We start from the raw sequence: 84,402 nt of genomic DNA on the forward strand, positions 1-84,402 counted from the left end.
CCGACACCGACAAGGTCAAACCCCTCACACCGACCGGCACTTCCGTCACGTACGACCAGGCCACCGGCAAGGCCAAGGTCACCTGGGCGAAGAACAAGGAGATGGACCTCGCCGGGTACAAGGTCTACCGGCGGCTCAAGGGCACGTCGTACGGCACCAAGCCGCTCACGGTGACGACCGGCACCTCGTACACGGACGCTCCGCCGCCCACCGGCGCGACGTACTACTACGAGGTCCGCGCTCACGACAAGGCGGGCAACACCTCGGGCGGCAGCGCCGACCAGCCCGTCACCACCGTGGACACGACTCCGCCCGCGGCGCCGTTCCTGGAGATGGACGCGTGCCCGGACGACCAGCCCTACGCGGCCCCGGAGCTCGTCACCACCGCGGAGAACCGGGCCGACATCGCCTGGTACGAGCTCCAGCGGCTCGCCCCGGCCACCAACACCTGGGCCACCGTGTACGCCGGCGCCAAGGGTGCGGTCTGCGACACGGGGCAGCCCGCCGACGGCAGCAAGGTCACCTACCGCGGCCGGGCCCGGGACGCCGCCGGGAACTGGTCCGTGTACTCGGCGGCCACACCGTTCACCACCTTCGACATGACCCCGCCGGCGACCGCCGCCGACGCCCGCGTCGAGTACCGCTCGGGCGTCCCGCACCTGCTCTGGTCGGCCGTCGACGGGGCCGCGCGGTACGAGGTCCTGCAGTACGACCAGGCGACGGGCGGCTGGCTCGACGCGCTGCCCGGCGCGGCCGGCACCACCACGCAGACCGACGTCGTACCGCGCCAACTGGCTGCCGTCGCCGACTCCTACCGGTACGCGGTGCGCGCCCAGGACACGAAGGGCAACGCCTCCGCGCCGGTGGAAATCGCCCTGCACATGGCGGACCGGTCGGAGGCGATCGCCCCGTACGAGACCACCGCGACCCGCTCGGCCGGCGGCGTGTACGTCTCCTGGGCGAGCGCCGACCCGTGGACCCACGACAGCGCCCCGCTGCTCACCTACCGGATCGAGCGGACCGACCCGGCGACCGGCGAGACCGTCGTCGTGGACAAGTGCGGGCCGGACAGCGCGGATCCGTCGGTGGACTGGTGGTGGGCGGGTGACGACGCTCCCTCCTACGCCGGACGCAAGGTCCTGCGCGGCACCTGCCAGGACGTCTCCGGAGCCTCCGAGACGACGTACGAGTACCGGGTCGTCACCGTCGACCCGTACGGACACGCCTCTCGGCCCGGTCCGGCGGCCACTGAGACCACCCCGGACACCAAGCGTCCGGATCCGGTGCAGAACCTGACCGCCGAGCAGGTCCCGCTCGGTGTACGCCTGACCTGGACCCCGCCCGCCGACGACGACGTCTTCACGTACTACGTGTGGCAGGGCGTCACCGACCCGGAGTCCGGCGAGACGGTCTGGAAGCGGAACTGCTGGAGGGGCGAGTCCCTTGCCGAGACCGAGATCCTCTGCCCGACCGTCGCGGACGGCGCGACCCACGTCTACCGGGTGGCCGCCGTCGACGCCCTGTGGGACGAGGGGCCGGACTTCTTCCACACGGCCGACGTCTCCGTGACCCTGCCCGACACCCGGCCGCCCGGCTGGACCGGCACCGAGATCGTCGAGGACAGCTACCCGGACCTGTCCGTCGGCTGCTTCGAGAGCTCCGGCCTCGGGGACTGCCCCCGGTTCACGCGTTACCGCGTGGAGCGCTGGGACCCGGCGACGAGCGCCTACGTCACGCTGACCGAGGGGGCGACGGGCGACACCCACTCCTTCATGGACAAGACCGTCCACGAGGACCGGCTGGCCCTGTACTACTACCGCGTCGTCCTCCTGGACTCCGAGGGCGCCGAGACCGTGGCCCGCTCCACGGCGTACGGCATCTGGGAGTACGAGTTCTGACCGGCAACGGGAAGGGGCCCGGAGAGATCTCCGGGCCCCTTCCTTCAACTGCCGCCTAGTCCTTGGCCTTCTTCGGCCGCCACACCACCAGCGCGCTGGTCTGCTGGACCTCCTGGTACGGCACCAGGTCACGGCGGTACGACGCGTGCACCGCCGCCTCACGCTGCTGGATGGCCGCCGCGGCCCCCTCGACGGCCGCCTGGAGCTCGGCCACCCGGGACTGCAGCGCCGCGACCTGGTTCTCCAGTTCGATGATGCGCTTGATGCCGGCGAGGTTGATGCCCTCGTCCTGCGACAACTGCTGGACGGTGCGCAGCAATTCGATGTCCCGGGCCGAGTAGCGCCGGCCCCGGCCCGCGGTGCGGTCCGGGGACACGAGGCCCAGGCGGTCGTACTGACGCAGCGTCTGCGGGTGCAGGCCGGAGAGCTGGGCCGCCACCGAAATGACGTAGACCGGGGTTTCCTCGGTCAGTTCATACGGGTTCCGTCGACGACCGTCCATCTCCGTCATGCTCCTTTCGCGGCCTGGAACAGCTCCGCCCGTGGATCCTCACCCACGGTCGCCTCGCGATACGCCTCCAGCGCGTCACGAGCCTTCCCCGACAGCTCGGTCGGGACACTCACCTCGACGGTGACCAGCAGGTCGCCCCGGGTGCCGTCCTTGCGGACCGCGCCCTTGCCCCGCGCCCGCATGGTGCGGCCGTTGGGCGTGCCCGGGGGCAGCTTCAGCGTCACGGCGGGGCCGCCCAGTGTCGGCACCCTGACCTCGCCGCCGAGCGCCGCCTCCGAGAAGGTCACCGGGACCGTCACCGTGAGGTTGTCGCCCTTGCGGCCGAAGACGGGGTGCGCGGCGACGTGCACGGTGACGTACAGGTCGCCCGCGGGGCCGCCGCGTTCGCCCGGCGCCCCCTTTCCGCGCAGCCGGATCCGCTGGCTGTCCGACACCCCGGCCGGGATGCGGACCTGCATGGTGCGGGAGGACTTCGCCCGCCCGGAGCCCTTGCAGATCTCGCAGGGGTTCTCCGCGATCAGGCCGCGGCCCTTGCAGTCGGGGCAGGGGTCCGTGAGGGAGAACCCTCCGCCGGAGCCCCTCGCCACCTGGCCGGTGCCCACACACGTCGGGCACACGCGCGGGTTGCCGTTGGCGTCGCCGGTGCCCGAACAGGCCTTGCAGGGGGCCTGCGAGGACATCCTGAGCGGGACCGTCGCGCCCTCGATCGCCTCGGTGAAGCTGAGGGTGACCTCGGTGTCGATGTCCTGCCCGCGCCGGGGCTGGACGCGCGTGGTTCCGGAGCTGCCCCGGTTGAACAGGCCCCCGAAGACGTCTCCGAGTCCACCGCCGAAGCCGCCGGCTCCCTGGCCCCCGCCCTGGGCGCCGCCTCCGAAGAGGTCGCCCAGGTCGAAGTTGAAGGAGCCGCCCGCGCCGCCCGGACCCGGGCGGAAGCCGCCGTTGCCGAACAGGGCGCGGGCCTCGTCGTACTCCTTGCGCTTCTTGGGGTCACCGAGGACGTCGTTCGCCTCGGAGATCTCCTTGAAGCGCTCCTCGGCCTTGGTGTTGCCCTTGTTGGCGTCCGGGTGGAACTCGCGGGCGAGTTTCCGGTACGCCTTCTTGATCTCGGCCTCGGTGGCGTCCTTGGGGACGCCGAGGACCTTGTAGTAGTCCTTCTCGATGAAGTCCTTGGTGCTCATCCTCGACGCGCCCCCTTTCCGGTGTCCCGATCGTTCTCTTCGACCTCAGCCCTCCTCAGGGCCGTTGTCCTTGTCGTCGCCGGCCTCGGACCCGTCCTCGGCCTTGACGGTCTGCGCGCCCGGCTGCGGTTCGGCGACGGCCACCCGCGCGGGGCGGATGGTGCGCTCGCCGATGCGATACCCAGGCTGCAGAATCGCCACGCACGTCGTCTCGGTGACATCCGGCGCGTAACTGTGCATCAGGGCCTCGTGGATCGTCGGGTCGAAGGGCTCGCCCTCCTTGCCGAACTGCTGCAGGCCCATCTTCGCCGCGACGGTCTCCAGGGACTCCGCGACGGACTTGAACCCGCCGAGCAGTTCCCCGTGTTCGCGCGCGCGGCCGATGTCGTCGAGCGTGGGCAGGAGTTCGGTCAGGAGGTTCGCGATGGCGATCTCCTTGACCGTGATCCGGTCCCGCTCCACCCGGCGTCGGTAGTTCTGGAACTCGGCCTGGAGCCGCTGGAGGTCCGCGGTGCGCTCGTCGAGCGCCTTGCGCGACTGGTCCAGCTGGGCCGTCAGACCGGCGATCTGCGCTGTTGCGTCCCCGGCCGGGGCCGCCCCTTCCTGGGGGGCGGCCTTCGGCTCGGCGTCGTCGGGGGTGGCGCCGGAGGGGACGTCGGGCTTCTCGTCGAAGCCCGGGGTCTCCTCCGTCACGCGGCACCGTCCTTGCGCTCGTCGTCCACGATCTCGGCGTCCACGACGTCGTCGTCCGCCTTGGCCTGCGAGGCGCCCTCACCGGACTCGTCGCCGCCGGCGGCCTGTCCGGCCTGGGCGTCGGCGTACATGGCCTGGCCGACCTTCTGGGAGACCGCGGCGACCTTCTCGGTGGCGGTGCGGATCTCCGCGGTGTCCTCGCCCTTGAGCGCGGCCTTCAGCTCCTCGACGGCGGCCTCGACCTCGGTCTTGACCTCGCCGGGGACCTTGTCCTCGTTGTCCTTGAGGAACTTCTCCGTCTGGTAGACGAGCTGCTCGCCCTGGTTGCGGGTCTCGGCGGCCTCGCGGCGGCGGTGGTCCTCCTCCGCGTACTGCTCGGCCTCCTGGCGCATCCGGTCGACCTCGTCCTTCGGCAGCGAGGAGCCGCCGGTGACGGTCATCTTCTGCTCCTTGCCCGTGCCCAGGTCCTTCGCGGTCACGTGCATGATGCCGTTGGCGTCGATGTCGAAGGCGACCTCGATCTGCGGGACACCGCGCGGGGCCGGCGGCAGACCGGTCAGCTCGAACATCCCGAGCTTCTTGTTGTACGCCGCGATCTCGCGCTCGCCCTGGTAGACCTGGATCTGCACGGAGGGCTGGTTGTCCTCGGCGGTGGTGAAGATCTCGGACCGCTTGGTCGGGATCGTGGTGTTGCGCTCGATGAGCTTGGTCATGATGCCGCCCTTGGTCTCGATACCAAGGGACAGCGGGGTCACGTCGAGGAGCAGGACGTCCTTGACCTCACCCTTGAGGACACCGGCCTGCAGGGCGGCGCCGATGGCGACGACCTCGTCCGGGTTGACGCCCTTGTTGGCGTCCTTGCCCCCGGTGAGCTCCTTGACGAGCTCGGCCACGGCGGGCATGCGGGTGGAGCCACCGACGAGGACGACGTGGTCGATCTCGTTGATGGAGACGCCCGCGTCCTTCATGACGTTGAAGAACGGGGTCTTGCAGCGCTCCAGGAGGTCCGCGGTCAGCTGCTGGAACTGAGCCCGGGTGAGTTTCTCGTCCAGGTGCAGCGGGCCCTCGGCGGAGGCGGTGATGTAGGGCAGGTTGATCGAGGTCTCCGTCGAGGAGGACAGCTCGATCTTCGCCTTCTCGGCGGCCTCACGCAGACGCTGCAGCGCCATCTTGTCCTTGGCGAGGTCCACGCCGTGACCGGACTTGAACTGCTGCACCAGGTAGTCGACGACCCGCTGGTCCCAGTCGTCACCACCGAGGTGGTTGTCACCGTTGGTGGCCTTCACCTCGACGACGCCGTCGCCGATCTCCAGGAGGGACACGTCGAAGGTGCCGCCACCGAGGTCGAAGACGAGGATCGTCTGGTCGTCCTTGTCGAGGCCGTACGCGAGCGCGGCCGCGGTGGGCTCGTTGACGATGCGCAGGACGTTCAGGCCCGCGATCTCGCCGGCCTCCTTCGTCGCCTGACGCTCGGAGTCGTTGAAGTACGCCGGGACGGTGATGACCGCGTCGGTCACCTTCTCGCCCAGGTAGGACTCGGCGTCCCGCTTCAACTTCTGGAGGATGAAGGCGGAGATCTGCTGCGGGTTGAAGGGCTTCCCGTCCAGCTCCATCTTCCAGTCGGTGCCCATGTGCCGCTTCACCGAACGGATGGTCCGGTCCACGTTGGTGACCGCCTGGCGCTTGGCCACCTCGCCGACCAGCACTTCGCCGTTCTTCGCGAAGGCGACGACGGACGGCGTGGTCCTGGCACCCTCGGCGTTGGTGATGACGGTGGGCTCGCCGCCTTCGAGAACGCTGACGACGGAGTTAGTCGTGCCCAGGTCGATGCCGACCGCACGTGCCATGGTTGATTCCTCCAGCTGACTTGAGTGGAACAGGCTCAAGTGTGCACGACACCTCCCGCTCGGTCAACAGACCTGAGTCGCGCGGACTCAACTCTTATCCGTTCCTTACACGCAACTGGGTTCTGACCTGCGTCGATACCGAACGAGGAGCGCTGTTGGGTCTCACACGAAGGAGTGCGAGGACGACGACCAGAGCGCCTCCCGCGACCCAGAGGGCGCCCGTCGCGGCGATCCAGCCGAGGTGCACCAGGACCCCGACGAGTACCCCGCCGAAGGCCTCGACACCGAGGACCACGGACGCCCCCTGCACAGTGAGCCCGAGCCGCCGCAGCCGGTGGGCGAGATGGTCGGGGGCGGCCCGCAGCAGCGGCCGCCCGGAGAGTCCCCGGGCCAAAACGACGAGCACGACGTCGGCGCTCACCACCGCCGTCAGCGCGAACAACACCCCTGCCCCGGAGCCCAGTTCCTGCCCCGCGCGGGTCGTCACGGCCGCGGCCGCCAGCACGAAACCGGTGAACAGCGAGCCGCACGCGCCGAGTCCCGCGCGCGCGGGATGCCAGTTGTGCATCAGGAACCCCGTCAGCGCTGCCGCCAGCACGCTCAGCAGCACGGCGAGCCCGTCCATCACCTCGGCCGCCGCCAGGACCCCCGCCCCGAAGGCGGTGACGACACCGACGGTCCCGGCGAGTCCGTCGGCGTGGTCCAGCGCCTTGAACCCGAGAGCGACGAAGACGATCCAGCCGACCGCGAGAATCCCGGCGGGCACCCCGGTCTCCTCGTACGGCACGACACACGCCGCCGCCACGGCCGTACCGCCCACGAGGAACCGCGCCTTGACCCGCCGCACGTCGGCGACGAGCCCTAGGAGGGCCACGCCGGCCCCGGCGACGAGCAGCCGTCCGGCCTCGGGGCCCAGCGGGGTGACGCCGCGCCAGTCCCCGACGAACGCCACCCCACAGGTGGCGGCCACCATCGCGACGCCGCCGGACAGCGGCATCGGCCGTCGCCATCGCCGGTCGACGATGCCGAGGCGCAGGGCGGCCACTCGCAGCACGGCGGTGAGCACGGCGGCGAGGAGCAGGGCGGAGGTGGCGGCAAGGATCCCGTAGAGCACGAGCCTAAATTAGCGCCGTATGTACCAATTCATCACGAATAACACGATCGGGTTTTAAGGTAACCCTCAGCGATTCAGATCACCCCCTGCCCGGATACATTGCGACGGATGATGGGGGTAGTCTCAGACGGACTGCATAAGTTACCGCTTAGTAATGACGAGGTCCCTTCTCACGGATCCCTCGTAGACCCCTCGCAGGCCCGAGGAGCCCCGAAATGCAACTCGCCGCGATCATCGTGTCGCTGGTACTGATCGTGGTCGGCGTGGCCCTGTTCGCCCGCGCCCTCCTCCAGATCTACACCTTCATGCGGCTCGGTCAGGACGTGCCCGCGGGCACCCGTACCGACGAACCCGGCCGGCGCACCGTCACCGTGGCCAAGGAGTTCCTCGGCCACACCCGGATGAACCGTTGGGGCATCGTCGGTGTCGCGCACTGGTTCGTGGCGGTGGGCTTCTTCACCCTGCTGCTGACGATCGTCAACGCCATCGGGCAGCTGTTCCAGGCCGACTGGCTCCTGCCGGTTCTCGGCGACTGGGCGCCGTACAACGTCTTCGTCGAGTTCATCGGCACCATGACGGTCCTCGGCATCCTGGTACTGATCGCCATCCGGCAGCTGAGCCACCCGCGCAGGCCGGACCGCAAGTCCCGCTTCGCCGGCTCCAACTTCGGCCAGGCGTACTTCGTCGAGACCGTCATCCTCGTCGTCGGCGTCTGCATCTTCATGCTGCACGCGCTGGAAGGCGCCCAGCACCACGTGGACGGCTACGAGGCCTCCTTCTTCATCTCGTACCCGGTGGTGCACTGGCTCGAGGGCATGGACGTCTCGACGCTCCAGAACCTCACGTACTTCTTCGCCGGACTGAAGATCGCCACCTCGTTCATCTGGATGATCGTGGTCGCCCTGAAGACCGACATGGGTGTGGCCTGGCACCGCTTCCTCGCGTTCCCGAACATCTGGTTCAAGCGGAACGCGACGGGTGAGACCTCGCTCGGCGCCCTGCTCCCGATGACCTCCGGCGGCAAGCCGATCGACTTCACCGACCCCGGTGACGACGACGTCTTCGGTGTCTCCCAGGTCGAGCAGTTCTCCTGGAAGGGCCTGCTGGACTTCTCCACCTGCACCGAGTGCGGCCGCTGCCAGTCGCAGTGCCCCGCCTGGAACACCGGCAAGCCGCTCTCCCCGAAGCTCCTGATCATGTCCCTGCGCGACCACGCGCACGCCAAGGCGCCATACCTGCTCGCGGGTGGCGGCAAGACCATGGAGGGCGAGGAGAAGGCGTCCGAGGAGCAGCTGGCCGGAGTGCCCGCCGCGGCCCTCGCGGAGGCCGAGCGCCCGCTGATCGGGACCGCCGAGGAGAACGGCGTCATCGACCCGGACGTCCTGTGGTCCTGCACCACCTGCGGCGCCTGCGTGGAGCAGTGCCCGGTGGACATCGAGCACGTCGACCACATCGTCGACATGCGCCGCTACCAGGTGATGATCGAGAGCGCGTTCCCGTCCGAGGCGGGCACCATGCTCAAGAACCTGGAGAAGAAGGGCAACCCCTGGGGCCTGGCCAAGAAGCAGCGCCTGGAGTGGCTCAAGGAGGTCGAGTTCGAGGTTCCGGTCGTCGGCCAGGACATCGAGGACCTCACCGAGGTCGAGTACCTGTACTGGGTCGGCTGCGCGGGCGCCCTCGAGGACCGCGCGAAGAAGACCACGAAGGCGTTCGCCGAGCTCCTCCACATCGCGGGCGTCAAGTTCGCGATCATGGGCGGCGACGAGAAGTGCACCGGCGACTCCGCCCGCCGCCTCGGCAACGAGCCCCTGTTCCAGGAGCTCGGCATGGAGAACGTCATGGCGCTGAACATGGCGTTCGGCGAGGAGCTCGACGACGACGGCAAGGTGGTCGCCGAGTCCGCCAAGCCGAAGTCCGCGAAGAAGATCGTCGCGACCTGCCCGCACTGCCTCAACACGATCGGCAACGAGTACCCGCAGCTCGGTGGCGACTACGAGGTCATCCACCACACCCAGCTGCTCCAGCACCTCGTCGACGAGGGCAAGCTGGTCCCGGTCACCCCGGTCGAGGGCATCATCACCTACCACGACCCGTGCTACCTGGGCCGCCACAACAAGATCTACACGCCCCCGCGCGAGATCATCGCTGGCGTCCCGGGCCTGCGCAACGAGGAGATGCACCGCCACAAGGAGCGCGGCTTCTGCTGCGGTGCCGGTGGCGCGCGGATGTGGATGGAGGAGCGGATCGGCAAGCGCATCAACAACGAGCGCGTCGACGAAGCCCTCTCCGTGAACCCGGACATCGTCTCGACGGCCTGCCCGTTCTGCCTGGTCATGCTCACCGACTCGGTCAACGGCAAGAAGAACGACGGCAAGGCCAAGGAGTCCATCCAGGTCGTCGACGTCGCCCAGCTGCTGCTGCAGTCCGTGAAGACCCCGGTCGACCCGGCCGGCGAGGAAGCGGCGGAGAGCGAGCCGGAGCCGGAGCCGGTGAAGTAGCGGTCACCGTAGCGCCGTTCGGAGCCCCCAGGTCCCACCGGACCTGGGGGCTCCGGCGCGTCGGCGTTCAGAAGTGGGTGGCGATCCCGAAGACCCGGCGGAGCTGTGCCATGTCGTGCCGGTCACGCTCCGAGGGCTCATACCCCTGGTGGAACCAGACCTGCTGCTCGGCCGAGAGACACGGGACGGGCGTCCCGCCGACGGTCCCGGTCACGAAGGCGGAGGCCGGGTAGATGAAGGGCCGCTCCGGCTCCCCTGATGCCTGAACGGCGGAACCGTCCCCTGCGAAGACCAGCGGATGCAGATCGACCTCCCGTCCGCCGGGAGCGGTGAGCACGAACCGCACGGGCCGCCAGTCGAGGCTCTCCGCGAACCCGGCCGCGGCCAGCGCCGCCACGACGGCCGGCTCCTGTTCCTGCCGGTGCATCAGATCCAGGTCGCGGTGGTCCCGGGTCTGCACGCCGACCAGGGCGTCGATCCCCCACCCGCCCCCGATCCAGACCTCCGCCCCGGCCCGCCGCAACAGGTCCAGGATGTGCAATACGTCGTCCGCGTGCATCACTTGACTCCTGGGTCGTACGGGACTGTCGCCACCTGTCGAACACGTGCATCATTACCGGGGTCGTTGTCGATGATGCTGACGAGGTGAGCGGTGCGCATGCGGATCGGGCTGCTCGGGTGGATCGGGCGGCGCATGCGGATCGGGCTGCTCGGGTGGAGAGACGTGACGGGTACGACACCCCCGGGCGGCCCCCTCGTCACTGCCGCCCTCGCCGCCGCCCTCCTCCTCGCCGCCTGCGGCCCCACCCGGCACACCGGCTCCGCGGACCCCACCCCGGCACGGCCCGCCGACGCCCCGCCCCGGCTCCCCGTCCCCCAGGGGAAGGGCAGCAGGACCCCGGACGACTTCAACGGCGACGGCCACCGCGACCTCGTCCTGGGCGACCTGGTCAAGGAGCAGGCCCACGCCGACGACCCCGGCATCGGCATCGTCTACGGCAGCGGACGCGGACTCGTCCCGGGCACCCGGCAGTTGATCTCCCCGGGCCGGCAGGGCGCGGTCACCGACGGCCGACTCCCCGCCCTGTTCGACGCGGAGGCCACCTGCGACCTGGACAAGGACGGCTTCATGGACCTCCTCGTCTCCACCGACCCGCCCTACGACGGCCAGGGCCGGCCCCCGGTCCCGCTCCAGATCCTCTTCGGCTCCCCGACCGGCCTGGCCGGCAAGGCCGTTCACCTCACCGTCCCGGCCGCCGCCCGCTTCGGCAACGACTGGCCGGACCAGCCTGTCTGCGGCGACTTCGACGGGGACGGCGCGAAGGACCTCGTCCTGCACGCCAGTGGTGGCCATCTCACCTACCTGCGCGGCCCGTTCACCCGCGAAGGCACACCGAGCGGGGCCGACGCCCCCATCCCGTCACCGGGCGAGGTCCCCACGGGCCCGGCCGCCGACGTCGACCGCGACGGCTACGACGACCTGATCGTCCGTACGGCCCAGGGCACCGGCCCCTCCGCCGTGGTCCTCGGCGGCCCGGCGGGCCCCACCCGCACCGGAGCCGCCCTGCCGTCCGGCATCGACGTGGCCCTCGGCTCCTTCGGCCACGGCAAGGCCCTGGACGCGGCGGTCGGTGCCATAGGCGGAACGTCTCTGCGCTACGACCTCCCCACCGCCGTACGCGGAAGCCTGGATGCGGCGGGCTCGGTGCTCGACGCGGCCGACTTCGACGGGGACGGCCGGTCCGAACTGGTCTCCAGCGGCTCGCGACTTCGGATCTTCCCAGGCCGTACGACCGGACTGTCCCCGAAGGGAACGGTGACCGTGGAACCCCCCGCCGCCGGCACCACCCGGGTCGTCGCGGTCGGCGATTTCGACGGCGACGGAAGGGCGGACCTGGCAGTGCGGACGTATCAGAGCGAGACGAAGGACGTCGTCGCCGTCTTCACCGGCGCGAAGAAGGGCCTCGTCAGCCCCGCGCCGACCGTCACGTTCTCGACGTCCGCGTTCCTCACAAGCCCCGTAGGGGACGGATGAGAGCTCCCTTAAGGGATGTCACAGCTCGGCAGCAAAGCCGTCCCCGAAACGCCCGGCCGCGCCCGTCACTCTCCAGGACCAGGTACGTTCGAAGACGTGGCTGGATTCAGGATCGGACGCGGCCGGGACAACGGCGCTCCTCACGCGCGACCGCAACAACCTCCGTACGGGCAGCAGGCGCCCCAGGGACAGCCGTACGGCTATCCCCCCGCGCCGCAGCCCCACCCGGGCCAGTGGACCCAGGGCGGCGCCGGGGGCTACGACGAGCCGGAGTACTTCGGCGACGGCTCGGGCGCCCCGCATCCGCAGGGCGGCCATGACCCGTACGCGGCGAACAACCCGGGCCACACCCAGGCGTTCTCGGTCGGTGAGGACCCCTACACCCCGGGCGGCACCTACCGCGCGGGCTCGGCCCCGGCGGGCCCCGTGGGTCCCCGCCTGCACTGGAAGGAACTCCTGAAGGGCGTCCTGTTCTCCCCCAGGCAGACCTTCCTCCAGATGCGGGACTACACGATGTGGGGCCCTGCCCTCGTCGTGACCTTCCTCTACGGCCTGCTCGCGGTCTTCGGCTTCGAGGGCGCCCGAGAGGACGCGATCAACGCCACCCTGTCGAACGCGATCCCGATCGTCCTGACCACGGCCGTCGCCATGGTCCTTTCGGCCTTCGTCCTGGGCGTCGTCACCCACGCCCTGGCACGCCAGCTCGGCGGCGACGGCGCGTGGCAGCCCACGGTCGGCCTCTCCATGCTGATCATGTCCCTGACCGACGCCCCCCGTCTGATCGTGGCCATGTTCTTCGGCGGCGACGCGTCCTTCGTCCAGCTCCTGGGCTGGGCGACCTGGGTGGCGGCCGGCGCCCTGCTGACCCTCATGGTCAAGGCCTCCCACGACCTCCCCTGGCCGAAGGCCCTCGGCGCGTCGGCGATCCAGCTGATCGCCCTGCTGTCGATCGTGAAGCTGGGCACGTTCTAGCGTTCCGGCGTTTTCGACGGAAAGGGCTCCCGGTACCGACCGGGAGCCCTTTCCGCTGTCGTACGGCCCCTCGGTCAGATCCCCTGAGCCGGCTGCCTTCCGATACGGTCCCGGGCCATGACGAGGAGTGACGACGGTGTGCCGGAGAAGGTGGCGTGGGTCCTGGTCCGGGACGGCCGGGTGCTGGTGACGCGCAGTCACGGCAGAGACCGCTTCTACCTCCCGGGCGGTCATCGCGAACCGGGCGAGTCCGACAGCGAGACCCTGGTGCGGGAGATCGACGAGGAACTGCGGGCTGCCATCGACCCCGCCTCCATGGTGCTCTTCGGCACGTTCGAGATCGGTCAGGACCATCCGGAGCACGGCCCCTTCCGGATGATCTGTTACACCGCCGATCACCGCGGTGAACTGACCCCGTCACGCGAGATCGCCGAGAAGGCGTGGTTCCGCCACGCCGACCGGGACCGCGTCTCAGCTGTCGACGAGATGGTCTTCGACGCGCTGCACGCGGCGGGGTGGCTCACCTGACCCCACGAGAGGAGCTGGGGGGTGCCTGGGCCTGAGCCAAGCCGTCCCCACCCCGCCCGTGATGCGCAGCCGGATCCACGTCTCGGATACTCGGGACGCTCAAGAGGCTTGCTGTCCCTCGGGGCAGCACGTGGATCAGGGAGACAACTTGCTGGCGAATCTGCTGCCAGGCCTGCGCGACGTCCGAGCTCCGCTCTCGACGGGATGCATCTGGCTCCTGACGCTCTGGCTGATCTTGGAGGACCGCGTTCCGACGCCCCAGAACGCTCACGGCGTCTGGGCTTCGCTGTATCGCCTCGGGAACTTGACAGGCCCTGCCGGAGTGCTCGCGGCCGGGGCGTTCCTCGCCTACCTCATCGGCGCCATGCTTGCCGTTCGAGTAGTCACTGTGAACGCGAGGGAAGCGCCGAAGGTCGCGCGGTTCCGGAGCGGCGGCACAGCCCTCGCGCCTCGCGTGTCACGTCTCGCTTATGACGACCTGGTCAGCTTCCTACAGGATCAGGAACGGCTGCCCCGCCCGGTCCCTGAGGGCACGGCGGCCGCGAACCCCGAGCGCGAGCGTGGGGAACGCCTCGTGGCCGGCCTGGCGGTACGAGACATCCTCGGTGAGACCCGCCAGCTACGGACCAAGCTGCTGATCGCCAGCTACGACTTGTTCAACGAATACGACCGAGCGGTAGGCGAAGCAGAGTTCCGCAAGAACGTCGCCTACGCCCTCCTCGGTCTGACGGCCACGCTCAGTTGGCTGCAATCACCTTGGTGGGCTCTCCTTCTGATTGTTTCCGCCCGGCTCCATGTGGCCGGTGTGGGAAGCGAGCAGGCAGCCAACGACGTCATCGTCCAAGCCGTGGTGGCGGGCCTCATCACCCCGCTCTCCATCACGGGGGCCGCGGGCGTGCCGGCTGTGCCTACGGGACGGAACCAGTGAAGGATCGAGGCACTGTGGAACCAGGTTGCTCAGGGCTCAGTCTCCGACTACGGCACCGCCGGCATGAGCGACCAGTGCCCGGGGCGAGCTGTGCTCGGTGGTGGTGGGTCACCATCGCCGCTCAGAGAGCTTCCCTCGACGGGGTGATCGGCTCCCCCGACTTACGTACGACAGGCAGGACACTCCACGGGAAGTTGATCCAGTCGTCGATCTGAATGACTTACCATGTCCTCTCGACCAGTCCGCACCACCAGGGGGCGGACGCCGCAGGGGGGTCAGGCATGGCAAGGATGTACCCGCGTCTACAGACTGGCATGAGGGTTCTCAAGGCTCGACGGATCAGCCGCGATACCGAGACAAGCTCGGCCCTCGATAGACAGAGAACCGAGATTGACGAAGCACTCGCCGGGACTGGGACCGTGACCGTGGCCGATGTGGTCGACACCACCGTCTCCGGGGCCGTGAACCTCGATGCACGGCCGAAGCTGGGTCAGTGGATGAGAGAACCCCTCTGGCATGAGTGGGACGCCATTGTCGTGACGGCACTGGACCGAATCACTCGGGAACAGTGGCACTGGGAACAGTTCGCGGAGAAGTGTCACCAGGGCGGCAAAGAGATCATCTGCCTTGATGACCCAGCCTTGGACATCCACACGACTACCGGACGCCTGATTGCCTACGTCAAGGCATCCCAGGCCGCCGAGTACAGGCAGGCAGTTTCCCGGAAACGAAAGGGACAGACCGAGTCTTTCCGGCAGGCTGAACTCTGGGGCGGGGGCATCTGGCCTTTCGGATATCGGCCAGTTCCGGTCCCCATGGAAGACGGAAAGATCAGATACAAGCTCTTCCTTGACCCGGTTACTTCCAAGCTGGTTCGAGAGGCATACGACCGGATCGTCAATCAGGGCGATTCCATGGGCAAGATCTGCCGCGACTGGAATGAACGAGGCATCCTGACCTCGAAGGACTATCAGCGGTCTGTGAACGCCGCCGAGCAGAAGGCGGGCGCTCAAGCCAAACTCAGGGGAAGTGTCTGGGCATCCTCGGCTCTGGGTGCCATTCTCCGGAAGCCGACCCTCAAGGGAATCGCAATGCACAAGGGCGAGCCCCTGTTGAAGAAGGGGAGGCCCGTCCAGTGGGCTGAGCCGATTCTTACAGACGAGGAATACGCAAGCCTCCAAAAGATCCTGGACGGATACAAGGAAGCCAAGAATGGAACTAGGCGGAACTCCGATCCGACTTCCGGCCTGTTTCTCTGCCTCTGCGCAGTTAAGCTCTATCCAGACAAGAGGGTAAACAAGAAAACCAGCAAGGGTGTGGTGGTCGGCACCAGGGTTAGCCACTACTACAGGTGCGGATCACGAATCCTTAACGGCAAGGCTTGCGATTACCAAGCATCATGGCCACGCGAACTACTCCTCTCGGAACTCGAATCGGGGTTCCTGCATCGCATCGGGGACAAGGAAGTAAAAACCCGCGTATGGATTCCGGGCACCGATCACCGGAAACAAATCCAGGAACTCAAATCGGCCAACGCGAACCTACTGACCGCAATCAAAACGGCTAAGAGTCCTGCTGTCGTTGCTTCCCTGGTCGAGTCTCAGGAAGAAAATGCAACGCTGCTGGCAGAACTGGAGGCCGAGCCGTACAAGCCCGGTCACTGGCAAGAGCACGGCACTGGAATAACCTACCGGCAGAAGTGGCAATCCATGGAAACCTGGGAGGAACGCGGCCCGTTCTTGCACCGGTCCGGTTTCCGGATGATTCCCATGGACGGCGGTGGCCACGAACCGAGCTTCATGCTAATGGCCCCCGAGGATGCCGGTGACGAGAAAGCCGAATACACCTCAAAGGAATACAACCAAATCATTCACCAGCACGCGATCAAAACGCTAGTGCACCTCGGCAAACTGGCAGCGACTGACAAGGAATAGGCAGAGGGGGAACGCTGCCCCCTACATTGGCCCCGGTCTTCGACCGGGGCTTTTCCATTTCCCCGCTCGGCCCCTGACCGTTTAAACGTCCTTCCTTGAAACCGCCAGGGGTGCACCTGTAGACATGTCTGAGCACACAGAAGCCAGGGCGACACAGGAACGGGCGGAAATTGGCCCACCACTGCCCACAAAGCCCCGGCGAAAGTTGGGCTTTCTCTTTTCCTGCAAACGAATGGAATACCCGTGACCGAGATTTCCCGTGTCGACCATGACTTGTGGCGGCGGACCATATCGCATGACCCGAGGGTGAAGCAGAACACCTATGCCGTCGCCATGGCGTTTGCCATGTTCGGCGACTACACAGACGGAACCGATGTATTTCCGTCCATGGCGACCATAGCCGAAATGGTCGGCCTATCAAGCGCGACGAAGGTTCACCCTCACCGTAAGAAGCTCGTCGAGTACGGCTATCTCACTGACACCGGGGCGCGTTCGCCCGCCGACACGGTTGTCTACCGTCTCACTGCCCCGGCTGAGGTTGTTGCAGCCGTCAAGGCTGGACGGGAAGCACGAAGCCACAGGAGGCCCCAGAGCGGCCCTTCGGGGACCGCTACGGCAAGCCCCGACCTCTCGGCACCTTCGGCCGGAGATCGGCCTTTCACGGCCCCGGTAGGGCCGATTGAGCTTTCCCTAGAGCAGAAGGCTTGGTTCCTGGGCGGGAGCGATGCGCGGTGCTGGCCGTGGGAGGAGATCCCTTACGCCCTGGCCGAGCATGCCTATCGGCTCTACACGGGCGAACAAGCGGCCTAGTGCCGCTACAGGTACAGGGGGTGTCCCCTTACGGGTACAAGGGGTATACCCGAGCGGGTACACAATCTCATAGGGATCTCAATAGAGATCCCATAGCTAATAGCTCATACAGAAGATGTACCCCTTCGGGTACACCTAGCCTTGGCCGATCGGAGAGCGGGCAGTAAGCCAGGCTCCCTAACAGGGCCTGTCTCTGGCCTAGGCCGAAAGCTCGAAGCTGCGAAGCAAAGCCGAGAGCTGACAGAACAAGGCTCCTTCGGCTTACCAGCCTCGGAACCTCTAGCCGCCAAGGCAGAGTGAACGACTCCGTAAGAGTCGGGAGCGACAGAAGAGTATTTCGCCGCCTTCGGCCAAGCCGTCGAATATCTAGGCCGGCTGAGGGCCTAGGGTGAATTCGCGTCCTCCACGGACGCTCTGATATCTAGAACTGAATCGGCTCCCGTGATCTCAAGCACCCGTTGAAACTGCGGAGCAGGGGCAACTAGCCGAAGGCTCGTCTGATGGTTAATGCGTAGCAGTAGGTTCAAGAAAGTTGAGTCTGCGAAGGTAACACCCGAGATATCCAGCACGATGCGTTGCTGTTTCGCAGCAGCAGTTTCCATCGCCTCGGCCAGGGGACCGAGGTTGTTCAAGTCGTATTCCCCATGAGCAACGATCACCCGAGTGCCGTTCACGTCGTGCTGGACCACTGCTCCAGACCGCTCGATGGGCGCACCAGCCTGGGGTGACGCCTGCCCGTGTCTTCCTTCGGCCTCACTCATGGCAGCAAGTATGCCGCACGTTCGTGCAGCCGACGAGGCTACCTTGCGGGGCTCTCAACGCTCTTTTACCCCGGCGACGACTACCCGACATAAGGGGAGGGGGAGGTCAAAAGGATCTCGGGACGCTTCCCCGCACCCGCAGCCTTCCCTTCGCGTGAGTGCGTGGGGGTTAGCCGGAAGTCGTGGGACCGGAACCCGGACCGCTATCCGGCCAGGGCTTCGAAATCTCACCATGAATCGCGCGGAGTGACGCGTGGGGTTTCGCGCGCCTTAACAGGTCTTCTACTCATGCAACAGCGACTTCGACCCTTCGGGGGTCGGGGGAGGAAGCGCACGGGGCGGTGCGAAGACGACGGCCCGGCTTCACGGCATGTCTCCAAATGTGGCCGTGGGGTCGGGCTGTCTTCCGTTCTGTCGCCGAACGCTGCGCTCCCCTCGAACGATCTCGAAGAGACATGGGACATGAACAACACAGTCGAGCTGAAGTGCTGGGCTTGTGAGAAGCCATTCAATATTCAGTACGGCCCTGGCAGGCCGCCCCGGTATTGCGGCCCTCCCTGTAAGAACCTAGCCCGCGCCATTGCGCGCCGAGTCCGCTACGTAGAACGCATTAAGCAACAGCGCGCGACACGCGCTGAGACGTCGAACATAGAGAACAACTCCGCCAAGTAGCGGATTACAGCCGCCCTCAAGCCGCCCCACCCATTTCCGGGTGTTGGGCGGTTTTTGCATTCCTGGCCCCTTCCGGCCCCGAACAATGAAGGAATACCAATGACTGACTGCGTCGACATATTCAAGCGCCAGGCAATGAGCGCCCTTGAAAATCGGAAGAAGCTGGTAACCGAGCTTCGCTCCGTCGAGGGTGACTCGTCCCTGAGTGACGCTGCGAAGCGCACGCGCGTCGAGCGGCTCGACCGGGACATCATGCGTCTGGAGGCCGAGGCCCGCGACGCTGTCGAGCGCGGCGAACGGGAAGCCGAGGTTCGCTCTCTGGCGGGCGGCCTGGGCGTGCTGACGCCTGCGGCACCCCCGGCCAGTGACGAGGGCTCCTGGCGGGCTCTGATGCCGTCGCTCAGCGAGTACCGCGCCCTGGTGGCCGAGGGTGTGCCGGGCGACGGCGGTTACACCGTCTCCCAGCAGACGGCTACGAAGTACATCGACGCTCTCAAGGCCAAGTCGACGTTCCTGCGCGGCCTTCCGGCCGAGAGCATCGTTCCCTTCACCTCGGCGACTTTCTCTGTCCCGCAGCTTGTGTCCTCGGACGGCATGGATTACGTCGAGGAAGGCCAGTCTCTCCCCGAGGGAGACATGGTCTGGGGTGAGGTCAAGTTCGAGCCGAAAAAGATCGGCCGGATTCAGTGGGCTTCGACTGAGATTTTGGAAGACTCCGCTATCGATCTGCGTAACTCGATTGCGAATAACCTTCTGCGTGACGCTTCGCTGAAGTTCGATGCCGACGCCTTCGTCGGCTCCGGTGCCAACCCGATTAAGGGGATTGTCTCCCAGGGTGTCTCTACGACTCTCGGCACGGGAAAGGTCACCGTCACCTATGACGACCTGGCCGACGCTGTAGCCCGCATTGAAGCCATGAACGGCACTCCGTCGGTCGTGTGGGCTTCCGTCGATATGGCTGCGGCTCTCCGTAAGGAGAAGGCCGCCGGGTCGGGCACCTATCAGGCTGGTTCTCCCACGGATTCCCCGGCTTCTACGGCCTGGGGTCTTCCGATTCTCGCTAGCGCGTTCCTGCCCGCTAAGACGGTTGTGGTCGCCGACGCTTCACGGATCGTGGTTGGCGTTCGTCGAAACGCCACGGTGCGCGTAAGCGAAGATGCCCGCTTCGACAAGGATCAGGTGGGCTTCAAGCTGACTATGCGTCTTGCTGGTGTCTCTCTGGCCGAGGCTTCCTCGGCTCAGATTGTCAAGGCTGCCGCTAGCTGAGATTAGCTGTGCCTCATCCCCTCGCACCCATTCCGGGTGCGGGGGGATTTCCGCGTTTCAGGGGCCATGGGCAGATAGGCAAAGACGCCTGGCCAATCGCTCGACCGCCAAAACCCGGTACGCCTCTTGAGGCTGTAACCGGCACCCGTAAGGAACCGCTTTAGCTCCGACAGGGCCTTTTGCTGATCTTCGCCGTTAGCGTGCTTGGGTGGGTGCCATCCCACAAAGCAGCAAACGGAGGAGTAAGGGGGCCAGAAAAACCGGTCAATGTTCCCGACGAAGTATCCACTTCGTTGCGACCAGTTCGTAAGACCCGCTTCCCGCAGCAGGTGCCGAAGCTCAGCTTCGGGGCTTCTATCGGGCCAGTGAGGGCGCTCAGGATATCGTTCTTCCAAATGGTCCCAACCGTCTTTTGGGCAAGTGGCCGGCTGCACCCCATCCCGAATACGGTAGATGAGAAGGGAAGCCCGCGTATCGCGCATGGGAGAGGGCCGGGGGCCCGGCATTTGGGCGACGTAGCCGACAGACTCCAAAGCTTCAGCTACGGCACTCAGCCGAGTGCGCCAGTGGTCTTCGTTTTCAGCCTTGGACCCTTCTTCTCTGATCTTCTGGTCGGGGTGCCATTCCACTTCGACGCAGAGTTCCGCACCGTCCGGCCAATGAGCCTCGGCTACGTAGAGAGCGCGACACCAGCCGTGCCCGGGTGGAATTTGGCGGCTAAAGATTGGCAGTCCCGCCTGCCCGCCTACTCGGGTCCAATGCTGGCCGATGCCGAGCTTATCCAAGTCATGGGTGACCACGGTGGGGCCGCTCTGCGGGTCTGTCGGGTTGTATGTCGGTTGCAGCACTTGAAGCCCATTCGCAGGATAAGGAAGACGTCAGAGCCAGTAGGACCAGTTCCCGCCCGCGCACTCGGGGCAAGGAACCTTCAGCCGTTCATTGCACGTCTCGCAGCCATCCAGGCCCCCGCAGAGGGGGCACCAAAGTTCCCGGTGACCGAAGCACATCCCGCAAATGGTTGAGATCTCGTTCAGGAACTCCAACAGCGAAGGCTTTCCGAGGTCGAATCCTCGGCGGCCTCCGCGCCTCGGGGGCCTCTCTGGGGCGACGGTCACGCCCTGGCCCCGTGCGTGCACTGCCGAATGTTGCGGGCCGCGTCGAACCGCGCGTTCGCATCGCCGGACTTCGCCGCCTCGTCGAGCTTCGCCTTCTCGTCCGCACACCGGGCGCAATCGGCCTTCGGCTTGGCTTCGTACAGCCAGTCATCCAGTGCCCCGAGGGGAACCCTCTGCGGACTCACACGGCCACCCCCCACACGGTCACGACAGGGAGCTTGCGGCCGTCACCTACGGCGCTGTGCGGATGGTTGCTGATTTCCCGATTGGCACTCGCCACGGCTTCAATTACGCCCTCTTCGCGGGCGTCTTCGCGGGAGTGAGAAAGCGCGGCGCATGTCATGCACCCCTCGACCCCGACCGGTTCAAGTCCAGGAATGTTCCTCGCTGAGGGTCCGGAATGGGATTCAGCGTGCGGCTTAGGCTCCAGCATCGATCGCCCCTCGGCTCCATGTCTGTCACATCATGGTGCCAAGGGGGGTGCATGGTTAGGCGTTTTATGCGCGTCTTGGGTTAAAGATCATGAGCGGCAGGCCGCCGACCATTCCGACAGCTTCGCCCTGGCGTCTTCTCCAAAGAGTGCGCTGCTCTCATATCCCGAGAACTCTTCGAGGTAGCTTTGAACGTCTCGGTCGTCACGGAGAACGAGCAATCCCGCCGAAGTTTCGATCGTGGCCAATGATGCGTCATAGATGGTGAATGTGTTTAGGGGCGTTCTTGGCGTAGGCGTGCCCATTGGGATGAGGCCGATTCGCACGTTCGGGAGATGAGTCAACGAAGCAAGCCGGTCCATCTGCTCGGCCAAGGCTAGCGGAGCGACCACAGGCCATCTAACGGCCTGCTCGGTAAGAATGAATGTGAACCGCTTCGTCGTGTCGTAGAGGACGGCTTGACGTTCCAGCTTTCCCGCCACAGCCTTACTTGTGTCTGCCGTGGAGTGCGCAAGACTTGCCCGCACATATTCAGGAGTGGCAAGAAGGCCGGTGATCATAGACAACAGGAAGTAGCGAATGTGCGCCGAGGACGCTTCGAGCGCCTTCAGCTCGGCTTGCCTCGTTCCTAGACCCTTGCGCCGCAGCTCTCGAAGGTTCCGCCATTCAGTGTTCGCAAGCCGGGCGAGTGAGGAGACTTCTTCGATCAAGCCCGGCGGCGCGTCGAGAGCTCTCAAGATTTGTTCAACGTCGACCAGCGATGGGCGCACTTTCCCATTCTCAATCCGGGACACCTTGGATTGAGACATGTTGCAGCGCGCAGCAAGCCGGACCCCTGAGAGTCCGGCTTGCTTGCGTAGTTCTCTGAGCTTCGCGGCCAGTTCCTGACTGGACTGGCCAAGTTGCTCGGGTTCGAACGTCACTCCTTCACATACTCCAGAAACGGGATCGACTCTGCCTCGGCGATTCGCTGGTACTCGACATACGGCGCGGGATCACCCTCGTACAGCTCTCGACTGATCTGCGTTCCGTCTTCCTCGTAATGCATGAGGACGACAGTCGACCGATCAAAGATCCAGAAGTCTTGAACGCCTCGAAGAGGATTCTCGCGGCCGGTCACATCGAGAATGCGGATATCCTCACCGGCGAGCGCGTGGGGCGCGTAGTACCGCGAGAACTCGAAGCGCAGATACTCGGAAAGAGGTTGGGTCAGGATGTGCACCCGCCCCTTCCTCTTCCCTTCCTTCCGAAGCCTTTTCAGATCTTCCGTGTATGACGACGTGTATGCGTGCGGGTCGATTCGCTTACCCGCTCGGAATGCCTTGATCTCTGCGGACTCCTGCGGTACGAGGTATTGAGGCAGGGTTTCCAGTCGCCACGCTTCCGATCCGATCCCCTGGAACATTGCCCGCCACTCGTCACCATCCAAGAGCACGGAACGCCTCCCGAAGCACGCTCTCGGGAATCTCGACCAGCCCCTCACCCGTGGGCGGCTGGAAGGCTTCGGACACGTCGCCCTGCACGACGAACGTTCCCCGCTTCGTGGCGTACACGTTGGGGCAGTCGTCTTCGCCGCACTCGCCGTTGCCGTTGCCGGTAAGCCGAGTCAGTTCTTCGCGCGCCATAGCGAAACCCCCTGATACATGGCCCCGGTTGGGCCGTCAGGCACGACGGTACGAGGGCGCATGTCGGGGCGTCTATGCGTTCACGCGACTATGCGCGTTGTCGCATAAACCGGTGTCACGGCTGATCTGAGTCCACGTCGGCCAGGCCCTCTCACGGCCGTACGCGGCCCCGTGCGGGCCGATCCTGCCCGTGGGGCACCAGGGGGCGCGGCGGTGGCGTACAGCCCGCCGGGGCGGCACCGGAAGGTCCCAGAGACGCCCGAGCAGCAGACCGCGTCCGGGCACATAGAAACCCCCATCCGAAGGCGGGGGCCAGAGCCTTTGACCTGCGCTTACGCGTCCCGGACCGTGGTGTGATGCTGCACCACTGGGGGATCAACCGACCACGGGAAATTAATCCAGATCGAGTCGTCCGTGCGCTTCCACACGTACTCGCACTTCACCAGGGACTGCGACTTCTCGTAGATGACCGCGGAGCGGACCTCGGCGACGGCGTCGAGGCAGAAGTCGCGGACCAGTTTGAGCGTCTTGCCGGTGTCGGCGACGTCGTCGGTGATGAGGACCTTCTTGTCGGAGAAGTCGATGGCGTTGGGGACGGGAGCCAGCATGACCGGCATCTCCAGGGTGGTCCCCACGCCGGTGTAGAACTCGACGTTCACCAGGTGGATGTTCTTGCAGTCGAGCGCGTACGCGAGGCCGCCGGCCACGAAGACTCCGCCGCGGGCGATGGAGAGCACGACGTCGGGCTCGTAGCCGTCGTCGGCGATGGTCTGCGCGAGCTCACGCACGGCGGTGCCGAACGCCTCGTAGGTCAGGTTCTCGCGTACGGCGCTCATACCTGGGTCCGGTGGAAGTTGAGGAAGGAGCGGGAGGCGGTGGGACCGCGCTGGCCCTGGTAACGGGAGCCGTAGCGTTCGCTGCCGTAGGGGAACTCGGCCGGCGAGCTGAGCCGGAACATGCACAGCTGGCCGATCTTCATCCCCGGCCAGAGCTTGATCGGCAGCGTGGCGAGGTTCGACAGCTCCAGGGTCACGTGGCCGCTGAAACCCGGGTCGATGAAGCCCGCCGTGGAGTGGGTGACGAGGCCGAGCCGGCCGAGGGAGGACTTGCCCTCCAGGCGGGAGGCGAGGTCGTCGGGGAGGGTGATCACCTCGTACGTGGAGGCGAGGACGAACTCCCCGGGGTGCAGGATGAACGGCTCGTCACCCTCGGGCTCCACGAGCCGTGTGAGGTCGGCCTGCTCGACGGAAGGGTCGATGTGGGGGTAGCGGTGGTTCTCGAACACCCGGAAGAAGCGATCGAGGCGCACGTCGACGCTGGACGGCTGCACCATGGATTCGTCGTAGGGATCGATCCGTACCCGCCCGGCGTCGATCTCGGCCCGGATGTCCATGTCTGAGAGAAGCACGCCCCGAGGATACGCAAGGCGCGCGGACCGACCACCATCGGACGGACCCGCGCGCCTGGTACCGATCTCTAGAGCCCCTCTTTAGTGCTTCTCCAAGGTCACCTGAACGACGCTGCGAAGCCGGGCACAGCGAGGACAGCGGACAAGCCGTCCGGGGCCGAGGCGCTCGGCCTGCTGCATCGGGAACGAAGCGGTGCTGAACACGTGCCCATCGGCACAACGGACGACGGTGCGCTCCATCAAGTCCTAGAGTCCCTTCCCCAAGAGCCGCGTCGGGCTACTGCTCACCTGACGACAAAAGCCACATTACGGGATGGACGGGACGACCCTCCAGGCGGCACTCCGGTCCCGCCCAGACCCTCTTCCACCCCTCCACCGTACGCCCCAACTCCCGCGCCCCGCAGCCCCGTCCACCCCGCAGACGCACTCAGGCCCACGGCTTCGGCGCCGAGGGCCTGGGATGAGGTAAGGTAACGTTGCGTTCGACACCGGCTCCGTCCGGCGTCTCACGCGGGTGTAGTTTAATGGTAGAACATCAGCTTCCCAAGCTGAGAGCGCGAGTTCGATTCTCGTCACCCGCTCCATGATGGAACCCCAGGTCAGCGGCCTGGGGTTTGTTTGTTGTCTAGTCCAATTTTGGGGTGTCGTGCCCCCTGTGTGCCCTAAGTCGCGGCTGCGCCGCCGACCAGAGGGCCTCCCAGTTCCTGGCCACCCCCATCGGCGCCAGAGTGTCTCAAATGACGAGACGCATTTTCCGTGACCTGGGTCACAGGGCGCGCAAATGGCGTTCAAGTCTCAATCGCAAAGAGCGAGTTCTTGGCGGTCTCACGGGCTGCGCTGCCCAATGGGAGGCTGCCTGCAGGAGCGTTCGAGCTACGTCGCTGGACGTGCCCTACCGCGGCCAGTAGCGAGGCGGTTCCTTGACGGGGTCAACCGAATCGAACCGCTGCTTGCTGCCGGGGTTCAGCCCTTTGATATGAATGAGCTGTTGGCCTTCCGCCGTGTCGAGTTCACGGACAATCAGAGGCATTGCGGCGATCACTGCCCCCATGGCCAGTCCGAGGCCCGCCATGCCCTTGTGGCCGTGACTGAACCGAATGTGATGCATGCCGGATTTTTTGATGGCGGCTGTCTCCGATGGATCCTCCAGCTGACGCCCGTCTTTGGTAAGGAATGCCTCGAAGCCTCTCTTCGCCGCGTCCGGAAGGAGGGCGAGATCCTTCTTCCCAGTCCACTTGATCTCGCTGACGTGGCGTACTTCGTGCCCAGGCAGCAGCCGCCTGAGCATCTCCAGCATCTGCACCGGGACGTTCTCGTCGATGAGGATTCGCATCAGGCAGCGCGTGGTCCTGGGCTGTAGCTGTCCACGTACAGGGCGAAGGAGACCGCATCGCGGGCGGCCTCTGCTGTCACGCCGGGGTAGTAGTCGGCGATCTTCTCAGGGGGGATGCCGTCCTCCACCAGCTCTGCGACAGCGTCGAACGGGACGCGAGTGCCGGTGATCACCGGCTGCCCCCCCTGCGTGTCCGGGTCCACACTGACGTGTTGCTTGGGCCGCAGAAGGTGTGGGACCACAACGCCGGCGCGGGGCGCGAACTCCTGGAGGATGTCAGCCATGGTCGCGATGACCCGCTGCCCGGGGTGTTTGACGAGGTCCGTTGCGTGGTCGTCACTGTTGTCGCCCACAAGGACGATCGAGTCACCCTCAGCAACCAGGGAGTAGCTGGAGAGGTGCTCGACCTCACCGAATCGCTTCAGTGTGGCCAGAGCTTTGCGGATCTTCTGCAGCGATACGTCTTGCCGAAGGATCGCAAACGCGCGTAGCGCCAGCACGTCTCGGAAGGAGTAGAGAGCCGGCTTGGCCGCAAGCTCCGGGCGCAGGATGGGGCCATGGCCCCGATCTTGCCGCCATGAGCGCAGTTGCCCGGTGGTGGCCCCGGAGAGAGCTGCAGCCATACGAGTCGAGTACGCCACGGTCTACCCCCTCCAGTTCTGCGAGATCTTTCTACCCGCCAGCATCCCAGTTCTTCGCCTCAGGACGCTACCGGACGTACGAGGAGGCAGGACCGACGTCGGCACAGGACTGCCGAGACAGACCGATGGGCGTTGACCCAGGTGGCACGCTGATGGCTCATGGCCGCTCGGGGGCCAGCCGAAAGGCCGACCCCCGAACGAGAGCCGGAGCGGCTCATGCCTCGCAAGCGCCTCGCTGCCCGCCTGACGGGGTTTCGCGGAGCCTTGCGCGTACCTCATCGTCGATCCCCTGCGCCAATCTCCGCTGATGCTTCGCCGTCGAGTGCTGATAGATCAGCTGGGCCCGCTCCGAGGACTGGCCTGCGCGGACCATGGAGGTCCTTCAGCTTGGCGCCGGTGTCGGCGGCCAGGGTGTTGCCGGTGTGGCGGAGGTCGTAGAAACGGAAGTTGGCGGGCATGCCGACCTTCGTCCGAGCCCTGCGCCACTTGCGGCCGAAGGTCGAACGGCGGAAGGGAGCGCCCTTCTCCCCGACGAAGAGGAGGCCATCGCGCTCCTTCTCGGCGAACCACTGAAGGTGGCGGCGCAGCTCAGGGAGCACGAAGTCAGGCAGGTAGACGGTGCGCTTGCCCGCGCGGGTCTTGGGGTCGCCGGTGACCCGCCTGCCGTTGGTCAGCTCCGGTGAAGCCTGGCTGACGCGCAGGGAGCATTCGTCGAGATCGACACTGTGGCGGCGCAGTTCGGCCAGTTCCTCCGGGCGGAGGGAGGCGAAGGCACCGAGCAGGACCATCAGGCGCCAGCGCGGACCCATGGCATCAGCGAGGTCGAAGACCTGCTCGATGGTGGCGGTGGGCCGCTCGTCGGCCTCCTCCTTGCCGGCGCCCTTGATGCGGCACGGGGTGCTGCGGAGCAGGTCGTCATCGACCGCGGTCTGAAGGATGGCCTTCAGCAGGCGGTACGCCTTGGCGACCGTGGTGGCGCCGGTCGCCTCAGCCGCTCGGCCCGCCAGGTCCGGACGGAGGGCGGGGTGATCTCGTCCAGGTCCTTGCCTCCGAACGTCGGCAGAATATGGAGGCGCAGCAGACCGTCATAACGGTCGAGCGTGGTGGGGGCGAGGCCGCGTTCCTCCATCCAACGCAGTGCGTACTTCTCGAAGTTGACCGCGCCGGCGTCCGGATCACGCCATACGTCGCGCTCGATGTCCGCACGGACGAGGTTGAGCCAGTCCTGGGCGTCGGACCTGGTCTCGAACGTCTCCCGGCGCCTTGTGCCGCTGGCCGTCCGGTCCGAGGTACCGGGACTGCCATCGGCCGGAGGCGAACTTGCGTACGGTGCCGAACTCGCGCCGCCGCTGTGGCTTGCGTGCCGCCATCAGGCCGCCCTCCCGTAGCGGGTACGGCTACGGCGAACCGGCTCGACGGTGCGCGCCTCGACGTACTCGGCGATCGCGCTCTCGGGGACGCGGACCGGGCGGCCGAGCTTCACCTAACGGATGCGGCGCTCGGCGATCAGGCGGCGAACGAAGCGCTCGCCCGTCCCGAGCATTTCGCCGGCCTCGGCCACGGTCAGGAGGCGGTCAGGCACTCGCGGGCACCTCCTGCGTGGTGCGGGTGGTGCGCTGGGAGCGGAGGAAGACAGGGGGTATTGCGGTTCGGCGCAAGGGCGTTGGGTCCTTTACTCGGGGGCGGTTCGGCGTGGCCGGACGTTCGGCAGGCGGCGCCCGGACTACGCGGTGCGGATCCCCTGGAGGAGGGCCAGGGGCGAGACCCGTAGGGCGCGGGCGAGGGCGACGAGGTCGTCGATGTCGCAGCGGCGTTGGGCGCGTTCGATGCGGGACAGCATTGTGTTGGTCATCGGACGGCCGAGGGCGGTGACACGGGCGGCGAGCTCGCGCTGGGCGAGGCCGCGTTCGGTGCGGAGGATTTCGATGGTGCGGGCGGTCCGTATTCCGGCCGGTCCGATTTCCAGGGATCGTGCTGCCATAGCTCCATTTGTAGCTTCCATTCGCCGGTTTGGTTAACCGGCGATCGTCGACTATGTTGCGCCCGGCGGACGGGCGGGAGTTACCTCCGGGCGAGGGTCCGGGCATCCGTGGGTGTTACCTTCGCCGACCCAACAGCATGCTCTGACGTGGGGTGTTGTGTTGTAGCTTGGCGCCGCGACGGAAGTCAACGGTCTACCGATGTGATCCTCCTGGCTTCGCCTGACGGGGCATTATTTCGGCAACGGCCGATTCGGGTTTATTATTTTGGCGATGCCTTGCCCGCAGTAAGCGTTCGCCGTCGGCTGTCTGATTTCTCGGCGGAATGCTGGACTTGTGTGGCATGGATGTGGCTGTCTTGGCTATACGACGCCACCAGCCCTCCCCGCACCTTCGGACCGGGGCTGTGTGCAACCCCCTCCCTGTGCATCGCCCGACAAGGGCCGACCACACCTCCATGCCCCGACCCAGGAGCCGCCACCCGATGAGCTACGACGCCCGCGAATGGGTGTGGGACCACAGCGACAGCAAGGGCACCGCCCGCATGGTCCTCGCCCTGATCGCCGACCGGTGCCGCGACCGGCACTGCGTCGCGTACGCGTCCGTGCCCACCCTCATGAAACGCGCCAACGCCTCCCGCACCGCCGTACGCGACGCGCTGGCCAAGCTGATCGCCGACGGCGAGCTGGTACAGCTCCCCGATCGCAAGGGGCCCAGGGGGGAGACGTACTACCACCTCCCGGTTGCTGCCCGGTCCCTCGCCGAACAGGCCGCGGAGGGGGGTCGGAATCCGACCCTGTTGCCCCTTTGAAGGGGGGCCGGATTCCGACCCGCGGGGGAACGGAATCCGGCCCCCGGGGGATACGGATTCCGACCCGGAGGGGGTGCGGAATCCGACCCCCAGAACTGTAGAGAACCGAAGGTGAACGGTAAGAGCAGCAGCTCTGCCCCACTCATCTCCGCCATCGACTGGCAGATCGACGACGACGCTCGCGCCTAGCGGCGCAGATCGCGGGTGAAGCCGTATGAGGTGTTGCGATCCGCGACAAGGTGCAAGTGCGCCGACCGGAGCGGCTGCCCAGCCGCAGGGGGCCAGGGGTCTGCTTGTTCGCGGTTCCGTTCGTGGGGGACTACCTCGCGGCCGGACCCACGAAAATCTGTGTTGGCTGGAGTAGACATTAGGCGATGGGCCGGTTACGGTTTCTCTCGTAGTCGAGATCAAGAGGGCCCGGCAGAGATGAACTGCCGGGCAGCAGTGCGCAGGACGGTGCGGCGGTGGAGTTCCGAAGCCAGGGTTGTTGCAGGACGGCGACGGGACTGATGGCCGGACCGGGTGGCCCGCAGTGATCAGGGGCCGCCATGAGCAGGACCGCAGTACCCGCAGTGCAGTTTTCGAGTGGTACCCCGGTAAAGGCGTCTGACTGCGGGCGCGCGTACCGGGAGGTTCGGCAGTGGGGTTCCAAGCCAGAGCAGATGCAGGACGGGCGACGGGGCTGGCTGCCGGAGAGTGGCGCTCATTCCAGGCCACCAGCAGTACCGCAGTACCGGTTTGGCAAGTGATAGATCAGAGGAAGAACGGAGGAGCCGAGCGCCATCAGGATCGCCCGGACGAGTAGCAGGTCCGGGTACCGCAGGACATCGATAGTGAGGTGGTCTCCGGTCACGCATCCGCGATCCCCGCATCCCCGGCAGCATTCAGGCCGGGCACGCGGAAACAGAAGGCCGGCGCATTACTGGGGCCGGCAGATGGTGTAGCAGTTCCTTCGGGGCCCTGGTGCGAGATGGCACCAGGGCCCCTCCATGCGTTCCACAGAGAGGTGCAATGACAGCAGACCATTCCTTCGGCCGTCTCGACGACGACGACTACCCCGCCTACACCATGGGCCGGGCCGCCGAGCTGCTCGGCACCACCCAGAGCTTCCTGCGCGCCGTCGGCGAAGCCCGCCTCATCACCCCGCTGCGCTCCGCAGGGGGACACCGCCGCTACTCCCGCTACCAACTGCGCATCGCCGCCCGCGCCCGCAAACTCGTCGACCACGGCACCCCCATCGAAGCCGCCTGCCGCATCGTCATCCTCGAAGAACAACTCGAAGAAGCCCAGCGCATCAACGCCGAATACCGCCGCGCAGCCGAAGCGTCCAAAGCACCTGCGGCCTGAGGCAGTGCGTGATCATTACCTCAGATGACAGGGGGCGGGCGTGCAGGGCCTGCGTCAGCTGCCATGGTCCGGAAGTTCTCCATCGCCAACGTCTTCGGCGTGGGCGTTCTGCTGTGCTGCGCTGTTGCTGGTCCAGGCGGTCACCTCCGCCTTGCGCATGTTGCGGGAGGCGTACATCGGCTGGACGGCTTGAGACATGGCCGCGTCCGGTAGCTGCCGTCGCCCAAGCGGAGGGTGCTGTCGGCCGGACAGTGGGCCCCTCTCGCGGGTGGAGAGAGGGCCTGCCCTGGACAGGATCGGGATCGCGCGGCCATGGCTGCGCGACCCGAGGTGCAGCTGGGGACGGCTCTACCCCGGCCGAGAGCCCCTGGATGCCGGCGTCGGCTGAGAGCGTTCAACCGTGCCGAGACTGGAAGCGACGACGCTGCGGTCCTGGTCGCCGGCGTGCTGGTCGCCGGCGACCGGTGTGGCTCGGAAGGTACAGGGGCACCGGGCCGGAGCAGCAGGGATACGAGGCCGGGCTGCGGGCCGCGTGGCGGCTGGGGCGCCGCGTGCCCGGTGCGGCTGTCGTGCGGTTTGGAGGAGCAGACGTTCAGATGCTCGTCCAGGCTTCGAGGAAGGCTTTCCGTCCAGCAGGATCGTCCGACCTGCGGTCTGCGTGCAGGACGCGCCAGGCGGTGAGTTCGAGATCGCGGAGCCACAGTTCTCCGATGACCTGTGGCTTGAGGTCGGGGAGATGGTCGGACTCGACGAGCGCTTGACCGATCACCTCCCCGGCCGCGACGCGTTGGGGCGGGGTCATCTCATCGACAGCCGAGAGGATCTGTCGGGCCAGGGTGGTTCCTTCGCCCGCCAGGGCTTGCAGCACCTCGGCCTTGATGTTGGCCGGTAGCAGGTAGGCGGTGCCCGAGGACCTCCACAGGTCCGACCAGAAGTGTTCGCCTGCCTCGGTGGGGGCAGGGAGCGCGGCCAGCAGCCCGAGGAGATGGCCGATGGACGCGTAGCCGCCGGAGTGGGCAGCCGCGACGATCGCGATGCCGGCGACGCGCTCCACATCGAGATGCCGTGCTTCGAGGTCGGAAGCGAGGCCCAGTTGGTGTTCCAACTGGTTTGCGAGCGGGGCGGACATGTGGGGGCGGACCTCAGGAAGCATCGGCGATCCTTGCGGGTAGGCGAGCGGAGATGCCCGTTCGGAAGCCCTGATCGTTCCCCAGGACCGGCGGCTCTACTCGGCTTAGGGCGGCCCAATTGGCGGGACCGGGAAGCCGCACCACCGGCCGCGAGAGAGTCCACGCCCGGCCGGGGCGGCGCCTGGTTTTCGGACCGGCCTCTCGAAAGGCTGTCCTGTGGGATCTTCTAGCATGAACACATGTTTGCCAGGGGCGCCCGGGAGTCCGGGGGAGGACGGGAAGCCATGTCGCGTGACACCGCTGAGGTCGAGCGTGTGCACATTGCTTCAGAGCGCGGAGAGCAGCGCGAAGCCGGTTTGCCCCGCGGACCAGAAAACGACCGCTCGGGAGAGAACGCTGACACGGTTGCCGCTCTGGTGGAGCGGGCGGCCGATCTGGTGGAACCGATCAAGCCGAGGCTGCGCGGCTGGCTCCATGCCGGGATGGTCCCCGCGGCGCTGGTCGCGGGTGTCGTACTCATCTGCCTGGCTCCTACCCCGCAGGCGGCCTTGGCCTGCGGGGTGTACTCAGTCACCGCCTGGCTGCTGTTCGCGACGAGCGCCATCTACCATCGCGGCACCTGGGGGCCGCTCGGCGAGGCTCTTCTGCGACGTCTCGACCACGCCAACATCTTCCTGATCATCGCCGGCACCTGCACCCCCCTTGCCGTACTCCTTCTCCCGCCGGACCAGCGATCCGTGCTGCTGTGGATCGTGTGGACGGGGGCGTTGGCCGGCATCGCATTCCGGGTCCTGTGGATCGGAGCCCCGCGCTGGCTGTACACCCCGTGCTACCTGGCCCTGGGCTGGGCGCCGGTGCGCTACCTGCCCGGCTTCCTGCACACCGGCGGGGTGGCCGTCCCCACCCTGATCGTGGCCGGCGGTCTTCTCTACAGCGCGGGCGCGGTCGTCTACGCCCTCCAACGGCCCGACCCCTCACCCCGTTGGTTCGGCTTCCACGAGGTGTTTCACGCGTTGACCGTGGCAGCCTTCGCCGCGCACTACATCGCCATTTTCCTGGCGACCTGCTGAACGCCACATTGCACGCCTGCTGGCCTGTCGGCCTGCCCGCTCGCTCGCCTCACCAGCGGCCCGGATGCGCGGCGAGACCGGCGCACGGGTCACCGGGGTGCACGCCGGGCAGGAAATCTCCACCGGAATACGCGCTCTTTGGAGCGCTTAACAGCGACCGCTGTTCCTGAAACGCTGCGCTTCGGGTCGGCCAATATCTATGGCCGCGAGGTGAGGGTTTGACGCGTCGCACGGAAAGTGTTGTTGCTGCAATCAGCAGGGCGGAGTCATTTACCGCACTCTGCCCGCGATTTCATGCTACTGTCGATCTCAGTTGCAGTTGTGGTTCCCAAAAACTTCAAGCGCCTTCGCCGGTATTTTCAGCCGCTGGCGGCGTCTTCGTATGGCCGGTCATTTTCCGGACGGGGCATCATCGCGGCGACCCGGTATCCGTGCATCGCGGGTTTCGGCGTACTGCCCAAGAGGAGATATGACATGGCATCAGGCACTGTGAAGTGGTTCAACGCGGCCAAGGGTTTCGGCTTCATCGAGCAGGACGGTGGGGGCGCCGACGTGTTCGCCCACTTCTCGAACATCGCCGCCCAGGGCTTCCGCGAGCTGCTCGAAGGCCAGAAGGTCACCTTCAACATCGCGGCGGGCCAGAAAGGCCCGACGGCCGAGAACATCGTCCTCGCCTGACGCTGACGCGCACTTCGTAGCTGGGGCCCGCATCCCTCGGGGTGCGGGCCCCAGCTGCGGACATTTCCCGCAGTGGTGTGACCTGGGGGACGAGAAGCGCCCGCGGCCCTTCGACCAGGGACGCGCCTCGCCCACGGCGCAACCGGTAGGCGTCCGGGATTTCACGTCCGCACGACGTCAGAAATTTCGTCGATTCCCCGCGCCAGATTTACTGCACTCCAGATTTTCTTTCGCATTTTATTCGGCCCGTTCCTGTGATTCCCCGCGCTGCTCTTTCGCTGCGGGAATTCCTTGGTACGTGCCGTACCAAGGAAGGTTCTCGATGAACTACGCACGCACGAATGACCGTTCTTCCCGCCGCAGCCGTAACGACGGCTCCTTTTTCGGATCCGGCTCCGGTTCGAGGCGGAGCGACCGATTCGGCTCGTCCGCCCCGAGCCGTTCCGGGGCTCCGAGCCGTTCGGGCGGTTATGGACGGCGGCCCGCGGCGGTGCAGGGCGAGTTCGCCCTGCCGGAGACGATCACTCCCGCGCTGCCCGCGGTCGAGGCGTTCGCCGACCTCGACATGCCCAAGCAATTGCTGACGGCGCTGACCGCGCAAGGCGTGAGCGTCCCGTTCCCGATCCAGGGCGCGACCCTGCCCAACACCCTCGCGGGCCGTGATGCCCTGGGCCGCGGGCGCACCGGCTCCGGCAAGACCCTCGCCTTCGGCCTGGCCCTGCTGGCCCGCACCGCCGGACAGCGCGCCGAGCCCCGCCAGCCGCTGGCCCTGGTCCTGGTGCCGACGCGTGAGCTGGCCCAGCAGGTGACCGACGCGCTCACCCCCTACGCCCGCTCGGTGCGGCTGCGTCTCGCCACGGTCGTCGGAGGAATGTCGATCGGCAAGCAGGCCAACGCGCTGCGCACTGGAGCCGAGGTCGTCGTGGCCACGCCGGGCCGGCTGAAGGACCTCATCGACCGCGGGGACTGCCGGCTGAACCAGGTGGCGATCACCGTCCTGGACGAGGCGGACCAGATGGCCGACATGGGCTTCATGCCCCAGGTCACCGCGCTTTTGGACCAGGTTCGCCCCGAGGGCCAGCGGATGCTGTTCTCCGCCACGCTCGACCGCAACGTCGACCGGCTGGTCCGCCGCTACCTCACCGACCCGGTCGTCCACTCCGTCGACCCGTCCGCGGGCGCGGTCACCACGATGGAGCACCACGTGCTGCACGTCCATGGCGCCGACAAGCACCGGACGACCACCGAGATCGCGGCCCGCGAAGGCCGGGTGATCATGTTCCTGGACACCAAGCACGCCGTCGACCGGTTGACGCAGGACCTGCTCAACAGCGGGGTGCGGGCCGCCGCCCTGCACGGCGGCAAGTCACAACCCCAACGCACGCGAACCCTGACCCAGTTCAAGACCGGGCACGTCACCGTGCTCGTGGCCACGAACGTCGCCGCCCGCGGCATCCACGTCGACAACCTCGACCTGGTCGTCAACGTCGACCCGCCCACCGACCACAAGGACTACCTGCACCGCGGCGGCCGCACGGCCCGCGCCGGCGAATCCGGCAGCGTCGTTACCCTGGTCACCCCCAACCAGCGCCGCGACATGACGCGCCTCATGACCGCCGCCGGCATCACGCCCCAGACCACCCAGGTCCGCTCCGGCGAAGAGGCACTCAGCCAGATCACCGGCGCCCAGACACCCTCCGGCATCCCCGTGACGATCACCGCGCCGGTCGCCGAGCGACGTCCGCGCAGCACGTCGTCCTCACGCGGCCGACGCAGCCCCGCCTCGGCCACCCGGCGCAGGACCCGGCAGTCCTCCTTCAACGCGGCGGCGTAAGAACTTCGTGTTCAGGCCCAGGAAACTGGCCCACCTCTGCAGGAGGCACCTCTTGACGATCGTTCAGATGCAGCCCCGCTCGACGGGCGCCGCCCCCGTTCCCCGGACAGTGGCCGACGCCATGGAGACCGCCGGACCGCAGGTCTGCGACGACATGACCGTCGAGGTGGCCCTGTCCGTCATGGCGAGCGCCCGCACCGCACACCTGCTGGTCTGCGACAACGACGGCGTGTGCACCGGACTTCTGACCCAGGCCCAGCTCACGGCGGCCCGCGACAGCACCGTGTACACGGACCGGGTCCAGCTGCGGGACATCCTCGTCGACCCGGGGCCCTTCGCCTCACCCGTGACCACGATGACCGAAGCCGAGCACGCGATGCGCTACCGCCGCCTCGATGCGCTGCCCGTGGTCGACGAGCACGGCAATGCCCTGGGCGTCCTCGCCCTGACCCGCTGAACCGCCTCGACCGCGGCAGAACCAACCCCTCGTTCTTCTCCCTGTGAGGCATCATGCGCTGTGTCATCGCCCGCTTCCCCTTCGACCTCACCAAGAGCGGCGTCCTGGAATCGATGAAAGGCGTCAAGCCCGAGGAAGCCGTCGGGGCGTCCGTGATCATCGGCCGACGCACCTACCCCGTCAAGCAGGTCGGGCAGGTCGTCACCCGCCAGGACCGCCGCGACTTCAGCGCCGGAGAAGTCCTGCGGGCCATGACCCAGCTCGGCTTCACCTGCCGTGACCTCTCCCGAGCTGCCGCCCCCGAGCGCATTCTCAGCCCGTTGCAAAAGGCTTCCATGATGCTCGGGGCTCCAGCGGCAGTCTGACCGACAGGCAGGCGTGAGCCGCCGTCGCAGCAGCAGTGAGCTTCGCCGCCGTCACCGTGCACTTCAGTGCCATCCTTCTGGCAGCCACATGAGGCACATACGGCAGCGCAGGGCGCACGGGGCTGGACCTGACCGCACACGGTCTGAGAGCGGGGACGGCCGGGCGGCTGGGTACCCGGGCGCGGGCTGGGACACGTGGTGCCTTATGACTCGTTCGGTGCTGGACTGGGCACCGGCACCCGTGTGTCCGGGACGCGAGTCCTGAGCGGCATCGAGTCGAGGAGTGAGGAGGCGCCGTGACCGCATCGGGGTCGGGCGGGAACCGTGCGAACGGGGCGTTGACGCTGGCGGGGACGTTGGAGGCGGCGGAGGCCGCGGCGCCCGTGGAGTCGCTCGACGTGGTCGCCCGCATGCTCAAGGAGCGCCTGGGGGCGGCGTCGGTGTCGTTCCTGATCACCGACTTCAACGGCAGCTCGGTCGTACGGCTGGGCGCCGCTGGCAGTGTCGAGACCGCTGAGCCGGCCCAGCGCATCCCGCTGCGGGGGACCCTGTATGACGAGGTAATCCGCAGCCAGCGGCCGGGTGTCGAGGACAAGGGCGAGGGCGCACCGGTGCGGATCGTCGCTCCGGTGACCAATCGCGGGGACGCCATCGGCGTCTTGGAGCTGTCTTTGCCGGCGTTGCCGGATGCGGAGACGATGCGGGAGATCGGTGAGACGGCGCACGCGCTGGCCTACATCGTCATCGCGAACCGGTCCTTCACCGACGTCTACCAGTGGGGCCGGCGCACTGTCCCGCTGAGCCTGGCCGCGGAGATCCAGCACCGGCTGCTCCCGGTGTCGCTGGCGTGCGAGGCGGCGCAGTTCGCGGTGGCCGGGGCGCTGGAGCCGGCCGGGCACGTCGGGGGAGACACCTTCGACTACGTGATCGACCGGGACGCCGTCCAGCTCTCCGTCACCGACGCCATGGGTCACGACGTCGCCGCGGCACTGCTGGCCACCCTGGTGGTGGGTGCCCTGCGCCGGGCGCGGCGCGCCGGCGCCGGCCTCGAGGAGCAAGCCCGCCAGGCCGACCAGGCCATGCGCGAGCACGGCCATGGAGGCTACGTCACCGGTCAGTTGCTGCGGATCAGTCTGCTCGACGGTGAGGCGCACTTCATCAACGCCGGGCACCCCTGGCCGCTGCGGATGCGGGACGGGAAAGTGCAGCAGATCGTTCCCGAGGTCGATCTACCGTTCGGCTTCCAACGCCCGCACACCTACCGCGTGCAGTCGCTGGACCTGCAACCCGGCGACAGGCTGGTGATGCTGACGGACGGCATGCTGGAACGCAACGCCAACAGTTTGGACCTGTCCGACCTGATCGTCCGCACCCGTGCACTGCACCCTCGAGAGGCCGCTCGCACCCTCATCGGGGCGATCGTCGACGCCAGCCACGGTCATCTGGAAGACGACGCGACCGTCATGTGCCTGGACTGGCACGGCGCCGACCACTCCCAGCGAGACGCCGCCACCGGCGCCGACCTCACCGACGCCTCACCCTTGTCAGAAACGGGACCAACAACTGCAGGACGTTGAATCGGGGGCCGCATGGCGGGGCCCCACACCACCAACGGCTTCGTGCGACACCGCAACGCCGGTCAGCAAGGCGAGTATGACCAAGCGTTCCTCGACTGGATCCCTCTGGTGGTACCCCGCCACGGTAGAGCTGACCAACCGGCTGATCGCGTCGCCAAACCCCACCTGAACCCTCCAGATCAGCCTGCGAAGCCGCGGTCGAAGCCTTTGAGTGCGGGGTCCTATTCGGCCGCCGCGCCGCACAGCGAACACAGCCGGGTACCGGGATGCTCCGCGGCGTCCAGCGCCTTGTCCGCCGGATCGTCTGGGCTCAGATCAGGATGTGGCTGTTTCTGCGGCCCATGCGCGTTGTTCTGCGGCGAGGCGGGCTTCGTCTTCGGCGGTGCCAGCGGCGCGGTTGCCGTAGCCGCGGTGGACGACGAGGAGCTGGTTCTTGTCCCCCGTACTTGTCGCCGTAGGCGACCACAGCGTCGGGTCTGTAGCTGACCCAGAACCGCGAGCCCGCGTGAGGGACCCGTCTAGTGCTGTGACAGCATAGGTTCGCCGTGTTGATGGTCGGAGCGGTTGGATGTGCGGTGACGTCCGTTCCAACCGCTGGAGGCGCGGTGGCCGAGCCCGTCCGTGTGCGCAGGTTGACCGACCTGGAGGGACAGAAGCTGCAGCAGATCGTGCGCCGAGGCAGCACGAGTTCGGTGCGCTACAGGCGGGCGATGATGCTGCTGGCCTCGGCTGGCGGGAACCGGGTTCCGGTGATCGCGCCGTTGGCGCAGGCCGACGAGGACACGGTGCGGGACTTGATCCACCGGTTCAACGAGAACGGCCTGGCCTGCTTGGCCCCTCGGTGGGCGGGAGGCCGTCCCCGCCTGCTCAGCCCTGACGACGAGGACTTCGTCATTCAGACGGCCACCACCCGACCGGTCAAGCTCGGCCAGCCCTTCACCCGCTGGTCCATCCGCAAGCTCGCCGCCTACCTGCGGAAAGTGCACGGCCGCGTCATCCGCATCGGCCGCGAGGCATTACGTTGCCTGCTCGCCCGCCGCGGCGTCACCTTCCAGCGAACCAAGACGTGGAAAGAATCCCCGGACCCCGAGCGCGACACCAAACTGGACCGGATCGAGGAGGTGCTCGACCGCTTCCCGGACCGGGGCTTCGCGTTCGACGAGTTCGGCCCACTCGGAATCCGACCCACGGCAGGTTCGGGTTGGGCCAGGCAACAACACCCTGACCGGCTGCCCGCCACCTACCACCGCACCCACGGAGTGCGCTACTTCCACGGCTGTTACTTGGTCGGCGACGACGCCCTGTGGGGCGTCAACCGCCGCAGAAAGGGCGCCGCGAACACGCTGGCCGCGCTGAAGTCGATCCGCGCCGCCCGGCCCGACGGCGCACCGATCTACGTGATTCTGGACGACCTGTCGGCCCACATGGGCGCCGACGTCCGCCGCTGGGCGAAGAAGAACAAGGTCGAGTTGTGCTTCACCCCGACCTACGCCTCGTGGGCGAACCCCATCGAAGCCCATTTCGGACCGCTGCGGCAGTTCACCATCGCCAACTCCGACCACCCCAATCACGTCGTGCAGACCAGGGCCCTGCATGCCTATCTGCGCTGGCGCAACGCCAATGCCCGTCACCGCGATGTCCTGGCCGCCGAGCGCAACGAACGCGCTCGCATCCGCAGCGAGAAGGGCATCCGCTGGGGTAGTCGGCCGCTTTCAGCAGCGGCCTGACCATCCAGTCCGCCGAACGTCTCCTTTCCGCCAGGACACCTGGAGCCCTATGCCCGGGGTGTGCCGTCCCAACGCCATGTGGTCAAACGAGGACGCCCGGGCAGTTCGGCGCGTCCGGTGGCCCACAGCAGGGTGGGCCAGGAGTCCGTGGCCCCTGGGGTATTCGGAAACAGCCGGGCGAGCACCCGCGAGCACAGATCGGCGGGTGGGTTCCAGTCAAGTCCGAGCCCTTGAGCCAGGTCGTGTGTGTGCACCAATGTCTCCACGAGCCCCATCGCAGCGAAGCCCTCGGGATCCGAGATGCCGAAGACATGGTGGGCGCGAACCTGCGGGGGCGTCGTGCGCACCATGGCGACCAGCAGCGCGCCGCTCGCTTCCAGCACCTGCAACAGGCCGACGGGCCCCGCCTTACGGTCGGCGTGAATGGCGTTCGCAGGGCCGCCGGGCCGCCGGCTCTCCCACACGAAGGGCACTTCGCTATCCATGGGCGGTGTTCTGGGGCCCAGTTGCGCGGCGTAGGCGAAGAGGTCGTCGCTGAGGTGCTCGACGGTCTCCCAGCGGTCCCATTCCAGCGAACCAGCCTTTCCGTCCCACGCGGCTGGGGGCGCTTTGCGAAGGACTGCCAAAGCGAGCTGCACGGCAAGGTCGAGGTCGTCTGCGGTGACAGGGGACGAGGAGGGGCCAATCTCGGCTGATCGGGACATGGCAGGACCGTATCTTGATCAGAAGGAGTCAAACCCTCCTTTTGATCAGGGCCGCGCAACCCGGCGAACCTATGCGGTCACAGCACTAGCTACCGTCGCCCGGTCAGCGACCGGACGTTCTCCAGCAAGGCGTGGAACAAGAATGGTGGCTCCGTAGCAACCGTTCGGGTCGTCTCCAGGTATGTCGCCGCGTTCTTCCCGTCGACGCCCTCGCCGGCACGAACTACTTCCTGCCTGCGCTCCTCCCAGGTCGGCCAGTGCTGGTCGAGGTGGGTCTCCAGGGTGTCCTCGAATACGGTGTAACGGCCGGTCGAGTCGTCGGCAGGCTGGGGATTGGGCGTCGCACCCAGGTACTGCAGCAGATTAGCGTTCTTGGTCCGGTTGTTCCGTGCCTGGCGCTCGAACTCCTGCTCCTTGTCCTGCCGCTGCTGCGGGATGAGGTGTTGCACCGACGCCCGTTTGCGCTCCTCCATGCCGGCGTCGCCGTCGAACACGACGTAGCAGGGCACCCCCAAGGCGCTGAAGAGTGCGTCGGAGATCATGAGGTTGTCCTTACCGTGGACCTCGATGACGCTGATGCCCTCAGCGCCGAGGTTGATCCCCGACCGGTCCGCGCAACCGGTGATCACTCCCTCGTCCCCGCGCCCCTCGACCAGCACCACGGCATGGGCGAAGAAGCCCTCCGCCAGCGCACCGCCCAGCGTGCCCTCGGTCCTGCTCCTGATCACCTTCTTGTCGACGAACCCGTCCAAGGCCCTGCACAGGTCCTCCTCCGTGGCCTGCCACACTTCGGTGGCGGGATGCTCCTCACCGGCAGCACGACACAGGCGCCGAATCTGGTGGTAGCCCTTCGGATCGATGAAGACCGGGTTGTGGGTGGCGTACATGACCTGAGTACGCCCCTGCGATGAGGTGGCGACCAGCTCCCGGAGCACCTTTGCGAAAGTCCGCGCCTGAGGAGGGTGCTGGAAAAGCTCGGGCTCCTCGATCGCCAGGCACAACGTCCGCATGCCGTCGGCCGAACGCCTGCGGTCGGCCAGGTACTTCAGCGCCGCGATGATCAGAGCGCGCTGGAAGCCGTGCCCTTGCCGGTGCACCGACGTATGAGCAGCACCGTCCCGGATGCTCACCTGGAAGGTTGTTCGAGCGGGCCTCGGAGCCTGCACCGTGGGAGTCACGACCACCTCGCGTCCGGTGGTGAACTTGGCGACCTCCGCCGAAAGCGCGGCCGACACCTCGTCCAGCACAGGGCCGTACACCTTGCTGTGCACTTCCTGCCGGGCCAGATGCGCGTTCTCCTCAATCTCGCCGAGCTGCTCGTTGGCCTGTGAGCGGTCCACAGCGTGGTCGAGGATGCGGCCGAGCGCAGTCGCCTTCTGATCGTCGGCCTCCTCGTACGCCCGCAGATCAGCGGAGACGAACACGAAGTCCATCAGCTGGGCGAGCCGGCTCTGCCCGGCGAAGCCGAAGAAGTGCGTGTCCTCGACCTCTGCCTCGGTGAGACGGTCGCGATTGGCCAACTCCCACGTGCGCATCGTCTCCAGGACCTTGTCCTTGGTCCCGGCGGCCGACAACCCCAGGCTCGGGTCGCTCTCTCTCAACTGGTCGTAGGCACGCCGCAGTTCCATGGCTTTCTCGTTCTTGCGCACCTCCTCGAACGGCCCGTACGCGAGAGCCTTGCCCGTGATCTTGTCCTCACCGTTCTGCCAGGTCCGCCAGATACTCACGCTCGCGGCACCGTCGGGCGCATACCGCCCAAGAGTCTGGCGATCGTGCTCGGTGAGTCCGTCGAACTCCACCTCCACGGAGATACGGCCGTCCTCGGCCGCCGAGTGAATGTCGTCGTCGCTGAGGGCGACACCCTTCTCGCCATTGAAGAACCAGTCGAGCGCACGCAGCACGGTGGACTTGCCGACCCCCGTCGGCCCGATGAAAGAGGTGATGTCCTCGAAGGTCACGTCCACCTTGTGCAGACAGCAGAAGTTCTCGATGCGAACGCGCTTGATCTTCACGGTTATCCTGGCGTTTGGGGCGGGCGGGGCATTTGACTCCCCGTGTGACGTTTGTGGACGCTAGCAGCGCCACTGACGCCCAATCAGCCGAATTACCGAGATGAGTGATTCCTCGGATTCGGACGCTGCCATCCATATGCGGTAGCAATGGCCCCGTGCGGCCGACCTACGCCTTGACAGACCTCGGGCAGAAAGAAGGCCACATCAGCGCAACATCCGCCCGCCGCGGAGCGTCGTGCCCATAGCGTGCCCTTAAGGGCGGACAACTACGGTCAACAGCGGCATCACCAGGCTCTCGCAGCAACCACGCCGCGATGCATCTACGCAGGTCAGAAGGCATGGAGCTGCGCGAGCGCCGTCGCTTCCCAAGCTGAGAGCGCGAGTTCGATTCTCGTCACCCGCTCCAGATTGAAACCCCAGGTCAGCGGCCTGGGGTTTATGCATTGCTCAAGGCTTTTCCACCTCGCGCCGCTGGCCTGGGATTTCGTGGCACTGGAAGCGTTCACGAACCTGAGCCCTCAGCCTGCTGTTCCCACGCCTGGCTTCAGAAGAGCTTTGAATCGACGGTGGTTGCCGCCGCTGACGGTCTGCAGTCTCCCGTGACCGGATGATCCGGCAGACGACCTGTTCGGCCACCTCCCGGCAGTGCGCCATGGGGGCCGTGTCCGGGGCGGTGGCGCCGGCCCAGTAGTGAGCCGTAACCCGTGCCGGCCGGAGCGGCAGCGATCAAGGCCGCTGGTGATGTCACGCCGCTGGTCACCCGGCACGGAACAACGGCCAGGTGTTCGCAGAACGTCCCCATCCGCAATCCGTCGGGCGACAATCCGCCTCAGGCCACGTCGCGGATGTTGTGCTCGGTCAGGTCGGATGCGTGCCGGGCAACAGCGCGGTAGTCGGCATCGTCATGGAGGACGGCCAGACCGTGATGGGCCGCGGTGGCAGCGATGACAAGGTCCACAGCCGAGGCACTGCGATGCTCCCCAGCCCGGGCCATACGGTGTTGCACCGCGCCCATCCAGCGCCCCGCGTTCTTCGGCACCGACACGTCGGGGTAGAGGTCGGTGAACATCTCCACGATCTCGTCGTACTCGCGTCCGTTCCGGGCGCTGTGGAGAAACTCGGCGCGTTGCACATAGCAGGAGGCGATGGCCCCGGCATCGATCGCGTCGTACCAGGCCGATTGCAGTTTCGGATCACGGAGCAGTCGGACCAGACCGGACGTGTCGAGCAAGTAGATCACCGGCTGTGCTTCTCCGCCTGGTGCAGGCGCTCGGCGTCCTCGACGGCACCCCACTCACGCGCACGTTCGAAGTGACGGCTGATGCGTGCCGCCCGCTCCTGCTGCTCGGCGTAGAAGCGCAGAGCGAGATTGACCGCCTCCTTCTTCGTCCTGACCCCGGCCAGAGCCATGGCGCGTTCCAAGGCGTCCTCATCGATGTCGATCTGGGTCACGGACATGCGGCACCTCGCGCGAATGTTGGTGATGTACATAGAAGAATACGTCACCAACATTCGCCCCGTACCCGAAAGTCGGCGGGAGGGAGGAGTCCGGCCCGCACCCCAGCTTCCCGAGGCCGTTCCGGGACCCCTCCCGACGCTGTGCCGGTAGGCATTGCCCGACAGGCTCGTGAAGGGGGAAGTTCATGGGGCGAGCACGCTCGGGGGCGTTCCCGGCCGTCGTGGCCCTGGTCGCCGCACCGGTGTCGGCGTGTGGCGCGGCGGCGCGGCGGCGCCGCAGACGTCGCGGGAGTGCGGATCGGATCGCGGACTTCGCCTCTCGCGGCACGCCGACCGACCTGCTGTCCTGCCTACATTCCGCCCGGCAAAGCGATGCCGACGGCACACACATCCGGCAAGGTCACGGCGCTCGTCGACTCCCGCGGCAGTACCTGCTCGGGTGGCATGGACGACTTCCGCCCTCACAACGACCTGCTCGGTCGGACGACGTGATCCTCACGCCGGCCGACATCACCTCCGTATCGGGTGGAGGAAAGGTCGTCGCGGCCCACCGGCGTACAGGGGAGGTACGCCCGTGACCGGCTCGCCGAATGAACCGGGGGCGGCGGAACTCCTGCCCGAGGAGCCCGAGGAGCCCGAGGAGCACCAGGAGGAAGAGGTGGAGGTGGACGCCCGCAGGCCCCGGGTGATCACCGTGGCGTTCTGGCTGTTGATCACGTCCGCGATGCTCTGGGTGCCGGTCAGCGGGAGCGACGACCTGGCCGAACGGCAGGGGACCGCTGCGATCCTCTGCGTCTACATCTGGTCCGCCGTACGCGTCCGTCGCGGCCGCTGGACAGCCAGGATCTCCGGCACGGCCGCTGCCGTCTGGCTCCTCGTCGTCCTGGGGTCCCGGGTGCAGGGCTTCATGGACCTGGAGTACCCCTACGGGCGGGAGTACGCCGTGTTGGACATCATGGCGACGGTCCTGACCGGCGTCGGTGTGGCCCCTGCTCTACGGCCGTCGAGGCACCACGTACTTCCGCCGACGGCCATGGTGACGGCGTCAGGCGGCGTCGATCAGTGCCAGGTCCATCGGTACGAGCGTGGTCGACGCCAGCAGGGCCCGGATCAGGTGGTCGTTGAGCGCGTTGCCCACCGGCTCGCCGAGCTCCTCGCGGGTCAGCCAGGGCACCCCGTCGCGGGACAGCTTGGTGCGCACGCCGTTGACCAGGTGCTCGACGCGCTTGTCCGTCCAGCCGGCACCGGGCTGCACCTCGGCGAGTTCGGCGGCGGTCTGCCGCCAGGTCAGCGGCTGTGGCCGGGGTTCGTGCAGCAGGTAGCGCCGGCCGAGGACGACGAGGGCGAGCTTCTCGTGTTCGGTGAGCGCCCATACCCGGGGCGGGCGGGTGACGTCCTCGTGCCGCGGGGACGGCCGGTCGCCCTCGGGGCCGGTGACGAAGACCTCCAGCAGGTGCTCGCGCCCGTGGGAACCGCCGACGAACAGCGGGGTGTAGCCGGTGTCGAGCGGCAGTGACTCCTCGTCCCGGAACAGCAGCCGGGCCCCGGCACAACGGATCGGCAGCCGCCCGGAGTTGCTCACCCACCAGCGGCCGTCCCGGTGCGCGAGCGTGCCCTGGTGGCGACTGACCTGCGGGTCGTCCTCCCCGAGGCAGACATGGACCTCGGGGCGGTTGCGGCCGAACAGGACCTCGCGGCCCTCCCCCGGCCCCAACGTCATGCCGCCGGTCAGCGCGAGCGCGAAGACGGTGCCGGGCAGCGGTGCGGACGCGCCACGGGCGAGGCTCCCATGGGTTGCGGGCAACCGCCTGGCGCCTGTGCCGTGGGGAGTTCCCAACTCCGTCATGTCACGCCTCCGGCAGTCGCTTCGCGATGTTCCGAAGGACGACGGCCGCGAACTCCGTCGCGCTGTCGCACAGTTGCCGGTCCGGCTGTGGGGCGTACACGGTCAGCTGGACCAGTTCGGTCGTGCGGTCGCCGACGGAGTCCGTGTACGTACGGTGCGGTGTCCGTACGGTGCAGCTGTCGTCCTCGGCCTCGTCCGCCACGTAGTAGCTCCGCGTCCCGGCGACGTCCACCGCTGTTCCGTCGTCGGCGTCCAGCGAGTTGTCCCTGCTGAACTGGATCTCGACCTCGCGCTTGCCGTCGTCGCTGGACCAGTCGCAACTCCAGGAACCGAAGCCGCGGTCCCTGTTGTCCGCGTCGACGCCGGGCAGCCGCTTGAGCGCGGTGGCGTCGAGCAGGGTGCAGGTGTCCAGCTGGGCCAGGGAGTTCGCGGCCGGCGACGACGAACGCCGGGGCACCGGGCCGTCGGCCAACACGCCGACCACGCGGTCGGTGGCGGCGTCGGCCATCTGGCACGGGTCCGGCGCCACGGCGCCGAGCTGTTTCCCGATCACGCGGATCTGCTTGCCGTCGGCGGTCAGGACGGCCCGCTCGCAGGCCTTTCCGTCCCGTTTGAGGGTCACGACCGTGAGGCCGCCGGCGAGGTGGGTGGATTCGATGTCGTCGAAGTCGTCCCGGTCCGAGTCGAGGTTGACCTGGACGTCCGCGTTGTCGTCACCGCTGTTGTTGCGCACCAGGACGTCACAGCGATCGAACTCCCCGTAGTCCGGGTCGAGTAGGGTACCGCCGAAGCGGCTCAGCGAGGCGGCGTCGAGCAGCCCGCAAGGGTCCGCCGTACGCTCGTCGCCGATGGCACCGACCGGCGCCGTGGCCGAGGGTTTCGCGTCGGTCGCGCCCTTACGGCCGCCCTCGTCTCCTTCGTCCTTCGAGGCCCACGGGCCGAAGACAACCAGCCCGGCCGTGATCGCGGCCGCCGCGGCCAGCGCCACCGCTGTGATGGCCAACCGGCGTCGCGGCAAAGGCTGTTGCGGCTGCGGCGCGAAGGGCGTGGAGTCCTGCGCTCGGCGGACGAGTCGCCGCAGCCGGAGGGTCGGGGACGTGAAGTCCCGCATATGGCTGTCGTGCAACTGCTCCGCTATGTGCGGGGGCGGTGGCGCGGCGCGCGTCAGCAGCCTCTGCGCCTTGGCGGCGTCGGGCCGGCGCCGGGGCTCCACCTCCAGCAGGGCGGTGAGCGGCCCCTCCAGCGGGCCGGCCCGGTGCGCGGGCTCGATGTGTCCCTCGACGGCCCGGGCCAGGTAGGCCATGGGATGTTCGACCTCGCCGTACGGCGACCGGCCCTCGACCGCCATGAACAGGGAGGCGCCCAGGGAGAACACGTCGGACTTCTCGCCCGCGGGCAGCCCCTTGGCCAACTCCGGGGCCAGATACGGCGGTTTGCCGGGCACACTGCTCGTCCCGCTCTGTGTGACGTCGCTCCACAGGGCCCGCGAGATCCCGAAGTCGGTCAGTCTCGCGACGCCTTCGTCGGTGACGAGGATGTTCTCCGGTGTCACATCGCCGTGCACCACGCCCTCGTGGTGGGACTTCGCCAGCGCGGCCGCGATCTGGCAGCCGATCGACCCGGCCGCCTCGGGCGTGAGCGGACCGCTCTCCGTCAGGATCTGCGCGAGGCTGCGCGAGGGGACGTACTCCATGATGATCCAGCAGGTGGCGCCCTCGTCGACGAAGTCGAAGACGCCCACGATGTTCGGGTGGTGCAGCCGCCCGGCGTTGCGCGCCTCGACCATGAGCCGTCGCGTGGCCCGATCGTCGTCCAGGCGTGCGCACTTGACCGCGACCCGCCGTTCGAGCCGCTCGTCCCAGGCCAGCCAGACGACGCCCATCCCGCCTCTGCCGATGGGCTCCTGCAAGAGGTACCGGCCGGCGATCTTGTCCCCGGCCTCCGGCGTCACCACCACCGCCCCGCCCCTCGCCCCACCGCCAATGGTCCTGCCAGACGACGGAGTGTACTCAGCCCGCACCTGGCAGTGATCTCTTTCACCGGACTTCGCGCGGACCCGCCCAGAACCCCCACAGCACGGCCGGTTCACGGTCCGCCCCGGGACCCCTCCCGGGAACGGCGCCGCACCATGCGGGCACCGGACCTGTTCGTGACCGAGACCAGGCGAGATCAGGGGAGATCAGGATGAGCGACCCGACGTACGCCCTACCCACCCTGCCGAGTGCCGCGCCCGACGAGCCCAGGGCACCCGACCCGGTGGCCGTCGCCCTGGGCAATGCCTCGCTGCTCGGCGTCGGCTATCTGATGCTGCGGCGACGCCGGCTCGCCCTCGCCGCCGTGGCCGGCAGCGCCGTACTCGTCCTCAGGCTCGTCACGACCGCCTCGCCGTCGTACGAGGTGGCCGTGCTCGTGTGGTGGGCGGCCGTGGTCGGCCACGGGTGGTTCCTGGCGCGCGGAGGCGGTGGCCGGGGCACGGCGCGCAGACAGCGCCTGGTCGCGCTCGGCATCACGCTGCCGTTGCTGCTGGTGGTGGGGCTGTTGCGCTTCGACGCGTTCAGGATCGGTCGGAGCGTCACCGAGGCACGCGAAAGCGGCGACTGCGCACGGGTGTCGACCGCCCAGGGCAGGGTGTGGTTCGGGCACCGCGTCGCCGACGCCCCGCTCACCGCCCGCGGTGACGAGGCCGTAGCGGCGTGCGACCGGCTGCGGACGGCAGGGGCCGAGCTGAGCACGGCGCTGACCGGGGACACCGAGGCCCTGGCGGACGGCTTCGGCACACTCGCCTCGGTGCTGGCAAAGGGCGGCAACGAGAAGACGGTCGAAGCGACCTTGAACGGATTCCTCGGCAGGCTGCCCGCCAAGGACCCCTGCGACACCGCCGCCGTCACCGACTGGCTCCGCGACCGGGGGCGGAGCCACGACGTACTGGACCGTGCCGCCGACACGGCCGCGCTGACCGCGCCCACGGCACTCGTCGGATGCGGTGACGACCTCCTGGCGGACGACAGTTGGGAGGAGGCGCGCACGTACTACGAGCGGCTGCTCGACCGGTATCCCGGCAGCGGCCTCGCGGACCGGGCCCGGAAGGGAGCCAGGAAGGCCACGCTGAGCATCGAGTTGGCAAACGTCCGCAGCCTGCTCTCCGGAGGGACCGGCACACAGCCCGAGTACTGCTCACGCCCCGCGAAGTACAGCGGCGCCAAGCCCATGGGGAAGGGCACCAACCGCGCACTGTTCTACGCCTCCGACCTGTATGGCACCGATTACTCGGACCAGCTCCCCGGCTCCTGGAAGGCGGGCGACGCCACCGACACGGTGCTTGTGGTCTGCATGGGCGAGGCCGCCTCCGGGCCCTCCGTCGAGACCTGCCCGTACCGGAGCAAGTCCTCCGGCGCCATCTCCTACAAGAGTTTCACCAAGATCGAGATCCCGGTGAAGGTCTACGAGCTGCGCACCGGCAAGCCGGTCGCCGACCGCAAGATCCAGATCAACGGCACGAGCTGCCCCTCGACCATCTACGCCCCGGAGGGCACGGGTTCGATGTACGTCGACGCGTCCAAGTCCGACGTGCGGTCCGCCTTCCGCCCGCTGGTCGTCCGGTGAGCGGCGGCGCGGACCGTGGCGTCGGCGGGGTCATCGCCGGACGGTACCGGCTCCAGGAGCGGCTGGGCTCCGGCGGTGGCGGACACGTGTGGCTGGCCGAGGACGAGGACCTCCAGGTCCGGGTCGCGGTCAAGGAGATCGCCGTTCGGCACGAGTCGGACGGACCCGGCGACGACCCCGTCCACCGCGGGCGCAGGGAGGCGCTGAAGGCGGCGCAGCTGCGCGAGCACCCGAACGTGATCACGGTGTACGACGTGGTGGAGGACGACGACCGCCCGTGGATCGTGATGGAGTACCTGCCCGGCACCCGGGATCTGCGGGCCGTGGTGGAGGACCGCGGGCCGCTGCCGAGCGAGGAGGTGGCCCGGATCGGGGCGGCCACCCTCGACGCGCTCTCCGCCGGGCACCGGCTCGGCATCATCCACCGGGACGTGAAGCCCTCCAACGTCCTGTTGGCGCCGGACCCGTCCGGCGCCGCCGATCGACGGGTCCTGCTCACGGACTACGGCATCTCGCTGTGGCCCCGGGAAACCCGGGTCACCCGGAGCGGCATGGTCGTGGGCACCCCGGGCTACCTGGCGCCGGAACGGCTGTCCGGCGGCGAAGCGACGGAAGCGACCGACCTGTTCTCGATCGGTGCCACTCTCTACTTCGCCGTCGAGGGCGCCTCCCCCTTCGAGCGGGACACGCTCGACGCCTCCCTCATGGCGGCGCTGACCGCGGAACCCGCCGTACCGCAGCGGGCGAGCGACCCGCTGAGCCGCGTGATCATGGGGCTGCTGGCCAAGGATCCGGCGGAGCGTATGCGGGTGGAGCGAGCGCGTGAGCTGCTCGCGGAGGCCGGGGGAACCGGGACCCCTCGTACGCCGCTGCCCGCGCTTCCCGGAGCTGCCCGGGAGAGGACCGGTTCCAGCGCCGGTTCCGCCGCCGCTACCGGCTCCGGGCGCACCTCGGCCGCCGCTCGCCGGGCGCCCGGCCGGCGAACGTCGGTACTGCTGACGCTCGTTGCCGTGCTGGTGGGGGCCGGCGGATTCGCGCTGGGCGCCGCCACGTACCCGGTGGAGAAGGCTGGGGTGAAGGGGCCGGAGGTCGGTACGAAGGTGGCCCCGAGCCCTTCACCGACCGTGACCCGAAACGCATACCCGTACGGCCGGCAGGCGGGGCTGCGCGAGGAGCTCACACCGGGACAGTGCGTCGACGCCGACTGGAAGGACGGGAAGCTCAAGGGGCTGCCCAAGGTGAAGCTCGTCGACTGCTACGACGACAATCCCGACGGCCAGGTCATCACGACCGTCGCAGCCGACGGCGCGCGGGCGGTGCGGGACGAGTGCACCCGGCGCACCGCCAAGCTGCGGGCGACCATGGCCGACCCGGTGCTGTACGTCCTCACGCCCGGGACCGGGCAGAGCGAGCCGCCGTCCTCGGCCTGCCTGCTCTTCCTGAAGAACGCCACCGCAGGCGGCCCGCTCGGCGACTTCCGCAAGTTCGGCAACGAGGTGTACGTCACGCAGCTGGGCCCGGGGGACTGCATCGACACGCGGAAGGACGAGGACGACACGTACACCAAGACCCTGGTGAACTGCGGCGGACCGCACGAGCAGCAGATGGTGGGCTGGAGCCGGGCCTCGGGCGACGGCTCGGCGGACAGTGTCGACGCGGGAAACCTCTGCGACGAGAAGTACGGCGTCAACTGGGCCCGTGGCCAGGGACACGAGATGTGGGGCTGGTACTCCTCGGACGAGGAGTGGGACGCCGGGTTCCGGTGGGTGCTGTGCGGCGTGGGCCGGGCGGACGGGAAGAAACTCCCCGGCGGAACGCTGAAGTCGGCGTACTGACTTGCCCCCAAGAACACCGGCGCCATCGACGCCGCTTGACGGGACACGGGGGCCGGAACTCTTCCAACCGGCCCCCGACTGCCCGAGGTTGCTACCCGACATCCTTCACCGAGGTCGGCCCCAATTGCTTGGCACTGGCGTACTCCGGCATCGTCATGGGCTTGTCGAACAGGAAGAACGACTGGTTCGTGCCGACCGTGAACTCCATGTACACGCCCGTCGTGGCATCGAAACCGTAGTAGGCGTTGCAGGTGGAACCCGACGAATACGTGCCGTCCATGCCGGGCTGCGCGAGGACTGCGACACCGTTGGAGGAGGACTCCACCCTCTCCGTCGGAGTGAGCATCTTGCAGCGCGGCACCGGCAGGCCCTTCATGATGAAGTACCCGTACTCGCCATTGGCGTTCTGGATGTAGACGTACGAGAGTTTGCCCCGCTTCCCCCACGTCCTGATCCACTGGTTGATCGCTTCGCGGGTCGGCGAGTACTCCATGCGGCCCGCCGGCTGCTGGGCCACGAGACGGTCGTAGTTGTCCTGCTTGGCCTTGTTCTCCTTGTCCTGGCCGGAGTCGCTGGTGCAGGACGTCAGAGCAAGGCCCACAACGAGCGCGACAACGGTGGCCAGGGCCATGCGTGCGAACTTCTTCATGCGGTGCTGCCCTCTTCCCGGGATGAGATGGGGATCAGTTGGTGCACGTCGTGCGCTCGGCGCCGGCATCCAGCCGGTACGGCAGATCCTTGTCGCGGAAGGGTGCGCGGTGCTCCTGGGCGGCCTTCGAGTTGTAGGTATTGACCGACTCGATCCGCGTGGCCTTCAGCGCGGTGATCGACTGGTCGATCTGCGTCGTGCGAGTCTCCGAAGCGACCTCCCGCTCCTCCCGGAGCGCCTGGATAGTCCCTTCGGCGTTCTGCACGGCCTCGCACAGATCGAAGAACTCCTCGTACGTGGTCTGACGGAACTCGCCCGAGCCGACGGAGTTCTCGCGCTTGTCCGCCTCACCGCGGAACGGGGCGGTGATCCACTCCGCACCGCCGAAGACGAACACCCCGATCACGTACAACACCGCCAGGCCGATGACCCCGCTGACGGCCCAAGCCGCCAACCGTGCACCCTCGCGTACCTGCCCCATGGTCATACCCCTTCACAGGTATCTCCGGCACACACTGCATCTGTAATGACGACCGGGCTTGCGCGTACCGGACCCGAATCGTTGGTTGTACGCGAGGCACTTGACTCCGGTGAGGCCGGTCGTGGGTGCTGCCCGCAGCTGATGTCCGATGCTAGGAGGAGCGTCCGGGACCGGTCCCGCGCGCTTGCGGGCCCTCCCTGCTCTCCGGGTTCCCGATCACCCACCGGTCCCCGATCCGCTCCAGTAGCCCCAGTTGCTGCGCCATGGCCTCGCTGTCTGTCCGGCCGTATCCGAGCAGGAACACAACCGATGCCCGGGGACCGCGGCCTCTCCCGAGTGGCGCCTGGTGCCCTCCTTTGGCGGGCCGTTCCCACGCAGTGACGGGCGAGCCCCGTCACGAAGCGACTCCGGTCAGCGGGAGTCCCCGGGAGGGACGCCCCCGCCAAAAAGTCGGACTTGTGCTCCGCCCCGGCGCCTGGTGCGACCCGCACGGCCAGGAGCGCCGCGAGGACATGCTGCGTCTGTGCACCGAGCTCAGTGCCCGTTACGGCCGGGCCCAGACGTACTACTACGGCGGCCAGGGGGACGGCTCAGCCTGGCTCGTTGCCGAGCACGGCACGCTGATCCGGCGTTACGGCGAAACCGGCGAGGCGGAGGACGAGTTGCTGACCCTCGGCGAGCCGCTGCGGTACGAACGAACACGCCGTACGGAACTGGGTCTGCACCCCGACTGGGACCCTGCGCGCGAGAGCGAGGACGACGAGGACGCGTGGCGGTGGACCACTCACGACCTCGCCCCGGACATCGCCCGCTCACTTGGCTCCGCGAGTCTCTCGACGTCACTGCCGACACGCCGTCACGCGGCACCGGCGTCATCGCCCTGACTCCGTACGGCGTCACCCATGGCGTACCGGCGGGCGCCTACCGCATCTGAGTCATGACTGCCCTGATGTGCTCCCGCAACGGCATCCTTCCGGCCGGCGCCCGCTTCCCCTGCTCGGCCGCTCGCCGGCCACCTCGAAGGGCTCTCGACGTCTCGGAGTCGACGGCGTGCCCATAGCGTGCCCTTAAGAGCGGTAACCACGGTCAACAGCAGTGCGATCCCGCGCTCGCGGGCGCCACGCCAGATCGCATATGACCAGGTCAGAAGCCATCCGGCCCGGCAAGCGCCGTCGCTTCCCAAGCTGCGGCCGCCAACCGGCAACGGACGCGATCCTCATGGGCGTGCGAGTCTACGACCCCGCCGGCACCTACAAGGTCGGCTGGGGATGATTCTCGATGCACGTCACCCTTATGTGCGAGGAGATGACAATGGACAACCCATTCCGCGACGACGGTCCCCTGGACAAAGTACCCATGGATAACGGCATTCCTGGCTGCAGTGCTGGCTGTGGCTGCCGTGACCTCTGGCATCGGACTCATCATCAAGGCGATCGCCGTCCTGGCCGCCGCGTCAGTCATCGCCAGAGCTGTGTACCTGATCATCCACAGAAGACGCACATCACACTGAACTGACGACGGCCTGTGAAGCTCGACAAGTGACAATCACCGAGATGGGCCCTTTCTGTTCGTCGAGGACTGATATTTCTATCGGCCCCGGTGAGGCGCAACTGGGCGCCGGAGACCGGGCGTTCCTCGCGGACGAAGACGTATTCCCTTAGGGGGCAGCCAGTCAGACGGTCTCCGGCTCCGTCCGAGGCCGGCACCTCTTCGGCAGGGGCGTTACCGGTACGGCTCCTACCACGGCTATATCTGAACCGACGGTCCACCGGAGAGCTGCTCCTGACCTGCAGCGGCTGCTGGTACCAGACCGAGAGATGCGAGCAGCCCGAGGTCGCGGCCTGGGAGTCGAGCGGCTGCTCCGTCGCAGACCTCGAACTCGACGGCACCATCACGGGCTCCCTCGGAGCCGTATGCGCCACTCTGGGTAGCCGACGCCTGCGGCGGAGACGCCAAGGGGCCGGAACCTGACGGTTCCGGCCCCTTGTATACCGGTGCTTCAGGGGCGCCGGCGGCGCAGCAGGCGCCTGCGGGTGTATGTCGCGGCGGCGACACCGACGGCCCCGGCCGCTGCGAGGAGGAGGGCGGTGTACGTCGTACCGATCACCACCGGGGACTTCACCAGTTGGATGCCGGCCAGGACGAGCGCGGTCACGGCCATCGTGACGGCGACGAACACGGCGATCTCCAGCGGGAGCATCCAGGACGGCACGCTGTCCGGACCGGCGGACTCGCCGCGGCCTTCGTCGTCGCTCACCTGATGATGTTGATGCATGTCACTTCCCTCCGCTTGCCCGCGACGAACAGGTGCGCGCACGCCTTTCCGTAGTGCGGCAGGGTGTGGTCCGTCTCCCGCTTGCGGATCAGGTCGCCGTAGGCGCAGGTGTTGTGCATGGCTCCCTTGTTGATCGAGTATGTGTGCCCGTTGGTGTCGGCGTAGTGGAAGTCGACACGCCAGTTGCAGAACTTGGTGTAGATCGAGGCGGGCGGATAGCAGTCGGCGCTTCCGTCCTGGTGGGTGATCTTCCGGCCGCTGCCCTTGATCAGCTGGCTCCAGAAACAGCCGGTGGGGATCCTGATGGTGGCCCCGCCGACGGCGTACTCGAAGGTGCTGATGGGGGTGCCGCTCACCGCGGTCATCGGTGAGACGCTCAGGTCGTCACCGGACCCGCCATCGACCACCGGCGGCTGCGACGCGTCGAGCGGCAGCTGTACGGCGGCCACGCCGTCGAGGTCGTTCAGGGACAGGACCACCGCGCCGTCGGCCGAGGTGGTGGCCAGGGACTCCTGGGTGAGGTCCCTGACGTGCCGGGTGACGGAGGTGTTCTCCTCCCAGGCGATCTGGCCGCTCTGGCCGTCGTAGTGGTACTTCGTGGTGGCACCCGCCGTCCACGCGCCGTCCTTCAGGGTCTCCTGCTGTACGGAGGAGGCCCGGGCGGCGGCGTCGTAGGTGAAGGTCTGCCGACTGTTGGCGACGGTACGCCGGTAGACGGTGTTGTCCGCGAAGTAGGCGAAGGACGTGCCATCCGCGAGGGCGGTGGAGCGGCCCAGGGCGTCGTAGGCGTAGCCGGTGCCGGTGGCGCGGCCCGCGCTGTCATAGGTGCGGGTCGTGGTCGTGGTTGTCCGCTCCGTGGACAGGCAGGAGCCGGACGCGGTGGTGACCTTCTTCAGGCTGCTGTTGTCGTCGTAGTCATAGGACTCGTCGACGCACCGGAACCAGTTGCCCGAGTGCATGGCGGCCGAGCGGCCGAGGGCGTCGAAGCTGTAGTCGGCGCTGACCGTGGATCCCTTCGTCTGGCTGCGGCCGGCGTTCTGGTCGTGGATGTTGACGTCGGCGTTGTCGGCGAACGCCACCACACCCGAGCCGTTGGTGTAGGTCTTGGACACCGTGTTGCCGGCCGTGTCGCGGTCCCAGGCGACGGTGACGCCGCCCGGCAGCTGCTCGCTCGCGATCGAGCCGTCGGCGTCGTAGACCGCGCCGACCTGACCGGCCACGGAGTCGGTGACGGCGGTCGCCAGTCCGCGGGCGTCCTTGGCGCTGTCGTAGGTGTACGTCGTCGCCGACGGCACCGAGTCGGTGACCTTGACCGGACGATCCAGGTTGTCGTACTGGGTGGCCGTCGTGTTGCCCGTCTCGTCCTTGACCGCGGTCTGGCGGCCCAGCTTGTCGCGGGTGTAGGTGAGCGTGCCGCTGTCGGAGACGACCGTGGCCGGCTTGCCGTCGGACGGGTCGTAGGTCCGGATGACGGCCGGCACCGTCTGGTCGCCGTTTCCGGTGACGACCGTCTTCAGGGCCCGGCCGGCGTCGTCGGCGGTGACCGTGATGGTGCGGGTCTCGGAGCCGCCGGTGACGACGGTCTTCGCCGTCTGGCCCAGACGGTCGTACTCGACGGTCGTGGTGCTGCCGGCGTCGGCGGGGCCGGACGAGCAGAGCAGGTCGGCCCATTCGGGGCGGCCCTGGCAGACGCCCGAACCGGTCGCGGTCCAGTAGCGGCGGGTCGTCGTACCCGCGTCCGAACCGCTCGACAGCGGCTCGGACTCCGAGATCACCCGGCCCTGGACGTCGTAGCCCGTGGTGCGGCTGACGTTCTTGCCGCTCGGGTCCTCGGTCTCCTTGGTGGACAGGCCCTTGACCCAGTCGTAGCCCGTCTTCGTCGTACGGGCGTCGGCACCGGCCGGGTAGCCGTCGACGTATCCGCTGGTGACCGTGGTGGTGAGCTTCCGAGACACGGTCGCGGTGCCGTCGGTCGGACGGCCCTCGTCATAGCTGTTGGCGATGTGCTGACGTGCGGAGACCTGGGAGCCCGCGGCCAGATCGGTGCCGCCGGTGCCCGCCTTCAGCGCGTTCTGGAGGGTCACCAGGTGCAGCGGGCCGTACTCGTCGAGCAGCGAGCCGTCGGCGGAGTAGGTCGACACGGTGGACAGCTGCTGGGCCCGGTCGGCCGTGGACAGGCCGCCGATGCCGAGGACGGTGAGCCGGTCGAGACCGTCGCCGCTGCCGGCGAGAGCCAGTTCGCGGTTGGCGGCGGTGAGTTCGCGCACCACCTCGCCGTTCTCGCCGTACTCGGTGGTCGCGATGTGACCGCCCGGCTCGGCTGTGTCGACCTCTCGGCCGGACGCCGTGAAGTAGCCGACGGTCGCGCGGGTGAAGTCACCGCTCGCGGCGTTCGCGCCGTCGTTGGACGTGGGCGCCTGCCCGGCGGCGTCGGCCGGGAACACCGCGGTGCCCCGGACCGGGAGCTGGTTCTGACCCCACGCGGCCACGCCGGACGCGGACAGGTCGTAGGGGGCGTGGCTGCCGGTGACGGCCACGTTGTAGACGACCTTGGTGACCGCGGTGCCGTCGGTCTCGGTGGTGCTGCCCGGCTTCAGCGTCGGCCGCGAGACCGAGAGCAGCATGCCCGAGCCGGCCGGAGCGGCGGTGCCGACCTGGCCGTAGGTGTAGGTCCACGGCAGTTCGCCGGGCGGGGTGAGGGTGGCTATCCGGCCGCCGCTGGTGTACGTGTACTCCGTCTTCAGCGCAGGAGAGATCCGCGGGTCCCAAGCCTCGCGCAGACGGCCGTCGCTGTCGTAGGCGTATGCGGCGACCGCGGTGGCGGTGGCCTGGCCGCCGCCCGGGTCGGTGGCCCAGAGCCTGATCTGCTTCACCTGGCCGGCGACGTCACCGAGGGTGCCGCTCGCCGCCGTGGTGGTGTCGGCGTAGACGTACTCCAGCATCCGGCAGCCCTTGGTGGCCGGGGTGGCCTGGCAGGTGCCGACGGAGACGGCGGTGGTGGGGGCGATCAGGTACTTCGGGCGCGCGGCGGTGTTGCCGGCCGCCGTGGTCTTCTCCCAGACGTACGTGGTGGTCGAGTTGTCGGTCGGCAGCGCCGTGGACGTCACCTGCCAGGCGGTCGCGTCGGACGAGACCTTGCCGAACTTCGTCACCGAGCCGTCGGTGTGCTTCAGCGTGAAGCTCGTGGTGAGCGACCCGGTCAGGGTCAGGCCCTGCGCACCCGGCTCGGCGGTCCAGCCGCCCGCGGTGGTGGCGGTGAAGCCGGCGGCCGAACCGTCCGCGCGTACGGCGGCCACCGAGGTGGCGGACGTCTTGGCGAGGTACACCCAGCTGGTGCCGGTGCGGTCGGCGGTGAAGCCCGCGCTCCACTGGGGACCGTAGACCGGTGCCTGACCGTCCTGCTCCTTGCCCAGGTCGGGGCGGCGGGAAGAGGCCGTGCGGGTGGCGCTCAGGCCGAAGGCGCCGGCGTCGGTTGCGCTGAAGGTCTGGTCGCCGGTGACGGCGTTCACGCCGCCCGGCGCGATGTCCTCGGTCAGGTCGGCACTGCCCCAGCGGTCCACGGTGACGGTGTTGACCGGGGAGTACACGGTGGCGCTGCCGGTGAACTTGGCACGCAGGTCGACCGGACCGTCGGCCGTCAGGGTCTTGGTGATGTTCCAGGTGAGGCCGGCCGGGGTCACGCCGGTCATCGTCAGCGGCCAGGCGGCCACCGCCGAGCCGTCGGCGGTCTTGGCGACATCGGCGACCGGGACGTCCTGCCAGGTGTCCGTCTCGCCACGGCGGTACTGATAGGTCACCCCGGTGCTGCCGCTGCCGCCGCGCGAGGTCAGCGAGACGGCCGAGTTCGGCCGGTCCCCCTGAGCCGGCGTCAGCAGCGCGGCACCGCCGACACCGAAGGCGTACGACGTCATGTCGGCGGAGATGTTTCCGCCGGAGTCGACGGTCTTGGCGTACAGCGTGTGCCAGCCCGCGGCGGGCTTGACGGTGACGGACAGCGGGTCACCGCCCGTGCCGTTGGTCGTGTCGTCGATCCGCTGGGGTGCGTTGGGATCGTCGAGCCCCCAGTAGTAGCCCTGCCCGTCGGTCGACGAGGTGTCCAGCACACAGGTCGCCCCCGCGTCCGCCTTGTCGGTCCAGACGTCCTTGGCGTACGGAGCGCACGTGACGGCCGGTGCGACGGGCTTGGCCGTGTTGAGGGTGAAGTTCGTGTACGCCGACCAGGTGCCGTAGTCGGTGCCGTCGTAGGCGCGCACACGCACCCTCAGATGGGAGCCGGCCGGGAAGGCGCCGGCCGCCGGAACGGTGAGCTTGGCGGTGGCGCCGGAGGCCACGCCCGCGCTGGTGCCGGTGTACGTGTAGGTGCCGGCGTCGTTGTTGGCCGGGTTCGGGGTCACCTCGAACTGCGCCTTGACGGTGCTGCCGTCGGCGTCCGTCACCTTGGCGCTCAGCAGCGGGGTGAGCGAGGTGACGTAACGGGAGCCGTTGTAGGCGTTGACCGTCGACGGGGAGACCGCGAGGGCGGAGGTGGTGCCGTAGGAGTTGTATGTAACCGTCAGATGCGGCTCGGAGGTCTCGTCACCGGAGGCGTAGTTCGCCGAGCGGAACCGGCGCCAGGTGAGCGAGTCCGTCTCGCTCGCGCCGCGGACCTGTACGCCATAGTTGGCCGAGCCGTCGGCCCACGCCTGCACGATCCCGTCGACGTCGAAGTTCATGTACCCGGACGGGCAGGACGAGCTGTAGCCGAGCGCGGCCGTGTTCGTCTTGGCGTCGGTTGTAGTGGTCGCGGGCTGGGCGCCCCAGGTCACCGTGTCGGGGTCCCAGTCGGCGGTGATCCGGCGGACCTGCACGCCCGCGCCCGTGGTGGCACAGGTCGAGGAGTAGTTCGAGTACAGGGCCAGGTTGGTGTCGGTGATGTGCTTGCCCTTGAACCGGGACACGTCGAACTTCACATAGCTGCGAGCCACCGTGGTGCCCGCGTCGTACGTGCCGGCCTTCAGCTCGGTCGAACCGCGCTGGGAGTCGGGGTAGTTGGTCGCCACCCAGGTGTCCGTCGAGGCCGCGAGCGTGGAGACCGGGTCCACCGTCACGGGGTACGACACGTCCGGGTCGGCCAGGAACTCCGCGTCCGGCTTGAGCACCAGGACGGTGGCGCCGTCGGCGTCGTGCTCGATCGCGGTGTCCACCTCGGCGATGTGCGCCGGGTCGCCGGACGCCTTGTCCTTGTCGGCGCCCCACATCGTCGGGGCGGACGCCTCGGCGACCACGTCACCGTCGGCGGACTTCAGGAACAGGTGGCCGTTGTCGGCCTTGGAGAGCTGCAGCCCCTTCAGGTCGAGGGGGATGCGGTACGACACCCCGTCCTCGGGGCGCTCGCTGAGGACGACCGACTGCTCGAAGCCCTGCGGCAGCGCCTGCACCGTGAGATCGGCGCCGTCGCCCAGCGCGTAGGTGGCGGTGTCGCCCTTCAGGGTCGGCGCGGGCAGGCTGGTGGACCAGCCCATCGCGAACTGGTGCTTGCCCTGCTGGACCGAGGCGAGTGTCCCCGCCCCGCCGTCGGAGAGCGTGACCTCCGCAGCGGTCACCTTCGGCGTCACGGCCGAGCCCGTGTCCGCGAGGGTGGTGTCGATGTCGTGCCAGTCGTCGTCGGCGTCCTGGACGCGCACCGGCCCGGAGAACGCCTCCGTGGTCAGCGAGCCGTCCGGGTTCGCCCACGTCGTCGAGGCCTCCGTGCGCTCGGAAAGGATCTCGATCTTCCGGTCCTGGAGCCGCGCCATCAGTCGTGCGGAAGCCTCGTCCGCCGCCTGCGCCGGCCCGCTCCTCTCACCGCTCGCGACGGACGCCCCCACGCCCGACGTGACGTCGGCCGTCGCCTGGCCCGTCCCAGCCGCGACCAGCGCGGCCTGTGTGACGAGCGCGAGCGACACCGCTACGGCCGCGGCTCTGAACCGCTGCGACCGGCTCTGCGGCCGCACGGCCACCGGCACCCCGGAAGGTGCCCCCACCCCTTGCTTTCTCAATTCACTCTCCGTGACAGGCCCCCGAAAATCAGGAGGCAGGAAGGAGAGGTGTATCAACAGAGAAGTCACACGACCTTCACAGGGGGTTCAAATATGAGCCCGAGGTGACCGATTCAAAGGGATTGGATGCCCGATTAATGCATACATAGGACCATCACGGGGTGCGCTTTTTTGTCACACAAAACTCGGTTCCGGGATCAGGATTTCGCAACGGAACCGTAATGGAAGCGTCCGCTTTTCTGACTGTGAGTCACTTCGCTGATTGAAACTGTCTACTGGTGTACGTACATGACGGGTCGTTAGAGCGGCAGCGCACTTTCGCGTCCGCTCCGGGCCGCCGGGGCCGCCACCGGAGACGGAGATCTGAAAATCACAAATGTGCCGGTCAACGGCGGCAGGTCCGTTTCGTCGGCACGACGCAGAAGAAGAGGAGCGTCGTCGTGCTCACCGCCATGGACAGCCCTGGGATCAACTCGACCAAGGCCGTCATCGGGAGCAGGGCCACCACCACAGATATCGGATACCACGACAACCTGGGCTGCAAGGCGGTCAGTGCCAGGACCGCCACCTGCTCGCCGAGCTGCGTTACAACGCCGACGAACACCAGCGGACGGCCGTGAACGTCTGCGGATTATCAAGGCTGGTCAGAGCCGCAGCAACCCAAAGCAGCACCCCCACGCAAGTTAGCGCGGCGGCTCCAAGGCTTCCACCGCTCTGCGTGGCTCCGCTTCCTGCTCTGCTGGATCAGGCCCGTGTGGGTCCCGCACATGGAAGCCGTACAGATCGATGGCGTCTGCGTCGACGTCATCAGGCTGGGGACGGCCCTCCTGGATGAACCCGCAGAGCGCCCGCAACGCGTCTTCGGCCAGTTCCAAAGGGTGAAAGGGCAAGGCGTACGGCTCTGCCTCCTCACCGGGCCAGGGGACGATGTCGGCCGGTCGGTCTCCGGACCAGTAGGGCCGTTCAAAGGAGAGCGGCTCCCCGATGTTCTCGATGATGCCGCTGTCCGGGGACAGGCTCAGGGAGCGGACGAGATGTCCGTCCTCCCACATGGCGAAGGCCAGCCAGTCGACGACGCTGTGCATGGCGTGCAGGACGAGCCGCCGGCCGACGCTTGCCGCCACGAGGTGTTCCGGGAGCTGGGAGGGGACGTCGATCATCACCCTCTGATCGCCGATGACATCCACGCCTGGCCAACTGGCTGCGTACGCCGTCCCCTTCTGGGGATACACGCCGTCCCAGAGGTTCGAGCCCTCGCACACTTCGATCTCACAGCCGGGGTAGAGCCGCCGCATCATGGTGACCGTCCGATCCAAATCCGCCACCCCTACTTGTCGCAGCAACCCCGGCACGTCACCGTCGGCATACACCAGCAGTCCCGTCTTCGCTCCCACAGCCCCTCCCCAGAACATTGCCCTTGGTGGCGGACGCACCATAGCCGCGGGCACTGACAGCAAAGGACCGGGAGTCGTGCCATTCGCCCGAGCTGAGAGCCCGCCAAGGACCGAAGTGGTCACTTCCCCGTCGGAGCCGGCCCTCGTCATGGACGATGACCGCATGCGGTACTTCAAGCCGACCAGGTCGCAGCCGCCGTACCAGGTGGCGGCTGGCGCGCGTGCTGGAAGGACGAAGGGCCCAGCAACAAGCCATTGACCGAGCAGGCTCTTGCTTGGCATCAGAGGATTAGGGGGGTGGGGATCTATGGCCTGCAACATAGTCCCGAGGTGGCTCCCGGGGACCTTTATGCCCACCCCCCTTGACCGCGGACCTCGAAGGTTCTCTGACCGGTCTCACTCCACTAGGCAAACTAGCAAGTGGCACTGACAACGGCCCGGGCCCAGGAGAAGCGGGCTTGGTCGAAGTCCTGAAGCGGTGCTCCGGGAAGGCATTCGGGCCTCGCCTCGGCTGCTGCGCTGACTGTCATCATCATGGGATGGCAGACGGGCAGATACCGGCAGGGTGGACTCTGGAGAAGATCCGTGAGGTATCCGGCGATCAGGAGTCCGTGGCTCTCGACACCGATCGCGTCGTGACCTGGGTGGGCCGGCCGGGTGAAGACGAACGGCTCCACCCCGAGATCATCTTGGGGTTCCACGGGCTGTGTCTGGTGAAGCCGGTCAGCGATGAGGACTGGTACATGGGTAGCCTGAACGACGATGGCAGTGTCGACTGCTGGAGCGCTTACGGCAACCTGTACGAGGCGCTGCGCGGTCTGTAGCCCGTTGGCCGCGCTCCAGGTCAACACAGCGAGGCCCGTCCCAGTTTCCGTCTCATTCAGCCCCGTTCACGGTCGTGCAGACGAGACCGAAGGCGGTGGCCGCTCCCACGACTGGCCGAGCACGAACGCAGGTCAATGCCTCTGTAGGGGGCCCAGCACCCCATCACCACCAAACCGGCGCCGGCGACCCCGCGCAGAACGCGACTTCATACACTCGTTCTCCGGCAGCGAAGGGAGCCGTCATGGAGCTGGCGCCATCGAGACGGGGCCGCGTAGCCAACAGCGGCTTGGGTGCGCTTCCAGCCGCCGTGACCATCCTCTACGCAGCCCAGACCACCGCCGCGTTCCCGCGCCTGTCGGCCTGCGTGGTCCTCTCCGCCTCGGTGATCATCGCTGTCCGGGGGTACCGGCTCTGCGTCACCTGCGAGAACACCGAGCTGACAGTACGCGGCTACCTGCGGACGCGAACCATCCCCCGAAGCAGCATCACGGAGATCACCGACTTCCCCGCTGTCCGCTGGACGGATCCGAGTGGGCGCAGGCGCTGGTCACCTCTGTGGGTACTCCATCGTGGCCCTCACGAAACCGCAGGGATCGCGGCATCCAAGAACCGCAACATCGCGGCACTGCGCAACTGGCTACAGCCGCGCAAGCGTCGGCCGACTCGCCGGTGACAGTCTCGGAGGCGGGTCAAGTGATGTCAGGAGACGCCAGCCGAAGAAGCAAGGCAACCTGCCTCGCCGCGACAGTTACCCTTCCTCCCGTGAACGGCAGAGGCGCATGGATCGGCACCATAGGCGGGTTTGTTGTTTGGTGGGGTCTGACAACTTTGACTTTCCGGCTCTTCGGCATGGTCATCGATGACCTCAAGAGCTGGCCGACATGCGCCGGCATGGCCGCCGCATCCGTCGTGACAGGGGAGCTGTCAGAACGCCGGCATCGGCGTCGGCGCAAGACGGGACCGCCGACGTCTTTCAACCACGGGAAACCACGAGGAAAGCGACCGAGCCCGACTCTGCCACGTATCGACCGTTCAACAAACCCCTTCCGGAAGTAGGCACTTGACCGCTTTGGGGCCTGAGTCAGAGCGGGAGGTCGTCAGGGAGTACTCGGAACGCCTTGTGGCGGCCCAGCGGGCGTACGGCCCGGAAGTCTCGTCGGTCCAGGGTGAGGATCGCGTCCGTGTCGTAGTCGGCGGCCAGCGCCACGTTCGCCGCGTCGGCGAGGTCGAGGTCCAGCGTGCGGTAGCGGACCCGGACGGACTGGGCGGCGCCCAGGTGGTCCTCCGTGATCTCCGGCAGGACGACACGACCCCGGCTCATCCAGCGCCGCAGGTCGTCGACCGCGCTGAGGGCGGCCTCCCTGCCGAGCTCACGCGTCGCCACGTGATCCAGTTCGGACAGCAGGAGCGGGGACATGACCAGCAGACCGGCCGCCATGATCGCCTCGTTCACCGCCTGGTGTTCCGGATGAGCCGAGTCCAGGGCTGCCAGAAGGCCGGACGTGTCGGCGATGACAATGATCACGCGGCGGATCCGGAACCGGGGTCGCTCTCACGCCGGACGGCCTCGGCGACCGTGTCGCGGACCTCCGACTTGGGCAGCGTGCGCCCCGGCCCCTCGAAGGTGCGCGAAAACAGCGGCTCGTCCCAGACCCTGTTCGCCATGGCCGCGAGGTGGATGCCCTGGCGGATGATCTCGGCCTCGCTGATACCTCGGCGCTTGGCGGCCTCCTTGATGATCGCCAGGTCTTCGGGGTCCGCGTAGACGTTCGTGCGCTTCATGGACATGTACCAAGGGTAGTACATGTACCTGATTGATGTATCCGGCACACCGTGCGGCGAGGCTCAGCTTGGGCGGCGGCAGCGGCAGCGGCAGCGGCAGCGGCAGCGGCAGCGGCAGCGGCAGCGGCAGCGGCGCCAGGATGTCGATAAGTCGGTCCCGGTGGCCGCGGACATGCCGGCTGACCCTGCAAGCGGGGTGCCGCTGACGCACGGGTACTCCAACGGAACCCGACCGGTGGGCCGCGGGCCCTAAGCCGTGTGTGGCGCGGAGCCATACGGAGGCAGCCCCCGGCCATCCGCTCCTCACCTCGATCTCCCACCGACGGGGACTTGCGCACGAAAACCGATCAGTTTACGGTGGTGAAACTGATCGGTTTCTCGCTGCGCGCGGACGGGCGAGCCACGACCCGAATCACCAGGAGCACGGATGACCGCCGAGCGCGACGCCGTAGGACGGGGACGACCGTCGGGTCCCCGCATCCCGGCGAAGCTGGCCGCCACCCCTCCGTACAGGCCGTACTCGCCCGGCGCGAGGCAGCCGACGCGGTGCGCCCGCCCGTGGTGATCGACGCGGAGTGGCTGCGCGAGCTGTGCCTGGCCGCCGGTGCGGACGACGCGGCAGCGGTGAGCCTGGACCACCCCGACCTGGCAGGCGAGCGCGAACACGTACGGTCCGCGCTGCCCGGCACCCGCACCCTGATCGCGATGACGGTCCGGATGAACCGCGACAACTGCCGCTCCCCGGCTCGCAGTGTGGCCAACCAGGAGTTCCACCAGGCCGACGAACAGGCCAACCACGCCGCCCGCACGGTCACCCGGGCCTTGCAGGACGCGGGCTATCGCGCGCTCAATCCGTCGGTCGGCTTCCCGCAGGAGATGGACCGTTTCCCCAGGGAGCGGATCTGGGTGGTGGCGCACAAGACGGTCGCGGTGGCCGCCGGGCTCGGTGTGATGGGCCTGCATCGCAACGTCATCCACCCGAGGTTCGGCAGCTTCGTGCTGCTGGTCACCGTCCTGGTGGACGCGGAGGTGAGCGAGTACGGGCGAGCACTGGACTACAACCCCTGCATCGACTGCAAGTTGTGCGTCGCCGCCTGCCCGGTCGGTGCCATCACCAAGGACGGCGCCTTCGACGCGCTGGCCTGCACCACGCACAACTACCGCGAGTTCATGAGCGGGTTCACCGACTGGGCGCAGACCGTGGCCGACAGCGAGGACGCCGCCGACTACCGCTCCCGGGTGAGCGATTCCGAGAGTGCCTCCATGTGGCAGAGCCTGTCCTCGCCGCCCGGCTACAAGTCCGGCTACTGCCTCGCCGTCTGCCCCGCGGGCGAGGACGTCCTCGGCCCCTACCTGGACGACCGCAAGTCCTTCATGGACACCGTCCTGCGACCGCTCCAGGACAAGAAGGAAACCCTCTACGTCCTGCCGGGCTCCCACGCGCAGGAGTACGCCCGGCGCCGCTTCCCCCACAAGCCGGTCAAGGAAGTCACCGGCGGCTGGCAGCCCCCGGCGAAACGTTCCGCGTCCCCCGAGCGAGAGAAACGTACGTCATGAGTGGCATTCACCCCTTCCGCGTCCTGCGGGCCAAGCCGCTGTGGATCGCCAACGGCGTCATCACGGGCGTCCTCGCGCTGCTGTTCGCCGTGTTCTACGTCGGCGCCAACATCGACCCGGCCGGCCACCTGAAGAACCTGCCCGTCGGTCTGGTCAACGCCGACAAGGGAGCCGCCGTCGACGGCAAGCAGATCAACCTCGGGAAGCGGATCACCCAGTCGATCAGGAAGTCCACCGCAGGCCGGGGCAAGATCGACTGGAAGGTGATGGACGAGAAGGAGATGAAGGAGGAACTCGGCAAGGGCAAGCTGTTCGGCGCGCTCATCGTGCCCGCCGACTTCACCTCCGCCACCACCGCCCTCACCGGCACCGCGCCCGCCGGGGCCCCGGCCCGCCCGGCTCTGACGGTGCTGACCAACCAGTCCGCCGGCAGCATCGGCTCCGGCCTGGCCCGGACGGCGACGACGACGGCTGCCGAGAACGCCTCGCTCCAGCTGGGCAGGGAACTGACCGCGCAAGTCGGCGCCCAGCAGACGAAGCTGCCCGCCGCGGCACGCCTCCTGCTCGCCGACCCGGCCGCCGTCACGGTCGAGGACGGCCACCCCCTCGACTCGCACAGCGGCCTGGGCCTGACGGCGTTCTACTACGCGCTCACCCTCGTGGTCGTCGGCATGCTCTCCGCCAACGTCATCAGCGGCCAGGTCGACCACGCCCTCGGCTACACCCACAACGACATGGGCCCCCTGCGCCTGACCCGCCCGCTGATCCGGGCGACCCGGGTCCAGACCCTCACCATCAGCAGCACCCTCATGGCCGGGCTGTCCCTGGTGATGGGCACCCTGGTCATGGTGGGCGCGGTCGGCATCATGGGCATGGACGCCTCTCACCTGCCGCTGCTGTGGCTGTACTCGGTGTGCGCCGTCGCGGTCGCCGGGATCGGCGCGCTCACCCTCCTCGCGGTCTTCGGCACGCCCGGCATGCTGGTGGTCACGTTGGTCTTCATCGGGATGGCGGTGCCGACGGCCGGGGCCACCACCCCCATCGAGGCACTGCCCGGCTTCTACCGCTTCCTCGCGGAGTTCGAGCCCCTGCGGCAGATCACCGGCGGCATCCGCTCGATCCTCTATTACGACGCCCAGGGCGACGCGGGTCTGACGCGGGGCTGGGTCATGATGGCGGCCGCCCTCGTGGCCGCGGCACTGTTCGGCTTCGGCGTGCTGGGCTGGTACGACCGCAAGGGACTGCACCGCGTCCCGTCGGAGACGACGCCCGGGAAGAGCGCGGCTCCGGCGTAGCGGAAGGCGTCTCCGCATCACCCCTGCATCACTCCCGCGCCACCCGCGCATCACCCCCGTATCACCCCCGCATCACCCAGGACGGGGCCACTGCTCGGAGTTGTCCCGGTGTGTGTCGCCCTGCCGGGGACGACAGGCGCGCATACCACCCCGGCTCGGCGACGGCCTTTCCCCCGGGCCGTCGCCGAGCCCCCGCCCGGACACTCCCCGGGAAACCGATCAGTTTCCATTCCGTCGGAATGGAGTTAACCTCTCAGTATGACCACCGAGGCGAAGCCCAGTTCCCGAGAGCGGCTGCTGAACGCGGCGGCCACGCTGACCTACCGCGACGGCGTCAACATCGGCGTGGAGGCGCTGTGCAAGGCGGCGGGGGTGTCGAAGCGCTCCATGTACCAGCTGTTCGAGAGCAAGGACGAACTGCTCGCGGCGAGCCTGGAGCAGCGCACCACCACCTATGTGGCGGCACTCCTGCCCGCACCGGACGACGACCGTTCGCCGCGCGAGCGGATCCTGCACGTCTTCGGACAGGTGGAGTCGCAGTCGGTTGCGCCCGAGTTCCACGGCTGCCCCTACCTGGCCGCGCAGATCGAGCTCAAGGACGAGAACCACCCCGCGAGCCAGGTGGCCCGTCGGGTCAAGGAGAACCTGACCGGCTTCTTCCGCGGCGAGGCCGAGCAGGGCGGGGCGAGCGATCCCGATCTGCTGGCCCGGCAGCTCAGCCTGGTCTTCGACGGCGCCAGCGCACGGGCCGGAATCGGAGCGGACACACTGACGGGGCTCGTGGCACCGACGGTGGTCACCCTGCTGGACGCGGCACACATGCGCTGAGGCATCGCCCGGCCGCCGCGCGGACAGCCTCCCCCGACCTGGGCCGAGTCGCCCTCGCGCCGTCGCGGGGCACGACATCGCGGAGCACCGAGGACACCGGCGCGCAGGCGGCGGGTACCGCGTCACCGACCGGCCGGAGACCCTCCTCGGACGGTCTTCAGGCCACCAGGCCCAGGATTCGGAGACCCTCCTCGGACGGTCCTCACCCACCGCATGACGCCCGATCAGGCGGCTGCCCGGCCACGCCCCTCACGCTGTACTGCGGCCAGGTAGGCCACAAGGCCCAGGATGGCGAGGGTCCACGCCAGCGTGACCGGCTCCAGCCCCAGTGCGAGACCGCCGCGGGAGCCGTTCACCGCCATCCAGTCGGCGAGCGAGGCGCCGAGGGGGCGGGTGATGACGTACGCGGCCCAGAAGGCGGGCACCGCGTCGAGACCGCTGAAGCGGTGGGCCGGCGCGGGCACGCAGATCGCCGCCGCGAAGAGGAGGACCGAACCCAGGTAGCCGAGGCCGGTGGTGGCGGTGAGGTCGCCCGCCGCGGTGCCGAGGGCGAACGTGGCGAGGACGGCCGCCCAGTAGAACGTCTCGCGTCGGCGGGTGCGGATGCTGTGGATGGACAGGGTGCGCTCGCTCGCGTACCAGAGGACGAAGACGGCGGCCAGGACGACGAGGAACGCGGGGGTCGAGACCGCGTAGGGGACGCCGAGGCCGACGTGGAGGACGTCGGCCGCCATCGTGCCGAAGACGCTGACCATGACGACGGTGGTCCAGTAGACCCAGGCGATGTGGCGACGGACGGTCAACTGGACGGCCAGGGAGGCCACCAGGGCGATTCCGCCGGCGGCGACCGCCGGTATCGGGCCGAGCACCCGGGCCAGGAGATCGGACGCCGTCTCGCCCATGCCGGTGGTCAGCACCTTGATGAGCCAGAAGAGGACCGTCACTTCGGGCACCTTGTTCGCCATCGGGCGCAGGGGGTGGCGGGACCTGTCGTCCAGGCCGTCGAGGAGGTGCGGTGTCGTCATGGCCCGCACGATGGCACGGTCAACGGCCTCTGCCCCAGCCCGCTTTGCCATAGTTTTTGTGCTTCTGGTGGGTAAGTTTCCTTTGGGTGACCGCGTTCCGGGAGGTGAGGGCCGGAGTCAGCGCGACTCCTCGCCCTGCGCCACCTCCACCTCGTGGTGGAAGGTCACCACGCCGGCCGCCGCGGCGCAGGCCGAGAACGCCGTGCAGGCGGCGAGGAGCAGGGCGATCCAGGAGGCCGTACGGGAGCGCCGCGCGGGAGGCGCGAGGAGAGCCGCGACACGCCGCGGCACGGGGCCGGTGGTCGCGGCGGCGGCGAAGTCCGGGCGGGTGGAGTGCGAGGCGTGGCCGGCGAGGGCGGCGCGGGCGATCGCACGCGCGGTCAGGTGGCGGTCGCCGACGGCGGTCGCGGCGGCCTCGTCGGCGGCGCGTTCCGCGGCGAGTCGGACGGTGTCGCGCAGGCGGCGCAGGCCGGGGTGGCAGTGCGCGGCGAGTTCCGCGGCGAGCAGGAAGCGGTGGTGGCCGCCCGCGTTGTGGGCGCGTTCGTGGGCGAAGAGGGCTTCACGCTCGGCGGGGCCGAGGCTGCGGAGCATCGCGGTGGTGACGACGATGCGATGCGGCCGGCCGGGCAGGGCGTACGCGTCCGGGTGGGGCGAGTCGACGACGCACAGGTCTCCCGCGGCGGGGCTCAGATCCGCCTGTCTGCGGGCGGAGCGGAAGGCCTGGAACTGGCGCACGGCCGAGCGCAGCAGGGTCCAGGCGCTCACGGTGAGCACTCCCGTGGCGGCCGCGGCCACGGGCAGGACGAGGGTGTCGGGCGGTGTGGGCAGGGGACGGACGAGTTCGCCGAACGCGGCGAAGAGGGGCACTTTGAGCAGGCCCGTCAGCACCAGCGCCCCCAGCGCGGACACCGAGGCAGCGGCCAGTACGAGCGTGCTGAGGGTCAGCGTCCACAGCGCGGCGACCGGGTTGAGGCGGTCGAGCGCCCGCCCGGCCAGCGTCCGGACGGCGAACGGCAGGAACAGCGGGGCGAGCAGCAGGGCCAGTTGCGGAGCGGTCACTGCTCACCCCCTTCCAGGAGTTCGCGCAGGACCCGCTCGTCGTCGGTGCTCAGCCGGGCGACGAAGCGGGCCAGGACCGTCTCCCGGTCGGTGTCCCGGTCGAGTTCGCTGTGCATGCGGCGGGCGGTGAGGCCGGGGGCGTCCTCGACGGGGAAGTACGCATAGCCGCGCCCCTGCCGCTCACGGTCCACGACCCCCTTGTCGTGCAGGCGGGTCAGGATCGTCGTCACGGTGGTGCGGGCCAGGTCGACGGCGAGGTCGGCCTGCACCTGCCCCGGTGTGCGGGGCACGCCCGCGGCCCACAGGGCGGCCATGACGGTGGCTTCGAGCTCACCGGCCGGCCGTCGTTCGTCCTTCGCGTCGGTCATGGGAACGATCCTCACCCCGCCATCGTCTACAGTGCAGTAGACCGTCTACAAGATTGTAGTCACTCGGGCGCCGTGTCCACGTGCTCCCGTCCGCCCAGTGAAACAGAAGGGGACCGAGGCATGCTGCTCGCCTTCGACGGGGCCCCGGTCGACGGTTCCGCCTACACCGACGTGGTGGACCTCGCCCACCGCTCCCCCGCCTGGCTGGACGGCCTGGTGTCCGCCTGGTCGACGTACGGGCTCTCGCTGTTCGCCGTCCTCATGGTCGTGGGCTGGTGGCGGGCGCGGCACCTCGGCTCCCGTGAGGCGGTGATCGCGCTGGCAGCGCCGGTGACGGTCGTCGTGGCGTACGCGCTCGACGACGCGCTGAAGCTGGTGGTGCGGGAGGACCGCCCCTGCCGGAGTCTGCGGGTGGCGACGCTGGAGGCGTGTCCGGCACCGGGCGACTGGTCCTTCCCCAGCAACCACGCGGCGACGGCGGCCGCGGCCGCCGTCGCGCTGCTCTTCGTCTCCCGCCGGCTCGGTGCGCTCGCGGCGGTGGCCGCGGTCGCGATGGCCGCCTCCCGGGTCTGGGTCGGCGCCCACTACCCCCACGACGTGGTGGCCGGTCTCGCGGTCGGTGCGCTCGTCGCCCTGCTGCTCACCACGGCCCTCCGCGGCCGGCCCGACGCACTGGTACGACGGCTGAGCGCGACGCGGCTTCGGCCGCTGCTGGTCGATCCGTGAGCCGCGGGAGTACGGCCGACCTGGGGGGCCGCCTACGGCGACGGTGCGTGCGTCGGGGCTGAACACCGCGACTTCGCCGCTGTCGCCGGGGCGGGTGAAGGCGTGTCGGAGCCGGCCTCCTGGCCCGGCAGAACCCACCCGAAGCCGACCGTCACCGGCCGGCGAGGGGTGCGGGGGGCGTCGTACGGCTTCCTCTTCCGGTTCGCCGGCCGGAACAGCCGTAGCCCGGCACCTCCCCGGGTCGCCACCGCTCACCCGGGCGACCCGGGCCGGGACCTCGTGGCCGTCGGCGTGGGCTGCGGGGCGTCGGCGCGCAGGGGGGCGTGCCCGGGCTTCGGGTCGGCGACCACGGCCCCCTTCTTGCGGTGGCGGGGCACGCCGTCCTGGGGGAACGTCAGCTGCTGGTTCATCCACGTCAGGGCGGGCGGCAACTCCTGCACCCAGGTCGGGAAGTTGTGGCTGCCGTGCTCGGGCTGGATCGACGCGACCCGCATGGGAGCCCTGACGGCCTTGATGAAGGCCTGCGTCTGCGGATAGCCGCGCTCACCGTGCTTGCTCTCGGCCACCAGGACGGAGACGTCGGGGGCGGGCAGGTGCTTGAGCCGCCACATCAGATCGTGGCCGTTGATCCGCTTGATGCGGCTCGGGCCGGTGCCGAAGAGATTGCCGGTCGTCGGGTCGTCCTTGACCTTGTAGTCGGGCGAGAGGGCTACGGCCGTCGTGTACACCTGCGGATCGCGCATCGTCAGCTGCAGGGCACAGCTGCCGCCGGAGGAGTAGCCCATGACCCCCCAGGCACTGGCGTCGTGGCCGACCCGGTAGGCGGACTTCAGGGCTTGGGGAAGGTCCTTGGCCAGGAAGGTCTCGGTCTGCGGACCGCCCGGTACGTCCACGCACTCGGTGTCACGCGGCGGGGCGATCGTCGGCCGGATCATCACCATGACGGTCGGCTGCATCCGACCGCTCTTCTGCAGGGCTCCGGCCGCCTGCGACACCCGCAGATACTGCGCGAGGTTGAAGATGCTGCCCGGGTATCCGCTGAGCGCGACGATCACCGGGAAGCGCTGCCGCTGGTACGCCTTCTGGAAGTACTGCGGCGGCAGATAGACGAAGGCCGGGTCGACCACGCCCGTACGGCGGCCGACGACCTTCACGGACTCCACTCGCCCGTTCACCGCGGCGGGGCCGGTGGGCAGTCCGCTGACCCGGCTCAACTGCTCGTCGGTGGCGGGCTGTACCAGCGCCCCCTGCACGGCCACGCCGTTCACCGTGCCGGTACCGCTGTAGCCGCCCGCCTGTGTCACTCCGACCGGGGCCGTCTCCACATCGCCGAAGAGTTCGCTCCATGAACCGAAGAACTGGTACGACGAGTTCAGCCAGCACGCGAACGCCGCGATGATCACCACCTGGGTCGTCCCCAGAGCCACCAGGCGCCCGAGCACGTGCAGCAGCCCCTGCTGGGCGAACCGTGGCCACCACCGGACCAGCAGTGCCACACACACGGCGGCGAGGGCCGCCATCACATACACGGTCGTCTCGCTGGTCAGACCCATACCGGTTGATCCCCGATTTCCCTACCTGTGCGGTTTCCTTCACACAGAAGGAGGGGTCGGGAATCCTGCGCGTTCCCCAATTAGTGCAAAAGGGGTGGCGATACCGCCCACTCGGCGGCGTCCCTCGCCTGCCGCCCCATGGTGCTCGCCCGCGGGACGAGCCGGTGCGGGGCCCGGATCTCCATGCCGGGGACCGGCGTCGAGCTGCCGATGCGCTTGAGCAGTCGCGTCACCGCCGTCTCGGCGATCATCTTCTTGTCCGGCGAGACGGTCGTGACGGACGGGTTCGAGTAACGGCCGTCCTCGATGTCGTCGTAGCCGACGACGGCGACGTCCTCGGGGACGCGCAGCCCGCGTGCGGCCAGCGTGTGCAGGGCGCCCAGGGCCACCAGGTCGCTGTAGCAGAAGACCGCGTCGGGCCGCTCCTCCAGGTCGAGCAGGTGCGCCATGGCGCTCGCGCCGTCGGAGCGGTTGAAGCGCGGGGTGGAGATGACGAGTTCCTCACGCACGGCAACGCCGGCCCGCTCGTGGGCCAACCGGTAGCCCTGGGTGCGCAGTTGGGCCGCCTCACCGGTGCGGTAGGGCTGGTCGCCGATCGCGGCGACGCGGCGCCTGCCGAGGCCGAGCAGATGTTCCGTGGCCTCCCGGGAGGCGGTGACGTCGTCGATGCCGACATGGTCGAAGCCGCCGTCGCTCACCCGCTCCCCGAGCACGACCAGCGGGAGGTTCGCGTCCCGCTCGCCCAGGTCGGACTGGGCCAGCCCCAGGGGGCTGAAGATGACGCCGTCGAAGAGCAGCTGCTGGGAGCCGCGGCTGAGGAACAGCTTCTCGTGCTCGGGGTCGCCGTCGGTCTGGTCGATCAGGACGTTGTACCCCCGCACCCGGGCCGCCCGGATGATGCCCTGGGCCAGTTCGGCGAAGTAGGGCGTGTCCAGGTACGGCACCACCACCGCGATCTGGCCGGACCGGCCGGAGGCGAGGTTGCGGGCCAGGACGTTGGGCTGGTAGCCGAGCTCGTCGACGGCCTTCTGCACCCGGGCACGCATGGCCTCGGAGACCGGGGCGTAACCGTTGACCACATTGGACACGGTCCGGCTGGAGACGCCGGCGAGCGCCGCGACATCGCGGAGTGTGACGCCGTTTGCCATATGTCCACCTTCGCCCCGGATGTCGTTTTCAGCGCTGAAAGTTTCCTACGAGTTACCTCTTGCAGCGCGGCAAGTTCTCGGTTAACACTTTTGCAGCGCTGCAAAGCGTAGCAGAAGGGGGCCTGATCCAGCCGGGTCGGGAACCCAGGGATCGTGACGTCACCGCGTCGCGGACCGGACCAGTAGGAGCCGCAGTGGGAACAGCCACTCAGGAGCCGGGAGCCGCACCGGCCATGACAGGGCCTCACTCTTTACTCACGGCGGTCTGACAGCGCCCGTGCGCTGATCACCTGGCTGTCTCTCACCTTCACCGACGTCACCCGCGCCCACCCTCCCGCGCCGGTCGACGGCCGCCTCCTCGCCCAGTGCCGCGGTGCCCGCACGCCCTCGGCCCCCTCACCGGGCCCCCGTGTGTCCGGCGTACCTCCGCCTTGCCACCCTCGCCCCTGCCCTCGGGCACCACACCCAGGAGATTGCTCATGTCCTCCACCAGAAGGCCCACGTCCCGTTCCGTCCGGCGCACCGCGGTCGCGGCGACCTCCGCCGCCCTCGCCGGGGTGCTCCTCGCGGCCTGCGGGTCGGGCGGCGGCAGTGGCAGCGGCACCACGGGCGGCGGCCCGGTGCACATCAAGGTGTGGGCCTGGTACCCGCAGTTCAAGCAGGTCGTGGCCGAGTTCAACAAGACCCACAAGGACGTCCAGGTCGACTGGGTGCAGGCGGGCGTCGGCCAGGACGAGTACACCAAGCTGAAGACCGCGCTCAAGGCGGGCCAGGGCGCCCCCGACGTCGTCATGCTGGAGTTCCAGGAGCTGCCGACCATCCAGCTCACCAAGGGCCTGCTCGACATGGGCAAGTACGGCGCCAACGACGACAAGGGCAACTACGTCGACTGGGCCTGGAAGCAGGCCTCCGACGGCGACCACGTCTACGCGATCCCGGTCGACGGCGGCCCGATGGCGATGATGTACCGCGCCGACCTCTTCAAGAAGTACGGCCTGAAGGTCCCGACGACCTGGGCGCAGTACAAGGAGGAGGCCGCCAAGCTGCACAAGGCCGACCCCAGCGCGTACATGACCGACTTCGGCAGCGACGAGACGGCCGCCGGCTGGCGCCAGGGCCTGACGTGGCAGGCCGGCTCCCGCCCCTACACCTACTCGGCGAGCAAGCTGCCGGACATCGGGGTCAAGCTCAACGACGACAACGCCAAGAAGGTGTACGACTACTGGGGCGACCTGGTCAAGAACAAGCTGGTCGACACCCAGTCGTACGCCACCACGGACTTCTACAACGGCCTCAGCACCGGCAAGTACGCCACGTACATCGCGGCCGGCTGGGGTCCGGGCTACCTCTCCAGCGTCGCCAAGAAGACCGCGGGCAAATGGCGGGTGGCCCCGCTGCCGCAGTGGACGGCGGGCGGCAACGCCCAGGGCGACTGGGGCGGCTCCAGCTTCTCGGTGACCTCGCAGACCAAGCACCCCAAGGAGGCCACCGAGGTCGCCCGGGAGCTCTTCGGCACCTCCCAGGGCGCCTGGAAGATCGGCATCGACCAGGCCTACCTCTTCCCGCTGGCCACCCCGACCCTCAACAGCGAGTACTTCAAGAACAAGAAGTACGACTTCTTCGGCGGCCAGCAGATCAACAAGGTGTTCGTGCCTGCCGCGAACGGCATCGGGGCCTTCGACTGGAGCCCGTTCCAGGACTTCGCCTACAACACCGACACCAGTGAGGTGGGCAAGGCCGTCCAGGGCCAGACCCCCTGGTCCTCCGTCAACGACAACGTCCAGGACCAGGTGACCTCCTACGCGAGCAAGCAGGGATTCAAGGTCAGCAAGTAACGGACCCGAGTCCCCGACCCCCACTGCCCCCGCCCGCGCGTCGCACCGCCCGCCGGCGGGGGCGCCGTAAGACGCGCAAGGAGATGTGATGAGCCTGCTCCGACAGCAGGGACCCGCGACGGCCGCGCCCCCAAGTACCGTCCGCAAAAAGGGACTTCGCTCCCCTGTGACCGGATCGGGCGTGGGCCGCCGGAACGGACGGCAGTCCGCCCACACCCGCCACCAGGCCATGGGCTTGCTGCTGATCACCCCGTTCGGGCTGCTCTTCGCGGCCTTCCTGGTGGCCCCGCTGGCGTACGCCTTCTGGCTGAGCCTCAGGACCTCCACCCTGGTCGGCGGTGACCACTTCAGCTGGTTCGCCAACTACAAGCAGACCTTCACCGACCCGCACTTCACGTCCGGTGTGCGCCGCGTGGTGGTCTTCGGCCTGGTGCAGATCCCGGTCATGCTGGGACTCGCGCTGCTCGGCGCCCTCATCATCGACGAGGTCTCCAGCAAGCTCGCCAAGGTCTTCCGGATGACGCTGTTCATGCCGTACGCCGTCCCCGCGGTGATCGGCGCCCTGATGTGGGGCTTCCTGTACAGCCCGACCTTCGGCCCGGTGAACTCCCTCAGCCACGCCCTGGGCACCGGGAAGGTCGACCTGCTCGGCCACAGCCTGATGCTGACCTCGCTCGGCAACATCGTGACCTGGCAGTGGACCGGCTACAACATGATCGTCCTGTACGCCGCGCTGCAGGGCCTGCCCCGCGAGGTCTACGAGGCGGCCAAGCTCGACGGCGCCGGGCAGATCCAGACGGCCCTGCGCATCAAGATCCCGATGATCTCCGCGGCCATGGTGCTCACGCTGATGTTCACCATCATCGGCACCCTGCAGTTCTTTACCGAGCCCCGCGTGCTGGAGCCGACGGCGTCCTCGGTGATCACCCCGGACTACACGCCCAACCTCTACGCCTACAACCTCGCCTTCCAGTACTCGGAGTTCAACTACTCCGCCGCCATCTCCTTCTCCCTCGGAGCGGTGGTCTTCATCGGCTCCTACCTCTTCCTGTTCGCCGCACGCAAAAGGAGCGGACTGAAGTGACCACCGCCGCCGCACCCGCCCCCGCCGTCACCGTCGCCGCCCCGAAGCCCCGCCGTACGTCCTCCGCCCGAGGACGCGTCACCGTCAACGCGGTGATGGTGGCGATGATCCTGTACTTCCTGATGCCGTTCTGGTGGCTGGTCGTCGCCGCCACCAAGGACAACGACGCCCTGTTCTCCACCGCCGCCCTGTGGTTCCACTCGCCGGGCGCCTTCTTCACCAACCTCCAGCAGCTGTTCACCTACAACGACGGCGAGTACCTGCGCTGGATGGGCAACACCGCCGTCTACGCGGGCGTCAGCGGCGTCGGCGCCACCGCCGTGGCCACCTTCGCCGGGTACGCCTTCGCCAAGTACCGCTTCCCCGGCCGCAACCTGCTCTTCTCCAGCCTGCTCGGCGCCATCATGGTCCCGGCGACCGCGCTGGCCATCCCCACCTACCTGCTGCTGAGCAAGGTGGCGCTGACCAACACCATGTGGGCGGTCATCCTGCCCTCGCTGCTCAACCCGTTCGGCGTCTACCTGGTGCGGGTCTACGTGCAGGAGTCCCTGCCGGACGAGCTGCTGGAGGCGGCCCGCGTGGACGGGGCGGGCGAGCTGCGGGTGCTGTGGTCGGTGGCGCTGCCGACCCTGAAGCCGGCCCTGGTCACCGTGCTGCTGTTCTCCATGGTCGGCACCTGGAACAACTTCTTCCTGCCGCTGGTCATGCTCAACAACGACAAGCTGTTCCCGCTCACCGTCGGCCTGCAGTCCTGGTACCAGGGAGCGCTCATCCAGTCCGGCGCCAACGCGCTGTTCACCCTCGTCATCGCGGGCTCTCTCGTGGCGATCCTCCCGCTGATCGTCGCCTTCCTCCTCCTCCAGCGGTACTGGCGCGGCGGTCTGACCGTCGGAAGCCTCAAGTGAGCCCAGTTCCTCCCCTTTCGCGCACCTCCCGGAGCGACCTCCATGCTGCACGCCTCCCTGACCGTCGACCCCGCCTTCCGCGTCGCCGACGTGAGCCCCCGGACCTTCGGCTCGTTCGTCGAGCACATGGGCCGTTGCGTCTACACCGGCATCTACGAACCCGGCCACGCGTCCGCCGACGAGGACGGCCTGCGCCGTGACGTCCTGGACCTGGTGCGCGAGCTGGGGGTGACCGCCGTGCGCTATCCCGGCGGCAACTTCGTCTCCGGCTTCCGCTGGGAGGACAGCGTCGGCCCGGTCGCCGACCGCCCGACCCGCCTGGACCTCGCCTGGCACAGCACCGAGACCAACGCCTTCGGCCTGCACGAGTTCCAGCGCTGGGCCGAGAAGGCCGGCGTCGAGTCGATGATGGCCGTCAACCTCGGCACCCGGGGCGTGGCGGAGGCCCTGGACCTGCTGGAATACTGCAACCACCCGGGCGGGACCGCCTGGTCCGACCAGCGGATCAAGAACGGCGCCCAGGACCCCTTCGGCATCCGCATGTGGTGCCTGGGCAACGAGCTGGACGGCCCCTGGCAGACCGGCCACAAGACCGCCCAGGAGTACGGCCGTATCGCCGCGGAGACCGCCCGGGCCATGCGCATGGTCGACCCGACGCTGGAACTGGTCGCGTGCGGCAGCTCCAGCTCCTCGATGCCGACCTTCGGCGCCTGGGAGGCCACCGTCCTGGAGGAGGCCTACGACCAGGTCGACTACATCTCCTGCCACGCCTACTACGAGGAGCTCGACGGCGACCTCGGCAGCTTCCTGGCCTCCGGGGTCGACATGGACCACTTCGTCGAGTCGGTGGTCGCCACCGCCGACCACATCCGGGCGAAGCTGGGCCGGAAGAAGCGGATCAACCTCTCCTTCGACGAGTGGAACGTCTGGTACAACACCCGTTTCGAGGCGCAGGGCAAGCCCACCGACTGGGCCGTGGCGCCCCGAGTGATCGAGGACGAGTACAACGTCGCCGACGCCGTCGTGGTCGGCGGACTGCTGATCAGCCTGCTGCGCAACAGCGACCGGGTCACCGCCGCCTGTCTCGCCCAGCTCGTCAACGTGATCGCCCCCATCCGCAGCGAGCCCGGCGGCCCGAGCTGGCGGCAGACCACCTTCCACCCCTTCGCCCAGGCGGCCCGGCACGCCCGCGGCACGGTCCTGCGGGTGGAGCCGGTCGCGCCGACCTATGAGACGAAACGTTTCGGCGAGGTCTCCGTCGTGGACGCCGTGGCCACCCACGACGGCGACGAGCTCACCGTCTTCGCGATCAACCGGCACCAGAGCGACAACGTCGAACTCGCCCTGGACCTGCGGGCGTTCCCCGGGTACGCCCCGGTGGAGCACGCGGTGCTGAGCGACCCCGACGTGCGCGCCGTCAACACCCAGGACGACCCCGACCGAGTCCGCCCGTACGCCGCCGACACCGGTTCGGTCACCGACGGCCGCCTCACCGCGAGCCTGCCGCCCGTCTCCTGGAACGTCGTCCGGCTGCGCCGCGCCGGCTGACCACTCCCCTCCGACACCCGCCGCTTCCGACTCCCCCCTTTTCTCCCGGGAGCGGCGGGCCCCGCACCACCCCTCTTCCCGGACATCCCTTGGGAGCCGCACATGTCCACCACCAGGGAAGGCGCCAGACAGCGCGCCGTACCCCGCACCCAGGCGATCACCCTGCTGCTGGCCCTGCTCGCAGCCGTCGTCGCCGTCGTCCTCCCCGCCTCCGGCCAGGCGCACGCGATCTCGCGCGCCTCGCAGACGATGTACACCCCGCCGTCCAACGCCCCGTCGCCCGGCTCGCTCTACCCGCGCGCCATCCGGCTGCAGAACAGCGGATCGTCCAACGGCACGCTCCTCGCCACATTCGAGCAGTACAGCTCGGGCACCCCCGTCTTCCCGATCTACCGCAGCACGGACAACGGCAACAGCTGGAGCCAGATCTCCAGCATCAGCGACACCCACAACGGCTTCGGCAACCGCTACCAGCCCTTCCTGTACGAGCTGCCCACGCAGATCGGCACCTTCCCGGCCGGCACGATCCTCGCCGCCGGCAACTCCATCCCGAACGACCTCTCCACCACCGAGCTGGACCTGTACGCCAGCACCGACCACGGCGCCTCCTGGTCGTACGTCAGCTCCATCGCCACCGGCGGTGAGGCCGACCCCACCAACGGCAAGACGCCGGTGTGGGAGCCGTTCCTGATGGTGTCGGGCTCCAAGCTGATCGCGTACTACTCCGACCAGCGCGACCCGAACCACGGCCAGAAGATCGTCCACCAGGTCTCCACGGACGGCGTCACCTGGGGTTCCGTGGTCGACGACGTGGCCACGTCGACGTACGGCGACCGTCCGGGCATGCCCGTCGTCGCCAAGCTGCCCAACGGCAACTACGTGATGACGTACGAGTTCTGGGGCGCCCCCGAGGGCGGCTTCGCCGTCTACTACAAGATCTCCTCCAACCCGGAGGCGTTCGGCTCCGCCACCGGCATCGCCCTCAAGGCGACCGACGGCACCCAGCCCAAGAGCGCCCCGTACATCACCTGGCTGCCGACCGGCGGTGCCAACGGCACCCTGGTGGTGAGCGCCAACAGCAGCGACGACCTGTTCCTCAACACGCAGAACGGCGCCGCGAACACCTGGACGCGCATCGCCTCCACCGTCCCCGGCGGCTACAGCCGCGGTCTGCTCCCGCTGGCCGACGGCCACAGCCTGCTGGTCCTCAGCGGCGGCCACCTCACCAGCACCGGCCTGAACCCGGTCAGCTACGGCACGATCGACCTGGGCGGCGGCATCTCGGACGGCGCGACCTACACGATGTCCAACGCCAACAGCCACCTGATGCTGACCATCGCGGGCGGCTCCACCACCAATGGTGTCAACGCCACCCAGCAGAACGCCGACAACGCCACCGACCAGCAGTGGAGGTTCGTCCAGCAGACCTCCGGCTACTTCAAGATCTTCAACGTGGCCAGCGGCAAGGTGCTCGGCGTGCAGAACCAGTCCACCGCCAACGGCGCCAAGGTCCTGCAGTGGGACGACAACGGCACCCTCGACCACGAGTGGGCGATCGCCCCGAACCCGGCGGGCGGCTTCACCGCCACCAACCGGATCAGCGGCAAGTACCTGGAGATCCCCAGCGCCTCCACCACCGTCGGCACCGCCGCCGGGCAGTGGTCCGACACCGGCTGCGCCTGCCAGCGCTGGAACCTCGCCCAGACCGCGCTGCCGAACCTGGCGACCGGCCAGTACCGCCTGGTCAACAAGAACAGCGGCAAGCTCCTGGAGATCCCCGGAGCCTCCACCGCCGCGGGCAAGCAGGCGGGCCAGTGGGTGAACACCGCCAACAACTGCCAGCTGTGGACCTTCCAGTCGCAGAGCGGCGGGGCGTGGACCGTGAAGAACGTCAACAGCGGTCTGTTCCTCGACAACAACGGCTCCGCCTCGGCCGGCGCGGCCGTCGTCCAGAACGCCTCGTCCACCGCGAGCTCCCAGAAGTGGACGCTCACGGACGCGGGAGGCGGCTACTACAAGCTCGTCAACTCCGGCAGCGGCCTGGTGGCGGACGTCGCCTCGGCCTCCACCGCCAACGGCGCGCTGATCGTGCAGTCGGCGGACAACGGCGCCGATGACGAACTGTGGCAGGTCGTGCGGGTCAACTGACCCACCTGGGGGCCCGGTTCAGGCCGGGCCCCGATCTTCTGCCCAAGATCCCGAACAGTGATCGCAATACCGAACAAGAGAGGTGGGCCGCCATGCCCGAGGAACCCTGCGTCGTAGGCGTCGACTACGGAACGCTGTCCGGCCGGGCCGTCATCGTCCGCGTCCGCGACGGCGCGGAGCTCGCGTCGGCGGAGCACGTCTACCCGCACGCGGTCCTGGACCGCGAGCTGCCGGACGGCACCCGGCTGCCCCCGGACTGGGCCCTTCAAGTGCCCTCCGACTACATCGACGTGCTGCGCATCGCCGTACCCGAGGCCCTCGCCCGCGCCGGAGTGGCGCCCGAGCAGGTCATCGGCATCGGCACCGACTTCACCGCCTGCACGATGGTGCCGACACTGGCCGACGGCACGCCCCTGTGCGATCTGCCCGAGTACGCCTCCCGCCCGCACGCCTACGTCAAGCTGTGGCGCCACCACGCGGCGCAGGGCCAGGCCGACCGGATCAACGCGCTGGCGGAGGAGCGGAAGGAGCCGTGGCTGCCGCGCTACGGCGGGAAGATCTCCTCCGAGTGGGAGTTCGCCAAGGCACTTCAGGTCCTGGAGGAGGATCCGGAGGTCTACGGCCGCATCGAGCGGTGGGTGGAGGCCGCGGACTGGATCGTGTGGCGGCTGAGCGGGACGTACGTCCGCAACGCGTGCACCGCCGGTTACAAGGGCCAGTACCAGGAGGGCGTCTACCCGTCACCCGCCCATCTGGGCGCTCTGCACCCGGACTTCGCCGGTTTCGTCACCGACAAGCTGGACCAGCCCGTCGGTCAACTCGGCGACCCTGCAGGGACGTTGACCGTCGAAGCCGCCGCCTGGACGGGGCTGCCCGAGGGCATCACGGTCTGCGTCGGCAACGTCGACGCGCATGTCACCGCCCCGGCGGCAGCAGCCGTGGAGCCCGGCCAGATGGTCGCCATCATGGGCACCTCCACCTGCCATGTGATGAGCTCCGACCAGCTCGGCACCGTGCCCGGCATGTGCGGGGTCGTCGACGGCGGCATCCTGCCGGGCCTGTGGGGCTACGAGGCCGGGCAGAGCGGCGTCGGCGACATCTTCGCCTGGTTCGTGCGCACCGGCTTCCCCGCCGAGTACGCCGAGAAGGCCGCGGCGGCCGGGCAGACCGCGCACGAGTACCTGACCGAACTGGCCGCCCGGCAGAAGGTCGGCGAGCACGGACTCGTGGCCCTGGACTGGCACAGCGGCAACCGCTCGGTGCTGGTCGACCACGACCTCAGCGGCCTGATCGTCGGCCAGACGCTGTCCACCCGCCCCGAAGACGTCTACCGCGCCCTGCTGGAGGCCACCGCCTTCGGCACCCGCACCATCATCGACGCCTTCGAGTCCGCCGCCGTACCCGTGCGAGAACTGATCATCGCGGGCGGCCTGACCAAGAACGCCCTGCTCATGCAGATCTACGCCGACGTCACCGGCCGCCCGCTCGGCGTCATCGGCTCCGCCCAGGGCCCGGCGCTCGGCGCCGCGATGCACGCCGCCGTCGCCGCCGGGGCGTACCCCGACATCCGCGCCGCCGCCCACGCCATGGGCAAGGTCCACCGCGGCCTCTACCTGCCGGACCCCGAGCGGGCGGCCGCCTACGAGCGCCTCTACGCGGAGTACCGGGTGCTGCACGACTACTTCGGCCGCGGCACCAACGACGTCATGCGCCGGCTGCGCCGCCTGCGCACCGAAGCGTCCGCCTGACCCCCTCGAAAGGAACCCTCATGGAGAACAGCGCCAACCACCCCTACCCCGACCAGGAGATCTGGTTTCTCACCGGCAGCCAGGGCCTGTACGGCGACGACGTCCTGAGCCAGGTCGCCAAGCAGTCCAGGAACATCGCCGAGATCCTCGGCGGCCCCGGCAAGGTCCCGGTGCGGATCGTGTGGAAGCCGGTCCTGACCGACGCCGAGTCGATCCGCCGGATGTGCCAGGAGGCGTCCGCGTCCGACACCTGCGTGGGCGTGATCGTGTGGATGCACACCTTCTCCCCGGCCAAGATGTGGATCGCCGGACTCAGCGCCCTCGACGTGCCGCTGCTGCACCTGCACACCCAGTACAACCTGTCGCTGCCCTGGCCCAGCATCGACATGGACTTCATGAACCTCAACCAAGCCGCGCACGGCGACCGCGAGTTCGGCCACATCGAGTCACGGGTCGGCGTGGACCGCAAGATCGTCGCCGGTCACGCCACCGACCCGCGGGTGATCCGGCGGGTCGCCGCCTGGGCCCGGGCGGCTGTGGGCCGGCACGCCTCACGCACCCTGCGCCTGGCCCGCTTCGGCGACAACATGCGCGACGTCGCGGTGACCGAGGGCGACAAGGTCGAGGCGCAGCTGCGGTTCGGGTACTCGGTGAACACCTACGGGGTCAACGACCTGGTCGCCGTCGTCGACGCGGTCGAGGACAAGGCGGCGGCCGAACTCGCCGAGGAGTACATCGAGTCGTACTCCGTCGTGCCCGCCCTGCGCCCCGGCGGCATCCGCCACGACTCGCTGCTGTACGCGGCTCGCCAGGAACTGGGCCTGCGCACCTTCCTCACCGAGGGCGGCTTCACCGCGTTCACCACCAACTTCGAGGACCTGGGCGGGCTGCGCCAACTGCCCGGCCTGGCCGTGCAGCGGCTGATGGCCGACGGCTACGGCTTCGGCGGCGAGGGCGACTGGAAGACCTCCGCGCTGCTGCGCACGATGAAGGTCATGGGCACCGGGCTCCCCGGCGGCACCAGCTTCATGGAGGACTACACCTACCACCTGGGCCCCGGCACTCCGCGTGTCCTCGGCGCCCACATGCTGGAGGTCTGCCCGTCGATCGCCGCCGACCGGCCCAGCTGCGAGATCCACCCGCTGTCCATCGGCGGCCGCGAGGACCCCGTCCGCCTGGTCTTCAACGCCGCCGAGGGCCCCGCCGTGGTCGTCGGCCTCTCCGACCTCGGCGACCGCTTCCGCCTCACCGCCAACGCCGTCGACGTCGTCTCCCCCAGCGAACCGCTGCGCCGCCTGCCCGTGGCCCGGGCGGTGTGGAAGCCGCGTCCCTCGCTGGCCGAGTCCGCCGAGAGCTGGTTGCTGGCCGGCGCCCCGCACCACACCGTGCTCAGCTCCGCCGTCGACCTGGAGACCCTCACCGACTACGCCGCGATGACCGGTGTCGAACTGCTCACCATCGACGAGAACACCAGCACCGAGCAGTTCGCCAAGGAGATCCGCTGGAACGCCGCCTACCACC

Annotated in this window: 71 protein-coding genes, 1 tRNA gene and 3 pseudogenes; 35 read left to right on the plus strand and 40 right to left on the minus strand. The window is 68.3% G+C overall.

Annotated features, from left to right (window positions below):
- Positions 1-1,898: hypothetical protein (locus ABZT93_RS33985; RefSeq protein ID WP_356111946.1), on the plus strand; the 1,898-nt coding region annotated here is incomplete at its 5' end.
- A gap of 55 nt (positions 1,899-1,953) precedes the next feature.
- Here ABZT93_RS33985 and ABZT93_RS33990 read toward each other — a convergent pair.
- The 5 genes from ABZT93_RS33990 to ABZT93_RS34010 all read right to left on the minus strand — a co-directional run bounded on the left by ABZT93_RS33990 (position 1,954) and on the right by ABZT93_RS34010 (position 7,241).
- On the minus strand, positions 1,954-2,400 hold the full coding sequence (locus ABZT93_RS33990; protein ID WP_028807951.1) for a helix-turn-helix transcriptional regulator: 447 nt from the start codon (positions 2,398-2,400) through the stop codon (positions 1,954-1,956).
- 5 nt (positions 2,401-2,405) lie between these two features.
- Positions 2,406-3,587 (minus strand): molecular chaperone DnaJ, encoded by a 1,182-nt coding sequence (dnaJ, locus tag ABZT93_RS33995; RefSeq protein ID WP_356111948.1) that lies wholly within the window; start codon positions 3,585-3,587, stop codon positions 2,406-2,408.
- A 45-nt stretch (positions 3,588-3,632) separates the two neighbouring features.
- Positions 3,633-4,280: a nucleotide exchange factor GrpE gene (grpE, locus tag ABZT93_RS34000; RefSeq protein ID WP_356111949.1), complete on the minus strand. Its 648-nt coding sequence runs from the start codon at positions 4,278-4,280 to the stop codon at positions 3,633-3,635.
- The gene (gene dnaK, locus ABZT93_RS34005; RefSeq protein WP_356111951.1) at positions 4,277-6,127 is read right to left on the minus strand and encodes a molecular chaperone DnaK; all 1,851 of its coding nucleotides are present in this window, start codon (positions 6,125-6,127) and stop codon (positions 4,277-4,279) included. The genes grpE and dnaK overlap by 4 nt, the downstream gene beginning before the upstream one ends.
- 94 nt (positions 6,128-6,221) lie before the next feature.
- On the minus strand, positions 6,222-7,241 hold the full coding sequence (locus ABZT93_RS34010; RefSeq protein WP_356111953.1) for an MraY family glycosyltransferase: 1,020 nt from the start codon (positions 7,239-7,241) through the stop codon (positions 6,222-6,224).
- A 215-nt stretch (positions 7,242-7,456) separates the two neighbouring features.
- On the opposite strand from ABZT93_RS34010, the gene ABZT93_RS34015 reads away from it, so the two are divergent.
- Complete coding sequence (locus tag ABZT93_RS34015) at positions 7,457-9,739, plus strand: heterodisulfide reductase-related iron-sulfur binding cluster (RefSeq protein ID WP_356111955.1); 2,283 nt, start codon at positions 7,457-7,459, stop codon at positions 9,737-9,739.
- Between the two features lie 67 nt (positions 9,740-9,806).
- Here the strand turns inward: ABZT93_RS34015 and ABZT93_RS34020 are convergent, their stop codons facing one another.
- Positions 9,807-10,298, minus strand: a complete 492-nt coding sequence (locus ABZT93_RS34020; protein ID WP_356111957.1) for an amino acid transporter — start codon at positions 10,296-10,298, stop codon at positions 9,807-9,809.
- 99 nt (positions 10,299-10,397) lie between these two features.
- Between ABZT93_RS34020 and ABZT93_RS34025 the strand changes: the two genes are divergently transcribed.
- The 4 genes from ABZT93_RS34025 (at position 10,398) to ABZT93_RS34040 (ending at position 14,202) form a co-directional block, all read left to right on the plus strand.
- Entirely contained in the window at positions 10,398-11,774 is a 1,377-nt protein-coding gene (locus ABZT93_RS34025; protein WP_356111959.1) for a VCBS repeat-containing protein, read from the plus strand.
- Between the two features lie 15 nt (positions 11,775-11,789).
- Complete coding sequence (locus ABZT93_RS34030) at positions 11,790-12,746, plus strand: YIP1 family protein (RefSeq protein ID WP_356111960.1); 957 nt, start codon at positions 11,790-11,792, stop codon at positions 12,744-12,746.
- Positions 12,747-12,863: 117 nt separating this feature from the next.
- The gene (locus ABZT93_RS34035; protein WP_356111962.1) at positions 12,864-13,274 is read left to right on the plus strand and encodes an NUDIX domain-containing protein; all 411 of its coding nucleotides are present in this window, start codon (positions 12,864-12,866) and stop codon (positions 13,272-13,274) included.
- A gap of 148 nt (positions 13,275-13,422) precedes the next feature.
- The gene (locus tag ABZT93_RS34040) at positions 13,423-14,202 is read left to right on the plus strand and encodes a hypothetical protein (protein ID WP_356111964.1); all 780 of its coding nucleotides are present in this window, start codon (positions 13,423-13,425) and stop codon (positions 14,200-14,202) included.
- A 121-nt stretch (positions 14,203-14,323) separates the two neighbouring features.
- On the opposite strand, the pseudogene ABZT93_RS34045 reads toward ABZT93_RS34040, so the two are convergent.
- Positions 14,324-14,410, minus strand: a pseudogene (locus ABZT93_RS34045) (phosphoribosyltransferase); the annotation flags it as partial.
- Positions 14,411-14,483: 73 nt separating this feature from the next.
- On the opposite strand from ABZT93_RS34045, the gene ABZT93_RS34050 reads away from it, so the two are divergent.
- Entirely contained in the window at positions 14,484-16,136 is a 1,653-nt protein-coding gene (locus tag ABZT93_RS34050) for a recombinase family protein (RefSeq protein ID WP_356111965.1), read from the plus strand.
- A gap of 243 nt (positions 16,137-16,379) precedes the next feature.
- A complete protein-coding gene (locus ABZT93_RS34055; protein WP_356111968.1) occupies positions 16,380-16,946 on the plus strand; it encodes a winged helix-turn-helix domain-containing protein in 567 nt (188 codons plus the stop codon).
- Positions 16,947-17,329: 383 nt separating this feature from the next.
- Here the strand turns inward: ABZT93_RS34055 and ABZT93_RS34060 are convergent, their stop codons facing one another.
- Positions 17,330-17,707: an STAS domain-containing protein gene (locus ABZT93_RS34060; RefSeq protein ID WP_356111970.1), complete on the minus strand. Its 378-nt coding sequence runs from the start codon at positions 17,705-17,707 to the stop codon at positions 17,330-17,332.
- Positions 17,708-18,478: 771 nt separating this feature from the next.
- Between ABZT93_RS34060 and ABZT93_RS34065 the strand changes: the two genes are divergently transcribed.
- Positions 18,479-19,645 carry a phage major capsid protein gene (locus ABZT93_RS34065; protein WP_356111972.1) on the plus strand — a complete coding sequence of 389 codons (1,167 nt, stop codon included), beginning with the start codon at positions 18,479-18,481 and terminating at the stop codon, positions 19,643-19,645.
- A gap of 1,111 nt (positions 19,646-20,756) precedes the next feature.
- Here ABZT93_RS34065 and ABZT93_RS34070 read toward each other — a convergent pair.
- From ABZT93_RS34070 to dcd, 6 genes are all read right to left on the minus strand, one after another.
- Entirely contained in the window at positions 20,757-20,945 is a 189-nt protein-coding gene (locus tag ABZT93_RS34070; protein ID WP_356111974.1) for a hypothetical protein, read from the minus strand.
- 335 nt (positions 20,946-21,280) lie between these two features.
- Positions 21,281-22,114, minus strand: a complete 834-nt coding sequence (locus tag ABZT93_RS34075) for a helix-turn-helix transcriptional regulator (protein ID WP_356111976.1) — start codon at positions 22,112-22,114, stop codon at positions 21,281-21,283.
- Positions 22,111-22,626, minus strand: coding sequence for a DUF6879 family protein (locus ABZT93_RS34080; RefSeq protein ID WP_356111977.1), 516 nt, complete (start codon positions 22,624-22,626; stop codon positions 22,111-22,113). Before ABZT93_RS34080 ends, ABZT93_RS34075 begins: the two co-directional genes overlap by 4 nt.
- Positions 22,610-22,816, minus strand: coding sequence for a hypothetical protein (locus ABZT93_RS34085; protein WP_319198958.1), 207 nt, complete (start codon positions 22,814-22,816; stop codon positions 22,610-22,612). The genes ABZT93_RS34080 and ABZT93_RS34085 overlap by 17 nt, the downstream gene beginning before the upstream one ends.
- A gap of 332 nt (positions 22,817-23,148) precedes the next feature.
- Entirely contained in the window at positions 23,149-23,652 is a 504-nt protein-coding gene (locus ABZT93_RS34090; RefSeq protein WP_356111979.1) for a phosphoribosyltransferase, read from the minus strand.
- Positions 23,649-24,224, minus strand: coding sequence for a dCTP deaminase (gene dcd, locus ABZT93_RS34095; protein WP_356111981.1), 576 nt, complete (start codon positions 24,222-24,224; stop codon positions 23,649-23,651). The genes ABZT93_RS34090 and dcd overlap by 4 nt, the downstream gene beginning before the upstream one ends.
- 510 nt (positions 24,225-24,734) lie before the next feature.
- Here dcd and ABZT93_RS34100 point away from each other — a divergent pair.
- Positions 24,735-24,808 (plus strand) — tRNA-Gly (locus tag ABZT93_RS34100).
- A gap of 308 nt (positions 24,809-25,116) precedes the next feature.
- Here ABZT93_RS34100 and ABZT93_RS34105 read toward each other — a convergent pair.
- From ABZT93_RS34105 to ABZT93_RS34125, 5 genes and pseudogenes are all read right to left on the minus strand, one after another.
- Complete coding sequence (locus ABZT93_RS34105; RefSeq protein WP_356111983.1) at positions 25,117-25,557, minus strand: DUF5615 family PIN-like protein; 441 nt, start codon at positions 25,555-25,557, stop codon at positions 25,117-25,119.
- A complete protein-coding gene (locus ABZT93_RS34110) occupies positions 25,557-26,180 on the minus strand; it encodes a DUF433 domain-containing protein (RefSeq protein ID WP_356111984.1) in 624 nt (207 codons plus the stop codon). Before ABZT93_RS34110 ends, ABZT93_RS34105 begins: the two co-directional genes overlap by 1 nt.
- Positions 26,181-26,412: 232 nt before the next feature.
- Positions 26,413-27,568: pseudogene (locus ABZT93_RS34115) on the minus strand (site-specific integrase).
- Positions 27,568-27,780: pseudogene (locus ABZT93_RS34120) on the minus strand (helix-turn-helix domain-containing protein). The pseudogenes ABZT93_RS34115 and ABZT93_RS34120 overlap by 1 nt, the downstream one beginning before the upstream one ends.
- Before the next feature lie 141 nt (positions 27,781-27,921).
- Complete coding sequence (locus tag ABZT93_RS34125; protein ID WP_356111986.1) at positions 27,922-28,179, minus strand: helix-turn-helix transcriptional regulator; 258 nt, start codon at positions 28,177-28,179, stop codon at positions 27,922-27,924.
- Between the two features lie 482 nt (positions 28,180-28,661).
- Here ABZT93_RS34125 and ABZT93_RS34130 point away from each other — a divergent pair, with 482 nt between their 5' ends.
- The gene (locus ABZT93_RS34130; protein WP_356111988.1) at positions 28,662-28,988 is read left to right on the plus strand and encodes a helix-turn-helix domain-containing protein; all 327 of its coding nucleotides are present in this window, start codon (positions 28,662-28,664) and stop codon (positions 28,986-28,988) included.
- Between the two features lie 1,011 nt (positions 28,989-29,999).
- Positions 30,000-30,335, plus strand: a complete 336-nt coding sequence (locus ABZT93_RS34135; protein WP_356111990.1) for a MerR family transcriptional regulator — start codon at positions 30,000-30,002, stop codon at positions 30,333-30,335.
- Between the two features lie 54 nt (positions 30,336-30,389).
- Here the strand turns inward: ABZT93_RS34135 and ABZT93_RS34140 are convergent, their stop codons facing one another.
- Positions 30,390-30,533 carry a hypothetical protein gene (locus tag ABZT93_RS34140; RefSeq protein WP_356111992.1) on the minus strand — a complete coding sequence of 48 codons (144 nt, stop codon included), beginning with the start codon at positions 30,531-30,533 and terminating at the stop codon, positions 30,390-30,392.
- A 394-nt stretch (positions 30,534-30,927) separates the two neighbouring features.
- Positions 30,928-31,488: a hypothetical protein gene (locus ABZT93_RS34145; protein WP_356111994.1), complete on the minus strand. Its 561-nt coding sequence runs from the start codon at positions 31,486-31,488 to the stop codon at positions 30,928-30,930.
- A 393-nt stretch (positions 31,489-31,881) separates the two neighbouring features.
- On the opposite strand from ABZT93_RS34145, the gene ABZT93_RS34150 reads away from it, so the two are divergent.
- From ABZT93_RS34150 to ABZT93_RS34180, 7 genes are all read left to right on the plus strand, one after another.
- Complete coding sequence (locus tag ABZT93_RS34150; protein WP_356111996.1) at positions 31,882-32,535, plus strand: hemolysin III family protein; 654 nt, start codon at positions 31,882-31,884, stop codon at positions 32,533-32,535.
- Positions 32,536-33,009: 474 nt separating this feature from the next.
- Positions 33,010-33,213 carry a cold-shock protein gene (locus tag ABZT93_RS34155; RefSeq protein ID WP_356111998.1) on the plus strand — a complete coding sequence of 68 codons (204 nt, stop codon included), beginning with the start codon at positions 33,010-33,012 and terminating at the stop codon, positions 33,211-33,213.
- 322 nt (positions 33,214-33,535) lie between these two features.
- On the plus strand, positions 33,536-35,047 hold the full coding sequence (locus tag ABZT93_RS34160; protein ID WP_356112000.1) for a DEAD/DEAH box helicase: 1,512 nt from the start codon (positions 33,536-33,538) through the stop codon (positions 35,045-35,047).
- A gap of 52 nt (positions 35,048-35,099) precedes the next feature.
- Positions 35,100-35,504 carry a CBS domain-containing protein gene (locus ABZT93_RS34165; protein WP_356112002.1) on the plus strand — a complete coding sequence of 135 codons (405 nt, stop codon included), beginning with the start codon at positions 35,100-35,102 and terminating at the stop codon, positions 35,502-35,504.
- A 53-nt stretch (positions 35,505-35,557) separates the two neighbouring features.
- Positions 35,558-35,869 carry an SCO5918 family protein gene (locus ABZT93_RS34170; RefSeq protein WP_356112004.1) on the plus strand — a complete coding sequence of 104 codons (312 nt, stop codon included), beginning with the start codon at positions 35,558-35,560 and terminating at the stop codon, positions 35,867-35,869.
- Positions 35,870-36,207: 338 nt separating this feature from the next.
- Positions 36,208-37,446, plus strand: a complete 1,239-nt coding sequence (locus ABZT93_RS34175; RefSeq protein WP_356112076.1) for a PP2C family protein-serine/threonine phosphatase — start codon at positions 36,208-36,210, stop codon at positions 37,444-37,446.
- 605 nt (positions 37,447-38,051) lie between these two features.
- Positions 38,052-39,173: an IS630 family transposase gene (locus tag ABZT93_RS34180; protein ID WP_356112006.1), complete on the plus strand. Its 1,122-nt coding sequence runs from the start codon at positions 38,052-38,054 to the stop codon at positions 39,171-39,173.
- Between the two features lie 47 nt (positions 39,174-39,220).
- Here the strand turns inward: ABZT93_RS34180 and ABZT93_RS34185 are convergent, their stop codons facing one another.
- The 6 genes from ABZT93_RS34185 to ABZT93_RS34210 form a co-directional block, all read right to left on the minus strand.
- Positions 39,221-39,877, minus strand: coding sequence for a maleylpyruvate isomerase N-terminal domain-containing protein (locus ABZT93_RS34185; protein WP_356112008.1), 657 nt, complete (start codon positions 39,875-39,877; stop codon positions 39,221-39,223).
- Positions 39,878-39,966: 89 nt separating this feature from the next.
- The gene (locus tag ABZT93_RS34190) at positions 39,967-41,889 is read right to left on the minus strand and encodes an AAA family ATPase (RefSeq protein ID WP_356112010.1); all 1,923 of its coding nucleotides are present in this window, start codon (positions 41,887-41,889) and stop codon (positions 39,967-39,969) included.
- Positions 41,890-42,718: 829 nt separating this feature from the next.
- On the minus strand, positions 42,719-43,129 hold the full coding sequence (locus ABZT93_RS34195) for a PIN domain-containing protein (protein WP_356112012.1): 411 nt from the start codon (positions 43,127-43,129) through the stop codon (positions 42,719-42,721).
- A complete protein-coding gene (locus tag ABZT93_RS34200) occupies positions 43,126-43,347 on the minus strand; it encodes a type II toxin-antitoxin system VapB family antitoxin (protein ID WP_356112013.1) in 222 nt (73 codons plus the stop codon). Before ABZT93_RS34200 ends, ABZT93_RS34195 begins: the two co-directional genes overlap by 4 nt.
- Before the next feature lie 1,045 nt (positions 43,348-44,392).
- On the minus strand, positions 44,393-45,151 hold the full coding sequence (locus tag ABZT93_RS34205) for an FHA domain-containing protein (RefSeq protein ID WP_356112014.1): 759 nt from the start codon (positions 45,149-45,151) through the stop codon (positions 44,393-44,395).
- Between the two features lie 43 nt (positions 45,152-45,194).
- The gene (locus ABZT93_RS34210) at positions 45,195-47,150 is read right to left on the minus strand and encodes a protein kinase (RefSeq protein WP_356112016.1); all 1,956 of its coding nucleotides are present in this window, start codon (positions 47,148-47,150) and stop codon (positions 45,195-45,197) included.
- A 227-nt stretch (positions 47,151-47,377) separates the two neighbouring features.
- Here ABZT93_RS34210 and ABZT93_RS34215 point away from each other — a divergent pair, with 227 nt between their 5' ends.
- Positions 47,378-48,796 (plus strand): hypothetical protein, encoded by a 1,419-nt coding sequence (locus ABZT93_RS34215; protein WP_356112018.1) that lies wholly within the window; start codon positions 47,378-47,380, stop codon positions 48,794-48,796.
- Positions 48,793-50,631, plus strand: coding sequence for a serine/threonine-protein kinase (locus ABZT93_RS34220; protein WP_356112020.1), 1,839 nt, complete (start codon positions 48,793-48,795; stop codon positions 50,629-50,631). The genes ABZT93_RS34215 and ABZT93_RS34220 overlap by 4 nt, the downstream gene beginning before the upstream one ends.
- A gap of 91 nt (positions 50,632-50,722) precedes the next feature.
- On the opposite strand, the gene ABZT93_RS34225 is transcribed toward ABZT93_RS34220, so the two are convergent.
- Both ABZT93_RS34225 and ABZT93_RS34230 read right to left on the minus strand, forming a co-directional pair.
- Positions 50,723-51,280 (minus strand): hypothetical protein, encoded by a 558-nt coding sequence (locus ABZT93_RS34225; RefSeq protein WP_356112022.1) that lies wholly within the window; start codon positions 51,278-51,280, stop codon positions 50,723-50,725.
- A gap of 34 nt (positions 51,281-51,314) precedes the next feature.
- Positions 51,315-51,767 (minus strand): hypothetical protein, encoded by a 453-nt coding sequence (locus ABZT93_RS34230; RefSeq protein WP_356112024.1) that lies wholly within the window; start codon positions 51,765-51,767, stop codon positions 51,315-51,317.
- 452 nt (positions 51,768-52,219) lie between these two features.
- Here ABZT93_RS34230 and ABZT93_RS34235 point away from each other — a divergent pair, with 452 nt between their 5' ends.
- Positions 52,220-52,645, plus strand: a complete 426-nt coding sequence (locus ABZT93_RS34235; protein ID WP_356112026.1) for a hypothetical protein — start codon at positions 52,220-52,222, stop codon at positions 52,643-52,645.
- Between the two features lie 1,115 nt (positions 52,646-53,760).
- On the opposite strand, the gene ABZT93_RS34240 is transcribed toward ABZT93_RS34235, so the two are convergent.
- From ABZT93_RS34240 to ABZT93_RS34255, 4 genes are all read right to left on the minus strand, one after another.
- Positions 53,761-54,018, minus strand: a complete 258-nt coding sequence (locus ABZT93_RS34240) for a hypothetical protein (RefSeq protein WP_356112028.1) — start codon at positions 54,016-54,018, stop codon at positions 53,761-53,763.
- On the minus strand, positions 54,015-60,053 hold the full coding sequence (locus ABZT93_RS34245) for a DNRLRE domain-containing protein (protein ID WP_356112030.1): 6,039 nt from the start codon (positions 60,051-60,053) through the stop codon (positions 54,015-54,017). Before ABZT93_RS34245 ends, ABZT93_RS34240 begins: the two co-directional genes overlap by 4 nt.
- 385 nt (positions 60,054-60,438) lie before the next feature.
- Positions 60,439-60,657 carry a hypothetical protein gene (locus ABZT93_RS34250; RefSeq protein WP_356112032.1) on the minus strand — a complete coding sequence of 73 codons (219 nt, stop codon included), beginning with the start codon at positions 60,655-60,657 and terminating at the stop codon, positions 60,439-60,441.
- Between the two features lie 79 nt (positions 60,658-60,736).
- Entirely contained in the window at positions 60,737-61,447 is a 711-nt protein-coding gene (locus ABZT93_RS34255) for a hypothetical protein (protein ID WP_356112034.1), read from the minus strand.
- Positions 61,448-61,986: 539 nt separating this feature from the next.
- On the opposite strand from ABZT93_RS34255, the gene ABZT93_RS34260 reads away from it, so the two are divergent.
- A complete protein-coding gene (locus ABZT93_RS34260; RefSeq protein WP_356112036.1) occupies positions 61,987-62,271 on the plus strand; it encodes a hypothetical protein in 285 nt (94 codons plus the stop codon).
- A gap of 242 nt (positions 62,272-62,513) precedes the next feature.
- Positions 62,514-62,945, plus strand: a complete 432-nt coding sequence (locus tag ABZT93_RS34265) for a hypothetical protein (protein ID WP_356112038.1) — start codon at positions 62,514-62,516, stop codon at positions 62,943-62,945.
- Between the two features lie 408 nt (positions 62,946-63,353).
- Here the strand turns inward: ABZT93_RS34265 and ABZT93_RS34270 are convergent, their stop codons facing one another.
- Both ABZT93_RS34270 and ABZT93_RS34275 read right to left on the minus strand, forming a co-directional pair.
- On the minus strand, positions 63,354-63,797 hold the full coding sequence (locus ABZT93_RS34270; RefSeq protein ID WP_356112040.1) for a PIN domain-containing protein: 444 nt from the start codon (positions 63,795-63,797) through the stop codon (positions 63,354-63,356).
- Complete coding sequence (locus ABZT93_RS34275; protein ID WP_356112042.1) at positions 63,794-64,060, minus strand: CopG family transcriptional regulator; 267 nt, start codon at positions 64,058-64,060, stop codon at positions 63,794-63,796. Before ABZT93_RS34275 ends, ABZT93_RS34270 begins: the two co-directional genes overlap by 4 nt.
- A gap of 354 nt (positions 64,061-64,414) precedes the next feature.
- Here ABZT93_RS34275 and ABZT93_RS34280 point away from each other — a divergent pair, with 354 nt between their 5' ends.
- The 3 genes from ABZT93_RS34280 to ABZT93_RS34290 all read left to right on the plus strand — a co-directional run bounded on the left by ABZT93_RS34280 (position 64,415) and on the right by ABZT93_RS34290 (position 67,734).
- Complete coding sequence (locus tag ABZT93_RS34280) at positions 64,415-65,611, plus strand: 4Fe-4S binding protein (RefSeq protein WP_356112044.1); 1,197 nt, start codon at positions 64,415-64,417, stop codon at positions 65,609-65,611.
- On the plus strand, positions 65,608-66,906 hold the full coding sequence (locus tag ABZT93_RS34285) for a DUF3533 domain-containing protein (protein WP_356112046.1): 1,299 nt from the start codon (positions 65,608-65,610) through the stop codon (positions 66,904-66,906). The genes ABZT93_RS34280 and ABZT93_RS34285 overlap by 4 nt, the downstream gene beginning before the upstream one ends.
- 258 nt (positions 66,907-67,164) lie before the next feature.
- Positions 67,165-67,734 (plus strand): TetR/AcrR family transcriptional regulator, encoded by a 570-nt coding sequence (locus tag ABZT93_RS34290; RefSeq protein ID WP_356112048.1) that lies wholly within the window; start codon positions 67,165-67,167, stop codon positions 67,732-67,734.
- 224 nt (positions 67,735-67,958) lie between these two features.
- On the opposite strand, the gene ABZT93_RS34295 is transcribed toward ABZT93_RS34290, so the two are convergent.
- The 3 genes from ABZT93_RS34295 to ABZT93_RS34305 all read right to left on the minus strand — a co-directional run bounded on the left by ABZT93_RS34295 (position 67,959) and on the right by ABZT93_RS34305 (position 70,186).
- Positions 67,959-68,759 carry a hypothetical protein gene (locus tag ABZT93_RS34295; protein ID WP_356112049.1) on the minus strand — a complete coding sequence of 267 codons (801 nt, stop codon included), beginning with the start codon at positions 68,757-68,759 and terminating at the stop codon, positions 67,959-67,961.
- 117 nt (positions 68,760-68,876) lie between these two features.
- Positions 68,877-69,818, minus strand: coding sequence for a M48 family metalloprotease (locus tag ABZT93_RS34300; RefSeq protein WP_356112051.1), 942 nt, complete (start codon positions 69,816-69,818; stop codon positions 68,877-68,879).
- On the minus strand, positions 69,815-70,186 hold the full coding sequence (locus ABZT93_RS34305) for a BlaI/MecI/CopY family transcriptional regulator (RefSeq protein ID WP_356112053.1): 372 nt from the start codon (positions 70,184-70,186) through the stop codon (positions 69,815-69,817). Before ABZT93_RS34305 ends, ABZT93_RS34300 begins: the two co-directional genes overlap by 4 nt.
- A gap of 120 nt (positions 70,187-70,306) precedes the next feature.
- On the opposite strand from ABZT93_RS34305, the gene ABZT93_RS34310 reads away from it, so the two are divergent.
- Positions 70,307-70,912 (plus strand): phosphatase PAP2 family protein, encoded by a 606-nt coding sequence (locus ABZT93_RS34310; RefSeq protein ID WP_356112055.1) that lies wholly within the window; start codon positions 70,307-70,309, stop codon positions 70,910-70,912.
- A 251-nt stretch (positions 70,913-71,163) separates the two neighbouring features.
- Here ABZT93_RS34310 and ABZT93_RS34315 read toward each other — a convergent pair whose 3' ends face one another.
- On the minus strand, positions 71,164-72,465 hold the full coding sequence (locus tag ABZT93_RS34315; RefSeq protein WP_356112057.1) for an alpha/beta hydrolase-fold protein: 1,302 nt from the start codon (positions 72,463-72,465) through the stop codon (positions 71,164-71,166).
- Between the two features lie 80 nt (positions 72,466-72,545).
- Positions 72,546-73,613, minus strand: a complete 1,068-nt coding sequence (locus ABZT93_RS34320) for a LacI family DNA-binding transcriptional regulator (protein WP_356112060.1) — start codon at positions 73,611-73,613, stop codon at positions 72,546-72,548.
- A 479-nt stretch (positions 73,614-74,092) separates the two neighbouring features.
- On the opposite strand from ABZT93_RS34320, the gene ABZT93_RS34325 reads away from it, so the two are divergent.
- From ABZT93_RS34325 to araA, 7 genes are all read left to right on the plus strand, one after another.
- Positions 74,093-75,448: an extracellular solute-binding protein gene (locus tag ABZT93_RS34325; protein ID WP_356112062.1), complete on the plus strand. Its 1,356-nt coding sequence runs from the start codon at positions 74,093-74,095 to the stop codon at positions 75,446-75,448.
- Between the two features lie 88 nt (positions 75,449-75,536).
- Complete coding sequence (locus ABZT93_RS34330) at positions 75,537-76,532, plus strand: sugar ABC transporter permease (RefSeq protein WP_356112065.1); 996 nt, start codon at positions 75,537-75,539, stop codon at positions 76,530-76,532.
- Positions 76,529-77,437: a carbohydrate ABC transporter permease gene (locus ABZT93_RS34335; RefSeq protein ID WP_356112067.1), complete on the plus strand. Its 909-nt coding sequence runs from the start codon at positions 76,529-76,531 to the stop codon at positions 77,435-77,437. The genes ABZT93_RS34330 and ABZT93_RS34335 overlap by 4 nt, the downstream gene beginning before the upstream one ends.
- 42 nt (positions 77,438-77,479) lie before the next feature.
- The gene (locus ABZT93_RS34340; protein ID WP_356112069.1) at positions 77,480-78,985 is read left to right on the plus strand and encodes an alpha-N-arabinofuranosidase; all 1,506 of its coding nucleotides are present in this window, start codon (positions 77,480-77,482) and stop codon (positions 78,983-78,985) included.
- Between the two features lie 102 nt (positions 78,986-79,087).
- Entirely contained in the window at positions 79,088-81,133 is a 2,046-nt protein-coding gene (locus tag ABZT93_RS34345) for an RICIN domain-containing protein (RefSeq protein ID WP_356112071.1), read from the plus strand.
- A 92-nt stretch (positions 81,134-81,225) separates the two neighbouring features.
- Complete coding sequence (gene araB, locus ABZT93_RS34350; RefSeq protein ID WP_356112072.1) at positions 81,226-82,881, plus strand: ribulokinase; 1,656 nt, start codon at positions 81,226-81,228, stop codon at positions 82,879-82,881.
- A gap of 20 nt (positions 82,882-82,901) precedes the next feature.
- A partial coding sequence (gene araA, locus ABZT93_RS34355) for an L-arabinose isomerase (protein WP_356112074.1) occupies positions 82,902-84,402 on the plus strand: 1,501 nt, incomplete at its 3' end.

Source organism: Streptomyces sp. NPDC005303 (genome assembly GCF_040607335.1).
In the GTDB taxonomy this organism is placed as follows: domain Bacteria; phylum Actinomycetota; class Actinomycetes; order Streptomycetales; family Streptomycetaceae; genus Streptomyces.

Excerpts from the sequence above, each read along its gene's own strand:
- ABZT93_RS33990 (WP_028807951.1), bottom strand. The coding sequence starts at position 2,400 with ATGGACGGTCGTCGACGGAACCCGTATGAACTGACCGAGGAAACCCCG.
- dnaJ (WP_356111948.1), bottom strand. The coding sequence starts at position 3,587 with ATGAGCACCAAGGACTTCATCGAGAAGGACTACTACAAGGTCCTCGGC.
- dnaK (WP_356111951.1), bottom strand. The coding sequence starts at position 6,127 with ATGGCACGTGCGGTCGGCATCGACCTGGGCACGACTAACTCCGTCGTC.
- ABZT93_RS34015 (WP_356111955.1), top strand. The coding sequence starts at position 7,457 with ATGCAACTCGCCGCGATCATCGTGTCGCTGGTACTGATCGTGGTCGGC.
- ABZT93_RS34020 (WP_356111957.1), bottom strand. The coding sequence starts at position 10,298 with ATGCACGCGGACGACGTATTGCACATCCTGGACCTGTTGCGGCGGGCC.
- ABZT93_RS34025 (WP_356111959.1), top strand. The coding sequence starts at position 10,398 with ATGCGGATCGGGCTGCTCGGGTGGATCGGGCGGCGCATGCGGATCGGG.
- ABZT93_RS34030 (WP_356111960.1), top strand. The coding sequence starts at position 11,790 with ATGTCACAGCTCGGCAGCAAAGCCGTCCCCGAAACGCCCGGCCGCGCC.
- ABZT93_RS34035 (WP_356111962.1), top strand. The coding sequence starts at position 12,864 with ATGACGAGGAGTGACGACGGTGTGCCGGAGAAGGTGGCGTGGGTCCTG.
- ABZT93_RS34050 (WP_356111965.1), top strand. The coding sequence starts at position 14,484 with ATGGCAAGGATGTACCCGCGTCTACAGACTGGCATGAGGGTTCTCAAG.
- ABZT93_RS34060 (WP_356111970.1), bottom strand. The coding sequence starts at position 17,707 with ATGAGTGAGGCCGAAGGAAGACACGGGCAGGCGTCACCCCAGGCTGGT.
- ABZT93_RS34065 (WP_356111972.1), top strand. The coding sequence starts at position 18,479 with ATGACTGACTGCGTCGACATATTCAAGCGCCAGGCAATGAGCGCCCTT.
- ABZT93_RS34085 (WP_319198958.1), bottom strand. The coding sequence starts at position 22,816 with ATGGCGCGCGAAGAACTGACTCGGCTTACCGGCAACGGCAACGGCGAG.
- ABZT93_RS34090 (WP_356111979.1), bottom strand. The coding sequence starts at position 23,652 with ATGAGCGCCGTACGCGAGAACCTGACCTACGAGGCGTTCGGCACCGCC.
- ABZT93_RS34105 (WP_356111983.1), bottom strand. The coding sequence starts at position 25,557 with ATGCGAATCCTCATCGACGAGAACGTCCCGGTGCAGATGCTGGAGATG.
- ABZT93_RS34110 (WP_356111984.1), bottom strand. The coding sequence starts at position 26,180 with ATGGCTGCAGCTCTCTCCGGGGCCACCACCGGGCAACTGCGCTCATGG.
- ABZT93_RS34125 (WP_356111986.1), bottom strand. The coding sequence starts at position 28,179 with ATGGCAGCACGATCCCTGGAAATCGGACCGGCCGGAATACGGACCGCC.
- ABZT93_RS34130 (WP_356111988.1), top strand. The coding sequence starts at position 28,662 with ATGAGCTACGACGCCCGCGAATGGGTGTGGGACCACAGCGACAGCAAG.
- ABZT93_RS34135 (WP_356111990.1), top strand. The coding sequence starts at position 30,000 with ATGACAGCAGACCATTCCTTCGGCCGTCTCGACGACGACGACTACCCC.
- ABZT93_RS34140 (WP_356111992.1), bottom strand. The coding sequence starts at position 30,533 with ATGTCTCAAGCCGTCCAGCCGATGTACGCCTCCCGCAACATGCGCAAG.
- ABZT93_RS34145 (WP_356111994.1), bottom strand. The coding sequence starts at position 31,488 with ATGCTTCCTGAGGTCCGCCCCCACATGTCCGCCCCGCTCGCAAACCAG.
- ABZT93_RS34155 (WP_356111998.1), top strand. The coding sequence starts at position 33,010 with ATGGCATCAGGCACTGTGAAGTGGTTCAACGCGGCCAAGGGTTTCGGC.
- ABZT93_RS34160 (WP_356112000.1), top strand. The coding sequence starts at position 33,536 with ATGAACTACGCACGCACGAATGACCGTTCTTCCCGCCGCAGCCGTAAC.
- ABZT93_RS34170 (WP_356112004.1), top strand. The coding sequence starts at position 35,558 with ATGCGCTGTGTCATCGCCCGCTTCCCCTTCGACCTCACCAAGAGCGGC.
- ABZT93_RS34185 (WP_356112008.1), bottom strand. The coding sequence starts at position 39,877 with ATGTCCCGATCAGCCGAGATTGGCCCCTCCTCGTCCCCTGTCACCGCA.
- ABZT93_RS34200 (WP_356112013.1), bottom strand. The coding sequence starts at position 43,347 with ATGTCCGTGACCCAGATCGACATCGATGAGGACGCCTTGGAACGCGCC.
- ABZT93_RS34215 (WP_356112018.1), top strand. The coding sequence starts at position 47,378 with ATGAGCGACCCGACGTACGCCCTACCCACCCTGCCGAGTGCCGCGCCC.
- ABZT93_RS34225 (WP_356112022.1), bottom strand. The coding sequence starts at position 51,280 with ATGAAGAAGTTCGCACGCATGGCCCTGGCCACCGTTGTCGCGCTCGTT.
- ABZT93_RS34230 (WP_356112024.1), bottom strand. The coding sequence starts at position 51,767 with ATGACCATGGGGCAGGTACGCGAGGGTGCACGGTTGGCGGCTTGGGCC.
- ABZT93_RS34260 (WP_356112036.1), top strand. The coding sequence starts at position 61,987 with ATGGCAGACGGGCAGATACCGGCAGGGTGGACTCTGGAGAAGATCCGT.
- ABZT93_RS34265 (WP_356112038.1), top strand. The coding sequence starts at position 62,514 with ATGGAGCTGGCGCCATCGAGACGGGGCCGCGTAGCCAACAGCGGCTTG.
- ABZT93_RS34275 (WP_356112042.1), bottom strand. The coding sequence starts at position 64,060 with ATGTCCATGAAGCGCACGAACGTCTACGCGGACCCCGAAGACCTGGCG.
- ABZT93_RS34285 (WP_356112046.1), top strand. The coding sequence starts at position 65,608 with ATGAGTGGCATTCACCCCTTCCGCGTCCTGCGGGCCAAGCCGCTGTGG.
- ABZT93_RS34290 (WP_356112048.1), top strand. The coding sequence starts at position 67,165 with ATGACCACCGAGGCGAAGCCCAGTTCCCGAGAGCGGCTGCTGAACGCG.
- ABZT93_RS34295 (WP_356112049.1), bottom strand. The coding sequence starts at position 68,759 with ATGACGACACCGCACCTCCTCGACGGCCTGGACGACAGGTCCCGCCAC.
- ABZT93_RS34305 (WP_356112053.1), bottom strand. The coding sequence starts at position 70,186 with ATGACCGACGCGAAGGACGAACGACGGCCGGCCGGTGAGCTCGAAGCC.
- ABZT93_RS34310 (WP_356112055.1), top strand. The coding sequence starts at position 70,307 with ATGCTGCTCGCCTTCGACGGGGCCCCGGTCGACGGTTCCGCCTACACC.
- ABZT93_RS34315 (WP_356112057.1), bottom strand. The coding sequence starts at position 72,465 with ATGGGTCTGACCAGCGAGACGACCGTGTATGTGATGGCGGCCCTCGCC.
- ABZT93_RS34320 (WP_356112060.1), bottom strand. The coding sequence starts at position 73,613 with ATGGCAAACGGCGTCACACTCCGCGATGTCGCGGCGCTCGCCGGCGTC.
- ABZT93_RS34325 (WP_356112062.1), top strand. The coding sequence starts at position 74,093 with ATGTCCTCCACCAGAAGGCCCACGTCCCGTTCCGTCCGGCGCACCGCG.
- ABZT93_RS34330 (WP_356112065.1), top strand. The coding sequence starts at position 75,537 with ATGAGCCTGCTCCGACAGCAGGGACCCGCGACGGCCGCGCCCCCAAGT.
- ABZT93_RS34340 (WP_356112069.1), top strand. The coding sequence starts at position 77,480 with ATGCTGCACGCCTCCCTGACCGTCGACCCCGCCTTCCGCGTCGCCGAC.
- ABZT93_RS34345 (WP_356112071.1), top strand. The coding sequence starts at position 79,088 with ATGTCCACCACCAGGGAAGGCGCCAGACAGCGCGCCGTACCCCGCACC.
- araB (WP_356112072.1), top strand. The coding sequence starts at position 81,226 with ATGCCCGAGGAACCCTGCGTCGTAGGCGTCGACTACGGAACGCTGTCC.